This window comes from Pusillimonas caeni (genome assembly GCF_003545815.1).
In the GTDB taxonomy this organism is placed as follows: domain Bacteria; phylum Pseudomonadota; class Gammaproteobacteria; order Burkholderiales; family Burkholderiaceae_B; genus Pusillimonas; species Pusillimonas caeni.
Genome location: NZ_PDUW01000002.1, coordinates 339095 through 452574, shown reverse-complemented (window position 1 = coordinate 452574; position 113480 = coordinate 339095). Strand labels below are relative to the sequence as shown.

The following is a 113480-nucleotide window of genomic DNA, read 5'->3' as shown; positions in this document are numbered from 1 at the left end:
AGCCCTGTAATGCCATATCGGAATACCACATGACCCAGCTTCCCGACTTCCAGCGCCTGGTCGGCCGCCTGCGTTTGCGCCATCTGGCGCTTCTGGACTCGCTCGGCCGCGATCCCAACGTAGGGCGCGCCGCCAAAAGGCTGCACATGGCCCAGCCCACCGCCAGCAAGCTGCTTAGGGAAATCGAGGATATATTCGAAACCACCCTATACACCCGCAACCGCCGCGGCCTGACCCCCACCCCCGCCGGCCTGGCCCTGACCCGCCGCGCCAGCGTCCTGCTGGCCGAAATGCACGCCACCCACGCCGAACTGCTGTCCACGCGCCAGGGCGCTGCCGGCCGCCTTCGCATAGGCGTCTTCCCCGTGGCCGTGCCCGAGTTCCTGCCCAAACTCTATTTGGCGCTGCAACGCCGCTGGCCCGGCCTGCACATCTCCATCAATGAAGCCGTAGAACACCCTCTGCTGCAGCAGCTTTCCAACGGCGAGATCGATTGCATCTTCGGCCGCATCGTCATGGACATGCTGACTCCCGACCTGCGACACGAAACCCTGTACAACGAAGAGACCGCCATCGTCTGCGGCATCGGCCATCCTTTATTGAAAACCCGATCCAGCGACCGAACGGCCGCGCTGGGCGAAATGACCTGGATGCTGCCGGCCCGCGAAGGCGCCCTGTACAACATGGTGGCGTCATGGCTGGCCACCCGGGGCATCACCGCCCCGCAGGTCGAAGTGGAAACCACCTCGGTCTTCGCGACTATAGAGATGCTGAATCATTCCGAGCTGCTGTCGATACTGCCCAAGAATGTGGCGCAGACGTACGCAGAGCTGGGCAAAGTCGCGCTGGTGCCGGATGGAGATCTGTCGTCAAACTATCCGATCGGGATTATTTACAGGATGGAAGCGATGGTGAATCCGATGATGAAGGTGGTGTTGGACGCGGCGAGGGGATGTGTTGATGGGTGAAGTTTGAAAAACTTATTGTTAGATATTGAGATTGGTTTTCGTTACGGAGAAGGTAGATTTCAATTCGACACATCCGTTAGACCATAAGTCAGGCGGCCTTGGTGGCTCTCGTATAATGTATGGCAGCATAAAGTCAATAAATAATGTGAAGCATGCACTATGATTAAAGCCCTTTGTACAATTAGTAGTGTCTCGTGCGGCCATACCATACAACTGTAGCTTGTCCTCTAATTACTTCATACTGACTATAAAATGAAAAACTTTGCTCTCATCGGTGCTGCTGGCTATATTGCTCCCCGCCATATGCAAGCCATCAAGGCTACCGGGAATAATCTCGTCGCAGCATTGGATCCAAATGACTCCGTAGGTATTATCGATAGCCACTTCCCGAACGCAGAGTTTTTTACCGAATTTGAGCGCTTTGATCGTCATATAGACAAAGCTCGACGAGCCAATAATCATAAACGTGTCGACTACGTATCTATTTGCTCGCCAAATTATCTACACGACTCACACATGCGCTTCGCCTTACGTGCAGGAGCCGATGCAATTTGCGAGAAGCCGCTGGTTCTAAATCCGTGGAATATTGATGGTCTGTTGGAAATCGAAAAGGACACTGGCCACAAAGTCAACACAATCTTACAGCTACGAGTACATCCTTCCATCGTCACACTGCGTGAGAAAGTTCAGTCACAAAAGAAGAATACAAAGCACGAAGTCGATTTAACCTACATTACATCGCGCGGGCATTGGTATTTGCAATCTTGGAAAGGCGACATTAAGAAGTCAGGTGGCATTGCGACAAATATTGGCGTGCACTTTTTTGATATGCTGCATTTTATCTTCGGCCGTTTACAAAGTAATGTCGTGCACCTTTCGTCGGACACTAAAGCGGCAGGCTACTTAGAATATGAAAATGCCCGGGTTCGTTGGTTTCTTTCAGTTGATGTAGAAGATGTACCCCACGCGCAACGTGCGGCAGGTCAGCGTACTTTCAGGTCTATCACGGTAGATGGTGACGAAATAGAATTCTCTGGTGGCTTCACCGATCTACACAACCGAAGCTACGAAGAAATTCTTGCAGGCAGAGGCTTTGGGCTAGAAGAAAACCGCACGGCAATATCCACAGTGGCCGCGATTCGCTCAGCTTCTATCGCGCCCCTCACCGGCGACTATCACCCGTTCCTTACGAAATGAGCTACTACCAACATTCCAGCGCCATCGTCGACGATGGCGCACAAATTGGTGAGGGATCCCGTATTTGGCATTTCGTACATGTGTGTGGGGGAGCCCGTGTGGGTCGAGATGTCTCCATGGGCCAGAATGTATTCGTAGGCAACAAGGTTGTGATTGGTGACCATTGCAAAATACAAAATAACGTCTCGGTGTACGACAATGTAACTCTTGAGGAAGGAGTATTTTGTGGTCCCAGCATGGTTTTCACCAACGTATATAACCCCCGATCCCTTATAAATCGCAAAGATCAATATCGTGACACTTTAGTCAAAAAAGGAGCGACTTTGGGGGCGAACTGCACCATCATATGCGGTGTCACTATTGGTCAATATGCATTCATTGCTGCTGGCGCCGTCGTTAACAAAGATGTACCAGATTATGCGCTTGTGGCTGGTGTACCAGCTAAGCAGATCGGTTGGATGAGCGAGTATGGTGAACAATTGGACCTGCCCTTAACAGGCTCTAGAGCCGTACATTGTCAGCATACTGGGGCGCGCTATGTGCTTAATGGCGCACAACTCTCTAAAAGCTAACTCTGAGTCTAAACAGTTAACAAGATAATTAGTATTGACATGCAATTTATCGACCTTAAAAAACAATATCAAGCGCTACGCGACCCGATCAATAAACGTATACAAGCGGTATTAGATCATGGGCAGTACATCATGGGGCCGGAAGTAAAGGAACTTGAAGATGCTTTATCTTCCTACACAGACTCTAAACATTGCATTACCGTCGCGTCGGGCACTGAAGCGCTTTTGATGGCGCTCATGGCTTTAAACGTTCGACCGGGCGACGAAGTCATTACCACAACCTTTACGTTCATTGCTACGGCTGAAGTTATAGTGCTACTGGGCGCCACCCCCGTGTTCGTAGACGTTTTGCCCGATACATGCAACATTGACACAAGCCGGATCGAAGCTAAGATTACTTCACGAACAAAGGCTATCCTGCCTGTTTCGCTATACGGACAGTGCGCCGATATGGACGAAATCAACGCCATAGCAGCCCGGTACGGACTTGCCGTCATAGAGGACGCCGCACAAAGTTTCGGCGCCACATATAAAGGACGCAAAAGCTGTAATGTGTCCACTATAGGATGCACAAGTTTTTTCCCCAGTAAGCCGCTAGGCTGCTACGGAGATGGCGGAGCAATTTTTACCAATGACGACACCCTAGCACAAGCAATGCGCGAAATTAGGGTACATGGGCAATCCTCACGCTACCACCATACCCGCATAGGAGTAGGTGGACGTATGGATACATTGCAATGCGCTGTGGTAATCGGCAAATTAGAGCGCTTTGATTGGGAAGTAGAGCAACGTGCTCAAATTGGCAAACGCTATCAAGCCTTATTGGCCAATGCGTCAAACGGCTCCCGAACTGTTGCAGTTAGAGAAGACCGCACCAGTGTATGGGCACAATTTACTGTTATCGTCCCGGAACGAGAAAGAATAATTAACGTGATGAAGGAAGCGGGCATCCCAACCGCCATACATTATCCCCGCGCTATTCATCAGCAACCCGCCTACCAGCAATATGCTGTGGCTGGCGAGACTCCCGTATCGGAGGCCCTAGCGCAACAAGTACTCAGTCTACCTATGCATCCAGACTTGGACGAAGAAAGCCAAGACCGAATCGTTGATACGCTCCTGTCGGCACTGAATTAAGCCGCGCCCATGAAAAAAGTACTTACCGTTTTGGGGGCACGGCCGCAATTTATTAAGGCGAGCGTGGTCTCAGCCGAAATAGTCAGACGCAACGACATCACAGAGGTAGTCACACATACAGGGCAGCACTTTGATAGCAATATGTCTGACATTTTTTTCAAAGAGCTAGGTATACCTGTTCCGAAATATCAGCTTGGCATATCTGGAGGCAGCCATGGAGAAATGACTGGGCGCATGCTAATTCACATCGAGCATGTTATCAAAGTGGAATGCCCTGACATTGTATTAGTATATGGTGACACAAATTCGACTCTTGCAGGGGCTTTAGCGGCATGTAAACTGAATGTGCCAGTGGCACATGTCGAAGCAGGACTCCGGTCTTTTAATATGCGTATGCCGGAAGAGATAAATCGGATTCTGACAGATCGGATATCAAGCTGGTTGTTTACACCCACGGACATCGCAACCCAACATCTGAACCGCGAAGGCATACCCAAAGATCGGATCGTACAAGCAGGAGATGTGATGTACGACGTGGCCTTATTCTATGGTGCACGCGTTAATCAAGAAAGTGGTCGCTTAAATGAATTAAGCTTAAATCCTAAGCAGTTTATTCTCGCGACGATCCACAGAGCAGAGAATACCGACGATCTCGTCCGGTTACATACTATCGTTAAGTCATTAATCAAAATTTCCAAGGAAATTTTACCTGTAGTTTGGCCGGTACATCCACGCACTCGGCAGACGTTGTCAGAGCAGGGCTGGCTTACTATATTAGAAAAAGCTGTTAAGTTGATTGATCCAGTTGGATACTTGGCCATGGTTCAATTGGAGAAGCACGCAGCATTAATTGCTACTGACTCTGGCGGCGTGCAAAAAGAGGCATTCTTTTACGGAGTGCCCTGCGTTACTTTACGAGACGAAACCGAATGGGTGGAGTTGGTTACTTCTGGATGGAACCATCTAGTGTCGCCAATTTCTGTCGAAGTAATTTTTGGAGCGATTTCCCGAGCCTTAAGTGCCAAGCCAGCGCGGATCGAGCCTTATGGCAACGGAAATACTGCAGTCGCTATCGTGGATGAGCTTACCCGATAAATCGCCATATGGGACATGGGTAATTGGTATGCCCGTCATTATTCCCGGCGTGTGTAGAAAGTCAATATAGATTCCTACTGAATTCAACTGAAGTATCTATTGGAATCTATCTACCTACACCAAACTGTGTATTACTAAAGCCATAATGAAGAAAGTCTTTAGCAAGGAAGAATTCGCGCGTATTTTTTCCCAAGCTCAGCGCTACCAAGTAGCAATGCGATGGTTATGGCTCGAAATCTATAGAAATTATAAGAAACTGCCTATCATATGTAGCATACTGATGCTCCTTGCCCTGGGTCTCAAATTAGGAGCGTTATTATTACTTTCTAAATACGTGCATTTATTAGATTTGGGCCATCAAGTCGATATATTTAGTTGGCATATCGAGAACCCAAGACGATCATACCCGCTACTTGCCGCCAGCGCTACTTTGTCACTTCTGTTTTTTTTGGGCTCCTGCATCTCCACTTATTATGCCGAAATTAATATGTTGCGTCTTTCTGTATTATATGAAGAGCATTGCATAAGAAGAGCAGTTACCATTATCAGCACGGTAGGAAATCATCCCAAATTGAGGGAATGGAGAAACAATTTTAGCCGCCTTGTTTCGACTGACCCTCGCCATTGCGGCACAATTGCACGATTGGTATTACGCAGCTTTTCACCACTAGCCTCGGGATTTGCGACGCTGGGAATTTTAATGTATATCGATTTTGAACTTACGATTACGCTGGCATTGTTAGTGCTTTTAGCGACGCCTTGGCTCTACAGAGTAAGCATACGAGGAAGTGCTCAAACAAGAGCACTTGAACGCTATGCAACTAGGAGCATCCAAGAAAAGAGGGAGTGGATTATTAACAGGGCAAAAAGTACGAACGATACTTCCATTGAATCTAGCCTTGGAAAACCATTCGAAGCCACCGCAATTGGAAAAACCCTTAATGCCTATTTAGGTCGCTTAAAAGCTACTGCAGAGAGCATGCTTATCACCTCCACTGTAATGGCTTTTGCCATTTTTGTAATTTTACTTCAGAAAGGTAGCCAATTACTGTATGGAGCGACTGGATGGGGTCAATTAGCCACGTATTTGATCGTACTTCGGATTTGCCTAGGTAATTTAACTCAGTTGATGGCTCTATTCACTTCATTAAATCGATTTTATCTCCATCTTTACCGCTTCATGACATTTAGCGTTGCTGGTATAGCATTGGTAGATGCTGGGGAACTTGCACCAGCAACGCCCGATATTTGGCGCCCTATCACGGCTAAAGGCTCTGCGGATAAACCCGAAGAGGTAGAAATACTTGATGATCTTTAGGTTCTCCTCTGAATCACTCTAGCGTCAAGACTAAAATTAGATCTTTGTGCTTATTCCATATGAAGGGCGGATACACCGGTCGAGGTATGCCCTTGCCTTGTATAGTTACTCTATTAACTTTCCGCCAAATGGCAATAGGATTTGGAATGCCGCTTCGAACCATTATATTCGCGTTGTTTCTGAGTCTTATAAATTTAGCTCATGCAGAAATGCCGCCGCTTCCCGAGCACCGTGCGGCAGTATATAGCTATTACAAACTCAAATTCTTGGAAGATGGTTACCCAGGAAGAGAAACAGACCATAGGATCGTCCCTCATCCTATATACGGTACCTATGTAATTACCGATTATCTGAGATCCTGGAGAGAAACGGGAGATAAATCTTTTCTTCAAGGAGCGATAAAAGTAGGAGACGCAGCTCTTAAAAGAATGAACGACCGCAACGGCGCCTTGGTTTTCTATTACACACCGGAAATGAAACTGACTAGCATGCCAGGGACCTTTTATTCAGGTCTTACTCAAGGTCGTTATCTTGGCGTTTTTACTGACCTGTGGCAAGCCACCGGTGACACCAAATACCTAGCTGCGGCGGAGCGGGTTCTGCAAAGCTTATTGATTCCCGTTAAAGATGGGGGCGTTGCTCTCGAAGCCAAAGGAGGCATAGTACTCGAAGAGTGGCCACATGAAGTAGCCACATATACATTGAACGGATGGACTACAACTATGCTTCAGGTATATGAGTTTTATGACAGAACTGGCTCTGAAAAAGCCAAATTATTATTTGACCATAACCTTAAAGCTCTTGAGCAATTACTTCCCTTATACGACATTGAAAATTTGAGTAATAGTCGATATGGATTAACAGGCTTTGTGTGGATGAGGCTTGTATTTTCCGATGGCTTTCTGGGGCAGATAAAGACGTTAACATTAGATGTGGGCGATTCAACTGAACATCACTTTTTGATCAATACAAAAAATAGGTGGCTTCCTTTTATACACGATGGTGTAAAAGCGGAATCTGGCTATCCATTACCAGTAACTAAAAAAGTCGTCCAGATTAACACTTTACTAAGTATGATTTCATGGCCTGAACCGAACGAGATCCATTTGTCTCTCTTAGCAGAGCGCCCTGGGCGGTTATCAGTACAAATACTGTCAGGCCCGTACGACCCACTGGCCTCGTCACTGAAAGGGGACAGTTGGAAGAGCCTCTATACTACAGAAATTAAAGAAGGAGAAAATGGCATTGATATCGTTATCCCATGGGAAAAAGCAGCTTTAGTTGCTTATCCAACGAATTTTGCTAAGCATATAGCCTCTAGAAATTATAATGTCTATCACTTCATTCACATAAAGAACCTGAGAAGAATAGCAGCAATAACTCGCAGTCCTACGGTAAAGAAATATGCGGATCGCTGGGAATCGTACGTTAGAAAATGGCCAACAATTCCCCTATATACTCAGCATGACATCGAGCTCGAGCAATATACAGCCAGACCACGCTCTTCCAATTAGAGTCGCCCCGTGACGATACGTAAGCCTTATACCTATAAGCCGTTAAAGCTGCTTTAAAGCAACAGCCCTCGGAATGATCTTTTCATAATCATCGTAATCCTGGACTTATTTTGCGCCGATGCAAATTTCGCAATCTTAGCGTAATAGAAAACAACACGTTATGCAGATTAAAGTCATAGTTCTCAATTCAGTATTGCATGATGCACGTGTCATTAAAGAAGCAAACAGTCTGGTAAAGGCTGGCCATGATGTCACCATTATTGGATTGTTCGATAAACGCTCCACTACCACAGACCATATTCTCCCTTCAGGAGTACGGATTCATCTTTGTCGCCCGCTACTCGATGAAGCAACTAGAACGGTTACGCGCCATGCTCGGTGGAGCGTTTTCGCATTTATTATGCTAGCAGCGATATGGCTATTAACTAAACTTTCGGATTTTGACGCTCTAGTTCTCCTCAATGCACTCATCGGGAAAAATACCGCTCCCGTAATAGCCATCTTACTTGCGAGTATTCTTTCGGCGCTGATGATATATCGCTGGCGGCAACGTAGCGACTTTCTCGGCTCGCTATGTAGGCGCCTCATTCGGACATTCGTAGCGCCAATTAGAAAGTTGCATAAATCATTTAGAAATGCACTTCGACGCTTTGCACGGCCTCTATATCGCAGAATTAGACAACAGCACCTAGTGAGGGCATCTCTGTGTGGAGGTGTAGATGTAATCCACTGCCATGATATTTGGTCCCTACCATCCGGAGCAGAGGTGAAAAGAAAAACTGGCGTACCTCTAGTTTGGGACGCACATGAAATTTATGAGGAGGTAGCACAAGGCGATCACAAGCACACCCGCATTTGTCGCAAGCTAATGCGCCGTCACCAGAGAGACATAGATTACTTTATCACTATAAACGACAGCATTGCTGACTTCTATAAAGAGCGCTACCCGGCCTTACCAGCAGCTACGATTATCAAGAACGCAACGCCATACATCCCTAACGTAGCGTATGACGATCGGCTGCACGGTGCCGCCGGGCTACCCTTAACTCAGAAAATAGCCTTGTATCAAGGCGGGTTTGCCGAGAAACGGGGATTACGTACTCTCGTCCGAGCATCTAAATACTTGGATCCTGCTTGGACACTTGTCATGATGGGGTGGGGCCAACTTGAGGATGAGCTCAAACAGTTAGCAAGTGATGCAAGCATAAATGGAACTCGAAATACCCCTTCAGTTGTGTTTTTAAAAGCTGCGCCGCAATCAGAACTAGTTTACTGGACTGCTGGTGCCTCTGTTGGCTTGATCCCATATGAAAACGTCGGTCTTAATCACCTTTACTGCACTCCTAACAAGCTATGGGAGTACCCAGCAGCAAACGTTCCTATCCTATGTAGTCCCTTAGTAGAGATGGCTAAGACTATACAAGAGTTCCATACTGGCTGGCTATTGCCCGAAACTACTGAGCCGAGATTAATTGCAAAGGCTATTAATGAATTGACTCCTTCTGTTTTGGATCAGGCTAAAAATTCCTGCTCCAAATTTATACAACAAGATAACTGGGCAATCTACGGAGAACGCCTCGTCAATCTTTATACAAGGATCGCACTTAGCATGCCCCCTACTTCGTCAACAAAAAAACCAGACCTTCTTCATCATGAAATGCAGGACTAATTAACTGCTATATATTACGCCATAGCCTATATAAGTTGCATCTCGCTTTCCATCTGCCCTCGCCTCGCGGTCACCGTCCTCTGTTTCCGCTCGAAAGGCGACATGGGCAATACGCCCCAGTTCTCTGTTTCAGTGAAGACGAGAACTGGCATAGCCAGAGGGCTGACTAAGATATTATAGAAGGGACGATTTATCTTATCCGTTATTACTTTTGCGTTGGCATCAAACGGTTTGGCGGGAGTTGCGTTAGAAAACAAGGTATTATTATGACTCAACCATGCTATAGGCGCGCCAATTAAGATCTCCAACGCCTTTATCATCTTTTCTAATTGAGAGGTCATGTTTTCCGGAGAATATCTTAATTCTAAACAAATTTGATGCCCCTGACCTATCAGCGTCCGTAATAGTGACCATGTAGTTTCTTCAAGCAAATTATAAATAGCGCTATCAGGGCGAAAAGAAAACGTGACAGACTCACGTCGTTGTTCATGCAAGTCGCCGAGTTTATGAACCCCTACCATGTCTCCTGTAACAAGATAAATTAAAGCCAATCCAACTCGCTCCTCCTTTATTGCAGTGAGTGGCACTATTTGGATTTTCTGGTTTCTTAGCGCGTCTAAACCATCTTCTAGAGCGGTATAAGTGTAGAGTGATCTATCTTGGGGTTGAGGAATACTAAAAAAATCTCCCAGAGGATGCCAATTGCCCTCTTTGCGGCTCATATTCAGTTCTTTCTCTATTGCGGCGGCAATTCGAATAGAGGCGTATCCGTCTCCGAACAATCCCTCCGGCCGGGGGTATGTGGGACGATATCGCGTCATTTCCCGTAGCAACTCAGCTCCAGTACCTGGCACTACTCTAGCCCACCCTGCCTCAACGATTTCGTTCCATCCAGAATTCGGCATCGGGATAATACTCGGTTTGCCCGCGAAGAAAGCTTCTCTCGCTAAACCGCCTGAATCGGTTACACAAATCGCACAATCACGCAATAGTGATAGTAAGTCAAAGTAACCCAAGGGTTCAATGATCTTAAGCGACGCAACTGGCCTCCACTCATATACTGAAAGCAAATTGCGGACGCGGGGATGGATCGGTAAAACTACCGGCATTGGCGCCCCGTCTAATGCTGTTAGGATATCCAGCAGGCGCGATTTATCGGTTGTATTTTCATTGCGATGGATTGTGGCCAAAGCATAATGATCAGGTCGCAAGCCTAATGAATCCGAATTAACTGTCGCGAGCGTATCAACTTGTGGAGCTGCCCAGCTAAATAAGTCAAACATCGGATCACCAACCCACCTCACTCGTTCCGCTGAGTAACCCTCTCGAAATAAATATTGTTCCGCCTTTTCCGTAGAAGTCAGGCACATCCAAGCTAGCTCATCGGTAATAATGCCATTGACTTCCTCAGGGGCCTGATATCTACGATAGTTTCTTTCTCCTGCTTCAACATGGAAAATTGGGATGTGGAGATGAGCCGCTGTAATCGCCGCAGCGACCGTTGAATTGGTGTCACCATACACAACAATACCGTCCGGCTTCTGTTCCTCAAACACTGAACGTAGTGGACCAAGCATGGCGCCAATCTGGTCAATTACAGGACCAGAACCTATGTGCAAGTTTAAATTAGGCGCGTCGAGTCCTAGCTGTTCAAAAAAGACATCACTGAGAAGCCGATCATAGTGTTGGCCTGTATGGACTAAATAATTACTAATCCTTCTTGTTATGCCCGCTTCCAACCATCGCCTCGCGACAATTGCGGCCTTCACGAACTGAGGTCTATTGCCAACTACAGTGATTAGATTGAGCATGTAATTATCTCGAGTATTGTAAACAGTAGTAAATTCTCGTCGTCGTACGCTAACGCCAAATACACAAGCATGTCCTGAAAATCTTTCTTTGTGAATGTCTCACCGCAGCACCGTGTATAGCATGCAATATTACTGCATCATATCATCGCCAAGCGTCGCATCAATGAGCTACTGATTGAGAGCCTATCCATTGAATGGCGACAGAAATGCTTTCTTCTCAGAACACCTTGCGCAGACGACTTCGCACCCGGCATATCAATAGGAAAGCACACAGCGTCTTCATCCTTATGCCTCAAAATTCTTGAGGCATAAGGTTCTAGATGAGTGATTTCAAACGGGACGACAGGATCTATGGGACAGTGCTCCAGCAAAAGCCACGCTTTAAAGTAGAATTTGCGGTTAAAGGGAGCCCGTGGTTGGCTGCTTAAACTTTTTAAAGAGACATTATTCAACAAGAAATACCCCGACACCTATGAATAAGACCAAGATGAGAGTGATGAACATGCAAGCCAATAATTCAGAGTTAGGAACAATTTTTTCCTTAGTGGCCAACTCTGGTACCGCGGACGCCCGAGTCATGAAACAAGCCAGAGCGTTGACTCGAGCTGGATATCGAGTTCGGATTTATGCGCGCTCCGAAGAAGGTTATCCAGCACAAGAGAAGATAGATGGGATTGAAATTACTCGATTTGATTGCTATTCATTTGAGGGCATTTCTAGAGAAGAATTAGAGGCTCTGCTCACAGAACTTGATTTATACAGTTTGTTTTCTAGTCACTTAGATTCGGCTATTGACATAAACACGCGTCTTCAAGCTATATCCCCACATTACTCAAAGCTTTTGCTTGAACTAAGAACTGTTGGCGCTCGAGTTACGAAGTTAAAGCAAACTAAAGCGCGATTGAAAGCTGAACAAGGCACTCAAAAACGTAGTTTCCCTCAGGCAAAAATTTTGCGCTTACTTAGAAGAATAAAAGAGAGGTTGATAGGGAAGAACCAGAACAGTAACTCAGCTTACAAGACCGCTACAGTCGAACTAAGCAATGAAATAAAAATTAGGGATCAAATTCGAGCCTCACTGGGCAATTTTGAGAATGTGCAGGCTTTAAACAAAGAACTGCATAACCATATGTTCTATATGCGGTATGCCCTTTTTGCCGCAAATATATCGCGATTAGAATTGGACCAAAATCCCGATATCATTCATTCTCATGATCTTTACACGTTAGTAGGCGCTATCGCGTTAGCATCGAAAACAGGGGCGAAGGTAATTTTCGATGCACATGAAATAGAGACGGAGCGTACGCCGTCTCTGGCCTTAGAAAAAAAAGAATTTATTGATATGCTGGAGCGCACTTTGTTGACGAACGTTCAGCAAGTTATAACGTGCTGTGACTCTTCTAAAGAATTCTATTCCAAGCGGTTTAGTAGGTCTATCCCAGAAGTGGTCATGAATGCCCCGGACTTCTCGGATATAAAAAACGACGAGCCAATTATCAATATTCGAGCCACCCTTGGATTGACAGAGAATGAACACCTTCTTATCTACACAGGTGGAGTAGGACGTGAGGGAAGAGGGATGGACAAAGTGGTCGCTGCTTTAAGTTTTCTACCAGACGTACATCTAGCAATACTAGGTCCTAGACATCAATTAAACGATGCATGGCTTCAAGAAGCAGCGCACAAAGAAGGCACATATGAACGCGTTCATCTACTTCCCAGCGTGCCAGCGAACCTCGTAGTTAATACAATCCGAACAGCTGATGTCGGCGTCTGCGCATTTCAGGACATATCTTTGAATCACCGATATGCTATGCCAAATAAGCTTTTCGAAATGACTTTTGCTGATATTCCTATATGTGTTTCAAACCTTCCTGAAATGGCGAACTTTGTTGAAAGGCTAGGAAATGGTCTCACCATGGATGAAACCTGCCCTCGCTCCATAGCGAATTCTATCCAACAGATCTTGAATCACCCTGGGAAATATAAGCTAACGGAGCATAGTTATGCAGTACTCCAATCCGAATTTTCTTGGAACACTCAAGCGAAAAAGTTGATTAATACATACTCAAATCTTATAGGAGTACAGTAAATGTTCAACATTACGTCCCGCGTACAGCTTCGGGAGTTTCACAGCCTGGTCGAGATTCGTCGGGATTGCGCTTTTTTTACTTGTGGAAAAATTCCCACGCGAGCACCTGCCAAACTGGTTCCCATTAGTAGTGAAAAATATTTACGAGAACTTATAGGAGCTATAGATAGTATAGCTGGAGTTATATGTACACCTGAACTGTACGAACGCATACCACAGAACTTGGGATGCGCTGTTGCCAAGAACCCCTCCGAAGCAATATCAAATATACATTCTTTATTATGTGCTCGTGACAACTACTATTGGACAAATTTTTCAAGTAAGATTGCGCCATCTGCTCGTATTCATCCAACAGCGTATGTATCTTCTGAAGATGTGATTATCGAGGAAGACGTAGTAATCGGTCCGAACGCCTCAATTTTGAGCAAAACCATCATCGGAAAAGGATCTCAAATCGGCAGTAATACCACGTTGGGTTCGGACGCATATGAGATTTCCGTAATAAACGGGCGGCCGCAGTTGCTATCACAGGCCGGTGGAGTACGGATCGGTACAGGAGTAATATTCCTATCGGGCTGCGCTGTGGCTCGGAGTAGTTTTCCCCTCTTTACGGAAATTGGAGACTATTGCTCGTTTGATAATTTGGTGCATGTCGCTCATGACTGCGTACTGGGGCGGGGCGTCAAAATGACAGCATGTTCGATGCTTAGCGGTCGGGTCACTCTGGAGAATGGAGTGTTTACGGGGCCAAACTCTACGATATCCAATGGACTAACAATGGGAGAAAACTCATTTGTTACGATTGGCTCGGTCGTAGTTTCGGACGTGAATCCTAATAATAAAGTTTCTGGAAATTTCGCTGTAGATCACCGTTTATTTAAGAAGCATTTTGTTAAGCTATCCAGATGAATTGGGAAGGGTATTGAGTATCGTATTACCACTCTATTTAAGCACCGTTCTATTTCGTCCTAGTAACCTCGCGGGTAACAATTAAACATCTATACCACACCCAACTAAAGTGAACGCACGAGAGCTAGTATCGGCTTATACTTGCTAAGCTGCTAGCAGTATTGTAATACTCTCGAACTTAAGTATTTCTTATAGCTAATCGAATATTTATAGCCATTAAAGATAAACAATCTATAAAAGCATAGATATCGTTGACAACACGCCTCTTTGCGTATATTCCTTGAAAACCATTCAACAAATCACCGTCTGCCATATAACGTCAGCTCATCCGCGAACAGACATTAGAATTTTTATTAAACAATGCTGTTCGCTAGCTCAAGCCGGCTATAAAGTGGTGCTTCTCGTCGCTGATGGCTATGGGGACGAGAAGCAGCAAGGCGTTAACATTTTTGATGTGTGCCCGCCAAGTAAAGGCCGGTTGGCACGAATGGTTAGTACTGTAGACAGATTGTTTACAGCTGCAAAAAACGTGGATGCAGATATTTATCATCTGCATGATCCCGAGCTGCTTCGCATTGCTTTGAAATTAAAGAAATTAGGAAAATGCGTAATCTATGACGCGCATGAAGACTTACCAAGTCAAATTGCTTTCAAGCCATACCTTAGTAAACTTTCGCGAATTTTGTTGCCACCTGCAATTAAGCAATATGAGTTTTACGTAACTCGGAATTTAGACGCGATTGTTGCCGCCACGCCTCATATACGCGATAAGTTCCAAACCGTCAATTCAAATGCTGTCGATATCAATAATTACCCGTTGCTTCAAGAATTATATTCATCTAATTTAATATACGAAGTGAGGGAAGCACGTGTTTGCTATGTGGGTAGCATATCGGAAATAAGGGGAATTTACCCTTTAGTACAATCTCTACCAATCTCCGGATCTTCGGTCCGTCTCTCCCTTGCCGGGCGTTTCTCTGAAACGGAAGTAGCAGCAAAAGCAAGAACTCTACCAGGGTGGCAGCAAGTAGATGAATTGGGACATGTGGACCGTCATGAGCTAAAAGGTCTATTTAGCAAGTCCATTGCGGGTATAGTTACTTTTCTTCGGGCGCCAAACCATATCTATGCACAGCCGAACAAAATGTTCGAATATATGAGCGCGGGCCTCCCTGTTATTGCCTCAAATTTCCCGCTCTGGAAAGAAATTATTCATGGCAATGAATGCGGATTATGTGTTAATCCAGAAGATCCTAAAGAGATTGCTGATGCTATACATTATCTCGCCGCAAATCCCCAGGAGATAGTAAGAATGGGGAAAAATGGCCGTAGCGCCGTAGAAAGAAATTATAACTGGGAAACTGAGAAGGAAAAGCTGCTTGCCCTTTATCAAAGACTTATGCATAGAATTATGGGCGGCTAAAGAAACAAGTGTTTATGTTACCCACTCGCACAATCCTAATACACAAAATTAGTGGCGGAAGTGAGTTGGCTCATTCTATGGCGCCTTGGATATTCCACGTCGTGCAAGTAGGCGAAAGACGTAAAGCCGACGGGAAATAAAAATGCGCTTTAGAGCCAAGCTGCTCACCGCACTGTTGATTCAACCGCTCGGTGTCGGTTCATTATTTCTGACCGTGTGGTATCTGGGAAATTATGTCGGTATAGAAACGCAGGGTTATTTTTCCACTCTAAAATCGCAAATCGATTTATTAACTGTACTATTTGCCTTTGGATTCCCACAAACAATTATTTACCAAATTAATAATGCGGGAGCTAGTCGTCGGACCCTGATAACCGGCTTCGCCTTTTATACAATTATAGTAAGCTTAATTCTAATAGCGATTAGTGCACATTCGCTTATTGGGATCCGTCAAATATGGCCTGAAGCGTTGTGGGTAACGCCCACTGTAATTTTAACTACAGGCATACTTTTGTTTCATCGAGTTGTCAGAGGAGTTTTTGTTACCGTATATGATGACTGGCGGTTTTCTATGATTACGATAGCGCCGATGGTCTTATTGGCGCTTTCCATCTTAGTGGCACCACGAATATCTAAAGACTATATACAAACCGCTTACCTCGTCTCTTCCATGCTGGCTGTTGCAATAATGTTATGGTTCTTACGTGACGGCTTTAGCTCTGGGAATCGTCCTAACTGGCGGTCGCTGTGGAGTAACGGCTTCCCAGTGTTTCTGCAAAGCGCTGCAATGGCTATGCAGCCAGCCATCGCATTTCTATGGATAAAGAGTAGCCCAGAGGGGTTAACTGGGGTGGCTCAATTTTCTTTGGGGCTCTATGCCTATAACGCTGGCATACTCCCCATAACCATGGTTGCTCCCTTATTATTCAATCGCTGGTCATCAAGTAAACCTGAGGTCGCATTGAGAGGGTTAAAAGGCGTAATCCTGATATCCCTTACCCTAATCCCACTAATGGCGATAGTCGGCGTCATCGTTCCTCCTATAATCGCATGGGCCTTTGAAGCAGGATACGAACAAAGCGTCCAAAGCATACGTATTATGTTACTTGCAATTCCTTTTGCATTTATAACCCTTTTCAGTATGCCAGCCTTTATGGCGATGGGAAAATTTTCCGTTAATGCTTGGCTAGCACTTATCAGACTTTTAACTCTAAGTGTAGGTATATACTGCCTTAGCATCTTCAGTATATTTAGGTGGGCAAGCGTTCCCGAACTCGTAGCTATTTCTTGGCTCATTGCGGAAGTAGTAGTTGCAGGCATTATCCTCTGGCTTATGCGTCACTATAGAACGAACACCTCTTATCAGTAGCTGACATACTCATCCCACATTAGATACGACGATAATCTTCAGCTTTTACGTTTATACAGAAACGGAGACTTAAAATGTTGCGAGCTTTAGTTATTATCACCGCAATGTTTGGTTCTGTGCTCAGCTTTCACTCCCTTTATGCTTTCCACATACTTGCTATCCTTTGGCTCTATATCACAACTTTAAAAATTGCCTCTGGAGGAACAGTCACCATTCAGAAGCCACAGTTGCTTCTCGCCTTTGCGTTACTAACAATCTATTTTCTCCTATCAGGCTTATGGGCAGTTGATATGAAAGTCTGGGCAAGATATATAGCTTACTGGAGTTGCGGTCTTATCGCCTTGGCGGCTGTTTATCAATCGGCTACTGAACGCACAAGTTTATGGAGGACGCTACAACTCGTTGGAGTTCTGTGGGGCCTGAACATGGCAATAGGGCTAATAGAGACGACGGGATTATTTCGCCTCCCCATATCGCCGTATTCGGCTTATGCCCATTTGTTCGGCTATAAAGGAATAGACCTATCAGCCCTAAACGAAACGGCGAAGTTGGCTTTAAGTCACATGCCTACAGGATTTAATTGGAATCAAAATGACTTTGCCTTTGTCTTGCTGCTGGGATTACCTTTTATATTACTCTGTCCGAATAGAAAATATGCGTTTATAGGTTTCAGTCTAGCTCTATATTTGCTGATCATAATCGGCTCGAAAGGTATATTTCTGGCACTGATCTTTATGTTGATGCTATTACCTGCTTATCTTAACTATCCTCTTAAGCGTGCCGCGTTGCTAGTACTAGCCCTCCTATTCTTCAGCGGCAGCCTAGCTGTCTTTGTTTCTATAGCGGGCATTGAGACTTATGGCATTAAGCGAATATTTTCAATAGTTGACCAAATAATACGTGGAATAAGCATGATCGCCTGGGATCCGAGTTTTACAAATGATTCCACCGGTACGCGAGCCCACATCTATTATTATGGTTTACATCGGTTTTTTTCGTCGGGCGCATTAGGGTTAGGCTTAGGGGGCGCAGAAAGCAGCTTAATACATGAAGGCTTCAAAATACAAAGCTTTCATTTTTTCTTTTTACAGATGCTGATAGACTTAGGTGCGATAGCTTTTGTGTTCTTTATAGCAGCATACCTTTGGTTAGTTCTTAGACTACGTACTGTCGGATTGAAATCCGGCGATCAAAGAATGCGCTGCTTAGCTCGGGCCAGCTCTCTCGCACTAATAGTCGCTATCCCTGCCTCTATCACCCCAAGCGGGGTTCATTATGAGCTTTCGTATTATATTGTTGTCGGCTTAGGTTTGGCGATCTTAAAAGTACATTCGATGGAAGATACAAGCACATGAAAGTCGCATTATTGGGCGACGCACAAAGTATCCATACTATTCGGTGGGCAAATGGATTGGCCAGCCGAGGTATTGAGGTGCACCTCCTCACAATCCATCCAGTAATGCATCCTCTCGATTCGGCAGTTGTGGTTCATCGCCTGCCGCTTAAGGCGCCTTGGGGTTATCTAATCGGAGGATTTCTTATCAAACGAATTTTGAAGAAAGTTCGACCAGATATATTAAATGTGCACTTCGCCGGAGGCTACGGATTGATGGGAAGAATGTCCGGCTTTCGCCCACTATTGCTTTCGATATGGGGTACCGATGTTTATAAACTTCCTCATAAAACACCTCTGCATTACCGCATTATCCGATTAAATTTGGCTTCTGCGACAGCTATCAGTTCGACCAGTTATTGCATGGCACAGGCTGCTGGCAAAATCTTTACTCATTCCACCGTATTCATTACACCTTTCGGTGTTGACGAGGGGATGTTTCGCCCATTATCGCTCACGAGAAACCCAAAAGGCACGATCGTTATCGGTACAGTCAAAGCGCTTCGAGCAACATATGGAATAGATACGTTGCTCGAAGCTTTTGCATTGGTCGCTGAGCGCGCTTTACGCAACAATATAGATGTAGCTTTAGAAATTACTGGGCAAGGAGAAGATTTACACGCTTTACGTACGAGGGCCCATGTCCTTGGCATTGCAAATAAGGTTACGTTTCATGGTGCTGTGCCCTATGCCAAAGTACCAGAAATGTTAAACCGACTTGACATTTATGTCGCATTGAGCCGCGCAGAAAGTTTCGGCGTCGCCATTCTCGAAGCCGGGGCTTGTGGTAAACCTGTAGTAGTTTCAGATGCAGAGGGTTTTTTAGAGGTAACCACTGAAAAAACTGGTTTTGTCGTCCCTAAAGAAAATCCTCAGGCGGCAGCGGAGGCAATCTGGCAACTCGTTGAAAATGCTGAGTTACGTCACTCGATGGGAATGGCTGCTCGCGCGCATGTTATTGAACATTATACTTGGCTAAAATCAGTAGACACTATGCTTACGGCCTATAAAACGACTATTTCACAATAGTCCGTTTACCTAGGTGCCGTAGTTTCATAAGCACGCGGGCCGCAATAACTGACATTTGTCGGTTGGCCTTGAGCCACGCCTGACCTTTTTCACCCATGATATCTCGCTGCTCGTCAGATAAGCTAAGCATTTTATTTAATGCTTCTACAAGGCTACAAACCGAGCCTGGAATATATTCAATGCCAGCGCCGCAAACACGCACCACATTATTTGGGTCTCCTAAACCATAAATTACTGGCTTTCGTGCCATTAAGTAATCATTAAGTTTGGTAAGACTGGCACCATATCTGTAAAGAGGCGACGAATGGCCTCCGACATAGGTCGCGTCAACCTCTTTAAGAAAGCTGCTTACCGCCGCTTTAGGTATTGCATCAAAAAAAAGAGCTCGCTCGGCGACTCCTAAATCATGCGCCATTTTTTTCAACTTCGTTTTGTCTGGCCCTTCACCAACAATCGCTATATAAATGCGTGGATCGACATGCCCTAATGCTTCGATAATCAATGACATAGCATTGGCTGTACCTAAAGTACCACAATAGCCGACTATAAATGCCTTTTCCCGTCGCGCTATTTTCAATGCTTCAATTATTCTCTCAGGAAGAGGTTGGGCAGGTGTATTGTCCTCGCTATAACCATTAGGAACATGTAAATAGCGCCGCTTTTCTAAACCATGCTCTATAAGATATTCCTCAACATTATCCTGAACTGCAATTACTAAATCGGCGTATCGGCACGCATAATCTTCTGCATGCTGAAGCGCACGCATAAATGGGTGCTTCGTGCTGTGTCCACCTAAATGCATTGGAGTTAGAGGCCATAGGTCACGAATGTCGTAGATCAAATAAGCTTTCTGAAGTTTGGCGAGGAATGCCGCTGGATAAATTACGAATGGGTGAGGCGAAGAGGCAATGATAACGTCATATAGATCCCTATCAAACAAGCGGTGACAATAGCACTGTGTGGTGAACCAAGCCATTGCAAATACACGCCCAATAGAGCTGCTGGCCTTATACCTCAATCCCCGGAGCCAAATAAATCTCACTCCCTCGATATACTCGGTAGTTTGCCAGCGGCTATGCTCAGGCTGTAGAGCACGATAATGCGAAAAGTCTGAGGCAACTATAGTTACCGAATGCCCTTGTCGAACCCATTCACGTGCCAGTAAGAAGTTCCGTATCACCATTCCGTGCCTTGGTGATCCGGCAAAATGGGAAAGAATTAGTATTTTGCTTGACATAGCATGGCTTTCTATCGAGAACACTCTAGCCGGGCAGTTATGACATGCAATATCAACCACAAAAACTAAAGCATTAGAGTATGAATGGATATGAAGTAACTTGGATGCAACTTACGACATAGCTGTTAAACATGACGTCATAGTTGACTCAGTCGCGATAGCGAGCAGTTCGTTGATAAGTGCTTAGAAAGGTGATCAATAAAACGGCTGAAAGTAGTCCTGCCAAACCTGCCGCTATAGGCATAAGAACGCTCGTTATCTCGAAACGCCGGCTGGGTTCTAGTGAGGTACTTTCTATATAGGCAATTTCGAATTCTGACGGTTCGATTTTAATCGCCTTTAGCTGCTCCATCTTTCTTATCATATAGGGCAACATATATATGCGTGAATCTATTTCTAGCCGCTTTTCTAATCTAGCCAACTCGGAACGCAACGCCTTTGCCCCTCGTAAATACATTAAGTTGTCGGTGCCTAACGTGTCACGCTCCACTGCAGGCTCTGTGAGCAAAAGAAATGGGCCACCTAAAGGAGGGTTTTCCAAGCCTAATTCCTCAGCCATCAACAACGCTTCTCGGACCCGAATAGCACGTGCACGCGCTTGCTCGATAGCAACTCCCTTCATTATTTCGTGATATGCATCCATGTCATCTAAGCGGCGAGCTATTTCAGCTTGAAGATTCAGTGATAACTCAAGCTTGCCCTGTTCTATAATTCGATTTAAGTAGGCATTGGAGCGCTGGACTAGCTGATCAGACTGTGTACTAGTAAACCTAGCAATTGAAAACGGAATAACGTCCCCTTCAATCTCGGCTTGTACAAAGCCTTCAAACTCTAGCTCTTGATTTAATATGTATTCAGCAGATGAGGGTTTATGTTTTAACCGCATCCCGTTTGTCGTGTAAGCTCTTAGTTTGCCAATTACCAGGGCAAGCGCCGTTTGAGGCGATAGACGGGGAATTTCTGATAGTGACGCTCTCATTAAAATTCCCGAAGTTGCATCAGATGCGCTTTTTGCGGCTGCATTATAAGCAATCAGTGCTCTCTCCGGCACAGACATGACCTTGATTGAAACCTCGTAAAGCGCGGGCCTCGTAAATACGTAAACACAAGAAATAGCTAGAGGAATCGCAGTAATTAAGAATAACAGCCACTTTTTGCGCCATAGTTCAACAATAACGTCTCGCACATCAATTTCTAAAGGGAGTCTTGTATTCGGCCTTGGCTTCTCGCTCACTTCATCTCCAATGAGTTAAACGCCTATAATTACAATGCTGCGGCACCGGCAAAGAGCCTATTGTATTCTGACTCTCTAAGCGCTTATGATCCGCTTATAAAAAAATGTTACTGCGCTAAACTATCGAGCACCAAACCCGGAAAGCATAGTTCTAATAGTTAAAAAAACAATTAGAAAATCCAACGCAAGCGAGCAGTGTTTAATGTAATAAAAATCGTGCTCAATTTTAATACGAGTTTCTTCACTGTCAGCGGCATATCCATGTCTAACTTGAGCCCAGCCTGTAATGCCGGGCTTTACAACATGTCGATAACTATAAAAAGGGATTTTTTCGTCAAATTTTGCGACGAAACTAGGCTGCTCGGGGCGCGGGCCTATCAAGCTCATTTCGCCTTTTAATACATTGATAAATTGTGGTAGTTCATCTATCCTTAATTTCCGAATAACAGCTCCTACCCGCGTGATTCGTGGATCTTCCTCTCCTGCAAATTGCTCTACTACTTGCTTATCAAAACGCATACTACGGAACTTAAAAATAGTGAACGGTTTATTCCCTCTACCGATTCGCACTTGAGAATAAATTGGTGGGCCCGGACTTTCCATGCAAATAATCAAGGCGGTGAAAAGACCGAAGGGAATTACAATAGGAAGTGATATAACGACTATGAACCAGTCAACGGCGGCTTTTATAAACTCGTAGGTTTGAGACGGCAAAAGAGAACCTATATTGTTCTCCGACATTTTGTCTATTTTCACTCTGCCGGTTAACGATTCATATATTGTTTTTGCGTTATATACAGGCACATTTGCCAAGGCGCATCGAGTTAAAAATCTTTCTTCTTCCGGCCCAATCACTTCAAAATCAGCGACTATTCCGTCATAACGAATTCCGTTCAGATCTAAGTTAGAGATTTGGCGGGCATCACAGTCAGATAGTGCTAGGACCTCATTCGCAAACCCTCCCGTTATTACCGCAAATTTAGGGCGAAAATACGCGCGGGTTGTGATATATTCGATGTGGAACCATACCAACGCCGCAACGCCGCTAGACATAAGCAACACTCGCGAAACTTGTATACGTAGCAACAAAGCGCCGATAACCAAAATTCCATAAATAATTAATATTTGGACGGTAATTAGCGCCTGTGACCGTCCGCCAGGATAGCTTGACAATAAGCTTTTAGCCCCAAAATGGGATAAAAAGAACGCTATAGTGGTTGCTATTAATGCTGCTTGTTGGCCCGCATTTGGTTTTTGCAGCACGTCAAGCCCCCAATATACGCCAGCCGGCATGGCTACTGAGAATAGCCATCCAACGATTAAGGCGAACCACCGCGACAGCAAGATCTGCTCATGAAGCCTTTTAAAACGCCTTGCTCGTAGGGACGTCATATATTTCTAAAAAGATAAAATCCAAATGCTCAAACCCTGAGCGTTTAGGAGGTGTATTGTGCAATACAAATATTTTATTCTTCCGCGTCGTTCAGATTACCTTATATTCTAGAATAAGGAATAAATTGGAAGGATACAGCCTTCGCCATACCGAAGCTAAAGCCCGAGACAGCTAAGCGTAAACCCGACCCATATGAAACGCGAGCTTTAGTTTATTAATGCTAGGCTCTTACATTGTAGCGTCGTTCGGACGTATGGGCGTTTTGTACACACAAAGCTTTCGAGCTGCAACTGCGCAATCCTTCCTAAAGACACTCAAGAGCAGCAGCCACTTAAGCCTTGATTTCATAAGAATTTTTATGCTCGCCAACCTAACTGTGGCACTGTACGTGCTATTGCCGGTCACATTACTTAGCAGCCATTCTCTGTCTAGTGGAGTGTTCTACGCGCTGCTCCTAGCCGCCTTGATACTACTCTTCGTTAAAAACTTCACGGAAGTGGAAAACCGAACGCGTAGATACCGTTGGCTCATAGTCAGCTACAGCGTGCCGTTCATAGCCGTGGCAACATCCTCGCTATATCATGGCGAATGGGCCGGGGCGAACAGCGAGGGCGCACTAAGATTTTTTCTAGGACTGTGGTTATTGCTAACGGCTTTACCATATATTGACACTCGTCGATTGCAATATGCCATAGGAGGAGTGTACGTGGCGGGCTTAACCTCCACTATTGTTCTATTTTGGCTTATTGATAACGTGGAAGCCCGCCCCTTAACACCTGGTGTAATCCTTACTACCTATACCAGCATCATGTTGTTGCTGGGCTTTATTTCCCTTTATTCCTTGAAGTGGTCCTTGACATCTTGGCCTCGAATGGAAACTGCCATCAAGATCTTAGTAGCCGGAGCCACTTTCGCAGGGTTCTTGGCCGCTCAGACTCGTACTGGTCTGTTAGGAATACCTGTATTTGTACTACTAGGACTTGTTATTTTTGCCGGTGTTAAAAAACCTGGCCGCTTACTGACCTTGTTCTTTATCACAATCACATTAACAGTGGCGACAGTAGCTAGTAACGACGCTCTTCGACATCGCATTGTTGAAGGAATCGAACAGGTTCAAGCCTGTCATGGGGAGAACAGCACTCTCTATAGCTCAATGTGCATTCGACTTCAATTATGGCGTACAGCCATTGACGCCGGTATTAATCATCCCTGGGTAGGGCTAGGCGATGGGGGAAAATTCATTCAATATATGAAAGATGTAGCTGTACCCAAAGGCCTCGCGTCACAAGAGGTGGTCGACGAGTATTTTGGTGAGCCGCACAATGATTTGATGCTCATGTTGGTCGGTTTCGGTCTCCCTGGCGTATTGGGACTACTACTTATTTATCTAGCTCCCTGTACTTACTTCTTTCCCAGGCTGCTCAACAAAGAAGCCTCATCGCAAGCGAGAGCTGCAGCTGCGATGGGCTTAGCAGTGTGTCTTAGCTTCTTGTTGTTTGGCCTAACCGAAACCATGTTCCGCCGCATGAACACCATAGGCTTTTACACCACCATGGTGGCGCTGTTCATGGTGCTATCCGAACCTAGGCCATCACAGCAAGACAAGCCTGCTCCACCTGCTCTACCGTAATTCGCTGAATGTCGGACACAGGTCCGTCTGGTATGACAGCCCTTGTATTACTGCGCTGCCAGAACCACTCCGGGTTGGCCTCGTTGAACAGCCCTACATAGGGCACGCAGGCGTTCTGGGCTATGTGCGAGGGACCGCAGTCATTGGCCACGATCAGCTTGGCGTGCAAGGCAAGGTCGGCAATTTCAGATAGCGGCCGGCTGACCAGTAACTTGAACTCGGGGCGGTTCAATGCCTTTAGTTGAGACAGCTCTTCTTCTTCTGCCGGCCCCAACACAAAGGTAAAAGTGGTCTGGGAGCCCATGTGTTGAATCAGGCGGTCGGCCAACGCGGTGTAGTTGGGTACGCCCCAGCGCTTGAATGCGCCGGCGCCGCCGCCCACCATGAACATCACGTCGGTGTGCTCTGTACGGCCAGGCTTCTGGCCGGCCAGCCACTGAATGCAGCCCCGGGCCGCCTCCATGAGGTCGAAGGCATGCAACGTGTTCAAAAGCTGCAGGTTGGCCAGGCCGATGTAGTCGTTGATGTCCTTCTTATGTGCATGGTTCCACACAAAATCAAAGGCTCGCTTATTCTTGAAGCCCAGCCGGCTGCGGATGCGTTTCGCTGCGGCCAGTAGCGCATACTGTTCGCTGCTGTGATGCAGCGCTATGACGATGTCGGTGTCGGCGGGTATAGCGCGGTATTTTTCCCGCCAGTTGTTGGCCTGCACGAAGCGGTGCACCCAGGGCAAATGGGTGTAATGCTGTTCCACGGGGTCGTGCGCCACGACGGTGATGGGGCTGTGCGGGTACAGCTTGTTGAGCTGATGCAACAAAGGATAGGTGACGAGCTGGTCGCCGAAGAACGCCATGCTGCGAATGAAAACGACGATACCGGGCATGTTGTTGTAGACGGGTGTTATACCGGCCTGGAAGCTGTGGCGAACGCGATAATACCACCTGGGCATGCCGCCTGCTGTGTCGACCGGTATCCGCCATGGCCTTTGACGGCCTGCGGTGAGGCCCTTCCGGGCTCACAGCAGTTACAATTTACTCCGTACGACGCTAACAATATTGGAGACGCCCGTGAATAGCGTTCTGCCCACCGCACAACAGCCTACCTTGGATCAAATCGCGGAATGGCAAGCTTTTATCGAAGCGGGCCAGGCGTCCGTCGTTGATCCCGCCGGCTTGCGCGTGCTCGAGGCAGCTGGGCTTTGTCTGGACTTGACCGGTCAGATGGCTTCGCCTCAATTGGGCGAAGCGGGCCAGGCGCTGTTGGCCGCCCGGGATTTCGACCTGTACCGCGACAAGCTGCTCTCGGGCCAGTCCATCAACAATACCGAGGACCGCGCCGCCTGGCACACCATGCTGCGCGCCCCCGCCCCGGTGGAAGCAGTGGCGGCGGAGCGCCAGCGCATGAACGAGTTCATCCGCAAGGCCGATTCCGAGCGCCGCTGGCGCAACATCATTCACATCGGCATCGGCGGCAGCGACTGGGGGGTACGCCTTACCGTGGGGGCCTTTGGCTATGCGGGCACATGGCGCCGGGTGCGCTTTGCGGCCAGCATCGACGGCCACGCCATCGAGGGCGCCCTGTCCGGCCTGAACCCGCATGACACGCTCATCGTGCTGGCGTCCAAATCTTTTACCACCGCGGAAACCCTGCAGAACGGGCAGCGCGCCATCGAGTGGCAGCGCAACGCCGGTGTGGAAGACCCCTACGCCAACCTCATGGTGGTCACCGCCCGCCCCGACCTGGCCAAGGCCTGGGGCGCGCCCGAGTCGCAGATATTCCGCCTGTGGGACTGGGTGGGCGGCCGCTTCTCGCTGTGGTCTTCCGTGGGGCTGACCACCGCCCTGGCGGTGGGCTCGGACGTGGTGGCCGGCATGCATGCCGGCGCCGCCGCCATGGACGCGCACTTTGCCAGCGCGTCCTTTGAAAAGAACGCCCCCATCCAGATGGCCCTGGCCGGCATCGTCAACCGTAACGCCCTAGGCTACGCCTCGCTCAACATCGCGCCCTACGACTTCCGCTTGGCCAACCTGGTGCCCTACCTGCAGCAGCTCGAGATGGAATCTCTAGGCAAGTCGGTGGACCTGGACGGCGACCCCGTCAGCGTCGCTACCGGTCCCGCCGTATGGGGCATGCCCGGCACCGACGCCCAGCACACCTTCTTCCAGTGGCTGCACCAAAGCAGTGACGGCGCGCCGGTGGATTTCATCGTCTGCCAGGAAGCCGGCCACCACTGGCCCGAGCACCACCGCAGCCTGCTGGCCAACTGCCTGGCCCAGCGCGAAGCCCTGCTGCAGGGAAAATCGTACGAAGACGCCCTGCAGGAGTGCCTGGCCGCGGGCGTACCCCAGGAAAAAGCCGAATGGCTCGCCAAGCACCGCGTCCACCCCGGCGGCCGGCCTTCCAACCTCATCGTCCTGCCCAAGCTCACCCCCTACACCCTGGGCGCCCTGCTGGCGCTTTATGAGCATAAGGTGTTCGTGCAGGGTGTGGTGTGGGGCATCAACCCGTTTGATCAGTGGGGGGTGGAGTACGGGAAGGTGCTGGCGCAGGGTATTACTGAAGAGCTGTCAGGCGCGAAGGCCAAGGACGGCGGGCATGATGCTTCAACGGCTTATTGGGTGAAGCGGTTTTCGGGGTGATGTTTTTGCGCGCTGTCCATAGCTGAGCGGCGGCTCGTTGCGTACAGTGTGGCCATGACCTGCAACTTATGAGGAGACGCCATGGCCACACCCTCTTATACCCACTGCCCTATATTATCTGTTGTCGCCCTTGACAACACATACTGGCGTAGTCATACTCGACAACAATGAAAGCCCAATTGCTTCTTGACCACAAAACTGTGGTCTCGAACGGGGCCATCCTGCAGCTGAAGATTTGGAAAGTCCCCGAGCCAGTTCCCCCTACAACTCACGGGTTCAAGTATCGGCTGGTCTATGTCCGTAATGGCGAACGCATTGTAGGGTTCGATAATGAGAGGGGCAAAGGCGATCACATGCATCTCGATGGTGCCGAATCACCCTATCCTTTCCGTGGGATAGAGCAATTGATCGAGGACTTCATTGCGGAAGTAAACAAGCGCAGGAGGTAATCATGAAGCGAACTCTGACGATTACGACCGGGCAAAATTGGCAAGCTGCCCTACGCGCTGCGGGTGGACGGGCAAAGGTTGCGGTAGAAACAGGAAAATATCAAGGTGAAAGCCTCAACTTCGAATCTCCCGCCGCCTTTTTCGGACAATTGACCGAACGCCGCTGGCACATGATACGGGTCATGATGGGCAGCGGTACTGTCGGCGTGCGCGAACTGGCCCGGCGGCTGGACCGGGGGGTCAAGCGGGTTCACGAAGACGCTCAAGTTTTGGTCGCGCTTGGCTTGCTGGAGAAGACAGAGAGCGGGGCACTGCTGTGCCCGTTCGATGATATTCATGTGAATATGCATTTGACTCCGCAGCTTGAGGTTGCATAAGTGGCACTTATTCGTGATGAGAAACCGTCGACTCGAAGGCTCGGTGGTAGGTTATGCAGTAACCGCCGCGGCCTTGTCAATGCGCCTCCTCACATCTGCGGCACGTAACCTAACCATCAGCGCGTTAAACATGGCCCAGAGCACTCCAAACATAAACACCGTCAAAAATCCCATAATCCATCTCTGTGCCTGAACGTTCTTGTCAACAGCCGACTGAAGCTCTGGGGTGCCGAAGCTTCTGCACAAGAGATTCACCTCTTCCGCCGACAAATTTGCCTCAGAAATGTTTAAAGGGTGTACTTCACAATTTGCTTTCATCAAAACCCACGGTTTGCTGAAAGAAAATGAAAGCTCTGTAGCACGATTATCATTCACCCACACCCATGAGCCAGACTCCTTGAATCTGACAAGCATGTCATTGCTTGCCGCCCCAGCAAGCGGAAAGCAGGTAGCAATGCCAACTCCAATATATAGCAACCAGGCTAGGACGTCGCCCAATTTACTGGCTTTCTTGACTTGCCTTGTTTCCCAATTCACCCAATAACGGGCTTTCCCCATCGTTCTCAAGGTCAAACCGATTTCATCTGCCCAAGCTTTGGCCGCATACGCTGCAGGCAAACTTTCAATAGATCGGATGCCGTACATGAATTTGAAGCGCTCAAGATCAATCTGTCCTTCGTGGTATTTCCTGAGGACGTCATCACCAAAATCTTTTCGATGAATCAGACTCCAAATGCGGTCCAAGAAAATATAGCGCGCTCCTCGAAAATACAGAATGAAAGCCGCAGCGACAACCAAAAGAAAAGGCGGTACTAGCCCGATTACCTGTGCATAAGTAGAAATCGAATCCATCACGTCCATGATGCTTATCCCTCAAAGCTCCACTGAGACCCTCGTCGTGAGCGTTTTCATCAATCACCTAAAAGAAATCAACCCTGCTTTTTCAGATAACGACACGTTTGTCCAGATTTTTAAAGGTTGAGGACAGTTTCCTTTCGTTCGAACTTTCCTAGCATTCTCCATCGGCATGTGTTCTTCGGCTCGTGACAGTTAAGATGCACCCACTTCTAAGTCATTTCACACATCAGCATCCCGTATGCAGCGATCTGTAGTACTTCTCCGTACGACAAATCCATTCACCCGACGTCACGGGAAAAGCTATCTGACCATACAGTTCACGTATCGCCATCCCCTTTCGGAGCTCATGCGTGAACAAGCACGACGCCAGCTATCGTTCGCTGTTCAGCAGCCCGGCTATTGTGCGAGGGTTGTTTCAGGGCATCATCAAGGCGCAGTGGCTCGAACTGCTAGACTGGGACGGGCTCGAACCCTTGCCTACAGACTACATCAGCGACAAGCTGCGCCAGCGGCAAGGAGACATTGTCTGGCGCTTGCCCAGGTTGGATGGGCGCGACGTGTACCTGCTGCTGATGATCGAGCACCAGACCACGATAGATTTTTACATGGCGCTGCGGATCCTGACATATCTAGGTCTGCTTTACGAAGCTTTGCTGGCGCGAAAGCTGATTAAACCTGGCGAGCCGCTTCCTGTCGTACTGCCCGTCGTCATCTACAGCGGAGTGCCTCGCTGGAACGCTGCGCTCAATGTGTCCGAACTAATCGGACTCATACCCCAAGGTCCGCGCTGTTATCTGCCGCAGTTGCAGTACTTGATCGTCGATGAAGGCGCGTTGGTCGAGACCGGAAAACTGCCTCAAAATAACCTGACGGCGCTGCTATTTCGCTTGGAGCATAATCGCGGACTTCACGATGTGGAAGACCTCATTCAAAAAGTGTATAACTACACCAAGGCCGACCCTATACTGCGTCGTGCTTTCGCCAGCTGGACGCGGCATGTCCTGCTTCCCCGTGCGCTTCCCGAGATTGATATGCCGAAAGTCGATGACTTACTAGAGATCAAAGACATGCTTACTGAACATTCTCGCTCCTGGACGCATCAATGGAAGATGGAAGGCTTGGCCGAGGGTCGCCAGGAAGGTCAAGCCGTTATGCTGGGCAACTTACTCACACGCAAATTCGGCCCCCTGCCCGACTCAGTTCAACAACGACTAAAAAATGCTCAACCTGAAGACCTGCACGCTTGGTCGTTGGCCCTGCTGGACGCCAATTCGCTGGACGACGTGTTTGGCGATGGCCAGTAGTTACACCAGCGTCGTCTTCACATAAGCCAGCAACTCATCCTGAAACAATTGCGCGGCGGGCGAGAGGGTGCGGCGGCGCAGCTGGAAGATGCAGGTCTGGCGCCGCAGCGCAGGGGGGCCCAGTGGCCGGAAAACCAGTCCCACCGCGCCTGGAACATGCTGTGAGTTGGCCGGCAGAATCGATGCGCCCAATCGGTTTCGAACCATTGCGAGCACTGTCGTGTGCAAAGAAACCTCATGAATCTCGCTGGGTACCAGTTTCAGGGCCGCGAGATGCCGGTCGATTTCCTGTCTGATGGGGCTGCTGCGCGACAAGGCAACGAAGGGCTGCTCGCAGATCTGCTTCCACGATAAGGTCTTGCGTTTGGCCAGGGGATGGTCCTTGTGGACCACGGCCACGTAGTGATCCGAGAACAAGGGGGTTTCGAGGATTTCTTCAGTGCTGTCCAGCCGGGTGCCGATGCCCATGTCGACGTCGTCGTTCAGTATGTGCTGGTGGATGTCCTGCTCGGCGACATCCCTCAATTGCAGCTTGATGCCCGGATACTGGTCATAGAACCGCCTCATGAAGGGGCAGAGCAGAATGGCCGACAGCACGGTTCCGCTCGCCACCGTGACACGCCCCCGCCGGTAGGCGGGATAGTCGCGGGTCTGCTCTACCGTCGCCTCGATGTCGGCCAGCACGCGGCGCGCCATGCCGAGCAGTTCGCGCCCGGCGTCGGTCAGCTCCACCATGCGGGTGTGGCGGTTGAATACGCTGGCGCCCAGTTCGCGTTCCAGGTCGCGGATGAGCATGCTGAGCGCGGCCTGGGTAATGTGTATATGCGCGGCGGCCCGGGTGTATTGGCCGTGGTCGGCCACGGCCACGAAGGCGCGCAGCTGTCGAAGGGTGATATTCATTCAAGCGCGTTCTATTTATAAGATTAGCTGAAGAATTAATAAGATAAATCGAATTGTACTTACTAATCGCATGGGGTTAAATAGCCCCGACAGGGGCAGGAAGGGGCCCCGCTTCCAAATAAATATAAGCAGGAGCAAGCGGATGGCGGACACCATGAACGGACGAACCATTATCGTGACGGGCGCCGGGGGGAATATCGGCCTGGCGTATTGCGATGCCCTGGTCAAGCAGGGGGCCAACCTGGTCATGGCGGACCTGGTCGACCTGTCGCCGCAGGCCGACAAGTACCGGAGCGGCGGGGGCAGCGCGATAGCCGTTCGGGTGGACGTCGCCGACAATGACTCCACGCAGGCCATGGCGCAGGCCGCGGTGCAGGCGTTCGGCCGTATCGACGGCATCATCAACAATGCGGGCTTTTTCAAGAACTGTACTTTTGGCTCGTTCATGGACATTCCGGCCGAGGAATGGGACCGCTGCTTCGCGATCAACGTGCGCGGGCTCTGGCAGTGCTGCAAGGCCGTGGTGCCGCAAATGAAGGAACAGGGCTCGGGGAAGATCGTCAATATCTCTTCGAACACGCCCTACAAGGGCATACCCAATTTCTTGCACTATGTGTCGTCCAAGGCGGCCATCGTAGGCCTGTCGCGTTCGCTGGCGCGCGAAGTGGGGCCCTTCAATATACAGGTCAATACCCTGTGCCCCGACTTGATTCCCGACGCCGACATCGAGGCCAAGCAAGGTTCGCAGGCCGATATACGCACGGTGGCGGGACGCTGCCTGCAGCGCACGCAAACGCCGCAAGACATGGTGGGCGCCGCGCTTTTCCTGTTGAGCGACGGCTCGGATTTCATTACGGGGCAAAGCCTGCTGGTCAACGGCGGCGCCCACTTTCTATAGGGAAGAAGCCATGTCCATGTCTCCTGAATCGGCTGCCGGCACGCTGTACGAAGCCTTGCGCCGGTTTTGGCATCCCGTGGCCTACAGCGCTCAACTGCAGGACAAGCCGGTGGCCGCCACCCTGCTGGGCCGGCGCCTGGTGGTCGCAAGGCTGAACGGCAAGGCGCAGGCGATGGAATCGCGCTGCCCGCACAAGGGCGCGAACCTGTCGCTGGGCGCCATCGTCGGCGACACCCTGGAGTGCGCCTACCATGGCTGGCGCTTCAACCATCAGGGCCGCTGCGTGCTGACCCCGGCGCGCGAGGAATTGACGGACACCATGCGCGCTTCGGTGCAAACCTACGCCACCACGGAATCGGCGGGCATGGTCTGGGTCTGTCTTGAAGAGCCGGAATTCCCGGTGCCGGTCTTCCCCGAACTGGACGACCCCGAATACCGCGTGCTGCAGGGCGAAGCCTACGACTGGAAAACCAGTACGCCGCGCCGGCTCGAAAACTTCGTCGACTTCAGCCATTTCGCCTACGTGCATGACGGCACGATAGGCAGCCGCTCGAACCCGCGCGTGGACGCCGTGGATGTATGGCGCGAAGGCCATGTGCTGCGCTTCGACCGCTGCGGTGTGAAAGAGCCCGGCGCGGGCCTGAAGAAGAAGCTGCTGGGCCTGACCGAAGACTGGTACGAGCCGGTCAACGAGTACCACGTCACCATGCCGCACACCGTGCACCTGAAGCGCACCTTTCCCAACGGCAAGCGTTATGTGCTTTTCATGGCGGCGAGCCCGGTCGACGAAACCACGACGCGCAGCTTCTGGTGGCAGGCGCGCGACTTCGGCACCGAGCCCGAGCACGATGCCTTCTTCCAGGACTTCGAGGCCGAGGTGCTGGCCCAGGACAAACCCATCATCGAATCGCAGCTGCCTGTGTGGATCAATCTGCGCGGGGCGGCGCCGGAAGAACGCGAACGGCCGCTGCGGGATGCCGATGTGGTTACCGTCGAGTACCGCCGCTGGCTGAGCGAGCTCTGTTTCAGCAAGGCCACGGCATGAGCGCCCCGGTTGAAAGCGCCGCGGTCAGGCATTTGTATTTTTCGGGCGAAGCGGGAGACATCCACGCGCTCGAGTTCGGCCATGACGCCTCCAGGCCGCCGGTGCTGCTGCTGCATGGCGTTACAGGGGCGGCCTGGATATGGCATGACGTCGCCCAGGCGCTGGGCAGGCGCCGGCGCGTCATTGCGCTCGACTTGCGCGGACACGGGCAAAGCGCCAGGTCGGCTTCGCGACAGTATGCCACCGCCGACCATGCGCGCGATCTGGCGCGGGTGGCGGACCAGCTCGACGTCCCGGCGCTCGATCTGGCCGGGCAGTCGTGGGGAGCGCTGATCGCCGTGCACTATGCCAGCGGCCATCCGGGCAAGGTCGGCCGCCTGGCGGTGGTCGACGTCGAGCCCAGCTTCGAGCAGGCCGAGGACGCTGTCCACCCGCGCCCCCGGCTCTTCAACGATATCGGCGAAGTCCTGGACTGGGAGCGCAACGCCAACCCGTCGGCGCCGGAATCCCTGCTGGCCTTGTGGGCCCGGCAATCCGTCCAGCACGGCGCGGAAGGCGGCTGGGTGCGCCGGCACGATCCATTCTTCTTTGAACGGTGGCCTTTCCGCCGCGACGACCTATGGAATGCACTGCCGGGCCTGGACATGCCCTCGCTGCTGGTTCACGGCAGGCGCAGCTTCGTGCGCGAACCTGTCATGCGCGACATGGCCGCCAGAATGCCGGACGCCCGGCTGGAAATCCTGGACAGCGGCCATCTCGTACCCCTCGAAGCGCCGCAGGCGCTCGCCGCACTGCTTGAGGAGCACTTCGCCTAGAGCACAATACATTCTTTAGGTTGTGACGTAACCGTTGTTCAATACAGAGACCAATAAGAACGGGGAAATCCCGGCATTCTGGAGACATGAACGTGAATCATCGCAACGTAAACAACGGGGTCGACACGATCCTTCCCATGGGGAAAATGTTCACCCTGGGGCTGCAGCATGTGCTGGTGATGTATGCCGGCGCTGTCACGGTCCCCCTCATTGTCGGGGGCGCGCTCAATCTGTCGACCGAACAGATCGCCCTTCTGATCAGCGCCGACCTGCTCTGCTGCGGCATTGTTTCATTCCTGCAGGCTTTCGGGATCGGGAAGTGGATGGGCATCCGCCTGCCCGTCATGATGGGCATCTCTTATGCCGGCATCGCGCCGATGATCGCCATCGGGCTCATGCCGGACATGGGCCTGCCCGGCCTGTACGGGGCCATCATCAGCGCCGGGGTGATCGGGGTGCTGATCGTGCCGCTCGTCATTAAATTGTTATGGTTGTTTCCCCCCCTGGTCACCGGCACGACGCTGACGTCGCTCGGCACCGGGCTGTTCAGCGTCGCCATCATCTGGGCGGGCGGCGGCTATGGGGTGGAAGACTTCGGCGCTCCGCTGTACCTGGGCTCGGCGGGCCTGGTGGTGGTGGTGACGCTGCTCGTGGCTCGCTGGGGCCGGGGCTTTCTAAGCAGCTTGTCGATTCTTATCGGCCTGGCCGCGGGCCTGCTGCTTACCATCGCGCTGGGCGAGGTCAGCTTCACCGGGGTGGCGGAAGAGCCCTGGGTACGCATGGTCAAGCCCTTCCACTTCGGCTACCCGGTATTCAGCTGGAGCACGGCCCTGACCATGACTTTGGTCGTGATCATCACCATGATCGAGTCCATCGGCCTGTTCTTTTCGCTGGCCATCATCCTGAACCGCCGCCTGAGCACGGACGATTTCAAGCGGGGGTTGCGCACCGACGCCGTGGGCGCCATCGTCGGCGGCGTCTTCAATACTTTCCCCTATACCTCTTACGCGCAGAACATCGGCCTGGTGGGCATTACCGGGGTGCGCAGCCGCTGGGTCTGTATCGCTGCCTCTGTGATACTGGTGGCCCTGGCGCTGTTCCCCAAAATGGCGCATGTGGTCGCCGTGATTCCGCAATATGTGCTGGGCGGAGCCGCGCTGATCATGTTCGGCATGGTGGCCGCCTCGGGCGTATGCATATTGCAATCGGTCGACTTCAAGAACAACCGGCACAATCTGTTCATCTTCGCCATCAGCATGGGCGTGGGCCTGATCCCCATGGTGTCGCCCAAATTCTTCAGCGCCGCGCCCGAATTCCTGGCTCCCTTGCTGAACAGCGGCGTACTGTTGTCGGCCATTTCCGCCATGGTCTTGAATCTGTTCTTCAACGGCATGGACAAGGGCTCGATCGAGCTGCTGGACAACCTGGACGCTTCAGATGACGCGGAACCTCCGGCGGTCGCATCGGGCGAGCCGCTGGCTCACATGACAGGACCCAAGCCATGACACAACACTGCGATGTGCTGCTGCGGGGCGGCGTGGTGGTCACCATGGACGACGCGCGCCGCGTCATCGAGCACGGGGCGGTGGCCGTGCGGGGCAACCGCATCGCCGCGGTCGGCACACAGGCCGAGTTGAGCGGCTGGCAGGCCGACAGAACGATAGACTGCTCCGGGCAAGTCGTGATTCCCGGGCTGGTCGACAGCCACAACCATCTGTTCCAGGTGGCTGGGCGCGGCCTGGGGGACGGCATGGCCCTGTGGCAATGGCTGAGCGAATTCATGCTGCCCCTGGCGGCGGGCATCCGCCCCGAAGAAGCGGTGGCGGCGGTGCGGGTCGGGGCGCTCGAGGCGCTGTCGTCAGGCACCACCACCATCATCGACAATCATTACGCGCCCAACGACGCTGCAACGACATTGCAGGTTGCCGCGGCGCTGCATGACATGGGCCTGCGCGGCGCCATCGCTCTCGGCGTCTTCGGGCCCTTCACCGACATCGCCCGCGACAACCAACTAAGCCCCCTGCTGTTCCAGAACTCCACCCGTCATGAAATAGACAGCATGCGCGAATGCCTGACCGAGTGGCGCAGCGACCGCGTCCAGATCTGGCCCTCTCCCATCAATGTCATCTACAACGACCAGGACCTGGTGCGCGGCCTGGTCGAACTGGCGGACGAATTCAACGTGCGCTGGCAGACACATTGCTCGGAAGCCCTAGTCGACCCTGAAATCTATCTGCAAGCCTATGGCCTGCGGCCCTTCATCTGGATGGAAAAGGAAAGGCTGCTGAGCCCCCATGCTTCGTTCGCACACGCCATCTGGCTCGACGACGCCGAGATCGAGCGCATCGGGGGCAGGCAGTGCGGCATCGCGCACAACCCGATGTCCAACGAATACCTAGCCTCCGGCGCCATGCGCCTGCGCGACGCCCGCAAGGCCGGGGCCACGATCGGCATGGGCGCCGACGGAGCCGCCGGACACCTCATGGATATGTTCCAGATCATGCGCCAGATGGTTTATGTGCAGCGCCTGCATACGCTGGATCCCGAAGCCACGTTCGCCGAAGAAGCCTTTGAACTGGCGACCCGGGGCGGCGCCCAGCTGGCCGGCATCGACGCCGGCTGCCTGGAGGCCGGAAAGCTGGCCGACATCGCCGTCGTGTCGCTGCGCGGCGCCCACATGGCGCCCTGTTTCAACCCGGTGGCCAACCTGGTGTATTGCGCCTCGGGCCGCGACGTCACCCTGACCATGGTCGACGGCCGCGTCGTCTACGAGAACGGCCGCGCCACATTGGTCGACCACGAAGAAATCGTCCGCAAGGCGCACGAGCATTGCAATGCGGTGATCAAGCGCTTGAACATTCCAACCCGCCGCGGGCAGGCCGCGTTGCCGCAATAGCGGAGGGCATCAGCGCCACTTATCCCCTTGCCGCTGGGCATCGATCGGCTTCGTGACGCTCTCGCACGATAAGGCCAGACAGAGATGTAGGCTTGGCAACGTCCCGTATTGCCATAAAATGGGCCAACCGGCGCGCTCCAGCGGCCGCCACTGCCCTTTCAATGGTTGCACCGAGGACACCGCCTGCGCATGACCGAAGCCGCCAGCATCGCCGACGCCCACGAAACCTTCGTCCACGTTCGCATCATCATCGGCATGATCCTGGGTATCAGCGTCTCGCGACTGGTAACGGGCATGACGCGCTTCGTGCAGCACCCGGGGCGCGAGCGCGCTTATTCGGTGCATCTGGCCTGGGTGGTCTTCGTACTGCTGTTCATTATCCACTTCTGGTGGTTCGAGTTTTCGCTCGTGAAGATCCAGACGTGGTCGTTCGCCGCGTATTTCTTCCTGATCATCTACGCCGGCACATTCGCGGTGCTGGCCGCCATGCTGTTTCCCGACCATATCGACGAGTACAACGGCTTCCGGGGCTACTTCCAGGCGCGACGCAAATGGTTCTACAGCGCCCTGCTGATCCTGTTCGTGCTGGACGTGGTCGATACCCTGCTGAAGGGCAAGGCCTACTACCACGAACTTTACGACTGGGACTATCCCCTGCGCCAGGGCCTGTTCATCGCCGGCACCGCCGCCGCGCTGTTCGTCCGCTCGGAAAAATACCAGGCCGCCCTGGTGTACCTGGCCCTGCTCGTGCAGATCGTATGGATCATCAGCCTTTTTGAGTTTTTGCACTAAGAAGACGCTGCTCGAGCGGCGCTAGACGCCGATGTAGCGCTGCCATAGCTCAGGCTGCCCGGCCAGCTCCCGCGAGCTGCCGCGCCAGACCACGCGGCCGCGCTCAACGATGGTGTGCCGGTCGGCCAGGGCCAGCAGCCGCTGGACGTATTTGTCGATGACCAGTATGGTCTGGCCCTGTTCGCGTAAGCTGGACAGGCACTGCCAGATTTCCTCCCGGATCAGGGGCGCCAGGCCTTCCGTCGCTTCATCCAGAATCAGCAGGTACGGGTTGGTCATCAAGGCCCGCCCTATCGCCAGCATCTGCTGCTCGCCGCCGGACAGCTGGCTGCCCATATTGCCCTGGCGCTCTTGCAGGCGCGGAAACAGATGATAGACGCGCTCCAGCGTCCAGGCGTCGCGCTGCTGGCAGCGGTTGGCCGCAAAGGCCAGCAGGTTCTCGCGCACGCTGAGGTTGGGAAAGATCTGCCGGCCTTCCGGCACGAGCGCCATCCCCATGCGCGCGATGCGGTCGGGCGCCAAGGCCTCTATCCGCTCGCCGCGAAAGCGGATGCTGCCTCGGCACGCCCGCGTCAGGCCCAGAATGGAGCGCACGGTCGTGGTCTTGCCCATGCCGTTGCGTCCCAGCAGGGTCGCCGCCTCGCCCGCGTCTATCGCCAGATCCATGCCGAACAGGATCTGGCTGCTGCCGTAGGCCGTCTCGATCCCTTCCACTTCCAGCAATGCGCTCATACAGCCTTCCGCGCGGCTGGGACGCCCAGGTCCTTGAACTGCCCGGCTTCGTCATCCCCCAGATAGGCGCGCCGCACGTCCGGATTGCTGCGGATGTCCTCGGGCGAGCCCGTGGCGATGATCTTGCCGAACACCAGCGTGGAAACGCGATCGGCGAGGCGGAATACGGCGTCCATATCGTGCTCGACGAGCAGCATCGTGATCTCTCCCTTGAGCGACAGCAGCAACTCGACCATGCGCCCGGATTCGTCCGGCCCCATGCCGGCCATGGGTTCGTCAAGCAGCATCAGGCGCGGCCGCAGGGCCAGCACCATGCCCACTTCGAGCTGGCGCTGCTCGCCGTGGGAAAGATTGCCCGCCAGCCTGTCCTGGCGTTGGGCCAGGCCCACCCGCCGCGCCACCTCGGCCGCGGCTTCGTAGCGCTCGCGCTCCGCGCGGGCCGGACGCCAGAAGCGCATGTTGCCGCCCGAGCGGGACTGGATGGCCAGCGCCAGGTTGTCCAGCACCGACAGGCGCTTGAATATCGATGTGATCTGGTAAGAACGCACCAGGCCGGCGTGCACGCGCCTATGCATGGGCCAATCGGTCGCGTCGGCGCCGTCGAAGACTATGCGGCCGCCGGTGGGCGCCAAGGCGCCCGACAACTGGTGGATCAGGGTCGTCTTGCCCGCGCCGTTGGGGCCGATCAAGGCATGCAGCTCGCCTTCCCGCACCTGCAGATTGGCGTGGTCGGTGGCCACCAGCCCGCCGAAGCGCTTGACCAGGTCGCGCACGTCCAGTATCGCCTTGGCCGCCGTCATGCTTTCGCCTCCTGTGTGCGCCGCCACCGGCCCAAGCGCCGCGGCAGGCTGAGCAAGCCGTTGGGCGCCACGAGCACGACCAGCAGCAGCAAGGCGCCCAGATAGAACTGCCAGTGCACGGTATAGCCCAACAGGGTCTCCTCGACCAGCAGCAGCGCCGCGGCGCCGAGCAGCCCGCCGTACAGATAGCCCACGCCGCCCAGGATCACCATGATCAGCAGCATGCCGGACTGGCTCCACTGCATGGCGGCCGGGCTGACGTAGTTGGACTGGTTGGCCAGCAGCGCGCCGGCCAGCGCCGCCATCGCGCCGGCCAGCGTAAACGCCGTCAGCTTGTAGCGGTACACCGGGAATCCCAGCGCTTGCATGCGCGTCTCGTTCTCGCGTATGCCCATCAGCACGTGCCCGAAACGGGCATTCAGCAGGCGCTGGATGAGGATGAACGCCAGCACGAACAGGGCCAGCACGACATAATAGAACTGTGTGTCCGACGCCAGATCCAGCCCCAGGCCCAGTTCCGAACGCTGCATCAGCGACATGCCGTCCTCGCCGCCGTAGGCCTTCAGGGACACCATCAGGTAGAACAGCATCTGCGCGAACGCCAGCGTGATCATGATGAAATACACCCCCTTGGTGCGCAGGCTGATGGCGCCTATCGCCAACGCGAACAGGCCTCCCAGCGCCACCGCCAGGGGCCAGCCGACCCAGGCCGAGGCGAGGTCGTACTGCATCAGAATGCCCACCGTATAAGCGCCTATGCCCACGAACGCCGCGTGGCCGAAACTGACCATGCCGCCGAATCCCAGGATCAGATTCAGGCTGGTGGCGGCCAGCGCGAAGATCAGGATGCGGCTGGCCACCGCAGTAAAGAAGTCCATTTCCAGCGCTTCCAGCAGCCAGGGCAAGGCCGCTGCCATCAGCAGTAGCGGCACGGCGACCGCCGCGTGCAGGCGATGGTCCAGAATGCTCTTGTGCTCGGCCATCGCCTACCCCCTCGCCGGAAACAAGCCGTCCGGCTTGAAGAACAGGACAGCCGCCATCAGGACATAGACGAGGATGGACGCGACCGCCGGGCCGGCGTTGGCGGCCAGGTCCGGCGCCATGATGCGGGCGAAGAACAGTGGAATCAGCGTTCGGCCGGCCGTGTCCACCAGGCCTATCAGCAACGCCCCCAGCAACGCGCCCCGGATGGAGCCGATGCCGCCTATGACGATGACCACGAAAGCCGGGATCAGAATGCTTTCGCCCATGCCGACCTGCACCGCCAGAATGGGCCCCAGCATGCCGCCGGCCAGTGCGCACAGGCCGGCGCCGAAGACGAACAAGGCGGTGAACAGCCAGCGCACGTTCGTGCCCATGGCCAGGGCCATCTCGCGGTTGGACGCGCCCGCCCTGACCTGCATGCCGAGGCGGGTACGCGTGATCAGCAAATACATCAGGCCCGCCACCAGCAGCCCCACCAGTATGATGAACAGGCGGTAGGCGGAATAGGACAGGCCCGGCAGCAGCGTCACCGGGCCGGCCAGCGCGGCGGGCGCATTGAGCTGCATGGGCTGGGTGCCCCAGATCATGCGCACCGCCTCGTTGGCCATCAGCAGAATGGCGAAAGTGCCCATCACCTGAGCCAGATGGTCGCGGTGATAAAAGCGCTGGAGTATGGTTCTTTCCAGCAGCATCCCGATGACGCAGGTGGCGGTGATGCCCGCGCCCAGCCCCAGCCAGAACGATCCGCTGGCGGCCGCGATCGTGGCAATCAGGTAGGCGCCTATCATGTACAGCGAGCCGTGCGCCAGGTTGACCATGTCCATGATGCCGAACACCAGCGTCAGGCCGGCGGCCAACAGGAACAGCATCAGGCCGAATTGCAGGCCGTTCAGCAGTTGTTCGAGTATCAGTATCGAATCCATATCCGAGGCCTGTTCAGCCGCCCATGCCGCACTCTTGCGCGTAGGCGTCGCCATGCTTTTCCATCACCGTGCCGATCAGCTTGTTGGTCACATGCCCCTGGTCGTCCTTGATGACCTGGCGCAAGTAGTAGTTCTGGATCGGAAAGTGATTGGTGTTGAACGAGAACGGGCCGCGCACCGAGGTGAAGTCGGCCTGCTTCAAGGCCTTGCCCAGCGCTTCCTTGTCCTTGAGATTGCCGTTTACCTGCTCGATGGCGGCGCCGATCAGCTGCGCCGTGTCATAGCCGCGCGCGGCATACGAGGAAGGCATGCGCCCGTACTCTTTCCGGAAGTCGGCCACGAAACGCCTGTTGGCATCGTTGGGCAGGTCATGGGCCCACAGGTCGGCATTGAACATGCCCACGGCCGCGTCGCCCACGGCGGACAGCACGTCCTCGTCGGCCGAGAAGCCCGGCCCGAACAGCGCGATCTTGTCGCCCAGGCCCGCGCTGGTGAACTGCTTGATGAAGTTGATGCCCAGGCCGCCGGGCAGGAAGAAGAACAGCGCGTCCGCGCCCGAGGCGCGTATCTGCGACAGCTCGGTGCCGTAATCCAGCTGCTGCAAGGGCGTCAGGATCTCCGCCGCGACGTCGCCTTTGTAGTAGCGCTTGAAACCGTCGATGGCATCGCGCCCGCCCGGATAGTTGGGCGCCAGCAGCGCCACCTTCTTGAAGCCGCGGTCCTGCACGACCTGGCCCACGGCCTCGTGCATATTGTCGTTCTGGTACGAGGCGCTGAAGAAGTACGGATTGCATTGCTTGCCGGCAAGCTGAGAAGGCCCGGCATTGGAGCTGATGTAATAGGTCTTGCTCGCGAAAATGGGCGGCGCCACGGCCAGCATCACGTTGGAGAAGACGATGCCGGTCATGAAGTCCACTTTTTCGCGCTTGATCAGCCGGTCGGTGGTCTGCTTGGCCGCATCCGGGCTTTGCTGGTCGTCCATGACGATGACCTTGGCGTCCAGGCCGCCCAGACGGCCCTCATTGTGCTTCAGGGCGAGATTGAAGCCGTCCCGGATGTCCATGCCCAGCGCCGACGCGGGCCCGGACAGCGTGCTCAGGAAACCGATTTTTACGGTATCCGCCCAAGCGGGCTGGGACACGCCCAGCGCCGCGATCAATGCCGCCGTGCCGAACGCGGCACGGGAGGTTCCGAACATCGTCATGATTGAGTCTCCTGGTATGTTTGACTGCAAGGCGTAACACTCACTGGGCGGGCCCTGGCGACAGGCCATGGTCCGCCATGATCATCCGGGCGGCATGCTCGCCTATCATGATGCTGGGCGCATTCGTATTGCCCGACACGATGGTGGGCATGATGGACGCGTCGGCGACGCGCAAGGCGTTCAGGCCGTGCACGCGCAAGCGCGCGTCGACGGCGGCGGCGGCCTTCTCCGCCGGGCCCATCGCGCAGGTGCCGACCGGATGGTAGATGCTCACGGACTTCTGCCGTATCCAGTCCTCGAGCTGCTCGTCGGAGGTCGCCGAGGCGGCGGGCTCGTAAGCCGCGCTGATGTAGCGGCTCAGCGGTTCGGTCTGCGCGATCTCGCGCACCCGCTTCACCAGTTCCAGCGCCAGCCGGCGGTCTTGCTCGGCCGACAGGTAGCCGGCCTCTATCCTGGGTGCCGCTGCCGGGTCGGCGCTGCGGATGGCGATGCGGCCGGTACTGGCAGGGCGCAGCAGGCACACGGCCAGCGTGATGCCGGGAAAGCGGTGGGGGCCTTGGTCGGGACGGTCGAAGCTCGTCAGGGCCAGATGGATCTGGGCGTCCGGCCAGTCCTGCGGCGCAGCCGAGCTGGAGAAGAACGCGCCGGCGCGGAAGATGCCCGACGCGATCGCCCCTTCGCGCTTGAACACGTAGCGCAAGCCTTCGCGCAACTGCTTGAGCTTCGAATGGGCGATGCCGTTCAGCGTTTCCACGCCGTCGCAGCGGAACATCAGGCGGATGTTCAGATGGTCCTGCAGATTCTCGCCGACGCCGGGCAAGTCGTGCACGAGCGGTATGGCGTGCTCTTGCAGCAGCGCCGCCGGCCCGACACCGGACAGCTGCAGAATCTGCGGCGACTGGATGGCGCCCGCGCTGAGTATGACTTCCCTACCGGCCCAGGCCTTCCGCTTCGCGCCGCGCTGGCTGTACGCAACCCCTACCGCGCGCTTACCCTCAAACAGCACCTTGGCAACGTGGCAATCGGTATGTATCGTCAGGTTCGGCCGCCGCCGGGCCGGGTCCAGATAGGCGCGCGCCGTGCTGTCGCGCCGCCCGCGATTGGTATTGATCCTCAGATAGCCCGCGCCCGAATTGTCGCCGGTATTGAAATCTTCAGTGCGGCGTATGCCATGCCGTCCGGCGGCCTCGATGAAAGCCTCGGAAAGCCCGTCGCGGGGCAGCTCGGAAATGAGCACGGCCCCCTTGCCTGTGCCGTAGGCCCGCTCGAAGGACGGCAGCACGTCGCGCCAGCCCCAGCCGGGATTGCCTTGCGCTTGCCATTGGTCGTAGTCATTGCGGTGGCCCCGCAAGTACAGCATGCCGTTGATCAGGCTGGAGCCGCCCAACCCCTTGCCGCGCGGCCAGGGAATGCGGCGGCCGGCCAGCTGCGGCTCGGGCTCGGTCTGGAAACACCAGTCGTAGCGCGGGTTGCCCACTGTCTTGAAAACGCCTATGGGCCAGTCCACCCAATGGGATCTGGCGGCCCGCCCCGCTTCCAGCAGCAGCACCGAAACCTTGGGATTCTCGCTTAGCCGTGCCGCGAGCGCCGCACCCGCGGAACCTGCCCCCACGACGATGAAATCGAAGCGATCCTGAGCCATTTTTTGTTATTCCACACTGTTTCTTGCCGGCCGGCCCGCGTTCAGCGCCTGATGATTGCGCACGGGTCCGCCAGCCATGGTTTGCCTGTTTTCGTCACGGTTCTATGCGTATCCAGGCCGTCTTGCGCTTCTGGTACTTTTCGAGCGCGGCCAGCGAACGGTCGAAGCCGTTGCCCGACTGCTTCTGTCCCACCAGCGGCGCGGTGATGTCGGCGCCGCCGTAGCAATTGACATGCACCACGCCGGCCTGCAGGCGCCTGACCATGCGATGCGCCCTGCCGATGTTCTGCGTCCAGACGCCCGAGGCCAGCCCATAGACGCTGTCATTGGCCAGGCGCACGGCCTCGTCCTCGTCGCGGAAACGCTGCACCGCCAGCACCGGGCCGAACACCTCTTCGCGCACCAAGGGGCTGTCCCGCGATGCCGCCTCGATGACCGTCGGCTCGAAGAAGAAACCCTCGCGCGCCATCCGGCTGCCGCCCGCGGCGACACGATCGCCCGCCGCTACCGCGCGTTCGACGAAGTCCTGGTTTTTCTCCAGCTGCAAGGCGGTGCCGATCGCGCCGACCTGGCTGGACAGGCTGAGCGGATCGCCCACCACCGTGGCCCGGGCCTGCGCAGCCATCTCGGCCACGAACTCGTCGTAAATGCGCTCCTGCACCAGCAGCCGGCTGCCCGCCACGCAGACCTGGCCCGAGTTCGCGAAGATGCCGCGTGCGGACTGGCGCGCCACGTCGGCCAGGTCGCCGCAGTCCTCGAACACCACATTGGGCGACTTGCCGCCCAGCTCTAGGTGCACCTGTTTGAAATTGGAATCGGCGGCATAGCGCAGCAAATGCCGGCCCACCGCGCCGGAGCCGGTGAAAGTCAGCACGTCCACGTCATGGCTCAGGCCGATGGCGCGCCCCGCCGTCGCCCCCTGCCCCGTCACGACGTTCAGCACGCCCGGCGGCACGCCGGCCTGCACGGCCAGCTCGGCCAGCCGCAGCAGCGTCAGCGACGCATGCTCCGACGGCTTGAGTACGACGGAGTTGCCCGCCGCCAGCGCCGGCGCCACTTTCCAGGCGCCTATCATCAGCGGAAAATTCCACGGCACGATGGCCCCGACGACGCCCACCGGCTCGCGATGGATCAGGCTGAGTATGGCCGAGGGCGTGGGCGTGATGTCGCCATGAATCTTGTCCAGCGCCTCGGCGTAGAAACGGAAGGTCGCCGCCGCGCTGCCCGGCTCGGCGCCGTAGGCCATGCTGATCTCGGTACCGTTGTCGCGTACGCCCAGCACCGCCAGTTCCAGTGCATGGCGCTCTATCAGCGCGGCCAGCCGGAACAGCACCGCTTTGCGCTGGGCCGGCGCCGTGCGCGACCAGGCGCCGCCATCGAAGCTGGCGCGCGCGGCGCGTATGGCCTCCCGCGCGTCCGCTTCCGAACTGTCGACTATCGTCGTGAATGCGCGTCCCGTGCCGGGGCTGACCACTTCGATCTCGCCCCCGCCCTGGCTGTCGCGCCAATCGCCGGAGATGAAGTTGCGTCCGCGCGCGACAGGCGCCTCGCGCAACGCATCGATCTCATGTTGTTCCAGTGCCATCGCCTTCCTCTTGCCTTCTTATCCGATCAAGCTATGCCGTACTTGCCCGGTGCGATCACCCCGTTGGGGTCCAGCGCCTGCTTGATGGCATGGCACGCATCGTTCAGCTCGCTCATGCGCTGGTCGTGGTGGAAGCCCTGGTACAGCGTCGGCGCGCGCCCGACGAAGACGCCATGCGAGGCGTAGAACTCCGCCAGCTGGCGGTAGCAAGCGTCGGCCCGCCGCGCCTCGTCCGCGTCCTCGCGGTTGTAGATCAGCGAGTGGATGCCTCGGGCGAAGCGCGGGCCGCATACGTTGGACAGCATGTATTCCAGGCCGTTGGACTCGCAGATGCGGCGGGCCTCGCGCTGGAACTGTGCCGCCATGTCGCCGAGCATGGGCAAGCCGGTGGACAGCCAGATGATGCCGCCGCCGGGCCGCCAGCTCAGCATCTTCAGCTCGTTGTTCGTCGGCACGCCCGTATTCGAGCTGATGGCGATGTGCAAGGGACCGATCTGCTCGGCCTCGTCCAGCGGAATCCACCGGCCCGCTCCGGATGCCGTGAAATGGCGCCGCAAGCGCTCGATGTTGGGCGCCAGCGCCGCCTGGCTCGCGCCATAGAACGCGCCCGACACCGTCCACGCGCCTATGCCGTGCTTCTTGCGCAAGGCGCGCCGGCCTTCGTCGGACAGGGTCCGCTTGCCCGCGCTGGCGGCATACTCCGGATTGGTCTCGCCGGAGGAAAGCAAGTACAGCTCGTTGTTGGCACGTATCAAGGTCGGCACGAAATTGGACTGCTTGAGCGGACGGATCAGGTCGATGATCTCGCCCAGGCTGTCGTCTTCCTCGAAGGTGAAGAAGAAAGGTTCGATGTGCGGCGGCCTGGGCATCAGCCACACGCCCATGCGCGTCACGATGCCGAAGTTGGACTGCGAGAACAGGCCGTCCAGGAAGGGACCGAAGCTGTACTTGGACACGTGCCAGTTGGGATGCTGGTCTCCCGCCAGGGCGCCGTCGCCCGTCCGGATGACCTCGCCGTTGCCCAGCACGATCTCCAGCCCGCAGCTCATGCCGAAATGGTCGGCATAGGCGCCGCAGCCGCCGCCCTTGTCCAGGGCGTTGGCCAGCACGCTGCCCTGGACCGGGCCGGCGGTCGGCGACATCATCAGCTTGCTGTCGCGGTTGCGCAGCTCGTCGTACAGAGCCTGAAAGCTGACCCCGGGCTCGATCACGCAATAACCCAGCTTCTCGTTGACTTCCAGAATCTTGTTCATGCGCCGGCCCAGATCGACGACGACCTGGCCGGCCCGCACCGGCGAGCGCGTGCCCAGGCCGATGTTCTGTCCGTTGCTGATGGGAAACAGCGGCACCCTGAAACGGTTGGCCAGACGCACCAGCGTCTGCACCGCCCGCGTCGAGTCCGGATACACGACCGCGCCGGGCTTGGTGTCGGGCGCCGGCAAGGTGTGCTCGCCGTAGCGGTCGATGACTTCGTGGCTCAGCGAAACGGCCTCGGGGCCCAGTTCATCGGCGACTGCGCGCGCAAAGGCTTCGATGGATTCATGAACAGACATTGCTTCTTCCTAAATATGGAAACTCACCAAAAAGCTTCTTCCGATTCCTGCGCGGGCGCTTCGGCCTCGAACACGGGTTCGGGTTCCGGCAGCGGGCGCGGCCGGAAACCCTCCAGCCCGCGCGGCGGCGGCCCGCCCGTGGCCCAGTCCAGCAGCTGCACCGTATGCGCAACCGGAATCGGCGTGAAACGGGAAATCTGCACCAGGCAGCCCAGATTGCCGGCGGCGATGACGTCGGGATCGACCACCGAGGCGTTGTCGGCCTTGCGCTTGCCCAGGCGCGCCGAGATGTCGGGCTGGAGAATGTTGTAGACACCGGCCGAGCCGCAGCACAAATGGGCCTCGGCGATGTTGCGCTGATCGAAATTCAGCTGCTTGAGCAACTGCCGGGGCTGGCGCGTCAGCTTCAGGCCGTGCGTCATCGAACAGGCATCGTGGTAGGACACGCGCGCGCCGTCCGCCGCGCCGGTCGCGGGCAAGTCGAGTTCCAGCGCGAACACGGCGATGTCATGCGTGGCGGCCTTCACCTTCGCCGCCTCGGCGCCCAGCTCGGGGTTGTCCGCCAGTACCTCGTCGAAATGCTGAATCACCGAGTTGCATCCAGAGGTGGTCGTCACGATGGCCTCGATCTCCCCCGTGGACAGCAATCGCGACACCTCGCGTACCAGATCGGCGCTTTTCTTCGCGCCGGACCGGCGCTTGCCCATGTGCAGCTCCAGCGCGCCGCAGCACTGGCCCTTGTCCAGTTCGACGACGGCTATCCCGGCCCGGCCCAGCAGCCGCAGGGCCGCCGCGTTGATTTCTCCGCCCAGCACCGACTGCACGCAGCCGTTCAGCAACCCGACCCGTCTGATCGAATGCGCTTTGCCGGCCTTGGACGCGCCGATTCTCGAGCCGCCGACTTCAGCAGCCAGCGGCGCGGCGCTCTCCCGCCCTTCCCGCGCACGCAGTGCGGCAACCGCCGGCGCCCTGGATAAAGCCGCCAGGGCGCCGATGGGCCCGGGCAGGTTTGCCATCGACTTCGGCATCAGCCGCGCCAGGCCGTTGGCCATGCTCAGCAGGCGCGGCGTCGTCAGCGTCTTGGCCAGCATCGTGCGAAACGCCTGCTGCGTCCAGGGCCTGGCGCCGCTGGCTTCTATGTATTCACGCGCGCCGTCGATGATCTCGCGATACGGCACGTTGGCGGCGCAGGTCGTCTCGCAGGACAGGCATGACAGGCAGCGATCCAGGTGCAATATCGTCGCCGCCTTGGGCTTGCCGCCGGCCGCCAGCATCTCCTTGGCCAGCGCGATGCGGCCCCGGGGGGAATCATTCTCTTCGGCGTCCAGCACATAGGTCGGACAGACCGCCGTGCAAAAGCCGAAGTGCACGCACTTATCGATGGCGGCCCCGACGGCTTGCTCGCGATGGATCGTAATGGTTTTCGGCATGGTGACCCGCTGTAATCCGTATACCCGCCATGGGTGGAGGCGGGTGTACAAATTCTAGGGATCGGCTTGAATGGCCGCAGTGCTGAACGTGCCAGGCGAGTTTGCCCAGCGTGCCATCGGGAGCTTTCCATCCCGCTTGCAGCAGGGGCATGGAAGAGGCATCACTTTCCCGGGTCTACATGTTTATGAGGCTTCGATAAGCTTGGATGCATCGCGCCGGCGCATCGTTGCTTCGGTGCTGGCCCGCACCAGGGACCAGAGCGTTTCCGCCAACGGCGCCAGCGTCTTGTTTCTTGGGCGCGCAAGCATGATCTTTCTTTGGCTGAGGGGGCGGGGGCAGATTACCTTCAGGCCGGGCAGCCCCGTTTCGGGAACAGCCAGCCCGGGCACGATGTTGATGCCCAGGCCTGCCCTGACCATCTCGAAGCCGGTCGTCACGTGGCCCACTTCCTGCACTATCCGGCTGGCGATTTGATGCGTTGCGATCAACTCGTCTATGAGTCGGCGGCTGCCTGAGGCCTGATCCAGCAAGATCAAATCGTGCTCGCCCAGATTGCGCCAGTCCAGGCCCCTCTTTTCAGCTTGCCTTGCCAAAGCATGATGTTCTGGACACACGACGACGAAGGGGTCGGTCAATAAAGTCTCATGATGCAGCTCGCTCAGGCGCGCCGCGTCGGGCTCGACGATGAGGCCGAAGTCGACCTCGCCGGACAAGACTCCGTTCAAGACGTCTTGCTGGACGCGGTCGAACAGAATGACTTGCAGGCCGGGCTCTTGCTGTGCACAGTACGACAGGCAATGAGGAACGAGCGCGGCCGATAGCGTGGGGCTGCTGGCAACGCGCACCTTGCCCGTGCGGGCGCTGGCCCAACTGTGTATTTCGTTCAGGGTGTTGTCCAGCTCGTCCATCCACCGCGGCAAGCGCTGGGCCAGAATCACGCCCGCCTGCGTCAACCTCACTTCGCGGGTGGTTCTGTCGAACAAGCGCAGATTGATCTGCCCTTCCAGCTCGGTGATGGCCCGGCTTACCGCCGGCTGCGTCAAGCCCACCAGTTCGCCGGCCCGCCTGAAGTTTTTTTCGGCAGCCACCGCGCGGAAGACCTGAAGTTGCTTGAGCGTGACATTCATGCAAGAAAATTATAGCTCTATGCGATAAATCAATTTCAGTTTTTACCGGCTTTGGCGTTCAATACATCCATGAAACGCCTCATTCCCGACACCTACACCTTCCTCCTGATCGGCACCGTCGCCCTGGCCAGCATCCTGCCGGCCATGGGAACGTTCGCGATCGGTCTCAAGTACCTCACCACGGCGGCCATTGCACTGCTTTTCTTTTTGCACGGCGCCAAGCTGCCCCGCCAGGCCATCATCGACGGGCTCACGCATTGGCGCCTGCATGCGCTGATTCTCAGCTGCACCTTCGTCTTCTTCCCCCTGATGGGCTTTGTCTTGCGCCCCGTTTTGCTTCCGCTGATCGATCACCAGCTATACCTTGGAGTGCTGTATTTGTGCATGCTGCCCGCCACCGTACAGTCGGCGGTAGCCCTGACCAGCATCGCAAAAGGCAATGTGCCCGCCTCCATTTGCAGCGCATCCATCTCGACCCTGCTGGGCATTCTGATTACGCCTTTTCTGGTCAACGGCCTGGTCGTGCCCACCGGCGCCTCCTCGTCGCTGGACTCGGTGGTGAAGATCTTCATGCAGCTGATGCTGCCCTTTCTGGCCGGCCATTTTCTGCGGCCCTACTTCGACAGCGCCTTTCGCAAAGCCGGCAAGATGCTGTCCTTCGTGGACCGGGGATCGATCCTGCTGGTCATCTACAGCGCATTCAGCGCCGCGGTGGTGGGCGGGCTTTGGCAGCAGGTATCGGCCGGCATGATGGCGGGCGTAGTACTGATCAGCCTGATCTTCCTGGCGCTGTCCATGCTGTACGTCTATGGCCTGGCGCTGTGGTTCGGCTTCAGCCTCGAAGACCGCATCACCGCCCTGTTCGGCGGCGCCCAGAAAAGCCTGGCCAGCGGGGTGCCCATGGCGCAAGTGCTGTTCCCCGCCGCAACCGCCGGCATCATGGTGCTGCCCCTGATGCTGTTCCACCTGCTGCAATTGATCATCAGCGCCGCCATCGCCCAAAGCTGGAACCGGCGGCATGAACAAGCTGCCCAGGGTGCGTCTGTGTAGGGGGCCGGGATGGCGAATTTAAGCCGGGATACTCATGGGGCATCGCGCTAACTATACTTCGCGACGCCGGGAAGAACGGCTCTCGCTACGCCCCTTGGGCTCGACCCCCACACGCGGGTCGCGGGCAAGCACCAGCTCGGCCAGCCGTTCCGCCGTCTCTTCGAACGCCGGATCTTCCTGCGAGATGTAAAGCCATTTTCCCAAGACCTTGTGTGGACTCAGCGCAGGCATTTCTTCGATGAGGCCCGCCTGCCGCTCGTGCGAGGTGCAGACCAGCAGCCCGTTCCACGGCTCGCCGCCGCGATCGACGACGCCCAGGCAAAGCATGCCATCCATATACGCCGTCTCGCAGCCGAACATCCGCGAGCGGAGATAGCCCGGATCGAATTCGAACCGGTCGAAGATCCAGATGAGAGAGTTCTGGCGTCGCGCAGGGGCTTTGCGCTGGAAGATGGGTGGCGGTTTGGGCATGGCTATTCTCGTACTGTCGCTTCGTGATGATAGCCGAGCGGTAGACATGGTCCGAGCTTCCCAGTATGATTGAATCCTACTCAGTTCTCTGGATGAACGTCATGCGCACCACGCAACAATTCAGTATTACGTTGCCAAACGACATGGCACAGTTGGTGCGCGGCAAAGTCGCGTCAGGCGAATATGCGAGCGAGAGCGAGGTCATCCGAGATGGCTTGCGGGCGCTGCTTGCCCGCGACAAGGCGATGCACGCTTGGTTGCTCAATGAGGTCGCTCCAGCATACGACGCCCTGAAGGCGGATCCCGCGCGGGCAATTCCCGCGCAAGAAGTAAAGAACGCTCTAGCAAACGAATATAAAAAAGCCCGCAAAACGCGCTAATGTCCACATACACTGTTGTCTTCACACCCGAAGCTCAGCAGCAACTTTTGGAGCTATATCGCTATATTGCGCAAAGGGGCGCTCCCCTTGCCGCTCAACGCTACACCGATGCCATCGTTTCAACCTGCGAAGCGTTGGCCTCCTTCCCAAGGCGGGGCGTAGCGCGAAATGACATTCGTCCAGGCCTACGCCTTACACACCACAAAAAGAATACCGCCATAGCCTTTACCGTTACTGGTCGAACAGTGACCATCATTGGAGTTTTCTATGGCGGACAAGATATTCCTACGGCATTTGATTAGACGCATGCATAACCCGGCGCATCCTGGTCTGGTATTGCGTGAGTACCTCGGTGAACTGACCATCACCGAGGCCGCTGCGCGTCTAGCCGTGACACGCACTGCGCTTTCACGCATTCTCAATGGCTCGGCGGGCATCTCGGCGGACATGGCCTTGAGGCTTCGCGACGCCCTGGGGACCAGCGCAGAAATGTGGCTCAATATGCAGGCACAATACGATTTATGGCAGGCCGAGAAAAAGCCCCGCCCTGCCATCGTACCGTTTCGCGAGCCGGCTTATACGGGATAAGAAGTCGGGAGGTCCTCTTCCGGCGATTCGTCCTTCGGGCGCTCCGGCTCTTGCACATCGTTCATGAACTGCGCAGCCTGCTGCGGCCGGCGGTTGACCCTCAAGTCGAATATATCGAAGCGGTTGTAGTGCCCGATAATGTCGTGCATCTGGCGAGGCTGGAGGCACCGGGAAAGGTCGGCGTCGGCGTAAACGATACCTTCGTCGTCTATCAAAGGCTCGCCCACCACGCGTCCATCGGGCCCGATGACGCCTGAAAATGCGCTGTTCTTGCGTCGCAGCATGGCCTCGGATTCAGGCACTTCGGCGATCATGGCCTGGATGATTTCCTCGCTGACGGTAGAGCACGAGATGACGGTAAAGACCTTGCCCTCGAAGCTATGGGCCATGCCCCGCACCTTGATGGCTTCGGCCATGTCGTAATCGGGCGGAGCGACGGGCAGCGAGATGTACGCCGCCACATGCAACAGCTCGCCCTGGGCGAGCAGGCTGAAGCGAGCCAGGGTATTGGTGTTTTCTCCGCAAGCCAGGCCGCCCAGCTTCCCTATGGCGGTATCGTATACACGCAAGGACGAGCCGTCGCCATTGGTCCAGGTGAGTTTCTCTGCCCAGGTGGGCACCAGCTTGCGGTGGCGCCCCAGCAGCTTTCCGTCCGGACCGATGAACACCATGGTGTTGTACACCGTGGCAATGCCGGCCGGATTGCGTTCATTTACGCCGATGACCACGTGCACTCCATGCTGCTTGGCGGAGTGAGCCAAGCGTTGTATTTCCGGTCCGGGAATTTCTATGGCGGAGCGGCATAGCTTGTCGAACCAAGGGCTTCCCTGCACCGGCGACATGATCCAGCTCCAGTATGGATAGCCTGATACGAACACCTCGGGGAAGGCGACCAGTTGCGCGCCGTTGCGGGCCGCTTCGGCGATAAGCGCGCAGGCCTTGTCGACGGTGGCCTCGGTATCGAGAAACACGGGGGCCGCCTGCACCGCCGCCACTTTCACCTGGGGTAAGTTGATCATGCTATCCATCCTTCTACAACGTAGAGGCCACATGTGGCCGTATGCTTACTTCACGCGCTCGGCAACCTTGAGCGTCAAGTCCATGACTTCGGCGTTAGACTTGTTTTCGGCCATGAGCTCGATCGTGGCCTGCTTCATGTTCTCGAGCAGTTTGGCGCGCTCGTCTTCGGGCAGGTGAAACACCTTTCCGCCCTGCTCTTGCCAGGTCTTGTACGCATTGGCCTGGTCTTGCAGCACGAAGTCGTACAGTTCGGGCTCGAGCGCCACGGCCTCCTCTTTGACGATCGCCTTGAGGTCGTCGGGAAGGGTATCCCACCACACTTTACTGGCCAGCATCACTTCGCCCATCACGCCGTCTTCGGTGGCGGTGATGTTGTTGACGATGTTGTAGAGCTTGAGCGAGGTGAAAGCCGGCGGCGAGCTCTTGATGCCGTCGATGGTGCCCTGCTGAAGCGCGGTGACCATTTCGCTGAAGTCGACCGGCACGGCGGTGGCGCCCATCAATTCGGCCCCTTTGCGCTCGATCCGAGACGCCAGCACACGAACTTTCTTGCCTTGGAAATCGGCCAGCGTCTTGCCTTCAAACGCCGTGGTGAAGGCCGTGTTGCCATAGATGTACATTCCCAGCCCGACCAGGCCCTTGCTTTCGCCCATGGCCATGAAATACTCGCGGAACTCGGGGTCGCTGAAGGTGCGCTGGGCATGGCGGGCGTCTTTGAAGACGCCGGGTACGTCCATGGCCTGATAGCGCGAGTCGACGCCCACCAAGTAGGCGGCGGGACCGGTGTAGAACTCGATCGTGCCGAACTGCAGGCCTTCGATCATGCGCGTGTTCGAGCCCAATTGCGCGGCGGGATAAAGTTCGGTCTTGATGCGGCCTTCGCTGCGCTCTTCGATGCGCTTGGCCAGCCTCTTGATTGCTTCGGTCTGCACATCGTTGACCGTGGCGGTGGCCAGCTTCATTTTGTACTCTTTCGCCATGGCGGTATTGCCGGCCAGGCCGAGGGCGCACACGGCGGCCAGGCTGAACGCCCCGGCGATAGCGGAAACCGAGAACCGCTGCGCCTTCTTTTGAATGAAATTCGACATAACAATCTTCCTATCTGTTTTTAGTGTGAACAACCCGACGGCATCGAGCGATTCGATGCCGGTCATTTAACCCAGCTTGCCCCGACAAGCGACAGCCAAGGTACGAACGTAATCAGGAATAGAACGGAGACCTGCAAAAGGATGAACGGCACCAGCCCGGCGCATATCGTCGACATGCGCGCGCCGAACAAGGCGTGCGAGGTAAAGATGTTCAGGCCGAAGGGCGGCGTGAACATGCCGATACTGAGGTTGACCGCCATGATGACGCCGAAATGAACCAGGTCGATGCCCAGGTGCTGCACGATGGGCAACAGGATCGGGGTCAGCAGCACGATGGCCGAGATCGGGTCGATGAGGCATCCGACGATGAGCAGGAAAATATTGATGAGGAGCAGGGTGGACCAGTAGCCTTCGCTCGACGAGCCCACGAAGTTCACCACCTGCTGTGGTACGCCGCTGGTTGTCAGGACCCACGAGAACACGCCCGACGCCGCCACCACGATCAGGATCTGGGCGGTAAGGCGGGTGGAGCTTTCGACCACGGTCCAGAGCTCTTTCCAGGAAAGTTCGCGATAGATGAAGCGCGTGACGAGAATGCCGTATATGCCCGCGACGCCCGCCGATTCGGTGGGCGAGAAAATACCGCTGTATATGCCGCCCAGGATCACCACGGGCGTACCCAGCGCTGGCAGCGCGCCCAGCACGAGGCGCAGCGTTTCAGGCCCGCTGCGCTTCACGTCTTGTGATTTGGGCACTTTACGCGCGTACCACAAGATATAAAGCACGGTCGCCAACCCCAGCAAGAGAGCCGGAATGACGCCGGCCGCGAACAGTTCCGCCACCGACTCTTCGGCGGATGCGCCGTACAGAATCATCAGTATGCTGGGGGGCATGACGCTGGCGATACCGCCCGCGGAAGTAATCAGGCCCAGCGAGAATTTTTCACCGTAGCCGCCCTCGCGCAGGCTGGGATACATCAGCTTGCCCACGGCGGCCACCGTCGCCGGGCTGCTGCCCGACACCGCGCCGAAGAACTCGCTGGCCGCGATGGTGGTAATGGGCCGCGCAGCACGCTGCCGGCCGAACAAGGCAAGAATGCAGTCGACGATGCGGCGCGACACCCCGCCGCGCGCCATGATGTCGCCTGCGAAGATGAAGAAAGGCACGGCCAGCAGTGCGAACTTGTCGAGACCGCCGAACATGATTTGGGGGATCACGGTAGCCGGCACGTTCATGTACATCAGAATGGCGACGGCGGAACTGGCGAGCAGCACAAGATATATCGGCAGCCCGCAAATGAGCGTGACGGCGGGCACGGCCGCCAAGGCAAAGGATAAGCTCATGCTGCCCTCGCTTCAGCGACTTCGGGCACGTCGAGCGTATCGTGCGGCGACAGAGCCCGACGGTCGCCTTTCAGGAGATTGCCGATGCGCAATGCCGCGCCTGCCACGGCCAACACGAAACACACCAGAATGGACCCGTAGGCCACCGACTTGGGCAGTTCGGCAACGACGGTGACCTGCCCCATGCGGTGCACCAGGTCGACGACCTTGAATGCGTAGTAGACGATGAAAATGCTTAGCGCCATTCCCGCCAGCGTAGTAAGCGTGACCAGTATTTTTTGCATGGAAACGGGCAGGTACGGGCGGAGGATGTCGGTCACCAGATGCTCGCCGCGCAGCGTCAGGCGAAAAGACATCAGGCATACCGCCCAGATGATCAAGATGATGGTGATCTCTTCCGCCCAGAAAATAGGCGCATGAAATACGTAGCGCCCAACGACATTGGCAAAATTGATGACCAGGGCCGCCGCAAAGCAGATCGACGCGATTTGCGCCAGCAGGAACATGAAGCCGTTGACGGCCTTGCCGAATGCCCCGGGCGGGGATGCAGCGTGATCAGTTGTCATGAAGTACTCCGGTTTGGGAAACACCCGCTTCGCGAGTGTTGAACGAAACCGCCGACAAGGGGGTTTCATTGACATGCAGTTGAAAGACGTCGGGCCGTGCGTAATTGCCCGCCGCATCGAAATCGAGCTTGCCGCGGGCGATTTGCGTTGCATCCAGGTCGGCCGTGAGCAGGGCTTCTTCGTCGAAGATCGGGCCCGCCACAATATTTCCGAGCGGATCGATGATGACGCTGCCTCCGCGCATCAAGAGGGCGTCGGGGGCATCGGTGATCACGCAGGCGTAGTCAGCGGGAAAGTCGCTGCGCCTCAGGACCTGGCAGCTGGACAATACGTAGCAGCGGCCCTCGCGGGCAATGTGCTGCATGGAGGGCAGCCAGGTGGGCCGGTCGTCTGCCGTGGGAGCGCAATACAGGGCGATGTTCTTGGCATACATGGCCATGCGCAGCATGGGCATGTAATTTTCCCAGCAAATGACGGCGCCCATCTTGCCGATAGGCGTATCGAACACCGGCAAGGTGGATCCGTCGCCATACCCCCATACGACGCGCTCGCCGGCCGTGGGCATAAGCTTGCGATGCTTGCCCAGTAGAACCCCGTCGGGCCCGAAATAAAGCACGGTGCAATATAGGGTGCCCAATTCGCGCTCGATCACGCCAATGACGACGAAGGCCTTGGCCTGCTGGGCAGCGCGAGCGATGCGTTGGGTTTCTGGGCCGGGAACCTCGATCGAGCCGGTGAAATAACGGGCGAAATCGTCGCGGCCCTTCTCGGTGCGCACTCCGACAGCGACTCCAAAACCATCGCCCTTTGGGTAGCCGCCCAGGAATGCCTCGGGAAACAGCACAAGTTCGCAAGCCTCGGCAGCCGCTTGCGCGACCCACCGCTCGACTTGCACCAAAGTGGCCGGGGTGTCGAAGGGGACGCCCCCGGCCTGTATTACGCCGACTTTCATATCCTGCCTAGATAACTCTAATTGTCGAAATTATTAGACAATTGATACAGAAAAGTAACTGGGGTATACCCTAGACGAGATATTTCAACGAGGCCCTAAATTTAGTGCCTATAAACTAAAAATACATTGTTTATTAGGCGATTACAGGCTATATCTCTTCCTGCCCGCCCCTTGCAACCATTTTTGAGCCCGTGTCCGCGCACGAAATAGCCTCCAAGGTGCGGGTAGAAGGATTTTTTGTCCGATAATTTCGACAGAATCGACGGCAACATGACAGGCGGACGTTATAGTGTCGGCGACGCGCCGCGCAATACACTTTTGAAATCATCGTATTCAGGAACCAACATATGGACATCGCCAAGAAACTGGCAACCATCGGCATAACGGGCAGCCTGTACAAGCTCTATACCGCCGCCATCGAACTGGGTGAAGCGCCCATTGCCGACGTGGCCGCCCGGGCTGGCCTGGTGCGTACCACCGCTTACGATGCCCTGAGCCGCCTGGAACAGGAAGGGCTGGTCATACTGCACAATCGGCGCGGGAAGCGGTACGTCGAAGCCCAGGACCCGACTGTATTGCTCGAGCGGCTGGAAGGACGCCGGCAGATGCTGGACCAGCTCATGCCGCAGCTCCGCTCCATGTACAACCGCGCCAAGGGCAAGCCCCAGATCCGCTTTTATGAAGGCATCGAAGGGATACGCACGGCGTTGCGCGACACCCTCACCATTACCGACGAGCCCAAAATCATGCACGGCATACTTTCGATGGAAGAGCTGATGCAGACGCCAGGCAAAGAGGAGATGGACCGCTACATCGAGGACCGCGTCAAGCACGGCATTTGGCTGAACGTCATCCGGTCCGAACAGAAAGATACTGAACCGATATGGCCCTCGAGCCCCGAATTGATGCGCAGCCTGCGCTACTGTCCGCCCCATATGGTGCTGTCGATGACCACCTTTATTTACGACCAGCGCGTTTGCCTTATTTCATCGAAGAAGGAAAACTATGGCCTGATCATCGACAGCGTCGAATTCGCTACCATGCAGCGCACACTATTCAACGCCATATGGGAGCTGAGCCGGCCGGCAGCCTAAGCTGGAGGGATGAGATTCAAAGGCATGATCATCACAGCCGGCTGGACAAGCGTTCCTTCAACTAACAGATGGATGCCGCCGGTCTCATCCGCGCGGCGGCGCTTCGTACCACTGCAGAAACCACTGCACCGTCTTCCTCAACCCCGACTCGAAACTTTCTTGCGGCGCCCAGCCAAGCTCCTGCCGGAGCTTGCCGGCGTCCAGGGCATAGCGCAGGTCGTGGCCGGGGCGGTCTTCGACGTGGGTGATCAGCTGTTCGTGCGAGGCCGGCGCGCCGTCCGGGCCGATGGGACGGCTTTCGGGATGCAGCTCGTCCAGCAGGCGGCACACGGCGCGTACGACGTCGATGTTCCGCAGGGGGTTGTGAGCGCCGACGTTGTAGGTCTGGCCCACCCTTCCATGTTCGAGAATGATGCGCAAGGCGCGGACGTGGTCGTCCACGTAGAGCCAGTCGCGCACGTGCCGGCCGTGGCCGTACAAGGGCAAAGGCTCGCCTCGCACAGCGTTGATGATCATGCGCGGGATCAGCTTTTCGGGAAACTGGTAGGGACCGTAGTTGTTGGTGCAATGGCTGGCCAGGGTCGGCAGGCCATAGGTGCGGCGCCAGGCGTGCACCAGATGGTCGGAGGCGGCCTTGGTGGCGGAGTATGGCGAGCTGGGCGCGTAAGGGGTGTGCTCGGTGAACAGGGCGTCGCTGTCTTCGAGGTCGCCGTAGACTTCGTCGGTGGACACGTGCAAAAAACGAAAGGCTTCGCGGCGCCGGCCCGGCAGGGCTTGCCAGTACTGGCGGGCGGCTTCGAGCAGGGTGTAGGTGCCGACCACATTGCTGTGGATGAAGGCGTCCGGACCATGAATGGAGCGATCCACGTGCGACTCGGCCGCCAGATGCATCACGGCGTCGGGCTGCTGCCGGGCAAAGATGCGGTCCAGCTCGGCGCGATTGCAGATGTCTACCTGCTCGAAAACATGGCGCGGATTGGCCATGACCGAGGCCAGCGACTCTTTGTTGCCGGCGTAGGTCAGCTTGTCGACGTTGACGATGTCGTCGCCGCCCTGGACGATAAGCTGCCGGACCAGCGCCGAGCCGATGAAGCCGGCGCCGCCGGTGATGAGAATTTTCATGGTCGGCGACCGTTAGCGGTACTTGCGGAACCGGTCAAGGTACAGCGCAACGAGAATAACCAAGCCAAGTATGACGTCCTGCAGGTAGCCGTCGACTTCGATCAAGTTCATCCCATTGGACAGCACTGAAATGAACAGGGCGCCCATTACAGCGTTGCCGACGCCGCCGGTGCCGCCCTGCAGGCTTACCCCGCCCACCACGGCGGCGGCGATGCTGGGCAGCAGCAGGCTGCCGCCCAGGTTGGGTTCGCCCGAGCTGGTGCGCCCGGTAAGCATCATGGCGCCGATGGCAACGACCACGCTCGCCAAGACGTAGGTGATGAAAACATAGCGCGCGACCGGCACGCCGGCCACTTCGGCCGCGCGCGGATTGCTGCCGATCAAATACAGCGAACGCCCGAAAACGGTGCGTGACAGCATCAGCTGCAGAACAAGGCACAACACCAGGGCGATCCATACGGGAGCGCTCAAGCCCAGCACTTGGCCGCTATACAGCGCCTCGCTGAAGGCTTCGGGCAAGTCGAACACGGGGCGGCCGCCCGACGCCATCGAGGCGACCCCGAAAGCGATGCCCAGCGAGCCCAGCGTCACGATGAAGGGATTCACCCGGAGTATCGCGGTGCAAAATCCGTTGAATACGCCGACTGACGCCCCCGCCAGCAAACCCACGCCGACGCCCGCCGCGATGAGCCAGAAAGTGGGTAGCCCCGCCTCCGCCAGGCCGGTGGTCATGGCCAGGGCCGTCAACACACTGATCAGCGAGACCGTCGACCCCAGGGACAAATCGAAGCCCCGTATCAGTATCACCAGCATCTGGGCGCTGGCGAATACAGCCAGATAGCTGGTTTGAGTGACAAGATTGAGCAGGTTGCGGCTGGACGCGATGCGCGGCTCGACCAAGGCCAGCACCAGCAACAGCACGGGCGCCAGGAGCCAGAAAAGATAATGCGCCAGAAAGTCCAATATCCTGCGGGGCCGGCTGGCCATCGAGAGTGAAGTGGGGGTGGTGCTCATGCGGACTTTCCTTTGGCGCGGTATGCGTCCACCGCGACGACCAAGACGATGAACAAACCCATGACGATGGTTTGCGCCTTGCTTTCGATTCGCAGCAGGTCCATGGCGTTGTTGAGCAGAAGCATGAATAGAGCGCCCACCGCCACGCGGTGGGCAAGGCCGACACCGCCTTGCAGGCTGACGCCCGCGATGACGGCGGCGCCAATGCTCTTGAGCGCCATGCCTTCACCCAGCGAGCCCTGCCCCGAACCCAGTTGGGCGGTCAGCAGCAGGGCGGCCAACGCGGCAAGCAGGCTGCTGGCGGCGTAGACGCCTATCTGTGCCCGCAGCACCGGCAAGCCCGAGACCCGCGCCGCATGCGGGTTTCCCCCGATCGCATATAAATGCACGCCCAAGGCCGTGCGCCGCTGTATGTACACGGTCAGGGCCACCACGACGGCCGCGGCGTAGACCGCAGCCGGCAGGCCCAGCCACGATCCTCTGCCGAGGGCGATGAATGCTTTGGGCAGGCCGTAGATGGGGATGCCGTTGGTCAACAGCAAGGCCACGCCGCCGCTGATCGACGCCGTGGCCAGCGTGACCATGAAAGGCGTGATGCGCAGGACGGCGACGCAGAACCCGTTGCACAGCCCCACCAGAAGGCCTGCGCCCAGGCCCGCCAGAATTCCCAGCAGGCTGGTCATGCCGGGCGACAGGCTTTCGCCGAGGGCGGCCATGGTGCTGGCGCTGACGACGCTGGCCAAGGCCATGACCGCGCCGACCGACAGGTCGAAGCCGCGGGAGATGAGGACCAGCATCTGGCCCACCGCCACGATCATCAGCAGCGCCGCGCCGCGCAATACGTTCAGCAGATTCTGGCCGCTCAGGAAACGTGGCTCGATGTAGGCAAGCACGACGGCAATGACGACGATGGCCGCGGGCAGCAAGCCGATGGAGGCCAGAACCGCATGGCGCGCCGCCTTGGGATGCGTATGGGAAATGGTGCTCATGGCGCGGCCTCTTCCAGGGCGGTGCCGCTATCCTGTCTGGGGAAGAATTGCGACAAGATGGCGGTTTCCGAAAAGTGCTCGCGCTCGAAATGGGCCACCACTTTCCCATCGTGCATGACGTAAAGCCTGTGAGCGAGCCCCATGACTTCAGGCAGCTCGGAAGAAACCAAAATAACGGTCTTGCCGTCCCGCACCAGCCCGCGCATCATCTCATAGACCTCCAGCTTGGCGCCGACATCGATGCCCACTGTGGGCTCGTCGAACATGAATACCTCGACGGGCCGCGCCAGGCCGCGCGCCAGCAGCACTTTCTGGCGATTGCCGCCCGACAGGTTGCCGACCTGCGGCTCGATGTTGGGAGGACTCAGCTTGAGCTGCTCCATAATGCGTTTGATCACGGTGCTCTCGGAGGCCCGCCGCAATATTCCATGGCGCGAGAACTCGGGCCGCCGCAATGCGGCCATGGAGGCGTTTTCGCGAATCGGACGCGTCAGTGCCAAGCCTTCGCGGACGCGGTCGGACGGAAAATAGCAGATGCCCTGGTCCAGCGCGTCGATCGGACGCTTCACCCGCAGCGGCTTGCCGCGGTAGACGACCTGGCCCTGCGCCACCTCTGCCAGACCGTACACGGCGCGAATGAGCTCGGACTTGCCGCAGCCCACCAGCCCCGCGATGCCGACGATTTCGCCCGCATGGGCCTTGATGCTGGCCTGCCGCACTTTGCCGTCGGCCACGGTGAGGTTGTCCACCTCGAGGGTCAGGTCGCCCGGCGTGGCGGGGATATCGGGAAACAGGATGTCCACCCGCCGGCCGGTCATGAGCTCGATCAATCGATCGTCGCTGACGTCGGCCTGATTGACCGTGGCAATATGCCTGCCGTCGCGCAACACGGTGATGCGATCGGCAAGGCGCGAGATTTCGCGCATGCGGTGCGACACATAGATGATGGCCACGCCCTGCCCGCGCAGTTCGTCCACAATACTGAACAGGCGCTCGGCTTCGGAATCGGTAAGCGAAGCCGTCGGCTCGTCCAGTATCAGCACCCGCACATCGGCCAATATCGCCTTGGCGATCTCGACCATCTGCTGCTGGGCGCGCGACAAACTCGACACCAGGACGTCGGGTCGCAAGTCGAAGCCCAGGCGCCGGAAAATGGCCGTCGCCTGTTCGCGCATGGCCCGGCGGTCCACCGCCCCCCGGCGCGTGGGCTCGCGCCCGAGCACTAGGTTCTGCTCGACGCTGAGTTCCCCCACCAGGCTGAACTCCTGGAACACGGCCTGTATCTTCAGCTGCCTGGCCTTGAACGGCGTCAGGCCCTTGATCTCCCGGCCATCGAAGGTGTAATGCCCCGCGTCGGGCGGAAAAATGCCCGCAATGATGTTGATGACCGTGGATTTGCCCGCGCCGTTCTCGCCGAACAGCACATGGACCTCGCCGGGGCGCGGTTCGAAACTCACCCCGTCGAGCGCGCGAACGCCTGGAAACTGCTTGACGATGCCTTCCAGGCGCAGCAAGGCGGGTTGCGCCCCGGCCGGTTCTGCACCGGCCGGGACAAGGCCTTCAGCGGAGCCCGACTGCATATTACTTGGCACTGGCTTCAACGGTGTAGATGGCTTTGTACGAGGCGGGCGCCAACACCGAACTCATGTCGATGTCCGCGACGCTTTCTTTGGACACCATGCGGGGAATGGGGCTGAGGAAAGCCGGCACCTTCTCGCCTTGAAGCGCGCGAATCGCCAGATCGACCGACAGGCGGCCCTGCAGCACCGGATACTGGGTGGCAAAGCCCAGGATCTCGCCGCTTTTCAGCGCCTCGAGCATGGCCTGGTTTTCGTAGGCGGAGATGAGCTTGACGTCTTCCCGGCCGGCTTCGTGTATGGCGCCGATTGCGGCCTCGATCATGGTGGCGTTGCCCCACAGCACGTTGACGTCGGGATAGGCCTGAAGCGTATTCTGGACCAGGGCCAGCTGCACGGCCACGCCGGTATCGCCGAATTTTTCGTCGAGCAATTCGAGCTTGTCGTTCTCGGCGACGACGTTCTTCAAGCCCTCGAGGAATTGCTCGGCCCAGCCCGAACCGGCCGGGCCCGGCAAGGCGACGATCTTGCTGGGTTTGTCGCCGGCGGCTTCTGCCAGGTATTTACCGGTTTGCTCACCCATGACGACGTTGTCCGCAAAAACCTTGGAGGTGGTGGGCGCCTTGTCGACCGGATTCAATACCGCGATGACGGGCTTGCCCGCTTTCTGAGCTTCCTGGAATTTACGGGCGAATCCGGCCTCGGAGATGGCGCCGACGATCAGCGCGTCAAAGTCGGACGCCATGCAGTCATCGAATTGGGACAGTTGCTTGGGCAGGTTTTCGTAGCCGCCCGCCTGGTAGATGGTGACGCCCACGCCCTGGCGCTGGGCTTCTTGCGTAATGCCGTAATTGATCGCCAGCCAGATGGTGTCTTTCATGTGCGGAAACAGCGCGCAGATCCGCCAAGGCTTGTCGGCCTTGTCTTGCGGCGTGTAGGTGATCGCCTCGGCATTGCCGCCGCTCAAGTCCTGAAGCTGGGCGGACCAGCTTTGGTTGGGCGATTGGGCCAGCGCAAGCGCCGGAAGCATCAGGGCACTGCAAGCAAGCAATTTTTTTATCATGATGTCACCTGTATTAAGACGGCGTATGCGCCATGCGCGCTCAGTCCGAATTGACGGTAAAACCTCAATTTACTACGTGATTAATTCTAATGGATTCGGACCCGGCGAAGCGCCTGCGGCGCTCCGGCCGGCTAGCGCTCCGGACCATTCCTGCGTCTGCCGGGCCGGCCCGATGCCGGTCCGTCGTGCATCCGGAGCAGCTTGCGCCAGCCGCCCGATTGCCGAAGCGAACTCCACCAACGCAGCAAACCGTAAGAAAGATAGATCTTTTCCTGGCCAAGAGGCATGTCGGGCCGGACACGCATCCACGAGGTCTTGGAGTACGCGACGAGCTGGTCCGGGTAGACGCTGCGGTGCCCGATGATGAGGTAGGCGGCAATGCCTGCGCCTGCGATGTAGGCGGTGCCCAGCGTGCCGCCGAACAGCTCGACGCCCATCAGTATGGCCGCGATGGGAGTGTTGGAGGCCGAGGCCACCACGGCGACCAGGCCCACGGCGGCGCCGAGCGCGGGGTCGATGCCCAGCATGGGTGCAAAGGCGTTGCCGGCGATGGCGCCGATGACGAACTGCGGGGTGACGATGCCGCCGTAGAAGCCCGAGCCAAGGGTGATGGCCACCAGCAGCGTCTTCCACAAGAAACCCAGATAGGGCATGGGCTCGCCGGCCAGGGCGCCGTCCATCATGGGCAGGCTCAGGCCCAGGTAGCCGGTGGGAATGAGGGTGATCAGGGCGGCAAGCAGGAGGCCGCCGATCACCGGCATCAGCGGCGGCCAGAGTGCGAATCGCTGCTGAAGGCGAGCAAAACCTTTGCGCGCGATGGCGATGGCATCGACGAACACCCAGGCCGCCACGCCGCACAGCACCCCGATGACGATGGTCTTGAGAAACAGCAGCTCCGAGAACTCGGGCAGCGTGAACAGGGTGTAGAAGGTGTACGGCACGCCCCACCACTGGCTGACCTCGTAGGACACCACGCCGGCCACGATGGCGGGAAAAAGGAAGTCATGCCGGATGCGGCCTATGGCCAGCACCTCGACGCCGTAGATCGCGCCGGCCAGGGGCGTGCCGAACACGCTGGCGAAACCGGCGCTGACGCCGCAAGCCACGATGCGCTTCTGCAGCTCGGCGTTGAGCCCCAGCGCACGGCCTATGCCGGAGGCCAGCGACGCGCCAAGATGCGAACAAGGCCCTTCTTTGCCGGCGGATCCGCCCGAAGCCAGGGTGATGATGGCGGCGATGGGCTTGATGGCCAGGGTCTTGAAGGGCATTTTGCCGGACTGCTTGTGAACTGCCGCGATGACCGAGTCCTTGAGCCCGGTCTTGTTCATCTTGTAGCCGTAGTACAGGAGGAGGCCGTTCAATAGCCCGCCCACGGGCAGCAATACCATTTGAAGCCACAAAGGCACGGAGGCCGTGCGGTCTATGAAGAAGAACAGCCCGTGCAGAAAAAGGCTGGTGCCGCTTCCCACGATCGCTCCTGCAATCGTTGCCAGCACCAGCCACTGGACGACCGTCGCCAGCATGACGAGCGGCTCGACAAGGTTGAAGCGCGGCAATCGCATGGAGGCGTGTCCGTTAGGATCTTGGTTGGGAAGGCACAGACGGATTTTAGCGCCCGCTTTTGCCGAACAAGAAATGCCCCCACGCTGCGCAGGCTGGCGCCTGCTTGCTATCCACCTCGCGGCCTGCATGCCGCTCGGATTCGCCAGGCGCATAACAGGCCGCAGGGACTGTTATGCGTCCGGGCTCATCCCCAAAAGGGGGCGTTTTTTTGCCGGGGGCGCCGAGCCTTGGGGCGGCCCGGCAGCAAAAAGCCGCAGCTCAGCGCCTTGCGACGAAGGCGCGGACGACGCCGGGCAGGCTTTCTTCCAGTGGCCGCGGCCCGAAGCCAAGCGCGGCTATTTTGCCGCAATCCAGCACCGAGTACTTGGGGCGGACGGCGGCGCTGGGGTAGTCGCTGGAGGCAATGGGACTGAGCAGCGTCAGGTAGCTGCCGGGCTGACACTCGTCGGCTGCAAGCGCGCCCGCCCGGATGCGGTCGGCCGTCTCAAATATGGCGTGGGCAAGGTCATGGCGTGTGAGGGCGGTGGCGCCGCTGTAGTGGTAGATGCCGCCTTCCAGGTGAACACCTTCTTCCGCGCTGGAGAGGCCGGCCAAGCCGATGATGGCTTCAGCCAGGTCGCCCGCATAAGTGGGGGCGCCGGTCTGATCGTCCACGACGCGCACGGACCGCCCCTGCCCGGCCGCCCGCAGCATGGCGGCGACGAAATTCTGGCCCACTGCGCTGTAGACCCAGGCGGTGCGCACCACCAGGGCGTGCGGCTGCTCCCGCAGCACCCATTGCTCGCCCTGCAGCTTTGATTCGCCGTAGGCGTTCAGGGGGTTGGGGGCGGCCTGTTCGCCGTATGGCCGGTCGCTGCGGCCGTCAAAGACATAGTCGGTCGAGACATGAACCAGGCGGGCGCCCGCTTCGTTGGCCGCCCGCGCCACGTTCAAAGGGCCTAGGGCGTTGACCGCGAACGCCCGCTCCCGCTCCTGTTCCGCGCGGTCCACCTCGTTGTAGGCGGCGGCGTTGACAATGAGATCGGGACGCAGCGCCCCGACCCGTTCGCGCACGGCCGGCGCGTCGGTGATGTCCAATTGCCCCGAACCCAGCGCCGTCACCGTCCAATGCAGCGGGCTCAACTGCTGAAGGGTGCGGCCCAACTGCCCCTGGGCGCCGGTGATAAGAATTTTTAAATTCATATGATTCGAGCCATAACTCGCCAGGTAATCATAATCAACCAGTATGCCCTAGCCTATGCAACTCAATGCCCAGGACCCTTATCTGGTGTCCCATTGGCTGCGCAGTATGATGATTTTCGCCAAGCAACCTTGCCAAATTTTGCCAAAAACAGTAGCCTCAAAATATGAGCACAATGAATATCTCCCTTCCAGAGTCGCTAAAAGGATTCGTTGACGAGCAAGTCCGCCAGCGCGGCTACAGCACAAGCAGCGAGTACCTGCGCGAATTGATTCGCAAAGAGCAAGACAGACAGCAACTGCGTACTCTGTTGCTGGATGGTGCCGCGTCGGCGCTGGGCCTCGAAGCGGATGAAAATTATTTTTCCGGCCTGCGGCAACGGGTAGAAAACCATAAGGCGAATGACTAAAAGCAGTGGCACATAAACGTATTCTTCCGCGAACCAAAGCGCTTGAAGACACTGACGAGGCCATTCACTACTATCTAAAAAATGCCTCGCCACGCATCGCCCTGGGGTTTATCGACGCTTTGGAAAAAGCGTATACCCACATCGGCCGCCACCCTTCCTCAGGCTCATTACGCTATGCCTATGAATTGAGTATGCCGGGGCTGCGTTCCTGGCCTCTTAAGCGTTATCCCTATCTCGTTTTCTATATAGAAACGACAGAGCACATCGAGATTTGGCGCCTGCTGCATCAAGAGCGTGATATTCCGGCGTGGATGCAATCGCCAGAATAGAGCTCGGCACATCTATGCAACGGTGGGGCAACGGCCCGCCTCGAGCAGCTCTTTCAGTGTCTTGCCGCCGCGGTCTTTGTCGGAAAGCAGGGGCGCATCGCAGGGCCAGTCTATGCCCAGGTTCGGATCATTCCAGCGCAGGCAGGCCTCGCTTTGCGGGGCGTAGTAGGCGGTGCATTTGTACTCCACCAGGGCCTGCTCCGACAACACCAAAAACCCGTGCGCATAGCCCGGCGGGATCCACAGCTGCCGGGGCTCGTCGCCGCTCAAGACAAGCGCCTGCCACTGCCCGAAGGTGGGCGACCCAGCACGCACGTCCACCGTGACGTCATAGACACTGCCCTGCACCGCGCGCACCAGCTTGCCCTGCCCGCCCGGATTCTGGAAATGCAGGCCCCGCAGCACATCGCGTTTGGACTGCGAGAAATTGTCCTGCACGAAAGGGCCGTTCTGCCCCGGCAAGCCCTGATACTTCCGCTCTCGGAAACTCTCAACGAAATGCCCCCGCTCGTCGGGAAAGACCCGCAAGGCGATGAGCTTGACGTCGTGGAAGGCGGTGTCGATAAGTTGAAGCGTCACGAGGAAGCGGCAGCCGGAATGATGGGGAGCCAATACGAACCGATACATCGGCTTCGTCTGACGAAAGCGGATAGCACACAGTTTAGCGCGAGCCGCCAGCTCGGCGGCGAGGCAGAACGGGCGCTGCCGCTTCCGGCCGGCGCCCGCTGAGCGCCGCGGCGGTTCAAATCACTGCTTCAGTCACTTTACGTTTCGATGCTTCCGGCTTCGTTCCGGCGCCACCCTGCTCGGCCTCCAGCTGCCGCTGGATTATCCGGCGAAGCTGCACCCGAGCCCTGTCCGAAACAATGTCGACCAGCGTGTCTTCTCCTAGTTCGACCAGGCGAAGCTGCTGCCCTTCGCACATTTCTTTATCCTCTTTGAAAGCGGTCTCTATTTCTCTGAAAAGGTCTTCGGTCGCCTGGGGATCGTCCTGACGATATCCGTTGCAGGTGGAGAAGAAATAAAAGCACGAATCCTTGGTTTCGGGGGTGAGACCGTGAAAGATGCGTAAAGAGAAACCGCCGTCACGGTTACCTTCATATGCGCCCCGGCCAACGTCCACCGCCCCGCTCCATTGAAGAATATTGCTGGGCGATACGAAATCAAACTCTTGCCAACGGTCGACCTTGCCCTTGAACGGGACCGCTTTGAGGTAAGTGGGCGGGGGGTTCGAATCGAGCATCCAGCGCACATACTTCAGGCCCTGGTCGGTCAACGTGGTTTCCATCTTGGCATCCACGTGAATCTGAGGATTGCCTCCTATGGTGGTCCGGTGGACATACCCGAGATGGGTCAGGTCCATCAGGTTGTCCACCATGAGAAGATAGCTTGCTTTTATGTGATAAAAGCCGTGCCTGTGGGGCCAGTCCTTGTAATCGTTGTGGTAGGGATAATCGATGATCTTGGACTCGTCTTTCAGCGCCGGGGCCCCCATCCATATCCAGATGAACTCATCCTTCTCCACCACCGGATAACTGGTTACCCGTGCCTTTTGAGGAATTCTTTCCTATCCCGGAACGTGCAGCACCCTGCCTTGGCTGTCGTGGACCACCCCGTGATATCCGCACTCCAGCCCCCCTTCGACGATGTAGCCCATGGACAGCGGCGCCCCCCGGTGACAGCACTTATCTTCCAACGCTCCCACTTTGCCGTCCTTTCCCCGGAACAGGACAACGGGCTTGTCGCAGATTCGGCGCGCCAAGGGCTTGTCTTCCAGCTCTTTGCTCCAGGCGGCTATATACCAAGTATTCAATACAAACATTGTCGTCTCCATAATGTACGGGCGCCGCCCGCACGCTGTCCCTGTCGGCGTTCATCCTCTCCTTTCAGCGCCCCGCTTTTTGGTTTGCTCCGCTTGAACGGCCTTGCGCAGGGTTCGCCCGCCGGCTTTCCACCAGCGCTTGATTTATTATCAGAACGACCCATAACATGTGTCAATCAAATGACTACATACACCGTATCCATATTATGAATACAGCCGACCTGGACTTGAATCTTCTGCGCATCTTCGATGCCGTCATGCGGACAAAGAGCGTCTCGGAGGCGGGAGCCTCGTTGGGGCTGAGCCAGCCCGCCACGAGTTTTGCCTTGGCCAAGCTGCGCAAGGCCTGCGGCGACACTTTGTTCGTCCGCACTCCGCAGGGAATGCAACCCACGCCACGGGCTCAAACCATGGCTGAGCCCGTTCGCCACATACTCAGCGTAGTCGAGACGGAAGTCTTCAAAGTATCGGAGTTCAACCCGTTCACGGCCCACCGCACTTTTGTCTTCAGCATGACCGACATCGGGGAAATGGTCTTTTTGCCTAAGCTGCTGAAGAGGCTGCGGGTCGAGGCTCCGAACATCGTCATCAAAACAGTCACCATCCCCGCGGCTCAACTTGAAAACGACCTCGAGTCCGGCGCGGTCGACATTGCGCTGGGTTACTTTCCGGACCTCAAAAAAGCCAACTTCTACCAACAACGGCTCTTCAATAGTTCTTTTGTGTGCGTAATGCGCGCCAATCATCCGGTCGTGCAGAAAAGGCTCAGCCTGAAGCAATTCCTGACGCTTTCGCACGCGGTGGTCAGGGCCGAGGGCCGCAGCCAAGAAGTTGTCGAGCGCTTTCTCATGCAGAATGGCTTGAGCCGGCCGATAGGGCTGCACATACCTCATTTCATGAGCGTGCCGTATTTTCTGGCGGACACCGATTACCTGGTGACCGTTCCTCTACCCGCCGCCGTCGAATTCGCCAAGGCGACCCCACTGAAGTTCTTTGAGCTGCCATTGAAGAACGCCCCCGGGATAGAGCTCAAGCAGCATTGGCATGCCCGCTTTCATCGCGACATAGCAAGCAAGTGGATGCGCAAGATCGTGTATGAATGCTTTGCGGAGCACGATGCAAGGCTTCCGGCCTAACGCCGTAGGCCTGCCCATATCCATGAAATGGATACAGTCTATTAGCCTATAAGATTGACAGTGGTTGCCGCCGCTTCTCATAATCTGTCGTCCCCACTCCATACAACGGCAGATAAACGCGAGCATCTCATGCGACGCAACGGAGAAGCAATGATCTCAAAGGAACAAATTCGGCTACTTGCCCGGTACAACCAATGGATGAACGAAAAAGTGTACAAGGCGTCCTCGGAGTTGTCGGACCAGGAGCGCAAGGCAGACGCAAAGGCCAACTATAAGTCCGTCCACTCGACCCTCAATTACTTGCTTTGGGCCGATTATGTCTGGTTGGGGCGCTTTACCGAAAACACCCCATTGGCCAAGGAATATCCCAAGGGCCCCATAGGGGTCGATCTTTACGCCGACTGGGCGGTGCTGCAAGCGGCCAGGCAGGATATGGACAACGACTTCCTGGAGTGGTCCCAGCACGTATCGGAAGGCTGGCTTGCCGCTGATTACAGCTGGCACAGCGTATTAACCGACAAAACCATCACGAAGCCGGCCTGGCTGCTGGTCACCCATTTGTTCAATCATCAGGCAGACCATCGCGGGCAGGTGATCACCATGCTCAAGCAGCACGGCGTCTCCGCCGGTGACAGCGACCTGCTTTTCATGCCTTTGAACTGACTGCCTCAAAAGGCAGCACACCCCCTTCAGCAGTCCATGATTTCAGAGCAAGGAGCGAAACATGTCCGACGGCCAGCCACGTACTCACAGGGTAATGCACACGATGATTCGTGTGCATGATCTGGATGCTTCTCTGGACTTCTACACCCGCATTCTGAAAATGAAGCTTCTCCGGAAGCACGACTTTCCCGAAGGCCGATTCTCTCTGGCCTTCGTCGGCTATGGCCCCGAAGCGGACAACGCAGTCATCGAATTGACCCACAACTGGGATCAATCCGACCCCTACGACCTCGGCTCCGGATACGGCCACGTCGCGATTGCCGTTCAAGACATCTACTCGGCCTGTGACGAGATAAAGCGGAACGGCGGGAAAATCATACGGGAAGCCGGGCCGATGAAGAACGACACGCTTGTGCTGGCGTTCGTTGAAGATCCCGATGGCTACAAGATCGAGTTGATAGACGCTGATACAGTCGCTGCGTGAACCATGGAAGAACTCACCCTATTGACCTATCCTGGTCCAAACGATCTTAAAGTGCGGATCATGCTGGCCGAAGTAGCCGCCCAATACGTTGTCAAGCAGATCGACATCAAGAAGGGCGAACAATTCCACCCGGGCTTCCTGGCCTTGTCGCCGAATAATAAGATCCCCGTCCTGCTCGATACGAGCGAAGGCTCCGTGACGATATTCGAAACGGGCGCCATCCTGACTTATTTGGCCGAAAAATACGGCTGCCTGCTACCCGGCGATCAACCACGGCGAGCGCAAACTTTCGCATGGCTGCATTTCGGCACGGGGGGGCTGGGCTCGACCTTGCCTCAGTTGCACCACTACCTGGACACACCGCAATCGCCGCGGGTGGCCGTTGACCGGTTCGCCCAGGAGGCAATCAGGCTTTTCAGCGTTCTTGAGCACCACCTGGCTTCCAACGAATACCTGGCGGGGGAATACACCATCGCAGATATTCCGAGCTATGTTTCCACGTCGGGCTGGCTAAGGCGGGTCAAAGCGCTTTCCGATGGGAAGCTACAGGAAACACCTCACATCAATCGATGGCTCGGGCTCATAGCCGGCCGCGTCGCGGTCTCAAGCGCCGCCAACGCGGCGCGAGGCTCTGGCGAATGAGATGCGCGGGGATCACGTCCCGGCGCTTTGCCTTTGCTGGGACTCCAGCACGTTCTTGACCGCCGTTGCCAATGCGTGCGCTCCCTGAATGGGCTCCCTGCCCTTTCTTGTGATCTGATAATAATTAATGGGCACCGTCGGCCGAACCAATACAGATATATCGACCCGATAACGGCGGCACGCATTGGCAACGAACCCCGGCAGGATGGCGGAACCGAATCCCGCTTCGACCATGGCCAGAATGGTCTGCAGGTTCTCATGCACCGGCCGGTTCTCGTCCGCACGGCCGAGGCGTCTCAAGTGCTCTTCAATCAGCTGTTGGACGGGGTTGTCGGGCGGCAGCGATACGAGCGGCGTGCTGCCCAGGCTGTTCCATGTCTTTTTCTCTGTGATGGCCTGGAACTCCTTTTCAGCCGCCGTGATGAACACAAGCGAAAAGCTCGTCAACTCGACGCGCTCGATGCCTGAAGCGGGCTTGAAGAAGATGCCGAATCCCACATCGATCAGGCCTTGCTCGATCTCGTCCTGTATCTGCCTTCTGTCGATGTCGCGCACCTGCAGTGTGATTTCGGGCCGCTGCTCCTGGAACGCTGCGCGTGCCTGAGGGAAAACACTGGCTGCGATCAAGGGCGTCGCGGCCACTCTGAGGATTCTCCTGGCCTGGGTGGAAAGCTCTTTGAGCTCGCCCGAGACGGAGTCCAGCTCGGACACGACGCGCGTCGCCACGGGCAGTAACCGGGCTCCCGCATCCGTCAGAGAAACCGAACGAGTCGTGCGATCGAACAGCCGGCAGTTCATCTGGGCCTCCATGTCGCGAATAAGTGCGCTAAGCCCCGACTGTGTGATATGCAAGACCTCCGCCGCGCGGGTGAAGCTGCTCAGCCGCGCGATGTTGAGAAAAGCCTGCAATTGACGCTGCGTCAGATTCATGACCTTTTATTCTTAATTCATTTGATATTTCTGATTATATTATTTATCAAGCTGGAGTTAAATAGCCTCACCCATACATCGTGACGACAGAAAATCTATGGATGAACGGACTCAGGTGGCAATCGCCGGCGGTGGCATCGGCGGACTGACCGCCGCCTTGGCTCTATTGCGCCGCGGCTTCAAAGTGATTGTTTGCGAGCAGGCGACGGAACTCAGAGAGGTCGGGGCGGGGCTGCAGCTCAGCCCGAACGGATTGCGGGCGCTGTATCAGCTGGGCCTGGAAAAACCTCTAATGAGGTCGGCCAGCGAGCCCTCCGGGAAAGAGATCCGGCTGTGGAACTCGGGACGGACATGGAGCCTCTTCGACTTGGGGGCGTCCTCAGTGAAGCAGTATGGGTACCCTTACCTGATGATGTACAGGCCGGACCTCCACGCGATTCTCGCCGAGGCCGTCCTTCAGCTCGATCAGAATGCAATCTGGCTGGGAGCCAAGTGCGTCGGATTCGAACAAAGGAAGAAAGACGTGGCGATGCAGCTTGCGGACGGGCGCACGGTGGTCGCCGATGTTCTGGTGGGCGCGGACGGCGTTCATTCCACTGTTCGTGCCCAATTGATGGACGCCGACCAGCCCAGGTTCTCGGGATGCCTCGCTTGGCGCGGCGTCATACCCATGGACCAGTTGCCGCAGGCTTTGCGCCGGCCCGTCGGTACGAATTGGATAGGCCCTGGCGCCCACGTCATCCACTATCCGCTACACGCCGGAAAGCTGATGAACTTTGTGGGAATTGTCGAGAAGGACGACTGGTGCGTCGAATCCTGGACGCAGAAGGGCACCCATGAAGAAATGCACGCCGATTTTCCGGGTTGGCACGATGATGTCCACACACTGATCGACAGAATTCAGGTTCCCTATAAATGGGCACTCATGATTCGCGACCCATTATCGCGCTGGACATCGGACAACGTCACCTTATTGGGCGACGCCGCCCATCCCACGCTGCCCTTCCTGGCTCAAGGCGCGGCCATGGCCATCGAAGACGGCTACATCCTGGCGCGATGCCTCGGTAATACCCCTTTCGAACCGAAAGCCGCGCTGGCCGGCTATGAAAAGGCGCGCATCAAGAGAACGACACATATCGTGCAACAGTCCACGGAGAACGGGCAACGGTTTCACAATCGGGAGCTTGCCGATGCTGAAGGCGCCGCGGCGTACGTAGACCGTGAATGGGCCGAAGGGAAGATCAGGCAGAGATACGACTGGCTGTTCTCGTATGACGTGGATCGCGCTCCCGTCGAATGACTTCCGTAGGACTGGCACGCGCAGAGGGTTTTCGAACCGGCTTCGAGTAGCGCAGCGGAACGGTTCTAGACCAAGAGGGCAGTTCGTAGTCCATATCGTTGCTTAGGCGGCGCACATATAAAAACCATCAAGGAGACATCATGAAACGACGTACTTTCGGCTTGGCTGCCATGGTCATGCTTGCGGGCCTGCACGCGCCCATGGCGCCCGCGGCAAATACCGACCCCATTCGCATAGGGCTGGTCCTCGACCTGTCGGGCCCGTTCGCCGAATATGGGTTACAGATGCAGGCCGGTATCAAGGCTTTCATGAAGCAGCGCGGCGACAAAGTGGCCGGCCGCCCCATAGAACTGATTGTGAGAGACAGCACCGGTCCTCACCCCGATGTCGGAAAGCGTGTCGCTCAGGAACTGCTGACACGCGAGAAAGTCGATATCCTGGCCGGCTTCGGGTTTTCGAATGTGGCGTTGGCCGTTGCGCCAATGGCTACGCAAAGCAAAACCCCCATGATCATCATGAATGCCGGCGCCTCGCCGATCACCACCGCTTCGCCGTACATCGTCCGCACTTCATTCACGCTGGGCCAGGCATCCGATGTAATGGGGAGGTGGGCGGCTGACAATGGCATAAAGAAAGTAATGACTATCATTGCGGACTATGCCCCCGGGGCCGATGCCGAGGAGCATTTCTCCAGGGCATATCGCGCCGCCGGCGGCGAAATCGTGAGCGGCGTGCGCGTGCCGATTTCGAACCGGGACTTTGCGCCCTATCTGCAGCGGGTCAAGAACGAGCGTCCCGACGCGGTGTTTGTGTTTCTACCTTCTGGAGAGCCCATTATCGCTTTCATGAAGGGATATCAAGAACGGGGGCTCGAGGCGGACGGCATCAAAGCCATCGCCGCTTTCGGCGCGGACGACGGAGAACTGCCAGCGCTCGGAAAAAGCGCATTGGGATTGATCTCCAGCCAAATATACACACCGGCCCACGACAGCGAGAAGAATCGCCAGTTCGTCAAAGATTTCAAGGAGTTCGATAAACATGGGCTGGTGCCCAATTTCATCTCAGTAGGCGCATACGACGGGATGGCCCTCATCTACGCCGCCGTCGAAAAGCTCAACGGAGATGTCTCCGACGGCGCGAAGGTCGTTGAAGCCATGAAGGACTGGTCTCACGAAAGCCCGCGCGGCCCCATCAGCATCGATCCAGAAACCCGCGACATCATTCAGAACATCTACCTGCGGCGTGTCGAGGAGGTCGACGGAAAACTGGTGAACGTCGAGTTCGACAAGTTCGAGAACGTCAAGGACCCGGGGAAAATGTAGGACGCGTTTCCCGCGGGGCTCGCAGCGAACTCGTTTCTCGGACGGCAGACACAAGGCAGAAAATGCATTACGTACAGTCAAACGGCATCCAGATCCACTATCGCATTGAGGGCCCCCGGGACGCTGCGGCCCTTATCCTGGCCAACTCCATCGCCACCGAGCTTTCCGTGTGGGATGAAGTCGTCGAGGAGCTGGCGCCACACGTCCGGGTCATCCGATACGATGCCCGGGGCCAGGGCGGCACCGATGCGCCCGACGAGCCATATGCCATCGCGCAATTGGCGCGAGACGTACTTGGCCTGATGGATCATCTTGAGCTGCACAAAGTGAATTTCTGTGGGCTTTCCCTTGGAGGAATGGTGGGAATGTGGCTGGCATCCCACTATCCGGATAGAATCGAACGGCTCGCGCTATGTAACACCGCTGCCGCTGTCCCGCCTCCGGAGAGTTGGGACCAGCGTGCGGAGCTGGCCCGGCGGCAGGGAATGGAAGCGATATTGCCGGCCGTAAGGTCCCGTTGGCTGTCCGAGGGCTGTCTTTCCGAACAGCCCATCAAAGCAGGCAGGCTGATGGATATGGTCAGGGCGTCTCCGGTCAACGGGTATATAGGCGGCTGCGCAGCCATACGCGATATGGACCAAAGCCGTTCTATCGCCGCTATTCTTGCCCCCGTATTGCTGGTCGCGGGGCAGTACGATCAGGCCACACCGCTAGACCAGCTTCTTTTCATCCGACGCCAGCTCACGGCCGATGCCGCCTATGTGGAGCTTCCGTGCGGCCACATGTCGAATGTCGAAAAACCCCGCGAGCTCGCGCGCGAACTGCTCGCCTTCATAAGCAATGGCGATCCGCCTAGGTCTTCATGCGACGCGACCATTCCCGAGCGGGATCGTGCTTCAGGCGCCTATTGATGAAAGCGATGGCGAGCACGGCAATGAGGGCGCCCAGGCCGGCCAGGGCCATGTCCTTGTGGGCGTCCCAGACGTCGCCTTGCGTGCCCAGGTAATGCATGCCCACATCGCCCCCGAACAATTCGGCGGCGCCCCATTCGATCAGCTCGTAGAGGGCCGAGGTGCTGAGCGTGACGTCCAGCGGCAGGAAATAGCCCCAGAAGCCGCGCACCTCGGCGACCCGCAGAAAGAATTCGCGTATGGGATAGGCCAGCAGCAGGCCGTAGCTGAAATGCACCAGGCGATCGAAGTGATTGCGCTGCCAGCCCAGCGCCTCGTTCAGGCTGTGGCCGGTTAGCGCCCGCCACCAGGCATCGTAGGGCACTTCGGAATAGGTGTAGTGCGAGCCGACGGCGTGCAGCGCCAGGAAAAGCAGTATCAGGTAAAGCGAGGCATCCGAAAACCGGAAGGCCCGCCGGGCGAACCACAGCAGCGCCACCAGCCCGACGACCAGGGCGTTCTCCAGCAGCCAGGCGCCTCGGTCGGAGGGCGCGATGCCCAGCGCCGCCCAGAAGACGAGATAGACCGCGCCCGCGATCCGTACGCCGCGTCCAGGCAGCTTTTGAGTGGGAGCCAAGGTATCCATTTGTCGGAGTATATCTGCGTCCGCGGCGTCGCGACCCGACATACGTCCTAGGCCGTCCTGTCCCGAGCCGGCCGCTATTCTTTCGTCCGGACGGCCCAGAAAACTTCGCCTGGCTTCAGCACCGCTTCCATGCCGCCAGCGACGGGGAACCACCGGCACACCCCTCGACGCATCGAAACGAACGATTGAGTTTTGGTCATGCATGGCGGCCTGATAAATCGCTTGTCCATGTTCCACCGGCTGCCCTACATTGAGCTCGAACCAGTAAATGGTTTCTTCGGATGCCACGCCCCCCTCTGATGGGACGCGCATCGTCAAATTTCAAGGAGAGAGAACGGTGGGACAAATCGAGAAGCAGGCCGGGGTAAGGTTTTTTCAGCCACGCCGCCTTGGCCACGTCAACTTATTCGTAAGCAGTTATGAGCGCGCCGCCGAGTTCTATCAGGACATCGTCGGGCTGGAAGAGGTCTATCGGCAGCCGGACAACCGCGCCAGCTTCGTCAGCAATGGCAACACCTATCACGACCTGGGCCTGACCGACGTCTCCAGCCACTATGCGCAGAAGGGCCAGCAACCGGGCCTGAACCACATCGCCTTCGAACTGGAGAACGAAGTGGACCTGGTCAAGGGCTACAGGCTGGCGGTGGATGCCGGCGTCAAGTTCATGTCCACCCAGGACCACGACGTGGCGCACTCCATCTACAAGCTGGATCCCGAAGGCAACGCGGTGGAAGTCTATGCCGACGTGGTCGAGGACTGGCGCACCGCGCGCCATGGTGTGTTCGAGAAAGTGAAGCCCGAATGGATACCCGGCGTCACCAACGAACCCAGCAGCGAACTCCGCTACCCGAAGAATCCGCCCATACACGTGGTGCCCAGCTCGGTCTTCCGGGCGCGACGCGTCACCCATGCGGGCTTCGTGGCGGAAGACTACGAAAAACTGTACGACTACTACACCGACCTGATCGGGCTGACTCCCTTCGTGGGCGATCGCGACAGCGACTATTGCGTGCTGCGCGGCACGAGCAGCACCGAAGGCATTTCGCTCTTCCGCCACCCCGCCGGCGTGCCCCGCGGCATGCACCACGTGGGCATAGAGGTCAAGGATGAAAGCGAACTGGACCGCGCGCTGAAGAAAATGGCGGAAAAAGGCATCGCGCTCGACCGCGAAGTAAGCCACCCCGCCAGGCGCACGGTCTGCATCCAGGATCCCGACGGCATACGGCTGCAGTTTTATGTGAACCGCCGGTGGGAGCCTGCAGCCTTGAAGGGCGTCGCCCTGGAAGAGGCGCTTTACCTGCTGTAGCGCCCAAGGTGCCGGCCGCGGTCGCCCCGCTTCAGGCCGGCACGCTTATCGCTTGTACGTGCGCCGCCTGCTCTTTGATCCATGAGCAGAACGCCGCGCACTGCGGTTCATGGGCCCGGTCGGCAAGCATCAATAAATAATAAGAGCCCGCGCTGGGCGTCTCGGACCTGATGGGCGTCACCAGCTCCTCTGGGCTGAAGCTGGAAATCAGCACGCTGGGCACCAGGGCAACCCCCTGCCCTTTGCGGGCCGCCTCGATCGCCATGAAAAAATGGCCGTACTCGATTCTTTCCTTGCCCGGCGGCTCGTGCAGGCCGTATATGCCCAGCCAGTCGCGCCATGCATGGGTTCTGCTGGCGGTATGGATGAGGGGATACCTCAGCAGATCTTCCGGTGTATTCAACGGGTGGTTCGAGTCCAGCAGCCTGGGCGAGACGATCGGAACCAGCACGTCGTCGAACAGCGGCTCGGCATTGACGCCGCGCCAATTGGACACCATGTCGAGGTCGATGCGCGGCTGGCGCGCGTCGTAGATCTTGCCCGGCAGCGCCCCTACCCGGATCGCCACATCGGCTTCGTTGGCCTGCAGGTCGACGGCGCGTATGGACGTGAGGATGCGGGTTTCGATGCTGGGGTTGCGCTGGGTGAAGCTGTCCAGCCGGGACATCAGCCAGAACGAGGCCACCGACGGCAGCACGCTGATCGTCAGAATGGAGTGGCGGCTTTCGCGTGTCTTGAAGTTGACGGTTGCGCGCTCGACATGGTCGAGCGCCTGCTGGATTTCGCGCAGGTACATCTCGCCGGCGGGGGTCAGCTCGACGCGTCGCGTAAGCCGGATGAACAGCTTGGTGCCCAGATGTTCTTCAAGCCCGCGTATCTGCCGGCTGATCGCCCCTTGCGTGACGAAAAGCTCTTCGGCCGCGGCGGAAAAACTGCCCAGGCGGCCTGCGGCTTCGAACGCGCTAAGAGCGATCATCGAGGGCAGAACACGGCGCATGGCTTTCCTGTATGAGGGGTAGGCGGGCTGCAAATCGACTCTTGAGTTTATCTCATGCATATTGCTCATTCAAATCGTTTGTCCGCCGCAAACCGGTCCCATAAAGTGAAGACCAAGGCTCACGAAACAGCCGCAAGGCAAGCGTGAGGCACTCATATTTTCAAGAGGGACTGACATGGTAGTTGTTTCTGAGTCGCGAGTTGCGATCGCCGGCCTGGGCGCGGTGGGCAAGGTCATTGCCACGGAGCTGGACAAAGGGATTCCCGGGTTGAGGCTGACGGCGGTATCGGCCAAGAACAAGGACAAGGCGACGGAGTTCGTCGCGCAGCTCGGGCGCTCGGTGCCCGTCGTCGATCTCGATGCGCTGATCGACCACGCCGACGTCATCGTGGAGTGCGCGCCGCCCGAGCTCCTGCCCCGGATCGCGGCGCCGGTGCTTGCCGCGGGAAAGAAGCTGGTCGTGCTTTCCGTGGGAGCGCTGCTGGCGCATCCCGAACTGAAGGAAGCCGCCATCGACAACGGCGGCTCGATCCTGGTTCCCACGGGCGCCCTCATCGGCCTGGACGCCGTGGTGGCGGCGGCCGAAGGCACCATCCATTCCGTGCGCATGACCACGCGCAAGCCCTTGCAAGGCCTGGCCGGCGCGCCCTACCTGGTCGAGAACGGCATCGACGTGGGCGCCATCACATGCCCGACCAAGATATTTTCGGGCACGGCGCGCGAAGCGGCCAAGGGCTTTCCCGCCAACCTGAACGTGTCGGTGGCGCTGTCGCTGGCCGGCGTGGGCCCCGACCTCACCATGCTGGAGGTCTGGGCCGACCCGACCGTCACACGCAATACGCATCACATCGAAGTGGACGCCGACACGGCCAGCTTCAACATGACGATCGAGAACATTCCGTCCGAGAACCCCAAGACCGGGCTGATCACGGCCCGCAGCGCGATCGCGCTGCTGCGCAAGCTCGGCGCGCCCATCAAGGTTGGAACTTAAGGAGGCCTGGCCACATGAATTTCGGCATCGAAGGAAAAGTTGCGCTGGTGACCGGCGCGGGAGGGGGCCTGGGAGGCGCCATTGCGCTATCCCTGGCAAAGGAAGGGGCCCGGGTCGTCGTGGCCGACGTGCATCAGCCGTCGGCGCAGCGCACCGTGCAGGCCATTGAGGAAGCCGGCGGGCAGGCCATGCCGCTCGACCTGGACCTGAACAAGCTGGACGAACTCGACGCGCACGTCGAGACGATACGCTCGCGCCTGGGCAAGGTGGAGATCCTGGTCAACAATTCGGGCGGCCCGCCGCCCTCCCAGGCCTCGGGAGTGCCGAGCGAAACCTGGGAGAAGCATTTTCGCGCCATGGTGCTGAGCCTGATGCGTCTTACCGACCTCGTCCTGCCCGACATGCGCGCGCAAGGCTGGGGCCGCATCATCACCAGCACGTCTTCCGGCGTGGTCATACCCATACCCAATCTGGGCGTGTCCAACGCCCTGCGCCTGGCCCTGGTGGGCTGGTCCAAGACACTGGCCAAGGAAGTGGCCCGCGACGGCATCACCGCCAACATCGTGCTGCCCGGCCGGATCGCCACGGCCAGAATCCAGCAGCTGGATGAAGCCCGCGCCGAAAGAGAACAGAAGCCGCTCGAGCAGGTGATTCAGGAAAGCACCAACACCATACCCATGGGGCGCTACGGGCGCGTGCAGGAATACGGCGACGTGGTCGCCTTCCTGGCCAGCACCCGGGCCTCGTATTTAACCGGTTCCGTCATTCGCATCGATGGCGGCCTCATTCCCAGCATCTAAGGAGATTTCGCACTATGGCCAGTTTCACGGCTGAACAACGCAACGACATCCGCACCCGCTTCCAGCGCGTCGACACCTCCAACGTGGCGGACGTCCTCGACACCCTGGGCTATATGGACCAGGGCCTTTCGCCCGACTTCCTGCCCTACCCGCACACCGCCGGGCGCCTCGCCGGCTGGGCCTACACGATCCGGGGCCAGATGACGCCTTACGAACTGGGCGGCGATGCCGAGAAGATGAAGGCCTGCCAGGGCCTCTCGGACGGCGACATCAGCGTCTGGAGCGGCGATGGCCACGGCATCTGCTACTTCGGCGAACTGATCGCCATCGGCATGAAGGAAAGAGGCTGCCTGGGCGCGCTGGTGGACGGCGGCGTGCGCGACGTGCGCTGGATAGGCGCGCAGAACTTTCCCGTCTATGCGCGCTATCGCACCCCCGTGCAATCGATCGGGCGCTGGAAGGTGACCGGCTGCCAGGTGCCGGTATATATGCGCGGCGCCACGACCCCGCTGGTTCAGGTCAACCCCGGCGACTTCATCCTGGCCGACGAGGACGGCGCCATCGTGATTCCGCAGGCGGTGGTCGAGCAGGTGCTGGCCGAAGCCGAGGCGCTTACACAAAAAGAGGAAACCATACGGGCGGAACTGCAGAAAGGGCTTACGCTTGCGGAGGCCCTGGCCGAGTACGGCCACGTTTGAAGCAACTCATGAATTCGCATCACCATCAAGCAGCAAGGAGTCTCGACCTTATGTAGAACCCCATGGACATGTCGCGGCATGTCCATCCCCATACCACCAGGAGGAAACATGACAAGCAATCAGAACAGAAAACACGGCGGCAGACTCATCCGTTCGGCTTTTGCTACGCTGGCGGGCGCCGCCATGATCGTTGCGGCAGGCGCCGCGCATGCGCTCGAAAAAGTGACGGTGCGGCTCGATTTCTCGCCCATTGGAATCCACACGGCGATGTATCTGGCCAAAGAAAAGGGATGGTTCGAACGTGAAGGGCTCGACGTCACCATCCAGGACGGCAGCGGCTCGCTCAACACCATCCAGCTGGTGGCCGCCGGCCAGGCCGACATCGGCCAGGTGCAGCTCGGGCTGCTGGTGTCCGCGCGCGACAAGGGCCTGCCCCTGAAGTCGTTCGCCGGCTATGTGCGCGGATCCGACCTGGCGGTGATGGTGCCGCGCGATTCCAACATCAACAAGCTGGAAGACCTCAAGGGCAAGAAGATTCTGTGCTTCACCGCCAGCCCCTGGGCGCCCTTCATCGACAGCTTCCTGGCCAAGGGCGGGCTGGACCGGAAATCGGTCGACATCACCATGGTGGCCCCTTCCGCCATGGCCGGCCTGTACAGCTCCGGCGAGGCGGACGGCTTCATGTCGGTGGCGCCGCACCAGGTTCCCCTCCTGGAGAAGACCCGGCCCGCCAAGACCCTGCGCATGGCCGACTATGGCATCCACTTTCCCAGCTATGGCCTGATCGCCACCGAAGAAACCCTGAAAAACCGCAGGGAGATGCTGGAGAAGTTTAACAAGGTGCAGATAGAAACCTGGGAATACATCTGGGACGGCCATGAAGACGAAGCGGTGCAGGCCATGATCAAGCAGCGCCCCGGCGTGAACCTGGACCCGGTGTCCCTGAAAGGGCAATTGGACATGAACCGCCCCCTGTTCTTCACCGAAGCGACCAAGGACAAGCGCATCGGCTGGCAGTCCGAGGCCGACTGGAAGGCAGCGCTCAAATCCATGGAAGACGCCGGCATCGACACCGGCGGCGTCAAGCTCGAGGACCTGTACACGAACGACCTGATGCCCGCCGCCAAAGGAGAGAGCTGATGATGAGCACCTATCTGGACATCTCCGACTTCACCAAGGTCTACCCCTCGCCGCGGGGCGACGTGCATGCCCTGGAAAGCGTGAACCTGGGCATCGAGGAAGGCCAGTTCGTCAGCATCCTGGGGCCCAGCGGCTGTGGCAAGAGCACTCTGCTCAAATGCGTCGCCGGCCTGGAGTCGGGCACTTGCGGGCAGATCCGCTTCGACGGCCAGGTGCTGGACGGCCCGCCCAGCGGGCTGGGCATGGTGTTCCAGCGCGACCTGCTGGTCGACTGGCGCACCGTGCTCGAGAACGTGATGATCACCGCCGAGTTCCTGGAGCTGGATGAAGACGTGGCGCGAAAAGAAGCCCTGCGCCTGCTCGAGCTGTTCGGGCTGAAGGGCTTCGAGCACCACCATCCCTGGGAGCTGTCGGGCGGCATGCGCCAGCGCGCCGCCATCTGCCGTGCGCTGGTGGGCAACCCGAGGCTGCTGCTCATGGACGAGCCCTTCGGCGCCCTGGACGCCATGACCCGCGACGAACTCAACATCGAGCTGCAGCACATCTGGCTGCAGTCCAAGAAAACGCTGCTGTTCGTCACCCATAGCATCCAGGAAGCCGTATTCCTGTCCGACCGGGTCATCGTCATGTCGCGCAACCCGGCTCGCGTGATCGAAGACATGACCATCGATCTGCCGCGGCCCCGAACGCTGTCCACCCGGGGCTCGGCCCAGTTCGGCGAGTATGTCATCGAGTTGCAGGCGCTGTTCAAGCGGGTCGGCATCTTCAAAGGAGAATAGGCATGTTACGCATTTGGCAGGCGACCGAGGCCGCCCGCACTTTCACGGCGGTGATCCTGGGGTGCATCGCGATCTGGGCGGTATGTGTATGGGTCTTCGACTTACCGGTGTTCCTGGTGCCGTCTCCCATGACCGTACTGAAGGAGTTCATCGAGAAGCCCCAGTTCTACTTCGCCAACTCCTTGTCCACGCTGTGGGTGTCGCTGGGCGGCTTTGCGCTGGCCGTGCTGGCCGGGCTGATTCTTTCCATCGGCATCATCCGTTCGGTCTGGCTGGAGCGCACGCTGTACACGCTGCTGGTCGGCCTGAACAGCCTGCCCAAGGTGGCGCTGGCGCCGCTGTTCGTCATCTGGTTCGGCACGGGCGCCATATCGAAAATGGCCGTGGTGATCAGCATCGCCATCTTTCCCATCGTCATCGGCACCGTGCTGGGCCTGCGTTCCATCGACCCGGAGCTGATCAACATGGCCCGCGCCATGCGAGCCCCGCAAAAGCGCATTCTATGGAAGCTGCGCTTTCCGCAGGCGCTGCCCAGCCTGCTGTCGGGCATGAAGGTCAGCATCTCGCTGGCCCTGGTGGGCACGGTGGTGGGCGAGTTCATCGCCGGCAACAAAGGCCTGGGCAGCACGATACTGGCGGCGCAAGGCACGTTCGACACCACCCAGGTCTTCGTCTGCATCGTGCTGCTGGGCGTACTGGGCGCCATCCTTTTCTATGCCATCGATCTGGTGGAGCGCTATCTGATCCCGTGGCATCCCTCGCATCGCGGACACAAACAGCAAGCGGCCAACCCGCAACGCGCGCCCCAGCATCAGGGCCGCGCAGGCGTAGCACACTGATCGTAAGTCTCACTCAAGGAAATGAATTGATGATTCAGTATCCATGCGCCGCACACGGCCTCCAGACCCGCGTGCTGGAGACCGGCGCGGGGCCCGCCCTGGTCTTCATACACGGCTTGGGCGCGCGGGCCGACCGCTGGCGCCACAACCTCGAGCCGCTAGCGGCGGCCGGCTACCGCTGCATCGCCATCGATCTTCCCGGTCACGGCTTCGCCAGCAAGGCGGACATCGCGCCGTTCAGCGTGCCCCGATGCGCAGACTGGCTGTCCGATATTCTGCGGCAGATCGGCATCGAACGCTGCGCACTGGTCGGCACGTCTTTAGGGGGCTATATCGCGGGCACGATGGCCTGCCAGGCTCCCGAGCGGGTGGGCGCCCTGGTGCTGGTCGGGACGGTGGGCATCGTGCCCATGGGCGACGAGGCCCGTGCGGCGATTTCAGCGCGCTTCGGCACGGTCACCCGCGAAGGCATAGAGCGCAAGCTGCGAACCGTCTTGTTCGACGCCAGCCTGGCGACGCCGGCCTGGATCGAGGAAGAATGGCGCATCAACAATTCGATGGGCGCCCCGGGGGCTTTTGCGTGCATCGCCGACTACATCCGTGACGGCATCGACGACGACGTCATCGGCGAGCGGCTTGCCGCAATGGACCATCGGCGCCATTCGACGGCCATCATATGGGGCCGCGAAGACAAGGCCGTACAGGTCGATGTAGGGCATCGTTGCCGCGACCTGCTGAAGCCGGCGCTGTATCAGGAAATTCCCGAAACCGGCCACGGCCCTTATCTGGAGAAGCCCGAGGTCTTCAACGAATTGCTCATCGGCTTTCTGGCGCGCGAAGGCGTGTATCCGCCGGGCTCACCGCCACGGTAGCACCCTGCGTTCGATCTCTTTGAGTATCGCCGCGGTCACCAGTCCGATCGCGGTAATCAAGATGATGCCTACGAACATCTCTTCGATGCGCATGACTTCGAATGATGTCCAGATCAGGTATCCGATGCCTGCTCGCGCCGCTACGAACTCAGCGGCCACGATCAATATCAACGCCACGCCGATGGCTAAACGCAGGCCGACGAAGATGGAAGGCAGCGCCCCGGGGACAATGATCCGCGTGAAAAGCTTGAGCTTCGATGCGCGGTAGTTCTTCGCCACATCGAAATAGATGCTGCTAATCGACATGACGCCGGACATGGTGTTGATCAGGACGATGAACACCACGGCGAAGGCAATGATGAAGATCTTGGACGCCTCGCCCAGCCCGAAGAACACCATCACCAGGGGCAGCAGCGAGATCTTCGGAATGGGATAGATGGCGGCCACGATCGGATCAAGCGCCGCCCTCAGCCAACGGGACAGCCCCATCAGAACGCCCAATGCCACACCGACTATCGACCCTATGACGAACCCGCTGCCGATCCGGATGAAGCTGGCTTTCAGGTGTACCCAAAGCGTTCCGTTCGCCATCATTTCGTACATGGTCCGCGCAATGCTGGCGGGCGTGGGAACGAACCGTTCATCGATGACTCCGAATGTACCCAGCAGCTGCCACACCAGGAGGAGCACGATGGGCGAAGCAATGCCGATGATGCGCTCCTGGGCCGCCATACTGATCCGCCGGACCTTGTCTTTTCTCATGGTTTAGCCTCTTGCTTGATGCGCGTTGCGAATATCTGCTTCGAGCATTCCCCAGATGTGATGCGCCAGCTCGCCGTGCCGAGGTTCGGACTGAACGCCGAATATATCGCGAGGCCGGGGGAAGGGCACATCGATGATTTCCACGATGCGCCCGGGTGCGCTGCCCATTACGGCGATGCGATCACCAAGAAACAGAGCCTCGTCTATGCTGTGCGTTATATAGACTACGCTCTTGCGGTTGGCCTCCCATATTTGCACGAGCTCGCGCTGCAGCATGATCTTGTTCTGTGCATCCAGGGCCGCGAACGGCTCGTCCATCAGCAGCACCTCGGGATTGTTGACGAATGCGCGAACTAGGCTCACGCGCTGGCGCATGCCTCCAGACAGCTGGGCCGGGTAATAGTCCTCAAAATCGGCAAGGCCCACCTTGTGCAGGAAGGAGCGCACCAGCTCGTTGCGTTGGGCGCATGGCAGACCCGCCATCTCCAGCCCGAAACCCGCGTTTTCCAGTACCGTCATCCATGGAAACAGGGCGTGCTCCTGGAACACCATCGACGTCAAGGCGCGCGCCGAATCGGTATGATGGATTTCAATGTGGCCGGATGTATAGGTTTCAAGATCGGCCATAATGCGCAGCAAGGTGCTCTTTCCACAGCCGCTGGGCCCCACGATACATAGAAACTCGCCATCGGCGACATCGAGATCGATGTGCTTCAGGACATCGATCCGCCCGCCCTGCGGGGTCATAAAGGCCTTGTCCAGATTTTTGATGGTGATCTTCATGCGGTCTCGCCTATGTCGCGCGTGATGTGTCCTCTTTCAGGCCTGCGGACGTACCGAGTCTCTTGGATTTTCACTTTCATTTTGCTCCGAGTGCGCTTCTTGCCTCCTGCAAGTAGCTCGTGTCGATGAATGTGTCAGGGGGGATCTCGTCCTTGGCTTTCACGTATCCGCGCGACATGTAATATTTTTGCTGCTTCATCAGGCTATCGACGTTCAGCTCGCCGTCTGGCGGAATGACCGGCAGCACGGCAGCCTTGAGCACCTCTGGCTTGAGCTTGGTGTATTTTTCGATGATGGCGATATTTTCGGAGGAATCGAAGCCGTTCTCTTGCAGGTCGCGGGCCCCCATCAGAAAGCCGGCCAGAAAATTCTTGACCACATCCGGATGCTCCTCGGCGTAATCCTTCGTGGTCTTGATAACCAGCATCTGCTCGTTGGAATCGTGACGCTCCGAGAGCCGGACGATATCGCCACGCTGCTCCGACAATGTCGCAAACGGCTCCGCAAGCAAAGAAGCCTCGATAGCCTTGGTACGGAATGCTTCCGCCATCTGGGAGAACCCCATGGGCGTCACGAGGTCCAGATCCGATACCGACAGATCCGCCTGCTCCAGGGCAAGGCTGAGCAGGTACTCGGCAATGCCTCCGGGCGCCAGATTGGCCACCCGCCGTCCCTTCAGTTGCGCGAGGGTGGTGATGCTTGCGGAATCGTACAGATCTTTGCGCACCACGATCGGGTTGGACGACGCCCCAGGGCTATTGAGCGCCAATGAGCTGATCAGGACCAAAGGCATGCCGCGCTGAAGGCTGTTGAAGAACGCCGAGTCGGCCGAGCCGCCGGAGAACTCGATGGTCTGCCCGGCCACCTGGTAGGTGGTGTCTCCGCCCCGGACAATGTGAAGCTCGACATCCAGCCCGCGCTGTGCGAAGTAGCCTTTTTCAATCGCAACGTACAGGCCCGCATATCCCACCGAAGGCACATGGGTCATATTCACCTTGACCTTCTCCGGCAGGGGCTTGAGCTGGCCTTGGGCCGGCAGCGGCAGCAATGAGGCCATAGCCATCATGGCGCCGGCCGCCGCTAAACAAAATCTTGAATGGATACCACTGAACATGTCTTCCTCCTGAATTTTATGTTTCGCGGCTTGGGCCGCCTCGATTAACCGCTACAAGACCCCTCGTGCAACAATGGGCCAGATGTCGATGACCCGATCGCCCTCGATGACGTGATAGCAATCATGCAGGTTGATCGTGGGATCGCAGTGGGGCGTAACCAGATCGACGCAGCTTCCGACCAGCCCGGCCTGGGCTTGCGCAGAATCCAGCACAATGCGGCCGAACTCGTCTCCATACAGTTCATATCGCCGCCCGCCAAATTGCTCGTGGACGACCGCAAGCGGACCGTCGGTGGCAAAGCTTTTGAAACCCGCATTGATCGTCAGCTGTCCGGGCACCTTGTCATTGACGACACTGGTCCGCAAAAAAAGCGAAGTCTTGTACGGGTTGCTGCGGTCGGCGAACAACTGGACCTCGTGATACTCCACATCCATGAAGATATAGGAACCGGCCTGCGATTCGGTAAAGACTTTTCGTTCGACGTCGATGCCGAACGTTCCGGTGCCGCCTCCGCTGACGATCTCGGGCGGCAGGCCCGCTTGCCGCAATGCGTCCAGCACATGCTGTAGATGATCGAGCTGGCGGCCGTAAACAGCCCTGCGTTCGGCGTAGTCATTAATGTGCTGGACCATGCCGGAGTAGCCTTGCGCCCCGGCATAACGCAGGCTTCGGTGGGAAGCGAGCCTGCGTGCAAGCTCAATGGCCGCTTCCGCGCTGACGACGCCAGTGCGGCCCATCCCGATATCGATATCGACCAGGACCGGCAGCGGGCGCCCGGCATCGCCCAGCGCGTTTTCCCAGGAGGCAATCTGATCCGGATGATCGACGACCACCATCAATTCCAGTCCCTGGCCATGCAACGCCGCAAGCCGCTCAAAGTGCCTGGGCTGAAACACCGGCGTTGTCAGATGGATCGCCGGTACGCCGGCCGATGCCAGCGCAATGACCTCGTGGGGCGTGGCGCAACATACGCCCGCCGCACCCGAATCAATTTGCTCCATGGCGATCTCGGCGCATTTATGGGTTTTGGCATGAGGCCTCAGCTTCATGCCATGACGCGTGCACTCGGAAGCCAGGTATCGCATGTTCGCGCGCATTGCCTCCAGATCCAGAAGCAGCGCCGGCGTCGTCAACTTGGCGGCCCCGCCGTCCAGCCCGATAAGATCGGCGTTGATCGGCGTCCAGGACTTCGTCTTCATGCAGCCTCCTTGTTGCGCTGGTAAACCGTCTTTCCTCCCACAACGACGAATTCGGCCGCGATATCCTTGATCTCGTCCTCCGGCGTGTTCAGGAAATCTCTGTCCAGGCATGCGAAGTCCGCCAGTTTTCCGGGCTCTAAAGATCCTTTTTCATTTTCCTCGAACGTCAGGTATGCCCCGTTGATGGTCGCGGCGCGCAACGCATCTTCGCGCGTGATTTTTTCTTCGGGCGCGATCACCCGGCCTTCAGTACGCTCTATGCGGGCAACGCTTTGCCATATGGGATAGAACAACGATGCCGGCACATTGTCAGTGGCCAGACAGAAAGGCACGCCCGCGTCTCGCAGGCTGGCCAGCGGAGAAATCGTCGCCTCGTTACCCTGCCCGACCAGATCAAGCATCTTCTTCCCGGTCCGCCAGATATAGCGGTTGGTATGTGTTGTCACGACCAAGCCCAGATCGCGCATGCGCCCTATCTGATCTTTGTTCAGCACGCTGAGGTGGCCGATGATCCATCGTTGATCGCGGATGGACACAACCCGGTCGACCTCTTCGTACAAGTCCAGCATGTCGGGGGTCAGGGCTGCGCACCGGATATTGTTGCGGGCCGCCTCGATCAGTACAGACTTCAGGCGGTCTCGGGGAAGACCGGCATCGAAGTAAAAGCCCGCCCATCCAGTATAAGGGCTTGCAGAAGCCCTCAAGCTGTTCTCCAGAGGCGACCTGGGGCCGTCGCCGTCCTGCTCGAGCAAAGCATATAAGCCCGCCACCCGCAGGTACTCATCGCCGAGCCCGCGCCCGCGGAGCCAGCCGCCCCAAGTTCCCAACAGGCGTTCCTCGGGCGCGCCCGCAAGCGTGCCCCACGATGGGCTGAAAAGCAGATTCGCCCTGACTGTGAGGCGATTCTGCTCGCGCAGCCGTCCATATGCGGCAATCAGTTCGCTCGCCGCGCCATGTTCCTCGAAAATGCTGGTCGTACCGAACGAGTTGTAGATGCCGGCGGCGCGCTCGATCGCCTGGACTCGCTGCCCGTGCGTGAAGCGGCCAGCTTCGCCCATGAGGGTCATCTCCACAATACTCATGTAGGTGTCTTCCATGAACACCCCTGTCGGCTCGCCCCCCTCTTTCTCGATAATCACCGAGGGGGCCGGAGATGGCGTGTTACGGTCTATGCCGCAGCATTCGAGAGCCATGGTATTGGCTATCGACACCAGGGGCAGACTATGTCTCCAGAAACCCCAGATCGGCCTGATGTAAACCGGATTGTTCGGCGACACGCGATCCAGGTCGCGGCGCGTTGGCCAACGGCCCTCGCTCAGCCCCGACACCGGATCCCAATATGAAGGAGGGTCGCCCACAGGCATCGTGACGATCCATTCGCCGGGTTTGGCGTTCTTTACGAGCCCTTCGATACGCACAAGAATGTCGTCTATGGAGCGCGCGCCTTCCAGGCTCGGGTATACGTCCTTCAGGCCTTCGCGATCCATATGCGCGTGCGTATCTATAAGACCCGGCACCACCGTCCGACCCGCCAGATCCACCACCTGCGATGCCTTACGGGCCAGATCGCCGAGCTCTTCATCGGAGCCGGTGGCCACTATCCTGCTTCCCATCGTCGCCAAAGCGGAGCATATAGAAAAACGGGAATCCACTGTAAGTATCCGGCCATTGCGATACACGCGCAATTCATTCTCGGGCATCATCATTCCCGTCATTTCAATACCCTCCCGCCCAAGCATCGCGCCGATAGTCGGCAACCGCTTTCAGTTCCATTTCTTCTCCTACATGTATGCACTCGGCCGAGCCGAAAAAGAATCTGTGCCTGGACTCCGCCGTGTGAACGGGCAGGCCCGAAGCCCTGATCGCATCGACAATTCCGCTGGTTATCTCCGGCTCTGCGAGAAGATTCCCTTGCAGATCGAGCGACCACCTCGGACTGCCGATGGAATCTTCCAGAGGCTGTCCATAATCCACCATGCCTGTCAACACCTGCGCAAGAGTGATGGTTTGCCCGCTACCGCCCGGCGTACTCAACAAGTACCGAAGGCGACCGCCCTCCAAGACGAGAGCCGGACTCAGTGTGTGCGCGGGCCTCCGGGCCGGAGCCGCGGCATTCGCCGCGGCGGGATCCGTCGAAAAGCCCAACAGCCGGTTGTTCAGGACGACTCCGGTCTGATCGTCGCCGACATGGCTTCCAAAGGGCGTGAAAATGCTTTGAATGATGGTGATCCCGTTACCCCGGCGGTCTGCAACTGAGATCAACGCGGTTCCATGGGAAGGAGGAAGATCCTGGCGGCGACCAGGCTCTTCGGGAGCGATCAGGGCACGCTCGAGCCTTCCGACCAACGCCGGCGGCGGCAACTCGGAATGGACGGCTTCAACGCGTTGTGGGTCGGCCAGCAGAGGTGCGCCTTCGGCGATGGCAAGCTGCGCCGCTTTCATCAGGAACGCCAAACGCTCGGGGGAGCCATATGCGTATGCATCGAGCGGCACGGACGACAATGCCGCCAATTGCAGCAAAAGCAGCATTGCGTAAGAATTCGGCGGCGGCACACAAATGTCCAGGCCCCGGTAGCGATAGCGTAATGGCTCCGTCCAGATAGGTTGATAGGCGGCAAGATCATCCATTTCCAGCACGCCGCCGCGCCCGGCCAGCGCCTGGCACAGACGCCGGCCGATTTCATCGGTGTAAAACGCCTTGGCGCCGCGCCGGGCCACAGCTTCCAGCGAACCGGCCAGCCCTGGCTGCCTTAATAAGCGTGACGAACCGGAATCGTTCTCCGGAGCCAGGAAGATGCGGCGGCAACCCGGGTCCGTCCTCAGCGCTTCGCGATGGGCCTCGAGCGCTTTCGCAAGATCGTCGGAAACAGCTACGCCATGGCGGGCCAGGTCAATGGCAAAGTGAAACAGCTCGCCCCATGGCAGCGCGCCGTGCCGGCGATGCAAGGCCTCCCACCCCCCAAGCATGCCCGGAACAGAACAACTCAACGGCCCGCTTGAAAGCTGATCCGGCGACACATCCCGAGGCAGCCGTCCTGGCGAGCGGCCACTTCCGTTCAAGGCCTGCGTCTTGCCTTCATAATGAAGCAAGGCAAAGCAGTCTCCCCCCAGCCCGCAGGCATGAGGCAAGGCGGCACATAATACAGCGGCGCCGGCAATCGCCGCGTCGACGATGTTGCCGCGATTGCGCATGATTTCCAGGGCCGCATCCGTCGCCGTCCGGTGCCCCGACACGACGACATAATCCTCACCTGAAACCGCCTGCACGGATTTGCGTGCAACGCGACTGCTCATACCTGTCTCCAGACTTATTGGCGCCCGGCCGCTATCGCAGTACCATCCTCTCGATAACCGTGGGTTTTACTTCGTGATTTTTATTTGAGTCTATCCATCGCTTTGCGTGACAACAAGGCCAGAAGAGGTAATTGAATGAACCAGAAGTTATCGCTCAATTTTCACCAGATTCAGCACTTCCTGGCTATTTCCGAACACGGAAGCTTGCGTGCCGCCGCACAGCATCTGGGCCTGTCCCAACCCGCGATCTCCAAGTCCCTTCGCTGCTTGGAAAGCGCCTTGGGTGCTCCCTTGATCAATCGGAATCCCCGAGGCGCCACATTGACCACGGCGGGCGAACTGTTTTTGTCGCGCGCACGTCTCATCGACAACGAAATCGTTCGCACCACCAGTGATATACAAGCCCTATGCGGGTCCAAGGCGGGGCACGTGCGGATCGGGGCCTCCGCCATCCCTTCGATTCTCATTATTCCCAAGGCGGTGGCGCGTTTTCGCGCCCGCCATCCCGACGTCGGGCTTGACCTGGTGGGCGGCATGCCGCGCTTTCTGTTGCCGCGGCTGTGCGACGGCTCGTTGGATTTCGTCGTGGGGCCGCGCCCCACGGACAGTATTCCAGACTCCATACGAGCGACCCGTCTGATGAGGCTGAAGGTCAACATCCTCGTCAGAAAGGGACATCCCCTGGAACATGCCACCACTCTCGAAGCGTTCTCGCAGGCTCAATGGGTCGTCAGTTCGAACTCGTCTTATGCCAAGGAAAGGATTCAATCCCTGTTCCTTGATCGCAGCCGCGGCAAACCCATGCCGTACATTCGCGTCGATTCTCTATTTGCCCTGCTGTCATTCATCAAGAACACCGACTTCGTGGGCATCGTCCCGTCCATCGAAAACTCGGAAGATCTGTACGGCAGAGAGCTTGCCGTACTGAAGATCGAAGAAATGGATCTGTTCGAGGAGTACCAGCTGTTCTCCAGAAGAAACTACACGCGCTCCACCCGTACCAGCGACCTGATCGCCTTCATCCACGGCGAAGCCAGGCTGTATGCGCAGGCGGAAGCACAGTCCGCCAATACAACCCCGGCGCCCAAAAAAGCGATCGGCAAACGTGCCGCCGCCAATGTATGAAACCCGCTGCATAGCCCGCACACTGCGCGGCGCCCCGAATCCCGCTCAACCGTTAAGGAAGTCCGCCACGATCTGATTGAAGCGCTGCGGATGCTCCAGATGCGGAAAGTGGCCGCACTCTTCGAATACTTCGATGGCGCAGTCGGGAATGACCCGCGAGGCGGCCAGGGCGCGCTCCACCGCTCCGCGTATATCCTGCCGCCCCCATACTATGAGGGTTCGCGCCCTCAACTGCTCCACGCGTTCCAGCAGCCTGAAAGGGCGCACCAGGTCGAGATCCATCATGCCGGCCAGGGTGGCCTTGTACGCCTCGGCCATGCCGGGCCGGGCGTATGACGTCAGCTGGCTCAGCAGCAGTTCATCGGGGACGCTGGACGGCGTGTAGACCACGCTTTCCATGCGCTTGCGGCACGATTCCCAGGTAGGGTCGTCGTAGGCTTGCAGGGCGGTCTGCAGCACGCGCGCCAGCGACGCGGCGAATTCCGCCTCCGGGTTGAACGACGTGCCGCTGCCGATGATGACCAGGTTCTCGATACGAGCGGGGACGGCGAAATAGACCAGCGCCGCCAACTGTCCGCCGAAGGAACTGCCCGCCACGCTGAACTTGTCTATGCCCAGGGCGTCGAGGCAGGCCAGTATGTGCTCCGTGATCTTCTGCTGGGGCGCACAACCTTCGTACGGCGCCAGGTCGGTAAAACCATGGTTCAGCATGTCCAGCGCGATCACCCTGTGGCTGCGGGCCAGATGCGGGATATTCTTGAACCAGATGTCCGCGGACATGCCTACGCCGTGCAGCAGCACCAGCACGGGGCCGGATCCGGCATGCAGGTAGCGGGTATTGACGCCGCCGGCGTCGACGAAGCCGACGCGCAGTTGTTGTTCCATGTCGTACTCCTTTCAGACCAGAGGAAGCAGGCGCGCGGCGGCTTGGCGCAATGCCGGGGGGCCGACGATGGCGCCGTCGTCCACGATCTGCTCGCTCTCTATCCAGATGGACTGCCGCCTGAGCACGCCGTCGGGATGGTTCTCGCCTCCGCCCGGCTCCCACCACGGCATGCCCATGCCGACGGCGTTGTTGCCCAGTTCGCGGGCGTCCTCGATGAAGGACCCGCCGGTCAGGCGGGCCGCGGGGCTCAGGCCGTAGGTGAAGTGGATGACGTAGCCGTATTGGCCGCCGCCGGCTCGGCGCAATGCCCGGTCCAGGGTGATGCGATCCTTGGGCGCGCCGGCGACGCTTTGGATGCGGCCGTCCACTTCAATGGCCAGGGCGTCGTCCAACTTGGTGTAGTACTCGTGGAAGACGGCTTTCAGCACGATACGGCCCCGCACCGATTCCAGCTTGGGAAAAAAGGCGCAGGTGCCGGGCGCCACGTAGACGCCCGGCTTGGCGGCCCGGCGCGGCTTGGCCAGGCCGGGTTCGGCCAGGTCGAAGGAAACGTCGGTGCCGTATGGGTCTGTGATGTGCACGCGCTTGTTCACCGACTGAGAGATCAACTGGTCAAAGGCGGCGGAGGCGGCAAAGTAGTCGTCCAGGTCGACCCGGCCGAACAGGCGCGCCACGCCCTGTGCGGACATGTCGCCGCCGAGCAGGTAGCGGCAGTTGCCCGCCTTCATGGCTTCGTCGTGTATATGGCAGCCAGCCAGGTAGGGAAAGGTGAAGTCGAGCCACACCGTGCATTGCCGGACCGCCCCTTCCAGCAGGCCGGGCAAATACGGGTCGGCCAGCGCGCCCTGGTAGGGCACCTGGGCCAGCGTGGCCACCATGCCTTTGGCGCCGATGCGCCGCACGCAGTCCAGCGCCGAGCTCACCAGCGCGGCGTCGCTGCAGGTGTCGGCGGTGATCAGCACTTGGTCCGCCGGGGTAACCGCCATGAAGTCCTCGACCAGCGCACGGACGCCTTTCTCGGTCCAGTAGCTGTCGTCGTAGCCGCTCACGATTCCTCCTCCGGCCCGAACACGCGGCGGATATAGCTGTTCAGGTAGTGGTGCACCGTTTTTTCCAGCGGCGCCATGCGGCCCGGCACATAGCTTCTGGACTTCATCGCGCGCTGCATGGACTCTATCATCGTGCGGTCTTCCTCCAGCACCGTTATCTGGAAGTCGTGGTAGACCTTCAGCTTCTCTTCGATGTCGGGGCGCTGGAAGACTTCTTCCGGAAACAGGCGGTAGATCCATACCTCGCAGTGGGTCTCGTCTATCGGCCAGATCACCATGGGTCCGGCGTAGTCGATGCGCGCGAACATGGACAGGCTGGGCTGCAGATAGCCCGCCCGGCCCAGGGTGACGTCTTCATGCTCGAGCCAGGGCATTTTTCCCAGCAGCGGCTGGCCGCCGGGGGTGGAAGGCGAAGTGGTGTAATTGATAGTGCAACCGCCCAGCTTGTTCAGCTCCACGCCGTCGTTGCCCCAGCGCACGCGCGAGCCGAACGACTTCACGTGCAGCACGGGCACATGATAGAAGTCCATCAGGTTCTCGAAGGCGAACTTCCAGTTGCACTCGAACGGTATCTTCAGCTTGAAGCCCATGCGGCACTTGTCCATGCGCAGGAAGGAAAAGTTTTCTTCCAGGTCCTGGATGAACGCCTTGAAGGGCGGCGGGTCGGCGTCGAAACAGATGAAGATGTTGCCATGCCAGGTTTCCAGTTTCACCGGCCGCAGGCTTTGATTGGGCATGTCGAACCCCGGCAGGTCCTTCATGCTTTGTGCGCCCGTCAGCTTGCCGGAAAGGTCGTAGGTCCAGCCATGGTAGGGACAGCGGAAGGCGCGCGCATTGCCGCAGGCCTCCTCGGCCACTTCAACTCCGCGATGCAGGCACATGTTGATGAAGGCGCGCAGGGTGCCCTCCCTGTCGCGCACCAGCACCACGGGTTCGCCCACCAGGCGCAGTGTCATGAAGTCGCCCGGGTCGGACACCTCTTCTTCGCGGCCCACGTACAGCCAGTCCTTCATGAAGATGCGCTCTTTTTCCCGCTTGAACACCTGGGGATCGCAGTAAATGAAGCCCGGGGCATGACGCGACTCTTCCAGGTCTTTCAATACGGCGTCAAAATCACCGAAGTCGATATCGGCCATGGTTTTCTCCTTTCATCATTACAATATTTCATTCAATGAAATATAATTTCAAAAAATAGACAAGGCTGTCAGCGTCGTTGTTTGCGCTCGCTCAGCCAAGCCTTTACTGTCAGTCAAAGCCTACAAATGGAATCGTTGCATGCCGTCCTATAACTCGGTCATCGCGCTGGTGCGCGGTGTTGAAGTATTGAAAGCGGTCAACCAGCTGGGCGAGGCATCGGTGGGCGCCATTCACGGCGCCACCGGCATCAACAAGCCCACGGTGGTGCGCATGCTGGAAACCCTGATCGCGGAAGGCTATATCGCCAAGGATGCGGACGGCCTGTACGTGACCACGGGCAAAACGCTGCTGCTGTCTCAAGGCTATGACCTGCACCGCCGCGTAGCCGCGCTGGCCGAGCCGCTGCTGACCGAAGCCCAGTCCAAGCTGGGATGGCCCCTGGACATCGGGCTTCGCGATCAGGACGCCATGCTGGTCGTTCAGGGCAGCCGTCATCGCGCCCCCATGTTTTTCGCGCGCAAGCCGGGTTTTCGCGCCCCCATGCTGCAGACGTCGCTGGGCCGGGCATACCTGGCGCACTGCGACGAAGCGGAAAAGAACGACATCTTGCAGCGCCTCGGCGAAGTGTCCAGCCTGGGATATGAGCCCGACATGAACCACCAGGACATCGCCGCCCTGCTTGCCGACGTCCGGTCCAAGGGCTTTGCAGTGATGGACGACGCGTACAGCCAGCGCGAATGCGGCGGCAACTTCTGGGCCATGGCCGTGCCGGTGCTCAACGGCAGCAAAGTGCTGGGCGCGGTGAACCTGATGATGGTTCGCCACGCGGTGGACCTCTCCACCGCGGCGGACAAGTACCTGGACGAGCTGAGGTCGATTTCGACGGCCCTGAAGCCCATACTGCTGGAAGCCCGGGTGCGCACCAGCATCGAATGAACAAGACACGGCATCCTCCACCTCGCCCCTCTACCGCATCAGTCCCGGCAGGAACAGGGACACTGCCGGCACCATCACGATGACGGCCAGGCGTATGAAGTCCATGGTCAGGAAAGGCATGACGCCCCTGAAGATCGTGCCGGTGGAAACGTCGGGCTGAACACCTTTCAACACGAAGATGTTCAGGCCCACCGGGGGCGTTATCAGGCCGATCTCCGTCACCAGCACCACCACGACGGCGAACCAGACAGGGTCGAAGCCCAGCGCCGTGACCAGCGGAAAGAAAGTCGGCACGGTCAGCAGGATCATGGAGATGCTTTCCAGCAGACAGCCCAGCGCCAGATAGCAGACTATGATGAACAGGATGACCATCCAGGGGCTCAGGCCAGCATCCTGCACCCATGCCGTCAGCTCCATGGTGACGCCTGTCAGGTTGATGACGTTGGAGAAGATCATGGCGCCGATGACCACCACGAACAGCATGGCCGTCGTCTGGGCGCTTTCCCGCAGAATGTCGTACAGTGTTCTCCAGCTTAGCCTGCGGCTGGACAAGGCCAGCACGAAAGCGCCCGTCGCGCCTATGCCCGCAGCCTCCACCGTGGTGAACACGCCGCCGTAGATGCCGCCTATCACCAGCAGGAAGATGGCGACGATGCCCCATACCTGCTTCAGGGCCTGCAGGCGACCCCGCCACGGCGTGCGCTCGCCGCGCGGGCCGTAATCCGGCCTGATCTTCACGGTCAGATAGACCGCCGCCATGTAGCCCAGCACCCCCAGCAGTCCCGGCAACACGCCGGCGATGAAGATTTCGCCGATATTGGTTTCGGTGATCAGGCCGAATATCACCATGATGACGCTGGGAGGAATCATGATGCCCAGCGTGCCGCCGCCTGCAATAGAGCCCATGGCCAGGGAGTCGGCATAGCCGTACTTGCGCATCGAAGGCATGGCCACCTTTGCCATGGTGGCGGCGGTGGCGAAGCTGGACCCGCAGATGGCGCTGAACCCGCCGCAGGCGACCACCGTCGCCATGGCCAGGCCTCCGCGGTGGTGCCCCAGGAAGGCGTACGACGCCGAGTAGAGGCCGTCGGCATAGCCCGATTTGGCGATGAAATTGCCCATGAGAATGAACAGGGGCAATATGACGAGCTCGTAGCTGAGGCCGGTGTCGTAGGTTACCTGCCCCACCATGGCCATGGCCTGCGGCCAGCCCACCATCAGGCCGAAGCCGGCGAAGCCCACCGCGATCATGCCCAGGCCGACCGGCACGCGCAGCATGATCAGGCCCAGCAGCACTGCAAATGCGATGAGCGCTTCAATCATGGGTGGCGTCCTTTATCAGTTTTTGCACCACCATCAGGCCGCTCATGAGACAGCACAAGGCCATGTAGAAAATCGCTCCGTACAATTCTATGCCCAGGTCCTCGGTGACCAGGCCGCTGGCCTGCGCCTTGATGCCCTGCAGGATGACGGCATAGCCCACCAGGACGAAAATGCCGATGACCAGCAAGTCCACGCAGATGCGGTTCACCTTTTTCCCCCGGGGCGAAAGGCGCGTGTAGACGAAGTCGATTTCGACATGCTCGCTTTTCCATGTCACCCAGGGCAAGGCCGAGAAAATAATCAGCGCCAGCGCAAGCTGGGTCAGCTCGTAGGTACCCAGCAGGGGATGGTTGAAGAAGTAGCGGCCCACCACGTCGGCAAACGTCGCCAGCATCAGCAGGAAGAGCACGGCGCCGGCGATGAAGGCCAGCGCTCGGATGGCGCCGGACGTCAGGACGTGCGGCAAGCCGGTTTCTGTTCGATTGTTCATGATTTGCCGCACGGCGCATTGCGCGCCCGGAACGGGCGCGCGCCGCGGCTCCGTTGTCTACTTGCCTTCCACCGCGGCAATATTGGCGCGCATGGATTCCAGAATGGCCTTGCCGTCGGCGCCCCGCTCGTCCTGGGCGACTTTGATCCAGCTGTCCACCACCGGCTGAGTGGCGGCGAATATCTGCTCTCGCAGAGCGGCGTCGGCCGTCTTCACTTTGGCGCCCGCCTCTTCCAGTGACTTCAGGCCGTCGCTGTCGCGGGTATCCCAGATCTCGCCCATGATGCGGGCGATATTCTCGCCGGAGGCCTTGACCAGCGCCTGCTGGTTCTCCGCGCTCAGCGCGGCAAAGCGCTGTTCGTTCATGACCACGAATATGGTCGCCGCGGTGAGGCCGCCCGGCACCACCAGCGCATTCTCGATCAGCTTGTCGAACTTCAGGCTTTTGACGGTTTCAAGCGGGTTGATGACGGCATCGGCCACACCGCCCGAAAGCAGTTCATAGGATTTGCCCACCGGCTGCAGCAAGGGCGTCATGCCCAGCAGGCGCTCGACCTCGGTCATGGTTCCGCCGGCCGACCGCGCCTTCAAGCCCTGGAAGTCCTGCACCGAATTGATTTCGCCGCCTGTCGAGAAGAAGTGCATGGGCGAAGTGGTGAACACGGCCAGGGGCTTCACACCGTCGAACTCCTTCTGCATGGCGGCGCTGGCCTCGAAGGTGCGCCACAACCCCACGCTGAGGCCCGTGCCGGTGTCGGCCATATTGGGCAGGCCGCCCACTTCGATCAGCTTGAAGCGGCCCGGCGTGTAGCCCGGTATGCCCATGGTGACGTCGGCAATGCCGTCGCGGGCCATGTCGAAATGCGCTTCGGGCTTGCCGAGAGATGTGGCCAGGATGCGCAGCTTTACCTCGCCCTTGGTGGCCTCTTCGACCTGCTTGGCCCATTTGGTGAGGCCCACGGACACCAAGGGATGGCTGCTGGGCAGGTAGGTCGACACGGTGAGGACGGTTTCCGCACAGGCCGCCCCGACGCCTGTCAAAGCCCATGCCGCGCATGACGCCAACAATAATTTTCTGAACATTCTATGACCCCTTATGGCTCGTTTCATTAGTTGAAATATCATTTCATTTTCAAAAAATTATAAACAGCCAGCCTGATCCGTACACTAGGGATGAACCCTTATCGAGCCATGCGGGCGATGCTTCAGCCGGTCATGTTCTCGCGTATGCGGTTCAAGAGGTAATGCAGGGTTTCCTGCTCGTCCATGCTCAGCCCGCGCACGGCGCGCACGTAGATTTCCCAGGCCAGGGGCAGCACGTGGCGGAACTGGGCCTTGCCGGCGGGCAGGATCTTGATGGCGACCATGCGGTTGTCTTCGGGGTTGGGCAGGCGCGCCACGTAGCCGGCCTTCTCCATCACGGTCAGGGCGCGCGACAGGGTGGCCTGGTCGACGCCGGTAAAGCGGCCCAGGGCGCTGACGCCCAGGCCGTCTGTTTCCGTCAGAAAAGCCAGCACCCTCCAGTGCAGAAGGGTCATGCCCTCGCTGCGCAGCACCTGCTGGAAGTCGGCGTTGAGCGCCGCCGTGGCCTGGTTCAGCACATAGGGCATGAAGGTGTCATGGCCCAGGTAGGGCGGCGCGCCGTCGGCTTCCGGCTCGCGCCTGCTTAGGGGTTTGATCTTGGCCGCGTCCATGTCCTGCCTTGTATCCTTTGTTCGTTCGTATCTTGCTTTCTAATGCGGATGCTACCTTACCCCGAGTGGTCGACCTTGCGCTGGACGAAGCCGATGAGGCTGTTCAGCGCCAGGCCCAGCGCACAGATCCATACCAGGGGCACGAACATGTCCAGGGTGCGGTAGGCGCGCGCGGCGACCGTCAGCATATGGCCCAGGCCGTCGGTCGAGGCGATCATCTCGGCCAGGAACACGACGACGCAGGCGATGACGCCGGCCACCCGCACGCCCGCCAGCACGGTGGGCACGATGGCGGGCAGGGTCACTTTCCACAGGCAGGCGGCCCGGCTGGTGCCTGCGGCGCGCGCCGACCAGATCAGTTTCTGGTCCACGCTGCGCGCGGCGGCCCAGGTGGCCATCAGCACGGGAAACAGGGCATCGGCCACGATCAGGGCGATCTTGGAAGTGTTCTCGAAGCCCAGTATCAGGATGAAAGCGGGATACAGCGCGATCTTGGGTATGGGCGCCAGCAGGCGCACCAGGGCGTCGAGCACCGCGGCGCTAAGCCGCGAGAGCTGCGCCGCCAGGCCCAGTACCAGGCCCAGCACGATGGCGACCGCCAGGCCCACGACCAGGCGGTACAAGGTGATGCCGAAGTGCTGCCAGAACTCGGCCGCCGAAGCCTGTTCGACCAGGCGCGCAACGATGGCCGTGGGGGCCGGCAGCAATTGGGGCTCGACCCAGCCCAGGCGGCAGACCAGCTCCCAGATCAGCAGCGCGGCAAGAGGCGAGAGCAAACGCTTGAAGACGGACAGGCGGCGCCACTGCACCATGGCGCGAGGCCCGGCCGGCATGATGCTGCGCGCGAGGGAGGATTGCCTGTTCATGAATGCCCTTGCTTCTTTGCGGCGGGCCAGCCACGCATTAAAGATGCTTGGGTGTCGACGCGGCCGTCTCTATTTCGCATGCAGGGCCTGGATCGACGTCCCCTGGCGTTCAATATTTTGCGCATTTCGTTCATAACATAATCTTCAGCGACCAATCAGGTTCATGCGGCGATTCTTCAATGTCACCGGCGTCAATGCAGCGAAGAGCCGCTGCCGGAGGATTCAGCCCAGTGCGTCAGGTAGCGCCGCACGCGTTCGAACAGCCAGTCCAGCACAAAGCCCAGTACCGCCAGGATGAGGATGACCGCATAGACGGTGGCGTACTGCGCCATGTCCATGGAGGTGAAGAGCAGGTTGCCCACGCCCTCTTGGCGCGCGATCATTTCGGATGACACCATGACGATCAGCGCCATGACGACGCCCACCCGGCAGCCGATGAGAATCTCGGGCAGCGCGGCGGGCAGCACGATGCGGAACAGGCGCTTGACGGGGCCCATGCCCATGGCCTGGGCCGTCCAGACCAGTTTTTTCTCGATGCGACAGGCGCCCTGGTAGCTATGGAACAGCACGGGCAGGCTGACGCCCATGGCGATGACCAGTATCTTGGAGAAACTGCCTAGGCCGAACCACAGCATCAATATAGGCATGAGCGCGGCCTTGGGCATGGGATAGGCCAGCGACACCAGGGGATAGAAAATATCGTACACAGCCTGGCTGCGGCCCATGGCCAGGCCGAGCGGAATGGCGAACAGCAGCGCCCAGGCGTAGCCGGCGAACATGCGCCCCACCGATTGGGCGATGGCCCAGACGGCGTTGGGGTCGAACACGATGGTGGGCAGTTCTTTCAGGGCGGCGATGGGGCCCGGAAACGAGCTGAAGTCCATCACGCTGGACAGCGCCGCCCACAGCACGCCCACCAGCAGCACCGCCGCCAGCAAGGCCAGCGCGGGGCTGTGATACCAGCGCAAGGACCGCGAAGCCTGGCTCATGCCGCGGCCTCCGCCACCAGCAGGCTTTCGAGGTGGATCACGTATTCTTGATACCGTGGGTTGCGCAGCAGTTCGGAACGCACGCGGGGGCGCGGCAGGTCGATGTCGACGATCTCGCGCACCGTGCCCGGGGTGCCGCTGAGCACCACGACGCGGTCCGAGAGGTAAACGGCCTCCTCGACGCCATGGGTGACGAACAGCACGGTGTTCTTCAACTGCTCCCACAGTCCCAGCAGGCCCGTCTGCAGCTTGAGCCGGGTGTGGGCGTCCAAGGCGCCGAAGGGCTCGTCCATGAGCAGGATGGCCGGCTCGTAGGCCAGGGTGCGGGCGATGGCGGCGCGTTGGCGCATGCCGCCCGAGAGCTCGCGCGGATAGAAGTGGGCGTAGTCCTTGAGCTTGACCTTGTCGAGCCACAGCATGGCCTTCTCTTCGGCCTGCGCCTTGGGCACGCCCTGCTCGCGCAGGCCGTAGGCCACATTGCTGAGCACGCTTTTCCAGGGGAATAAGGCGTACTCCTGGAACACCGGCCCCCGGTCGGGGCCCGGTGCGTCGACGACCCGGCCGTCGACCTTGACGCTGCCCGTCGTGGCCTGCTCGAAGCCGCCCACGATGTACAGCAGCGTGCTCTTGCCGCACCCGCTGGGCCCCAGGATGGACAGGAACTGGCCGTCGGGCACCTGCAGCGAGATGTCCCGGATGGCCGTATGTTCGGCGCCCCGGGCGGTTTGAAACGTCTTTCCCAGTTGCTCGATAGTGATCATTGGGTTGCCTGCATTACTTGATGGGCGCCATGATGTCTTCCCGCACGAACTTCGATACGTCCACAGGCTTGGCCAGGAAGCCGCCTTTATACTGCAGGTCGATGGTCTCCTGGATCGACTGCAGATTGGGCTTCATGTCCGGCGCGTGGGCGAAGTCCTTCTCGGTGAACAGGTATTTGTCCAGCAGCTCCTTGGGCGCGCGCGTGACCTCGGAGGCCACGTCCACCGCCAGGCTGCGGTCTTCGAGCAGCTTGCTCATGGCCAGTTGCAGGTCTCTGACATAGTCCTTGACCACCTCGGGGTTCTTGTCGGCGTAGGCCTTGCTGCAGCCCTCGAAGATCTGCACCGTGGGCGACTGCACTTCGGACAGCGCGAACAGCTTGCGGATGTCGCCTTTTTCTTCGGCCAGCAGCGCAAAGGGCTGCACCAGCGGGCCGGCGTCGACGCGGCCCGAACGGATGGCGTCGGCCGAGGCGGGGAAGCCTGTTTCAACGATCTTGACGTCCTTCTCGGGGTCGATGCCGTGCTGCTTCAGCCACAGCACCATCTGGAAGTAAACGCCCGAGCCGTAGGCGTTGGTGCCGATGACCTTGCCCTTGAGGTCTTCGGCGCTTTTGATGGGGCCGTCCTTCTTCACCGCCCAGTAGGGCGAGAAATAGCCTTTCTCTTCATGAACGTGCTGGGCGACGATGTAGCTTTCGAGGCCGCTTTCGATATAGCCCTGCGCCATGGAAAGCGGCGCCATGGTCGAGCAGTCGAGCACGCCCGCGCGCATCGCCTGCACCATCGGCGACGTGCCCTGGAACTGCGACCACTCGATCTTGTACTTCTTGCCCAGGTCGGGGAAGAGCTCGGGACGCTTCATCATGAGGTACTTGGCCTCTTCGGCCGGAATCGTCCAGCCCACGCGGATCGTGGGAACATCCTGCGCCAGGGCCGGGGCCATGACCGCCGCCGCGCCCACCGATATCAACAACGCCTGCATGATCTTGTTCATTGTCTAGTTTCCTTTCTCGTCGTTGGAAGTAGCGCTTTTGTCGAGGCCGAAATGCCTGAGCATGCCCAGGGTTCGGGCCAGCACATCGCGCCGGTACGCTTCAAGGTCCAGCCCCTCGTACGAATGGAATCCGCTTGCCGACCGCAAGCCCACTTTGCCTTCATCCATGTATCGGCGAACGATGTCCGGCATGGCATAGCGGTTTGCGTCGAGGTTTTTGGCAAGATAGTTGTTGGCGTGATAAAGGATGTCGTTGCCGCCGTAATCGATGAACTCCAGCACTCCGATGGCGGCAAAGCGGAAGCCCAGGCCGTGGCGCGTGGCCAGGTCGAGCTGCTCGGGCGTGGCCACGCCCTCTTCGACCATGCGCGCGGCTTCGTTCATGACCAGAGTCTGCAGGCGCGGCACGATGTAGCCCGGGCTGCACGCGCAGCGCACCGGCACCTTGCCGATGCTTTCCAGGCTCTGCACCAGGCGGTCCACCGCTGCCGGGTCGCTGCCCTCGTGCGGGCTGACCTCGACCAGGGGAATGATGTAGGCCGGATTGAGCCAGTGCGCGTTCATGAAGCGCTGCGGGCTGCTGACCAAGGGCGCCAGGTCGGAGGCCAGCATGGTGGAGGTGGTGGAGGCGATCAGCGCCTGCGGGTTGGCCAGTTCGCCCAAGCGTGTCAGCGCATCGCGCTTGGCCTCGGGCGTTTCGGGCACGCCTTCGAAGACGATGTCGGCCCCGGCCAGCACGGCGGGAGCTTCGTCCAGCGCATGCAGCGATATGTTTTGAAGATGGCCTTCTACTTCGCCGGCGGGGAACAAACCCAGATCGGCCAGTTGATCCAGGGTCAGGCGCAACTCATGGAAGACGCTTTGCCGCAGCGCTTCAAAGGCCTGCGGCTCGCGCTGCTTGAAATCGACGATGGCCACCCTGTGGCCGCGCATGGCGTAGGCCATCGCAATGCCGCGGCCCATGCGGCCCGCGCCCAGGGCGACGATGGCGGGCGTGGTCATGCCGATTGGCCCTGCAAAAGCATCTGGCGCATTTCTTCGACCGAGAGCTTGTCCAGGCCCAGCGCGCCCAGGGTGCGTTCGCCCCGGCGCAGGTCTTTGCCCAGGATGCCGCCCGCAATGGCCAGCAGGCCCTTGGCCACGGGTGCGTCGCAGCCCGCCCAGTCGGCCACCGAGGCCAGCAGCGCCAGGCCCATGACGGTGTCCTCGACCATGTAGCGGTGTGTGTAGAGGTCGATGTGCTCACGCCAGTCTCCACTGTCGACCAGCTTCTTGTGCGAGTCGCCGTACATCCATTGGTCGTTTTCGTAGTGGTCGGAGAGCGGGAAGTGCGGCGCCTGGTAGCCGATGGCCTCGCGGATGGCGATGCGCTCGTTGTCCAGCTTGGTGGTGACCGCGCGCACCGCGGGCTGCGTGCCCTCGTTGTGGATGTCCCACTCGGGAAAATGCTGCAGCGGCGCGGCATTCATCATGATGAGCGGCGGGTGGATGATGGGCCCGGCGTTCATCAGCGCGCCGGACAGCGCATCTTCGCAGGGCTCGATGCAGGGAAAGGCTTCAGCGATGACCTGCATGGCGTGGTCGGCGCGGCGGGCCGGATACACGCCCGTCGGCAGGCGCGTGGCGCGCATGGTGATGGCCACCGTGTTGGAGCCGTGCTTGCGCGCGAGCCAGGGCAAGGTGCCGGTTTCGGCCCAGGCGACGTCCGCCGTGCAGCCCAGCCGGCGCACGGCTTCGCTCATGATGTAGCTGCCGAAGGTGCCCGGCGGCAGGAACACCACCTGGCCGTCCTGCAGATGGGGGGCCAGCGCGCGGGCAATGTCCATCTGGGCCGTAGCCGGAGAAGGGATCAAGATAAGCTGCGCGCCCTTGACCGCTTCGCCGATGTCGGTGGTGACCTGGTCGATGATGACCGCACTTTCGCCGTGATCGTCCTTCAGGTAGATGGTCGACGAATCGAGCACCGGCTTCAGGGCCGCCGCGTCGCGCCGCCATAGGCGTATGCTGTGGCCCTGCTCGCTCAAGTCGGCCGCCGCCGCATAACAACCGTGGCCGCCCCCCAATACTGCAATCTCCATGCCCTGCCTCCGTTGAAAGGCCTATGAATCGGCCCTGCAACGACGCGTCGATAAAACCCAAACAACCGCTCGATGCGTCGTTGTATTTATCTATGCACTTGCATATACCTACATACACTATAGGAAACAGGGGGCGGCTTGCAATGGGGAACTGTGTGGGGATTTCCCTTATATCAGCGCGCCTTGCGCGGAGGCTTCTTTGCTGCACCGCGCGATGGCGTTTTGCTTGACGCCTTGGCAGGACTCTTAGCCGAGGGCTTGGCTCCGGGCAGGGTCGTGTCGGCGGTCAACTGCTCCATCCACGACAGCGTGTCGACGTAGAAAAGGAAATGCTGCAGGTAGCCGGGCGAGCGCTCCTGCATGAGCAGCAGCGAGCGGTGGATGAGATGGCTGGAGTTCAGCGGGCCGGCATTCTCGGGCACCTGCCGCTGCGACTGCTGTAGCCGAAGGCCGGTGCTCAGCCGCGACCAGGTCTTCTGGAAGTAGTCGACCTCGGGCAGCTCTCCGGTCAGCGCACTGCCCGGCGGCTTGCCCGCATACTTGTGCGGCGCCTGCTCGGCCAGGTAGGCCAGCAGGTCGGCCAGGGGACTGGCTGCCTTCGAGCTGGAGCCCTTGTCGCTAGCCATGCGGCTTTGCCTGCTCTTGCTGTGTTCGCAGGGCTTGGCCTTGCTTGCCTGGGAAGCTTTGCGATGTCTGCTGTACAGGCAGTTCAGTTATCGGCGGTTTTGCTGGAAGTGGCTCTGCCGCGACGCGATCATGCATCGATTCCGTCCCGGCCGGCGGCTGCTCACCGGGCGAAGCCTGGGCGGTCAGCGAAGGCCGGGGAACAGGCGAGATCTCGACGCGCCGATTGCGGGCGCGGCCGGCCTCGTCGGCATTCGAACTGATGGGCTGCTCGGAGCCGAAAGCGGCGGCAAACACCTTCGAGGGGGGAATGCCCGCGTCGATGAGGGCGCGCGTCACCGTCAGCGCGCGCTGGGCGGAGAGCTCCCAGTTGTCGGCAAAGCGGCGATTGTCGCCATGGATGGCCTGGTCGTCGGTGAAGCCGCTGACCATCAAGGCCTGGTCGTTGGCATGCAGATAGTCCGACAGCGGATCGACCAGCGACTGCAGCACCTCGCGCCCTTCGTCCTGCAGCTGGGCGGAATTCAACGCAAACAGCACGCTGCCGCTGATGCCGATGCGGCCGTCCACCAACGTGACTCGCCCTTCCGCCAGCGGCCGGGCCAGCGCCTGTTCCAGCGTCTGGCGGCGCTCGGTTTCTTCTTGGCGCTGCTGAATCTCTTCTTCAAGCCGGTTCGAAAGCTGCAGCTGCATCGCGATGACGCCCACCAACACCAGCACGAAGGCGCCCAGCAGCACCGACATCAGGTCGCCGAAAACGGGCCAGATCGGCACGTTCGGCTCTACGCTGGCGTCGACGTCGTCCCTCATGCCGTCGCCTTGGTGCTGCCGGGCCGCGACCCGGCCAGCTGCTGCAATTCTTCAATGATCTGCCGCTGCGACAGCATGCTCAGGTCGATCACCTCGCGGGCCTGCGCCACATAGTAGGCAAGCTGCTCGTCGCTGCGCGCAACGGACTTGTCCAGGGTTTCTTCGACGCGCTGCAGGTGCTCCACCAGCGAAGCGTTCGACTCGCTGAACTGCTGCACCGCCTGGCCAAAAACCTCGCCCAGGCCGGCGATTTCAATCGCGCTGTCGCCCACCTGCGTAGCCGCCTGCCCCAGCTTGCCGGCTTCGGCTTCGACCTTGTCCGCCACCTGCGTGCCGATGCGGTCGAGCAGATCGGATGAACTGGAAAGCAAAGCATCCACCGCCGTGCGCTGCTCATTGGAGGCATGGTTGACCGCGTCCAGCAGCGTGGACAGGGTTTCCAGCATGCGGCCGCGCTCTTCCAGCATGGCGTTGTCGCGAGCCATGCTGTCCGACAGCTTGTCGCGCACCTCGGCCACTACTTCGGCCGCCACCCTGGGCGCTTCCGAAGCCGCCTGCACCAGCCGCTCGATTTCCACGATAGTGCTCGCCGAGTGCTCGCGCGACTGCTTGGCGATGTCGTCCGCCGTGCGGGCCAGCGTGTCGCAGATCTCCTTCTGGCGCACCGCCGTGGCGTCGGAGGTTTTTTGCCACGCCTCGCGCAGCGTGTCGGTGAGTGTGCCGAAAGCATCCGACCATGCGGCCAGTCGTTCGCTGTCTTGCGAGGCCAGTGCCGTTTTCAGCTCGGTGTTCGAGTCGCCCATCGTGCTCAACAGTGACGAAGCCTGCTGCTCCAGCGCAGCGACGGCCGACGCGAGTGCCTGCTGGTTGTCCTGCGCCAGTTTCTCGCCTGTACTTTGCTGGCGCGAGAGGGCTGCATTCCAGCCCTCGGTCACGCCGGCGGCCACCTCGCCCAGACGGGCCGAGACGGCATCGACCATGGAGGCGGAGCGTTGCTCGAAGTTCTGCGTAAAGGCCTCGAGCGAGCTGCGCAGTTCGCTGATGAACGATTCGCGCGCGCCCTGTTGTCCCTTGATGAAGGACTCGCTGGCTTCTTGCTGGGTTCGAAAAAGAGAATCGTTGGCCTGCTGTTGAGTCTTGATGAATGACTCGTTTTCGCTCCGCTGAGCCTGAACAAGCGCTTCGCCCGCCTGCTGCTGCTCTTTGATAAGCGATTGCGCCGCTTGCCGCTGTCCTTGCACCAAGGACTCGCCCGCGGCACGGTGTTCGTTCACGAGGGATTCGCCGGCCAGCTTGTGCTCTTTGATCAGGGTTTCGCCGACAAGCCGCTGCTCATTGATCAGCGACTCTCCCGCCAGCCTCTGCTCCTTCACAAGAGACTCTCCGGCAAGCCGGTGCTCTTGAATCAGCGCCGTGCCCGCCTCTTGCTGCGTCTTCAACATGGCTTCGTTGGCGCGCTGCGTCTCTTGAATCAGCGACTCACTGATGCGGCGCTGCTCGTTTACAAGCGACTCGCTAACCTGCTTATGCTCGGCCAGCGCCTCGGTCCAAAGGCCCGCCACATTGGCCATGGCCTGTTCGTTCCGCGCGGCGGACTGCTCGAACTGGCTGCACAGCGCATCGAGCTGCTGCTGCACCGACCGCCGGATGCTTTCCTGCAAGGCCGCATTCTCGCGCGCCAGGTTCGCAAACGTCGATTCCACCGCCGGCTGAATCGCCAGGCCCGTCGCCCGCGCGCCTGCCGCCAGGCTGTTTTTCAAGGACTCTTCCACCGAAGAAGCCAGGCGCGCATACACCGCCTCGGTCGACGTCGCCAGGTTCGAATGCACCTGCTCCGCCGACGCCAGCAGCTTCGAGTACGCAAGCTCCGTCTTGGCGTGGAACGCCTCCTGGCCTTCGGCCAGGCGTTCGCTCAGCATTTGGCCCTGCCGCTCCAAGGCCGATTGGCTCGCCTCGTTCTTGGCCTGGAGTTCACTCTGGCTCGCCACCAGCTTCTCGGTCAGCACCTGGCTGTGCTGCTCCATCGCCGTCATCAATGCCTGCAGGCGATCGGCCACCACCGGCAGCGCCTGCGCCTGCTGCTGCATCAGCTTGAAACCTTCCTCGCGCTGATGCGCCTGTGAATAGACACGCAGCGTCGTCGCCGCGTGGGTGTCCAGCTTCCGCACCACCCGCGCCCGATCGCGCCGGCACAGGGCCGACAACAGACCCAGCATCGCCGACGTCGCCACACCCGCCACCGACGTGCCGAAGGCGAACCCCAGCCCCTTCACCGGCGCCGCCAGCGAAGCGCGGATCGCCTGCAGGTCCGTCGCGTTTTCAAGCGCCAACCCCGTGCCGCGCAGCGTCGCCACCATGCCCAGGAACGTACCCAGCATGCCGAGCAATACCAGCAGCCCCACCAGATAAGGCGTCAGCGAAGGCCCGGGCAGCCCGACCCGTTCGCCCTCCACCCGCAGCCGCACCGCATCGCGCAGGCTCACGTCCAGGTTCGAGGCCCATTCCGCAAGGCTCGCCGGCGCTTCCGACAACCCTGCCAGCGCCCGCTCCAGCGTGCCCGTGGCCTGCTGATAGCGATACAGCTCCAGCGCCCCCGCAATGTAGACCAGCGCAATGATCGCAGTGACCGACAGCGCCAGCGTATTCAGGCCCACATAGCCCACTCCCACCCAGCAAGCGACCGCCAGGCCCACTGCGAATACCAGGAAATATAAAACTCGGTTCATAAGGTCGTTTTTCTATTGGAAGTGATGCTTTTCAAGGCGCCTGCCAAAAGAGCATTACTTCTATCGAATATATAGGTTGGCTGAAAGTGTAGGTCGATTTTCACTTTCGCTTCTTTATTTGGCTTTCAACGCGGACAACAGCCCTTCAATGGGCTGCAGACGGAGATCCAGCTCCGCCAGCAGCACGCTGCGCATGTCCTCGCGAAACGTGTCGAGCCAGGGGCCGGGTTCGAGCTCGGGTTTCGAAGCGGCCCGCCGCAACCGCGCCTGCACCGTATTGGCGGGAGCCGCTTTCGTCTCCTGCTCCGGTCTCGGCGGTGCCGCCCTCGCCTCCAGCGAGTCCCGCGGCTTCGCCCCCCCTTGCCCCGCCATACTGGTTTCGCTTGACGTCTCCGGGACAGGCGCACCCGATGCCGAAGCCGGCTGTTGCACGATACCGCCCAGCTCAGGCTGTTTCGCCAGCCCCTCCTGGGCCAGTCGCTGGAACCGCCGCTCGAGCAAGTTCGGAATGCCGGCCAGCAGACGCAGCTCGTGCTCCACCATCGCCTGCTCCATCGCCGCATCCACCGCCGCCAACTGCGCCATCTCCGGCATTCTGGCAGAAAGCAAAGCGCGCAAACGGCCTCGCAGGGCCGCAATACTGCTTTCCATCTTCTGCTGAAGCATCGAATAGCGCCGGCGATACGATGGAAAATCCAAATCCACCAGCGACTTGGGCGCGCCGCGAAACTGCCGGCGCTGCTGAGCCGAAGCGGGCGCCGGCGGCGCCATGGCCGCCGCTACCGCCTGCTCCAGCGAATCACGCACCTTCGTGTACTCCGCGTTGGCAAACTCCACGTCATCGACCACGCCGTCGCTCGCATCGTCGTTCGTATCGGCACGAACCTCCAGATTCTTGACAGAAACCGAACTCGTGCGCCCAGCCATGCCCTTACCGGCACGATCACCCGCAGGATCCGCTGTATTGGAATCCGCATCCGATGCCGTACCAGTATGAGCGCCCGCGCGCGCCGCCGAATCCGGCGTGGCGGCATTTAGCACCGTCGACAACACGATCGACTCCGTCCACCCCAGCCATTCATCCAGCCGGACCGCAGGCGACTGCCGAGGCTCCGTCACCTCGACCTGCCCCAGACGAGAAAGCAGGCGCACGAGCGCCGGACCACTAAAGCTCGTACGCCGCGGCAGTTTTGTAACCATGCTGGCTGCGTCGAAAACGGATGATTTTACACGGGAGAGACAAGTATTACGAAGAGCGAGAACCGCGATCGGGGCACGAGGGCGAAAACAAGTTTTCCACGATTTAAACTCTCGAAAAACAAGCAAACGTTACAAAACACCCTCAACGTCCATATTTATGGTTGCATCCACCCTCGTCGCCATGCTGTGCGCACACCTGCTGTGCTTTTCAGCCATGTTCTTGCTGATTAGCCGACGCCTGCCCGGCAACAGGATGGGAATGGATTTCTTTGCCGTCGGCAACCTCTTGCTGGCGTCGGCCTATATCCTGCAGCTGGTTGAAGGCCGCCCCGCCTGGAGCGCGATGAGCGTAGTGAACCACATCCTTACGCTGGCCGCCCCGATCGCATACTGGCTTGGCGCCATGCGTTTCTTCGGGCGTCAGGTTCGATTGTGGCGTCCATTGATCGTATTTTCAGTGGCCTATGGCATTGCGCAGTTGCTGGTACAGTGGAGCGCTGGGCCCGCCGCGCGCTACGCCATGCTTGCAGCGATGGCAACCGTGCTTTTCTTTGCAATGACCCTAACCGTAATCTACGGCGTGCGCACGTTTGCAAAAGACTTGCATGGAGAGATGATTTTCTTTGCGCTTCTGATT

Annotated in this window: 108 protein-coding genes and 2 pseudogenes (1 of these 110 cut by a window edge); 50 read left to right on the top strand and 60 right to left on the bottom strand. The window is 58.4% G+C overall.

The annotated features are described in order from the left end of the window. Positions 1-29: 29 nt before the first annotated feature. From CSC67_RS05805 to CSC67_RS05775, 8 genes are all read left to right on the top strand, one after another. Complete coding sequence (locus CSC67_RS05805) at positions 30-968, top strand: LysR family transcriptional regulator (RefSeq protein WP_118993569.1); 939 nt, start codon at positions 30-32, stop codon at positions 966-968. A 252-nt stretch (positions 969-1220) separates the two neighbouring features. Beyond that, positions 1221-2165 (top strand): Gfo/Idh/MocA family protein, encoded by a 945-nt coding sequence (locus CSC67_RS05800; protein ID WP_118993568.1) that lies wholly within the window; start codon positions 1221-1223, stop codon positions 2163-2165. Beyond that, positions 2162-2737: a UDP-2-acetamido-3-amino-2,3-dideoxy-D-glucuronate N-acetyltransferase gene (gene wbpD, locus CSC67_RS05795; protein WP_118993567.1), complete on the top strand. Its 576-nt coding sequence runs from the start codon at positions 2162-2164 to the stop codon at positions 2735-2737. Before CSC67_RS05800 ends, wbpD begins: the two co-directional genes overlap by 4 nt. Positions 2738-2776: 39 nt before the next feature. Then, positions 2777-3874, top strand: a complete 1098-nt coding sequence (locus tag CSC67_RS05790; protein WP_118993566.1) for a DegT/DnrJ/EryC1/StrS family aminotransferase — start codon at positions 2777-2779, stop codon at positions 3872-3874. A gap of 9 nt (positions 3875-3883) precedes the next feature. After that, on the top strand, positions 3884-4969 hold the full coding sequence (gene wecB, locus CSC67_RS05785) for a non-hydrolyzing UDP-N-acetylglucosamine 2-epimerase (RefSeq protein WP_118993565.1): 1086 nt from the start codon (positions 3884-3886) through the stop codon (positions 4967-4969). Positions 4970-5114: 145 nt separating this feature from the next. Next, positions 5115-6287, top strand: coding sequence for a hypothetical protein (locus CSC67_RS21180; RefSeq protein ID WP_135227427.1), 1173 nt, complete (start codon positions 5115-5117; stop codon positions 6285-6287). Between the two features lie 146 nt (positions 6288-6433). After that, a complete protein-coding gene (locus CSC67_RS05780) occupies positions 6434-7801 on the top strand; it encodes a D-glucuronyl C5-epimerase family protein (protein WP_167752772.1) in 1368 nt (455 codons plus the stop codon). A gap of 160 nt (positions 7802-7961) precedes the next feature. Beyond that, entirely contained in the window at positions 7962-9470 is a 1509-nt protein-coding gene (locus tag CSC67_RS05775; protein ID WP_118993563.1) for a glycosyltransferase family 4 protein, read from the top strand. Between the two features lie 26 nt (positions 9471-9496). On the opposite strand, the gene CSC67_RS05770 is transcribed toward CSC67_RS05775, so the two are convergent. Beyond that, positions 9497-11281, bottom strand: a complete 1785-nt coding sequence (locus CSC67_RS05770; RefSeq protein WP_118993562.1) for a UDP-N-acetyl glucosamine 2-epimerase — start codon at positions 11279-11281, stop codon at positions 9497-9499. 496 nt (positions 11282-11777) lie between these two features. Here CSC67_RS05770 and CSC67_RS05765 point away from each other — a divergent pair, with 496 nt between their 5' ends. The 6 genes from CSC67_RS05765 to CSC67_RS05745 all read left to right on the top strand — a co-directional run bounded on the left by CSC67_RS05765 (position 11778) and on the right by CSC67_RS05745 (position 19496). Continuing rightward, complete coding sequence (locus CSC67_RS05765; RefSeq protein WP_167752771.1) at positions 11778-13373, top strand: glycosyltransferase; 1596 nt, start codon at positions 11778-11780, stop codon at positions 13371-13373. Next, on the top strand, positions 13374-14282 hold the full coding sequence (locus tag CSC67_RS05760; RefSeq protein ID WP_118993560.1) for an LbetaH domain-containing protein: 909 nt from the start codon (positions 13374-13376) through the stop codon (positions 14280-14282). Between the two features lie 280 nt (positions 14283-14562). After that, a complete protein-coding gene (locus tag CSC67_RS05755; RefSeq protein WP_245220137.1) occupies positions 14563-15705 on the top strand; it encodes a glycosyltransferase family 4 protein in 1143 nt (380 codons plus the stop codon). Positions 15706-15847: 142 nt separating this feature from the next. Further along, entirely contained in the window at positions 15848-17074 is a 1227-nt protein-coding gene (locus CSC67_RS05750) for an MATE family efflux transporter (protein ID WP_118993559.1), read from the top strand. Between the two features lie 74 nt (positions 17075-17148). Further along, positions 17149-18429: a hypothetical protein gene (locus CSC67_RS21175; protein ID WP_135227426.1), complete on the top strand. Its 1281-nt coding sequence runs from the start codon at positions 17149-17151 to the stop codon at positions 18427-18429. Beyond that, a complete protein-coding gene (locus CSC67_RS05745) occupies positions 18426-19496 on the top strand; it encodes a glycosyltransferase (RefSeq protein WP_118993558.1) in 1071 nt (356 codons plus the stop codon). Before CSC67_RS21175 ends, CSC67_RS05745 begins: the two co-directional genes overlap by 4 nt. Here the strand turns inward: CSC67_RS05745 and CSC67_RS05740 are convergent. From CSC67_RS05740 to CSC67_RS05730, 3 genes are all read right to left on the bottom strand, one after another. Further along, entirely contained in the window at positions 19483-20679 is a 1197-nt protein-coding gene (locus tag CSC67_RS05740) for a glycosyltransferase family 4 protein (protein WP_245220161.1), read from the bottom strand. The two genes, CSC67_RS05745 and CSC67_RS05740, sit on opposite strands and share 14 nt — an antisense overlap. A 202-nt stretch (positions 20680-20881) precedes the next feature. After that, positions 20882-21967 carry a Wzz/FepE/Etk N-terminal domain-containing protein gene (locus CSC67_RS05735; protein WP_167752770.1) on the bottom strand — a complete coding sequence of 362 codons (1086 nt, stop codon included), beginning with the start codon at positions 21965-21967 and terminating at the stop codon, positions 20882-20884. A 120-nt stretch (positions 21968-22087) separates the two neighbouring features. Continuing rightward, positions 22088-23359 carry a sugar transferase gene (locus CSC67_RS05730; RefSeq protein WP_118993555.1) on the bottom strand — a complete coding sequence of 424 codons (1272 nt, stop codon included), beginning with the start codon at positions 23357-23359 and terminating at the stop codon, positions 22088-22090. A 707-nt stretch (positions 23360-24066) separates the two neighbouring features. Between CSC67_RS05730 and CSC67_RS05725 the strand changes: the two genes are divergently transcribed. Continuing rightward, positions 24067-24990, top strand: a complete 924-nt coding sequence (locus tag CSC67_RS05725) for an O-antigen ligase family protein (RefSeq protein WP_167752769.1) — start codon at positions 24067-24069, stop codon at positions 24988-24990. Here the strand turns inward: CSC67_RS05725 and CSC67_RS05720 are convergent. After that, entirely contained in the window at positions 24944-25939 is a 996-nt protein-coding gene (locus CSC67_RS05720) for a glycosyltransferase family 9 protein (RefSeq protein ID WP_118993553.1), read from the bottom strand. The genes CSC67_RS05725 and CSC67_RS05720 overlap by 47 nt on opposite strands. A gap of 118 nt (positions 25940-26057) precedes the next feature. Between CSC67_RS05720 and pgi the strand changes: the two genes are divergently transcribed. The 3 genes from pgi (at position 26058) to CSC67_RS05705 (ending at position 28455) form a co-directional block, all read left to right on the top strand. Beyond that, positions 26058-27629: a glucose-6-phosphate isomerase gene (pgi, locus tag CSC67_RS05715; RefSeq protein WP_118993552.1), complete on the top strand. Its 1572-nt coding sequence runs from the start codon at positions 26058-26060 to the stop codon at positions 27627-27629. Positions 27630-27796: 167 nt separating this feature from the next. Beyond that, complete coding sequence (locus CSC67_RS21515; RefSeq protein ID WP_118993551.1) at positions 27797-28078, top strand: toxin-antitoxin system TumE family protein; 282 nt, start codon at positions 27797-27799, stop codon at positions 28076-28078. Between the two features lie 2 nt (positions 28079-28080). Next, the gene (locus CSC67_RS05705; RefSeq protein WP_118993550.1) at positions 28081-28455 is read left to right on the top strand and encodes an HVO_A0114 family putative DNA-binding protein; all 375 of its coding nucleotides are present in this window, start codon (positions 28081-28083) and stop codon (positions 28453-28455) included. Positions 28456-28506: 51 nt separating this feature from the next. On the opposite strand, the gene CSC67_RS05700 is transcribed toward CSC67_RS05705, so the two are convergent. Next, positions 28507-29316 carry a DUF6216 family protein gene (locus CSC67_RS05700; protein WP_118993549.1) on the bottom strand — a complete coding sequence of 270 codons (810 nt, stop codon included), beginning with the start codon at positions 29314-29316 and terminating at the stop codon, positions 28507-28509. A gap of 347 nt (positions 29317-29663) precedes the next feature. Here CSC67_RS05700 and CSC67_RS05695 point away from each other — a divergent pair, with 347 nt between their 5' ends. Then, on the top strand, positions 29664-30617 hold the full coding sequence (locus CSC67_RS05695; protein ID WP_118993548.1) for an Rpn family recombination-promoting nuclease/putative transposase: 954 nt from the start codon (positions 29664-29666) through the stop codon (positions 30615-30617). Here CSC67_RS05695 and CSC67_RS05690 read toward each other — a convergent pair whose 3' ends face one another. Continuing rightward, positions 30618-31517 carry a LysR family transcriptional regulator gene (locus tag CSC67_RS05690; protein WP_118993547.1) on the bottom strand — a complete coding sequence of 300 codons (900 nt, stop codon included), beginning with the start codon at positions 31515-31517 and terminating at the stop codon, positions 30618-30620. It lies immediately after the preceding gene. Between the two features lie 154 nt (positions 31518-31671). Between CSC67_RS05690 and CSC67_RS05685 the strand changes: the two genes are divergently transcribed. The 6 genes from CSC67_RS05685 to CSC67_RS05660 all read left to right on the top strand — a co-directional run bounded on the left by CSC67_RS05685 (position 31672) and on the right by CSC67_RS05660 (position 37963). Next, on the top strand, positions 31672-32415 hold the full coding sequence (locus tag CSC67_RS05685; protein WP_167752768.1) for an SDR family NAD(P)-dependent oxidoreductase: 744 nt from the start codon (positions 31672-31674) through the stop codon (positions 32413-32415). A 10-nt stretch (positions 32416-32425) separates the two neighbouring features. Further along, entirely contained in the window at positions 32426-33460 is a 1035-nt protein-coding gene (locus CSC67_RS05680) for an aromatic ring-hydroxylating dioxygenase subunit alpha (protein ID WP_118993545.1), read from the top strand. Next, positions 33457-34275 (top strand): alpha/beta fold hydrolase, encoded by an 819-nt coding sequence (locus CSC67_RS05675; RefSeq protein ID WP_118993544.1) that lies wholly within the window; start codon positions 33457-33459, stop codon positions 34273-34275. Before CSC67_RS05680 ends, CSC67_RS05675 begins: the two co-directional genes overlap by 4 nt. 86 nt (positions 34276-34361) lie before the next feature. Then, on the top strand, positions 34362-35780 hold the full coding sequence (locus CSC67_RS05670) for a nucleobase:cation symporter-2 family protein (protein ID WP_118993543.1): 1419 nt from the start codon (positions 34362-34364) through the stop codon (positions 35778-35780). Then, on the top strand, positions 35777-37171 hold the full coding sequence (locus CSC67_RS05665; RefSeq protein ID WP_118993542.1) for an amidohydrolase family protein: 1395 nt from the start codon (positions 35777-35779) through the stop codon (positions 37169-37171). The genes CSC67_RS05670 and CSC67_RS05665 overlap by 4 nt, the downstream gene beginning before the upstream one ends. A gap of 189 nt (positions 37172-37360) precedes the next feature. Next, positions 37361-37963, top strand: a complete 603-nt coding sequence (locus CSC67_RS05660) for a hypothetical protein (protein WP_118993541.1) — start codon at positions 37361-37363, stop codon at positions 37961-37963. 21 nt (positions 37964-37984) lie between these two features. On the opposite strand, the gene CSC67_RS05655 is transcribed toward CSC67_RS05660, so the two are convergent. The 10 genes from CSC67_RS05655 to CSC67_RS05610 form a co-directional block, all read right to left on the bottom strand. Beyond that, positions 37985-38695: an ABC transporter ATP-binding protein gene (locus CSC67_RS05655; protein WP_118993540.1), complete on the bottom strand. Its 711-nt coding sequence runs from the start codon at positions 38693-38695 to the stop codon at positions 37985-37987. Next, positions 38692-39495, bottom strand: coding sequence for an ABC transporter ATP-binding protein (locus CSC67_RS05650; protein ID WP_118993539.1), 804 nt, complete (start codon positions 39493-39495; stop codon positions 38692-38694). Before CSC67_RS05650 ends, CSC67_RS05655 begins: the two co-directional genes overlap by 4 nt. Further along, entirely contained in the window at positions 39492-40478 is a 987-nt protein-coding gene (locus tag CSC67_RS05645; RefSeq protein WP_118993538.1) for a branched-chain amino acid ABC transporter permease, read from the bottom strand. Before CSC67_RS05645 ends, CSC67_RS05650 begins: the two co-directional genes overlap by 4 nt. Before the next feature lie 3 nt (positions 40479-40481). Next, positions 40482-41402 (bottom strand): branched-chain amino acid ABC transporter permease, encoded by a 921-nt coding sequence (locus CSC67_RS05640; RefSeq protein WP_118993537.1) that lies wholly within the window; start codon positions 41400-41402, stop codon positions 40482-40484. A gap of 13 nt (positions 41403-41415) precedes the next feature. Next, complete coding sequence (locus CSC67_RS05635) at positions 41416-42606, bottom strand: ABC transporter substrate-binding protein (RefSeq protein ID WP_118993536.1); 1191 nt, start codon at positions 42604-42606, stop codon at positions 41416-41418. Between the two features lie 40 nt (positions 42607-42646). Further along, the gene (locus tag CSC67_RS05630; protein WP_118993535.1) at positions 42647-44248 is read right to left on the bottom strand and encodes a GMC family oxidoreductase; all 1602 of its coding nucleotides are present in this window, start codon (positions 44246-44248) and stop codon (positions 42647-42649) included. Positions 44249-44342: 94 nt separating this feature from the next. Beyond that, a complete protein-coding gene (locus CSC67_RS05625; protein WP_118993534.1) occupies positions 44343-45833 on the bottom strand; it encodes an aldehyde dehydrogenase family protein in 1491 nt (496 codons plus the stop codon). A 26-nt stretch (positions 45834-45859) separates the two neighbouring features. Continuing rightward, complete coding sequence (locus tag CSC67_RS05620; protein ID WP_118993533.1) at positions 45860-47386, bottom strand: FAD-binding oxidoreductase; 1527 nt, start codon at positions 47384-47386, stop codon at positions 45860-45862. Between the two features lie 23 nt (positions 47387-47409). Further along, positions 47410-48816: a heterodisulfide reductase-related iron-sulfur binding cluster gene (locus CSC67_RS05615; protein WP_118993532.1), complete on the bottom strand. Its 1407-nt coding sequence runs from the start codon at positions 48814-48816 to the stop codon at positions 47410-47412. A 183-nt stretch (positions 48817-48999) separates the two neighbouring features. Next, entirely contained in the window at positions 49000-49944 is a 945-nt protein-coding gene (locus CSC67_RS05610) for a LysR family transcriptional regulator (RefSeq protein WP_118993531.1), read from the bottom strand. Positions 49945-50013: 69 nt separating this feature from the next. Between CSC67_RS05610 and CSC67_RS05605 the strand changes: the two genes are divergently transcribed. Continuing rightward, positions 50014-50994 (top strand): bile acid:sodium symporter family protein, encoded by a 981-nt coding sequence (locus CSC67_RS05605; protein ID WP_118993530.1) that lies wholly within the window; start codon positions 50014-50016, stop codon positions 50992-50994. Between the two features lie 51 nt (positions 50995-51045). Here CSC67_RS05605 and CSC67_RS05600 read toward each other — a convergent pair whose 3' ends face one another. Continuing rightward, positions 51046-51465 (bottom strand): hypothetical protein, encoded by a 420-nt coding sequence (locus CSC67_RS05600; RefSeq protein WP_118993529.1) that lies wholly within the window; start codon positions 51463-51465, stop codon positions 51046-51048. A gap of 101 nt (positions 51466-51566) precedes the next feature. Between CSC67_RS05600 and CSC67_RS05595 the strand changes: the two genes are divergently transcribed. The 3 genes from CSC67_RS05595 to CSC67_RS05585 are packed head-to-tail and all read left to right on the top strand — an operon-like array spanning position 51567 to position 52433. Further along, the gene (locus CSC67_RS05595) at positions 51567-51845 is read left to right on the top strand and encodes a ribbon-helix-helix domain-containing protein (protein WP_118993831.1); all 279 of its coding nucleotides are present in this window, start codon (positions 51567-51569) and stop codon (positions 51843-51845) included. Next, positions 51845-52147 carry a type II toxin-antitoxin system RelE/ParE family toxin gene (locus CSC67_RS05590; protein WP_118993528.1) on the top strand — a complete coding sequence of 101 codons (303 nt, stop codon included), beginning with the start codon at positions 51845-51847 and terminating at the stop codon, positions 52145-52147. Before CSC67_RS05595 ends, CSC67_RS05590 begins: the two co-directional genes overlap by 1 nt. Further along, complete coding sequence (locus CSC67_RS05585; protein WP_425337629.1) at positions 52113-52433, top strand: HigA family addiction module antitoxin; 321 nt, start codon at positions 52113-52115, stop codon at positions 52431-52433. The genes CSC67_RS05590 and CSC67_RS05585 overlap by 35 nt, the downstream gene beginning before the upstream one ends. Here the strand turns inward: CSC67_RS05585 and CSC67_RS05580 are convergent. The 5 genes from CSC67_RS05580 to CSC67_RS05560 all read right to left on the bottom strand — a co-directional run bounded on the left by CSC67_RS05580 (position 52421) and on the right by CSC67_RS05560 (position 57402). Beyond that, the gene (locus tag CSC67_RS05580) at positions 52421-53452 is read right to left on the bottom strand and encodes a carbon-nitrogen hydrolase family protein (RefSeq protein WP_118993527.1); all 1032 of its coding nucleotides are present in this window, start codon (positions 53450-53452) and stop codon (positions 52421-52423) included. The genes CSC67_RS05585 and CSC67_RS05580 overlap by 13 nt on opposite strands. A 45-nt stretch (positions 53453-53497) precedes the next feature. Beyond that, entirely contained in the window at positions 53498-54541 is a 1044-nt protein-coding gene (locus CSC67_RS05575; protein WP_118993526.1) for a TRAP transporter substrate-binding protein, read from the bottom strand. Positions 54542-54603: 62 nt separating this feature from the next. After that, positions 54604-55884 (bottom strand): TRAP transporter large permease, encoded by a 1281-nt coding sequence (locus CSC67_RS05570; RefSeq protein WP_118993525.1) that lies wholly within the window; start codon positions 55882-55884, stop codon positions 54604-54606. Continuing rightward, positions 55881-56450, bottom strand: coding sequence for a TRAP transporter small permease (locus CSC67_RS05565; protein WP_167752767.1), 570 nt, complete (start codon positions 56448-56450; stop codon positions 55881-55883). Before CSC67_RS05565 ends, CSC67_RS05570 begins: the two co-directional genes overlap by 4 nt. After that, positions 56440-57402 (bottom strand): carbon-nitrogen hydrolase family protein, encoded by a 963-nt coding sequence (locus tag CSC67_RS05560; protein ID WP_118993523.1) that lies wholly within the window; start codon positions 57400-57402, stop codon positions 56440-56442. The genes CSC67_RS05565 and CSC67_RS05560 overlap by 11 nt, the downstream gene beginning before the upstream one ends. 347 nt (positions 57403-57749) lie before the next feature. On the opposite strand from CSC67_RS05560, the gene CSC67_RS05555 reads away from it, so the two are divergent. Then, positions 57750-58496 (top strand): TrmB family transcriptional regulator, encoded by a 747-nt coding sequence (locus tag CSC67_RS05555; RefSeq protein WP_118993522.1) that lies wholly within the window; start codon positions 57750-57752, stop codon positions 58494-58496. A gap of 84 nt (positions 58497-58580) precedes the next feature. On the opposite strand, the gene rfbB is transcribed toward CSC67_RS05555, so the two are convergent. The 7 genes from rfbB to rfbD form a co-directional block, all read right to left on the bottom strand. Beyond that, complete coding sequence (rfbB, locus tag CSC67_RS05550) at positions 58581-59618, bottom strand: dTDP-glucose 4,6-dehydratase (protein WP_118993521.1); 1038 nt, start codon at positions 59616-59618, stop codon at positions 58581-58583. 12 nt (positions 59619-59630) lie between these two features. After that, the gene (locus CSC67_RS05545; RefSeq protein WP_118993520.1) at positions 59631-60632 is read right to left on the bottom strand and encodes an ABC transporter permease; all 1002 of its coding nucleotides are present in this window, start codon (positions 60630-60632) and stop codon (positions 59631-59633) included. Beyond that, positions 60629-61621, bottom strand: coding sequence for an ABC transporter permease (locus CSC67_RS05540; protein WP_118993519.1), 993 nt, complete (start codon positions 61619-61621; stop codon positions 60629-60631). Before CSC67_RS05540 ends, CSC67_RS05545 begins: the two co-directional genes overlap by 4 nt. Continuing rightward, positions 61618-63201 (bottom strand): sugar ABC transporter ATP-binding protein, encoded by a 1584-nt coding sequence (locus CSC67_RS05535; protein ID WP_118993518.1) that lies wholly within the window; start codon positions 63199-63201, stop codon positions 61618-61620. The genes CSC67_RS05540 and CSC67_RS05535 overlap by 4 nt, the downstream gene beginning before the upstream one ends. Position 63202: 1 nt before the next feature. Continuing rightward, complete coding sequence (gene torT, locus CSC67_RS05530) at positions 63203-64261, bottom strand: TMAO reductase system periplasmic protein TorT (RefSeq protein ID WP_118993517.1); 1059 nt, start codon at positions 64259-64261, stop codon at positions 63203-63205. Positions 64262-64392: 131 nt separating this feature from the next. After that, positions 64393-65823, bottom strand: a complete 1431-nt coding sequence (locus CSC67_RS05525) for a chloride channel protein (protein ID WP_245220136.1) — start codon at positions 65821-65823, stop codon at positions 64393-64395. Positions 65824-66082: 259 nt separating this feature from the next. Beyond that, complete coding sequence (gene rfbD / locus CSC67_RS05520) at positions 66083-67006, bottom strand: dTDP-4-dehydrorhamnose reductase (RefSeq protein WP_118993516.1); 924 nt, start codon at positions 67004-67006, stop codon at positions 66083-66085. A 164-nt stretch (positions 67007-67170) separates the two neighbouring features. On the opposite strand from rfbD, the gene CSC67_RS05515 reads away from it, so the two are divergent. Both CSC67_RS05515 and CSC67_RS05510 read left to right on the top strand, forming a co-directional pair. Further along, positions 67171-67413: a ribbon-helix-helix domain-containing protein gene (locus tag CSC67_RS05515; RefSeq protein ID WP_118993515.1), complete on the top strand. Its 243-nt coding sequence runs from the start codon at positions 67171-67173 to the stop codon at positions 67411-67413. A gap of 5 nt (positions 67414-67418) precedes the next feature. Beyond that, a complete protein-coding gene (locus CSC67_RS05510) occupies positions 67419-67742 on the top strand; it encodes a type II toxin-antitoxin system RelE/ParE family toxin (RefSeq protein ID WP_118993514.1) in 324 nt (107 codons plus the stop codon). Between the two features lie 12 nt (positions 67743-67754). Here the strand turns inward: CSC67_RS05510 and rfbC are convergent, their stop codons facing one another. From rfbC to CSC67_RS21510, 3 genes are all read right to left on the bottom strand, one after another. Further along, positions 67755-68321 carry a dTDP-4-dehydrorhamnose 3,5-epimerase gene (gene rfbC / locus CSC67_RS05505; protein ID WP_245220135.1) on the bottom strand — a complete coding sequence of 189 codons (567 nt, stop codon included), beginning with the start codon at positions 68319-68321 and terminating at the stop codon, positions 67755-67757. 163 nt (positions 68322-68484) lie between these two features. Next, positions 68485-69270: an aromatic ring-hydroxylating dioxygenase subunit alpha gene (locus CSC67_RS05500; protein WP_245220134.1), complete on the bottom strand. Its 786-nt coding sequence runs from the start codon at positions 69268-69270 to the stop codon at positions 68485-68487. A gap of 39 nt (positions 69271-69309) precedes the next feature. Then, the gene (locus CSC67_RS21510) at positions 69310-69564 is read right to left on the bottom strand and encodes a Rieske 2Fe-2S domain-containing protein (protein WP_245220133.1); all 255 of its coding nucleotides are present in this window, start codon (positions 69562-69564) and stop codon (positions 69310-69312) included. Between the two features lie 167 nt (positions 69565-69731). Here CSC67_RS21510 and CSC67_RS05495 point away from each other — a divergent pair, with 167 nt between their 5' ends. The 4 genes from CSC67_RS05495 (at position 69732) to CSC67_RS05480 (ending at position 72489) form a co-directional block, all read left to right on the top strand. Beyond that, positions 69732-70700, top strand: a complete 969-nt coding sequence (locus tag CSC67_RS05495) for a LysR family transcriptional regulator (protein ID WP_342447668.1) — start codon at positions 69732-69734, stop codon at positions 70698-70700. 150 nt (positions 70701-70850) lie between these two features. Continuing rightward, entirely contained in the window at positions 70851-71363 is a 513-nt protein-coding gene (locus tag CSC67_RS05490; RefSeq protein WP_118993511.1) for a DinB family protein, read from the top strand. 61 nt (positions 71364-71424) lie between these two features. Continuing rightward, positions 71425-71847 (top strand): lactoylglutathione lyase, encoded by a 423-nt coding sequence (gloA, locus tag CSC67_RS05485; protein ID WP_118993510.1) that lies wholly within the window; start codon positions 71425-71427, stop codon positions 71845-71847. A 3-nt stretch (positions 71848-71850) separates the two neighbouring features. Continuing rightward, complete coding sequence (locus CSC67_RS05480; RefSeq protein ID WP_118993509.1) at positions 71851-72489, top strand: glutathione S-transferase family protein; 639 nt, start codon at positions 71851-71853, stop codon at positions 72487-72489. A gap of 12 nt (positions 72490-72501) precedes the next feature. Here CSC67_RS05480 and CSC67_RS05475 read toward each other — a convergent pair whose 3' ends face one another. Then, entirely contained in the window at positions 72502-73419 is a 918-nt protein-coding gene (locus CSC67_RS05475) for a LysR family transcriptional regulator (protein ID WP_118993508.1), read from the bottom strand. A 97-nt stretch (positions 73420-73516) separates the two neighbouring features. Here CSC67_RS05475 and CSC67_RS05470 point away from each other — a divergent pair, with 97 nt between their 5' ends. The 3 genes from CSC67_RS05470 to pcaD all read left to right on the top strand — a co-directional run bounded on the left by CSC67_RS05470 (position 73517) and on the right by pcaD (position 76952). After that, complete coding sequence (locus tag CSC67_RS05470) at positions 73517-74719, top strand: FAD-dependent monooxygenase (RefSeq protein WP_118993507.1); 1203 nt, start codon at positions 73517-73519, stop codon at positions 74717-74719. Positions 74720-74895: 176 nt separating this feature from the next. Next, positions 74896-76041, top strand: a complete 1146-nt coding sequence (locus CSC67_RS05465; protein ID WP_245220132.1) for an ABC transporter substrate-binding protein — start codon at positions 74896-74898, stop codon at positions 76039-76041. Between the two features lie 62 nt (positions 76042-76103). Next, positions 76104-76952 carry a 3-oxoadipate enol-lactonase gene (gene pcaD, locus CSC67_RS05460; RefSeq protein WP_118993505.1) on the top strand — a complete coding sequence of 283 codons (849 nt, stop codon included), beginning with the start codon at positions 76104-76106 and terminating at the stop codon, positions 76950-76952. Here pcaD and CSC67_RS05455 read toward each other — a convergent pair. After that, entirely contained in the window at positions 76894-77577 is a 684-nt protein-coding gene (locus tag CSC67_RS05455) for a DUF2238 domain-containing protein (RefSeq protein ID WP_118993504.1), read from the bottom strand. The genes pcaD and CSC67_RS05455 overlap by 59 nt on opposite strands. Positions 77578-77914: 337 nt before the next feature. On the opposite strand from CSC67_RS05455, the gene CSC67_RS05450 reads away from it, so the two are divergent. Further along, a complete protein-coding gene (locus CSC67_RS05450) occupies positions 77915-78883 on the top strand; it encodes a VOC family protein (protein ID WP_167752766.1) in 969 nt (322 codons plus the stop codon). A 31-nt stretch (positions 78884-78914) separates the two neighbouring features. Here the strand turns inward: CSC67_RS05450 and CSC67_RS05445 are convergent, their stop codons facing one another. After that, positions 78915-79880, bottom strand: a complete 966-nt coding sequence (locus tag CSC67_RS05445) for a LysR substrate-binding domain-containing protein (RefSeq protein ID WP_167752765.1) — start codon at positions 79878-79880, stop codon at positions 78915-78917. A gap of 175 nt (positions 79881-80055) precedes the next feature. Here CSC67_RS05445 and CSC67_RS05440 point away from each other — a divergent pair, with 175 nt between their 5' ends. The 7 genes from CSC67_RS05440 to CSC67_RS05410 all read left to right on the top strand — a co-directional run bounded on the left by CSC67_RS05440 (position 80056) and on the right by CSC67_RS05410 (position 85999). After that, complete coding sequence (locus CSC67_RS05440; RefSeq protein ID WP_118993501.1) at positions 80056-80871, top strand: aspartate dehydrogenase; 816 nt, start codon at positions 80056-80058, stop codon at positions 80869-80871. A gap of 14 nt (positions 80872-80885) precedes the next feature. Further along, complete coding sequence (locus CSC67_RS05435) at positions 80886-81671, top strand: SDR family oxidoreductase (protein ID WP_118993500.1); 786 nt, start codon at positions 80886-80888, stop codon at positions 81669-81671. 14 nt (positions 81672-81685) lie between these two features. Next, on the top strand, positions 81686-82369 hold the full coding sequence (locus CSC67_RS05430) for an RraA family protein (protein WP_118993499.1): 684 nt from the start codon (positions 81686-81688) through the stop codon (positions 82367-82369). A 108-nt stretch (positions 82370-82477) separates the two neighbouring features. Beyond that, the gene (locus CSC67_RS05425; RefSeq protein WP_245220131.1) at positions 82478-83509 is read left to right on the top strand and encodes an ABC transporter substrate-binding protein; all 1032 of its coding nucleotides are present in this window, start codon (positions 82478-82480) and stop codon (positions 83507-83509) included. After that, positions 83509-84288, top strand: a complete 780-nt coding sequence (locus CSC67_RS05420) for an ABC transporter ATP-binding protein (protein WP_118993498.1) — start codon at positions 83509-83511, stop codon at positions 84286-84288. The genes CSC67_RS05425 and CSC67_RS05420 overlap by 1 nt, the downstream gene beginning before the upstream one ends. A gap of 2 nt (positions 84289-84290) precedes the next feature. After that, positions 84291-85127 carry an ABC transporter permease gene (locus tag CSC67_RS05415; RefSeq protein ID WP_118993497.1) on the top strand — a complete coding sequence of 279 codons (837 nt, stop codon included), beginning with the start codon at positions 84291-84293 and terminating at the stop codon, positions 85125-85127. A 29-nt stretch (positions 85128-85156) separates the two neighbouring features. Further along, positions 85157-85999: an alpha/beta fold hydrolase gene (locus CSC67_RS05410; protein ID WP_118993496.1), complete on the top strand. Its 843-nt coding sequence runs from the start codon at positions 85157-85159 to the stop codon at positions 85997-85999. On the opposite strand, the gene CSC67_RS05405 is transcribed toward CSC67_RS05410, so the two are convergent. The 6 genes from CSC67_RS05405 to CSC67_RS05380 form a co-directional block, all read right to left on the bottom strand. Beyond that, on the bottom strand, positions 85985-86761 hold the full coding sequence (locus CSC67_RS05405; RefSeq protein ID WP_118993495.1) for an ABC transporter permease: 777 nt from the start codon (positions 86759-86761) through the stop codon (positions 85985-85987). The genes CSC67_RS05410 and CSC67_RS05405 overlap by 15 nt on opposite strands. Before the next feature lie 3 nt (positions 86762-86764). Continuing rightward, positions 86765-87544 carry an ABC transporter ATP-binding protein gene (locus CSC67_RS05400; RefSeq protein ID WP_118993494.1) on the bottom strand — a complete coding sequence of 260 codons (780 nt, stop codon included), beginning with the start codon at positions 87542-87544 and terminating at the stop codon, positions 86765-86767. A 76-nt stretch (positions 87545-87620) separates the two neighbouring features. Beyond that, the gene (locus CSC67_RS05395; protein WP_118993493.1) at positions 87621-88658 is read right to left on the bottom strand and encodes an ABC transporter substrate-binding protein; all 1038 of its coding nucleotides are present in this window, start codon (positions 88656-88658) and stop codon (positions 87621-87623) included. A 51-nt stretch (positions 88659-88709) separates the two neighbouring features. Beyond that, positions 88710-89858, bottom strand: a complete 1149-nt coding sequence (locus CSC67_RS05390; protein WP_167752764.1) for a DSD1 family PLP-dependent enzyme — start codon at positions 89856-89858, stop codon at positions 88710-88712. Then, on the bottom strand, positions 89855-91573 hold the full coding sequence (locus CSC67_RS05385) for an amidohydrolase (protein WP_167752763.1): 1719 nt from the start codon (positions 91571-91573) through the stop codon (positions 89855-89857). The genes CSC67_RS05390 and CSC67_RS05385 overlap by 4 nt, the downstream gene beginning before the upstream one ends. Before the next feature lies 1 nt (position 91574). Continuing rightward, entirely contained in the window at positions 91575-93152 is a 1578-nt protein-coding gene (locus tag CSC67_RS05380; RefSeq protein ID WP_118993490.1) for a gamma-glutamyltransferase family protein, read from the bottom strand. Positions 93153-93287: 135 nt separating this feature from the next. Between CSC67_RS05380 and CSC67_RS05375 the strand changes: the two genes are divergently transcribed. Continuing rightward, positions 93288-94277: a LysR family transcriptional regulator gene (locus CSC67_RS05375; RefSeq protein WP_118993489.1), complete on the top strand. Its 990-nt coding sequence runs from the start codon at positions 93288-93290 to the stop codon at positions 94275-94277. A 45-nt stretch (positions 94278-94322) separates the two neighbouring features. Here the strand turns inward: CSC67_RS05375 and CSC67_RS05370 are convergent, their stop codons facing one another. Genes CSC67_RS05370 through CSC67_RS05360 form a run of 3 tightly spaced genes read right to left on the bottom strand, consistent with a single transcriptional unit; the run spans position 94323 to position 97348 of the window. After that, positions 94323-95162, bottom strand: a complete 840-nt coding sequence (locus tag CSC67_RS05370) for an alpha/beta fold hydrolase (protein ID WP_118993488.1) — start codon at positions 95160-95162, stop codon at positions 94323-94325. A gap of 12 nt (positions 95163-95174) precedes the next feature. Continuing rightward, positions 95175-96212, bottom strand: a complete 1038-nt coding sequence (locus CSC67_RS05365) for a 2,5-dihydroxypyridine 5,6-dioxygenase NicX family protein (RefSeq protein ID WP_118993487.1) — start codon at positions 96210-96212, stop codon at positions 95175-95177. Continuing rightward, on the bottom strand, positions 96209-97348 hold the full coding sequence (locus CSC67_RS05360; protein ID WP_118993486.1) for an aromatic ring-hydroxylating oxygenase subunit alpha: 1140 nt from the start codon (positions 97346-97348) through the stop codon (positions 96209-96211). The genes CSC67_RS05365 and CSC67_RS05360 overlap by 4 nt, the downstream gene beginning before the upstream one ends. 139 nt (positions 97349-97487) lie before the next feature. Between CSC67_RS05360 and CSC67_RS05355 the strand changes: the two genes are divergently transcribed. Next, positions 97488-98285 carry a helix-turn-helix domain-containing protein gene (locus tag CSC67_RS05355; protein ID WP_118993485.1) on the top strand — a complete coding sequence of 266 codons (798 nt, stop codon included), beginning with the start codon at positions 97488-97490 and terminating at the stop codon, positions 98283-98285. Positions 98286-98315: 30 nt separating this feature from the next. Here the strand turns inward: CSC67_RS05355 and CSC67_RS05350 are convergent, their stop codons facing one another. From CSC67_RS05350 to CSC67_RS21795, 15 genes and pseudogenes are all read right to left on the bottom strand, one after another. Next, positions 98316-99608 (bottom strand): TRAP transporter large permease, encoded by a 1293-nt coding sequence (locus CSC67_RS05350; RefSeq protein ID WP_118993484.1) that lies wholly within the window; start codon positions 99606-99608, stop codon positions 98316-98318. Further along, on the bottom strand, positions 99601-100098 hold the full coding sequence (locus tag CSC67_RS05345; RefSeq protein WP_118993483.1) for a TRAP transporter small permease: 498 nt from the start codon (positions 100096-100098) through the stop codon (positions 99601-99603). Before CSC67_RS05345 ends, CSC67_RS05350 begins: the two co-directional genes overlap by 8 nt. Before the next feature lie 57 nt (positions 100099-100155). After that, a complete protein-coding gene (locus CSC67_RS05340; protein WP_167752762.1) occupies positions 100156-101181 on the bottom strand; it encodes a TRAP transporter substrate-binding protein in 1026 nt (341 codons plus the stop codon). Between the two features lie 122 nt (positions 101182-101303). Then, entirely contained in the window at positions 101304-101792 is a 489-nt protein-coding gene (locus tag CSC67_RS05335) for a MarR family winged helix-turn-helix transcriptional regulator (RefSeq protein ID WP_118993481.1), read from the bottom strand. Positions 101793-101848: 56 nt separating this feature from the next. Further along, the gene (locus tag CSC67_RS05330) at positions 101849-102658 is read right to left on the bottom strand and encodes an ABC transporter permease (RefSeq protein WP_245220130.1); all 810 of its coding nucleotides are present in this window, start codon (positions 102656-102658) and stop codon (positions 101849-101851) included. Positions 102659-102849: 191 nt separating this feature from the next. Continuing rightward, positions 102850-103647 carry an ABC transporter permease gene (locus tag CSC67_RS05325; RefSeq protein WP_118993480.1) on the bottom strand — a complete coding sequence of 266 codons (798 nt, stop codon included), beginning with the start codon at positions 103645-103647 and terminating at the stop codon, positions 102850-102852. Beyond that, entirely contained in the window at positions 103644-104408 is a 765-nt protein-coding gene (locus tag CSC67_RS05320) for an ABC transporter ATP-binding protein (protein WP_118993479.1), read from the bottom strand. Before CSC67_RS05320 ends, CSC67_RS05325 begins: the two co-directional genes overlap by 4 nt. Before the next feature lie 13 nt (positions 104409-104421). Next, the gene (locus CSC67_RS05315) at positions 104422-105405 is read right to left on the bottom strand and encodes an ABC transporter substrate-binding protein (RefSeq protein ID WP_118993478.1); all 984 of its coding nucleotides are present in this window, start codon (positions 105403-105405) and stop codon (positions 104422-104424) included. 3 nt (positions 105406-105408) lie between these two features. Further along, on the bottom strand, positions 105409-106407 hold the full coding sequence (locus CSC67_RS05310) for a 3-hydroxybutyryl-CoA dehydrogenase (protein ID WP_118993477.1): 999 nt from the start codon (positions 106405-106407) through the stop codon (positions 105409-105411). Continuing rightward, positions 106404-107483 carry an NAD/NADP-dependent octopine/nopaline dehydrogenase family protein gene (locus CSC67_RS05305; protein ID WP_118993476.1) on the bottom strand — a complete coding sequence of 360 codons (1080 nt, stop codon included), beginning with the start codon at positions 107481-107483 and terminating at the stop codon, positions 106404-106406. The genes CSC67_RS05310 and CSC67_RS05305 overlap by 4 nt, the downstream gene beginning before the upstream one ends. 173 nt (positions 107484-107656) lie before the next feature. Continuing rightward, positions 107657-108109 (bottom strand): DUF2894 domain-containing protein, encoded by a 453-nt coding sequence (locus CSC67_RS05300; protein WP_425337628.1) that lies wholly within the window; start codon positions 108107-108109, stop codon positions 107657-107659. Between the two features lie 160 nt (positions 108110-108269). Further along, positions 108270-108917 (bottom strand): annotated as a pseudogene (locus tag CSC67_RS05295) (OmpA family protein); the annotation flags it as partial. After that, a complete protein-coding gene (locus tag CSC67_RS05290) occupies positions 108914-111643 on the bottom strand; it encodes a DUF802 domain-containing protein (RefSeq protein WP_118993474.1) in 2730 nt (909 codons plus the stop codon). The gene CSC67_RS05290 and the pseudogene CSC67_RS05295, both read right to left, overlap by 4 nt. A gap of 114 nt (positions 111644-111757) precedes the next feature. Next, positions 111758-112015 (bottom strand): DUF3348 family protein, encoded by a 258-nt coding sequence (locus CSC67_RS21800; protein ID WP_483414394.1) that lies wholly within the window; start codon positions 112013-112015, stop codon positions 111758-111760. Between the two features lie 135 nt (positions 112016-112150). Continuing rightward, a pseudogene (locus CSC67_RS21795) lies at positions 112151-112843 on the bottom strand (DUF3348 family protein); the annotation flags it as partial. Between the two features lie 157 nt (positions 112844-113000). Between CSC67_RS21795 and CSC67_RS05280 the strand changes: the two are divergent. Then, positions 113001-113480, top strand: the beginning of a protein-coding gene (locus CSC67_RS05280; protein WP_209304272.1) for a GGDEF domain-containing protein. It continues 729 nt past the right edge of the window; the window shows 480 of its 1209 coding nt (coding positions 1-480); its start codon is at positions 113001-113003; the stop codon falls past the right edge of the window.

Excerpts from the sequence above, each read along its gene's own strand:
- CSC67_RS05705 (WP_118993550.1), top strand. The coding sequence starts at position 28,081 with ATGAAGCGAACTCTGACGATTACGACCGGGCAAAATTGGCAAGCTGCC.
- CSC67_RS21515 (WP_118993551.1), top strand. The coding sequence starts at position 27,797 with ATGAAAGCCCAATTGCTTCTTGACCACAAAACTGTGGTCTCGAACGGG.
- CSC67_RS05455 (WP_118993504.1), bottom strand. The coding sequence starts at position 77,577 with ATGGATACCTTGGCTCCCACTCAAAAGCTGCCTGGACGCGGCGTACGG.
- CSC67_RS05775 (WP_118993563.1), top strand. The coding sequence starts at position 7,962 with ATGCAGATTAAAGTCATAGTTCTCAATTCAGTATTGCATGATGCACGT.
- CSC67_RS05320 (WP_118993479.1), bottom strand. The coding sequence starts at position 104,408 with ATGATCACTATCGAGCAACTGGGAAAGACGTTTCAAACCGCCCGGGGC.
- CSC67_RS05435 (WP_118993500.1), top strand. The coding sequence starts at position 80,886 with ATGAATTTCGGCATCGAAGGAAAAGTTGCGCTGGTGACCGGCGCGGGA.
- CSC67_RS05410 (WP_118993496.1), top strand. The coding sequence starts at position 85,157 with ATGATTCAGTATCCATGCGCCGCACACGGCCTCCAGACCCGCGTGCTG.
- CSC67_RS05635 (WP_118993536.1), bottom strand. The coding sequence starts at position 42,606 with ATGACGATGTTCGGAACCTCCCGTGCCGCGTTCGGCACGGCGGCATTG.
- CSC67_RS05525 (WP_245220136.1), bottom strand. The coding sequence starts at position 65,823 with ATGCGATTGCCGCGCTTCAACCTTGTCGAGCCGCTCGTCATGCTGGCG.
- pcaD (WP_118993505.1), top strand. The coding sequence starts at position 76,104 with ATGCATTACGTACAGTCAAACGGCATCCAGATCCACTATCGCATTGAG.
- CSC67_RS21175 (WP_135227426.1), top strand. The coding sequence starts at position 17,149 with ATGTTGCGAGCTTTAGTTATTATCACCGCAATGTTTGGTTCTGTGCTC.
- CSC67_RS05610 (WP_118993531.1), bottom strand. The coding sequence starts at position 49,944 with ATGAATGTCACGCTCAAGCAACTTCAGGTCTTCCGCGCGGTGGCTGCC.
- CSC67_RS05770 (WP_118993562.1), bottom strand. The coding sequence starts at position 11,281 with ATGCTCAATCTAATCACTGTAGTTGGCAATAGACCTCAGTTCGTGAAG.
- CSC67_RS05680 (WP_118993545.1), top strand. The coding sequence starts at position 32,426 with ATGTCCATGTCTCCTGAATCGGCTGCCGGCACGCTGTACGAAGCCTTG.
- CSC67_RS05330 (WP_245220130.1), bottom strand. The coding sequence starts at position 102,658 with ATGAACAGGCAATCCTCCCTCGCGCGCAGCATCATGCCGGCCGGGCCT.
- wecB (WP_118993565.1), top strand. The coding sequence starts at position 3,884 with ATGAAAAAAGTACTTACCGTTTTGGGGGCACGGCCGCAATTTATTAAG.
- CSC67_RS05430 (WP_118993499.1), top strand. The coding sequence starts at position 81,686 with ATGGCCAGTTTCACGGCTGAACAACGCAACGACATCCGCACCCGCTTC.
- CSC67_RS05780 (WP_167752772.1), top strand. The coding sequence starts at position 6,434 with ATGCCGCTTCGAACCATTATATTCGCGTTGTTTCTGAGTCTTATAAAT.
- CSC67_RS05385 (WP_167752763.1), bottom strand. The coding sequence starts at position 91,573 with ATGACGGGAATGATGATGCCCGAGAATGAATTGCGCGTGTATCGCAAT.
- CSC67_RS05420 (WP_118993498.1), top strand. The coding sequence starts at position 83,509 with ATGATGAGCACCTATCTGGACATCTCCGACTTCACCAAGGTCTACCCC.
- CSC67_RS05440 (WP_118993501.1), top strand. The coding sequence starts at position 80,056 with ATGGTAGTTGTTTCTGAGTCGCGAGTTGCGATCGCCGGCCTGGGCGCG.
- CSC67_RS05805 (WP_118993569.1), top strand. The coding sequence starts at position 30 with ATGACCCAGCTTCCCGACTTCCAGCGCCTGGTCGGCCGCCTGCGTTTG.
- CSC67_RS05305 (WP_118993476.1), bottom strand. The coding sequence starts at position 107,483 with ATGGAGATTGCAGTATTGGGGGGCGGCCACGGTTGTTATGCGGCGGCG.
- CSC67_RS05315 (WP_118993478.1), bottom strand. The coding sequence starts at position 105,405 with ATGAACAAGATCATGCAGGCGTTGTTGATATCGGTGGGCGCGGCGGCG.
- CSC67_RS05600 (WP_118993529.1), bottom strand. The coding sequence starts at position 51,465 with ATGCCCAAACCGCCACCCATCTTCCAGCGCAAAGCCCCTGCGCGACGC.
- CSC67_RS05665 (WP_118993542.1), top strand. The coding sequence starts at position 35,777 with ATGACACAACACTGCGATGTGCTGCTGCGGGGCGGCGTGGTGGTCACC.
- CSC67_RS05690 (WP_118993547.1), bottom strand. The coding sequence starts at position 31,517 with ATGAATATCACCCTTCGACAGCTGCGCGCCTTCGTGGCCGTGGCCGAC.
- CSC67_RS05700 (WP_118993549.1), bottom strand. The coding sequence starts at position 29,316 with ATGGACGTGATGGATTCGATTTCTACTTATGCACAGGTAATCGGGCTA.
- CSC67_RS05515 (WP_118993515.1), top strand. The coding sequence starts at position 67,171 with ATGAGCACAATGAATATCTCCCTTCCAGAGTCGCTAAAAGGATTCGTT.
- CSC67_RS05390 (WP_167752764.1), bottom strand. The coding sequence starts at position 89,858 with ATGAAGACGAAGTCCTGGACGCCGATCAACGCCGATCTTATCGGGCTG.
- CSC67_RS05650 (WP_118993539.1), bottom strand. The coding sequence starts at position 39,495 with ATGACGGCGGCCAAGGCGATACTGGACGTGCGCGACCTGGTCAAGCGC.
- CSC67_RS05675 (WP_118993544.1), top strand. The coding sequence starts at position 33,457 with ATGAGCGCCCCGGTTGAAAGCGCCGCGGTCAGGCATTTGTATTTTTCG.
- CSC67_RS05490 (WP_118993511.1), top strand. The coding sequence starts at position 70,851 with ATGATCTCAAAGGAACAAATTCGGCTACTTGCCCGGTACAACCAATGG.
- CSC67_RS21800 (WP_483414394.1), bottom strand. The coding sequence starts at position 112,015 with ATGGCGGGGCAAGGGGGGGCGAAGCCGCGGGACTCGCTGGAGGCGAGG.
- CSC67_RS05625 (WP_118993534.1), bottom strand. The coding sequence starts at position 45,833 with ATGGCACTGGAACAACATGAGATCGATGCGTTGCGCGAGGCGCCTGTC.
- CSC67_RS05465 (WP_245220132.1), top strand. The coding sequence starts at position 74,896 with ATGCTTGCGGGCCTGCACGCGCCCATGGCGCCCGCGGCAAATACCGAC.
- rfbD (WP_118993516.1), bottom strand. The coding sequence starts at position 67,006 with ATGAATTTAAAAATTCTTATCACCGGCGCCCAGGGGCAGTTGGGCCGC.
- CSC67_RS05350 (WP_118993484.1), bottom strand. The coding sequence starts at position 99,608 with ATGATTGAAGCGCTCATCGCATTTGCAGTGCTGCTGGGCCTGATCATG.
- CSC67_RS05645 (WP_118993538.1), bottom strand. The coding sequence starts at position 40,478 with ATGGCCGAGCACAAGAGCATTCTGGACCATCGCCTGCACGCGGCGGTC.
- CSC67_RS21180 (WP_135227427.1), top strand. The coding sequence starts at position 5,115 with ATGAAGAAAGTCTTTAGCAAGGAAGAATTCGCGCGTATTTTTTCCCAA.
- CSC67_RS05760 (WP_118993560.1), top strand. The coding sequence starts at position 13,374 with ATGTTCAACATTACGTCCCGCGTACAGCTTCGGGAGTTTCACAGCCTG.
- CSC67_RS05355 (WP_118993485.1), top strand. The coding sequence starts at position 97,488 with ATGCCGTCCTATAACTCGGTCATCGCGCTGGTGCGCGGTGTTGAAGTA.
- CSC67_RS05290 (WP_118993474.1), bottom strand. The coding sequence starts at position 111,643 with ATGAACCGAGTTTTATATTTCCTGGTATTCGCAGTGGGCCTGGCGGTC.
- CSC67_RS05765 (WP_167752771.1), top strand. The coding sequence starts at position 11,778 with ATGAACATGCAAGCCAATAATTCAGAGTTAGGAACAATTTTTTCCTTA.
- CSC67_RS05615 (WP_118993532.1), bottom strand. The coding sequence starts at position 48,816 with ATGCCGAAAACCATTACGATCCATCGCGAGCAAGCCGTCGGGGCCGCC.
- CSC67_RS05375 (WP_118993489.1), top strand. The coding sequence starts at position 93,288 with ATGAACCAGAAGTTATCGCTCAATTTTCACCAGATTCAGCACTTCCTG.
- CSC67_RS05415 (WP_118993497.1), top strand. The coding sequence starts at position 84,291 with ATGTTACGCATTTGGCAGGCGACCGAGGCCGCCCGCACTTTCACGGCG.
- CSC67_RS05555 (WP_118993522.1), top strand. The coding sequence starts at position 57,750 with ATGGACATCGCCAAGAAACTGGCAACCATCGGCATAACGGGCAGCCTG.
- CSC67_RS05800 (WP_118993568.1), top strand. The coding sequence starts at position 1,221 with ATGAAAAACTTTGCTCTCATCGGTGCTGCTGGCTATATTGCTCCCCGC.
- CSC67_RS05750 (WP_118993559.1), top strand. The coding sequence starts at position 15,848 with ATGCGCTTTAGAGCCAAGCTGCTCACCGCACTGTTGATTCAACCGCTC.
- CSC67_RS05720 (WP_118993553.1), bottom strand. The coding sequence starts at position 25,939 with ATGCCCAGGTGGTATTATCGCGTTCGCCACAGCTTCCAGGCCGGTATA.
- CSC67_RS05340 (WP_167752762.1), bottom strand. The coding sequence starts at position 101,181 with ATGTTCAGAAAATTATTGTTGGCGTCATGCGCGGCATGGGCTTTGACA.
- CSC67_RS05655 (WP_118993540.1), bottom strand. The coding sequence starts at position 38,695 with ATGAGCGCATTGCTGGAAGTGGAAGGGATCGAGACGGCCTACGGCAGC.
- CSC67_RS05685 (WP_167752768.1), top strand. The coding sequence starts at position 31,672 with ATGAACGGACGAACCATTATCGTGACGGGCGCCGGGGGGAATATCGGC.
- CSC67_RS05545 (WP_118993520.1), bottom strand. The coding sequence starts at position 60,632 with ATGAGCACCACCCCCACTTCACTCTCGATGGCCAGCCGGCCCCGCAGG.
- CSC67_RS05425 (WP_245220131.1), top strand. The coding sequence starts at position 82,478 with ATGACAAGCAATCAGAACAGAAAACACGGCGGCAGACTCATCCGTTCG.
- CSC67_RS05560 (WP_118993523.1), bottom strand. The coding sequence starts at position 57,402 with ATGAAAGTCGGCGTAATACAGGCCGGGGGCGTCCCCTTCGACACCCCG.
- CSC67_RS05335 (WP_118993481.1), bottom strand. The coding sequence starts at position 101,792 with ATGGACGCGGCCAAGATCAAACCCCTAAGCAGGCGCGAGCCGGAAGCC.
- CSC67_RS05475 (WP_118993508.1), bottom strand. The coding sequence starts at position 73,419 with ATGAATCTGACGCAGCGTCAATTGCAGGCTTTTCTCAACATCGCGCGG.
- CSC67_RS05565 (WP_167752767.1), bottom strand. The coding sequence starts at position 56,450 with ATGACAACTGATCACGCTGCATCCCCGCCCGGGGCATTCGGCAAGGCC.
- CSC67_RS05670 (WP_118993543.1), top strand. The coding sequence starts at position 34,362 with ATGAACGTGAATCATCGCAACGTAAACAACGGGGTCGACACGATCCTT.
- CSC67_RS05300 (WP_425337628.1), bottom strand. The coding sequence starts at position 108,109 with ATGGCTAGCGACAAGGGCTCCAGCTCGAAGGCAGCCAGTCCCCTGGCC.
- CSC67_RS05480 (WP_118993509.1), top strand. The coding sequence starts at position 71,851 with ATGGAAGAACTCACCCTATTGACCTATCCTGGTCCAAACGATCTTAAA.
- CSC67_RS05740 (WP_245220161.1), bottom strand. The coding sequence starts at position 20,679 with ATGGTGATACGGAACTTCTTACTGGCACGTGAATGGGTTCGACAAGGG.
- CSC67_RS05605 (WP_118993530.1), top strand. The coding sequence starts at position 50,014 with ATGAAACGCCTCATTCCCGACACCTACACCTTCCTCCTGATCGGCACC.
- CSC67_RS05620 (WP_118993533.1), bottom strand. The coding sequence starts at position 47,386 with ATGTCTGTTCATGAATCCATCGAAGCCTTTGCGCGCGCAGTCGCCGAT.
- CSC67_RS05345 (WP_118993483.1), bottom strand. The coding sequence starts at position 100,098 with ATGAACAATCGAACAGAAACCGGCTTGCCGCACGTCCTGACGTCCGGC.
- CSC67_RS05630 (WP_118993535.1), bottom strand. The coding sequence starts at position 44,248 with ATGGCTCAGGATCGCTTCGATTTCATCGTCGTGGGGGCAGGTTCCGCG.
- CSC67_RS05730 (WP_118993555.1), bottom strand. The coding sequence starts at position 23,359 with ATGACGTCCCTACGAGCAAGGCGTTTTAAAAGGCTTCATGAGCAGATC.
- CSC67_RS05790 (WP_118993566.1), top strand. The coding sequence starts at position 2,777 with ATGCAATTTATCGACCTTAAAAAACAATATCAAGCGCTACGCGACCCG.
- CSC67_RS05445 (WP_167752765.1), bottom strand. The coding sequence starts at position 79,880 with ATGCGCCGTGTTCTGCCCTCGATGATCGCTCTTAGCGCGTTCGAAGCC.
- CSC67_RS05575 (WP_118993526.1), bottom strand. The coding sequence starts at position 54,541 with ATGTCGAATTTCATTCAAAAGAAGGCGCAGCGGTTCTCGGTTTCCGCT.
- CSC67_RS05660 (WP_118993541.1), top strand. The coding sequence starts at position 37,361 with ATGACCGAAGCCGCCAGCATCGCCGACGCCCACGAAACCTTCGTCCAC.
- CSC67_RS05405 (WP_118993495.1), bottom strand. The coding sequence starts at position 86,761 with ATGAGAAAAGACAAGGTCCGGCGGATCAGTATGGCGGCCCAGGAGCGC.
- wbpD (WP_118993567.1), top strand. The coding sequence starts at position 2,162 with ATGAGCTACTACCAACATTCCAGCGCCATCGTCGACGATGGCGCACAA.
- CSC67_RS05535 (WP_118993518.1), bottom strand. The coding sequence starts at position 63,201 with ATGCAGTCGGGCTCCGCTGAAGGCCTTGTCCCGGCCGGTGCAGAACCG.
- CSC67_RS05595 (WP_118993831.1), top strand. The coding sequence starts at position 51,567 with ATGCGCACCACGCAACAATTCAGTATTACGTTGCCAAACGACATGGCA.
- CSC67_RS05370 (WP_118993488.1), bottom strand. The coding sequence starts at position 95,162 with ATGGAACAACAACTGCGCGTCGGCTTCGTCGACGCCGGCGGCGTCAAT.
- CSC67_RS05470 (WP_118993507.1), top strand. The coding sequence starts at position 73,517 with ATGGATGAACGGACTCAGGTGGCAATCGCCGGCGGTGGCATCGGCGGA.
- CSC67_RS05540 (WP_118993519.1), bottom strand. The coding sequence starts at position 61,621 with ATGAGCACCATTTCCCATACGCATCCCAAGGCGGCGCGCCATGCGGTT.
- CSC67_RS05570 (WP_118993525.1), bottom strand. The coding sequence starts at position 55,884 with ATGAGCTTATCCTTTGCCTTGGCGGCCGTGCCCGCCGTCACGCTCATT.
- CSC67_RS05580 (WP_118993527.1), bottom strand. The coding sequence starts at position 53,452 with ATGATCAACTTACCCCAGGTGAAAGTGGCGGCGGTGCAGGCGGCCCCC.
- CSC67_RS05745 (WP_118993558.1), top strand. The coding sequence starts at position 18,426 with ATGAAAGTCGCATTATTGGGCGACGCACAAAGTATCCATACTATTCGG.
- CSC67_RS05640 (WP_118993537.1), bottom strand. The coding sequence starts at position 41,402 with ATGGATTCGATACTGATACTCGAACAACTGCTGAACGGCCTGCAATTC.
- torT (WP_118993517.1), bottom strand. The coding sequence starts at position 64,261 with ATGATAAAAAAATTGCTTGCTTGCAGTGCCCTGATGCTTCCGGCGCTT.
- gloA (WP_118993510.1), top strand. The coding sequence starts at position 71,425 with ATGTCCGACGGCCAGCCACGTACTCACAGGGTAATGCACACGATGATT.
- CSC67_RS05585 (WP_425337629.1), top strand. The coding sequence starts at position 52,113 with ATGGCGGACAAGATATTCCTACGGCATTTGATTAGACGCATGCATAAC.
- CSC67_RS05400 (WP_118993494.1), bottom strand. The coding sequence starts at position 87,544 with ATGAAGATCACCATCAAAAATCTGGACAAGGCCTTTATGACCCCGCAG.
- CSC67_RS05360 (WP_118993486.1), bottom strand. The coding sequence starts at position 97,348 with ATGGCCGATATCGACTTCGGTGATTTTGACGCCGTATTGAAAGACCTG.
- CSC67_RS05395 (WP_118993493.1), bottom strand. The coding sequence starts at position 88,658 with ATGTTCAGTGGTATCCATTCAAGATTTTGTTTAGCGGCGGCCGGCGCC.
- CSC67_RS05380 (WP_118993490.1), bottom strand. The coding sequence starts at position 93,152 with ATGAGCAGTCGCGTTGCACGCAAATCCGTGCAGGCGGTTTCAGGTGAG.
- CSC67_RS05495 (WP_342447668.1), top strand. The coding sequence starts at position 69,732 with ATGTGTCAATCAAATGACTACATACACCGTATCCATATTATGAATACA.
- CSC67_RS21510 (WP_245220133.1), bottom strand. The coding sequence starts at position 69,564 with ATGTTTGTATTGAATACTTGGTATATAGCCGCCTGGAGCAAAGAGCTG.
- CSC67_RS05325 (WP_118993480.1), bottom strand. The coding sequence starts at position 103,647 with ATGAGCCAGGCTTCGCGGTCCTTGCGCTGGTATCACAGCCCCGCGCTG.
- rfbB (WP_118993521.1), bottom strand. The coding sequence starts at position 59,618 with ATGAAAATTCTCATCACCGGCGGCGCCGGCTTCATCGGCTCGGCGCTG.
- CSC67_RS05310 (WP_118993477.1), bottom strand. The coding sequence starts at position 106,407 with ATGACCACGCCCGCCATCGTCGCCCTGGGCGCGGGCCGCATGGGCCGC.
- CSC67_RS05590 (WP_118993528.1), top strand. The coding sequence starts at position 51,845 with ATGTCCACATACACTGTTGTCTTCACACCCGAAGCTCAGCAGCAACTT.